Source organism: Streptomyces sp. NPDC023541 (assembly GCF_055559995.1).
This window is the reverse complement of the sequence record NZ_JBVHJO010000016.1, coordinates 1-114,409: the sequence shown is the minus strand read 5'-3', so window position 1 is coordinate 114,409 and position 114,409 is coordinate 1. Positions and strand designations below refer to the sequence as shown.

Annotated in this window: 94 protein-coding genes, 1 tRNA gene and 1 other RNA gene (1 of these 96 cut by a window edge); 33 read left to right on the top strand and 63 right to left on the bottom strand. The window is 72.4% G+C overall.

What is annotated here, in order from left to right; translation table 11 throughout:
- Positions 1–183: the 5' portion of a GroES family chaperonin gene (locus ACZ3X1_RS30295; RefSeq protein ID WP_030009035.1), read on the bottom strand. Its footprint begins 159 nt before the window's first position; only the first 183 of its 342 coding nucleotides appear in the window; the start codon lies at positions 181–183; its stop codon lies beyond the left edge, outside the window.
- A 43-nt stretch (positions 184–226) separates the two neighbouring features.
- On the bottom strand, positions 227–547 hold the full coding sequence (locus tag ACZ3X1_RS30290) for a DUF3618 domain-containing protein (protein ID WP_356815018.1): 321 nt from the start codon (positions 545–547) through the stop codon (positions 227–229).
- Positions 548–657: 110 nt separating this feature from the next.
- Here ACZ3X1_RS30290 and bcp point away from each other — a divergent pair, with 110 nt between their 5' ends.
- The gene (gene bcp, locus ACZ3X1_RS30285; RefSeq protein ID WP_467281764.1) at positions 658–1,125 is read left to right on the top strand and encodes a thioredoxin-dependent thiol peroxidase; all 468 of its coding nucleotides are present in this window, start codon (positions 658–660) and stop codon (positions 1,123–1,125) included.
- A gap of 494 nt (positions 1,126–1,619) precedes the next feature.
- Positions 1,620–1,703 (top strand) — tRNA-Leu (locus ACZ3X1_RS30280).
- An 85-nt stretch (positions 1,704–1,788) separates the two neighbouring features.
- On the opposite strand, the gene rdgB is transcribed toward ACZ3X1_RS30280, so the two are convergent.
- The 4 genes from rdgB to ACZ3X1_RS30260 form a co-directional block, all read right to left on the bottom strand.
- The gene (rdgB, locus tag ACZ3X1_RS30275; protein ID WP_356815020.1) at positions 1,789–2,403 is read right to left on the bottom strand and encodes an RdgB/HAM1 family non-canonical purine NTP pyrophosphatase; all 615 of its coding nucleotides are present in this window, start codon (positions 2,401–2,403) and stop codon (positions 1,789–1,791) included.
- Positions 2,404–2,410: 7 nt separating this feature from the next.
- The gene (locus tag ACZ3X1_RS30270) at positions 2,411–2,791 is read right to left on the bottom strand and encodes a hypothetical protein (RefSeq protein WP_356815021.1); all 381 of its coding nucleotides are present in this window, start codon (positions 2,789–2,791) and stop codon (positions 2,411–2,413) included.
- A 294-nt stretch (positions 2,792–3,085) separates the two neighbouring features.
- On the bottom strand, positions 3,086–3,811 hold the full coding sequence (rph, locus tag ACZ3X1_RS30265; RefSeq protein ID WP_031152339.1) for a ribonuclease PH: 726 nt from the start codon (positions 3,809–3,811) through the stop codon (positions 3,086–3,088).
- Between the two features lie 199 nt (positions 3,812–4,010).
- Positions 4,011–4,244: a PTS sugar transporter subunit IIB gene (locus ACZ3X1_RS30260; RefSeq protein WP_030026567.1), complete on the bottom strand. Its 234-nt coding sequence runs from the start codon at positions 4,242–4,244 to the stop codon at positions 4,011–4,013.
- Positions 4,245–4,474: 230 nt separating this feature from the next.
- Here ACZ3X1_RS30260 and ACZ3X1_RS30255 point away from each other — a divergent pair, with 230 nt between their 5' ends.
- On the top strand, positions 4,475–5,770 hold the full coding sequence (locus tag ACZ3X1_RS30255; protein WP_356815022.1) for a PTS transporter subunit EIIC: 1,296 nt from the start codon (positions 4,475–4,477) through the stop codon (positions 5,768–5,770).
- Between the two features lie 268 nt (positions 5,771–6,038).
- Positions 6,039–7,313 carry a PTS transporter subunit EIIC gene (locus tag ACZ3X1_RS30250; RefSeq protein WP_362634900.1) on the top strand — a complete coding sequence of 425 codons (1,275 nt, stop codon included), beginning with the start codon at positions 6,039–6,041 and terminating at the stop codon, positions 7,311–7,313.
- Positions 7,314–7,386: 73 nt separating this feature from the next.
- Here ACZ3X1_RS30250 and ACZ3X1_RS30245 read toward each other — a convergent pair whose 3' ends face one another.
- On the bottom strand, positions 7,387–8,139 hold the full coding sequence (locus tag ACZ3X1_RS30245) for an MBL fold metallo-hydrolase (RefSeq protein ID WP_356815024.1): 753 nt from the start codon (positions 8,137–8,139) through the stop codon (positions 7,387–7,389).
- 195 nt (positions 8,140–8,334) lie between these two features.
- Between ACZ3X1_RS30245 and ACZ3X1_RS30240 the strand changes: the two genes are divergently transcribed.
- Together ACZ3X1_RS30240 and ACZ3X1_RS30235 are read left to right on the top strand one after the other, a co-directional pair.
- Entirely contained in the window at positions 8,335–8,754 is a 420-nt protein-coding gene (locus ACZ3X1_RS30240; protein ID WP_390073806.1) for a hypothetical protein, read from the top strand.
- A complete protein-coding gene (locus ACZ3X1_RS30235; RefSeq protein ID WP_467281757.1) occupies positions 8,754–9,107 on the top strand; it encodes a DUF488 domain-containing protein in 354 nt (117 codons plus the stop codon). The genes ACZ3X1_RS30240 and ACZ3X1_RS30235 overlap by 1 nt, the downstream gene beginning before the upstream one ends.
- Positions 9,108–9,231: 124 nt before the next feature.
- Here the strand turns inward: ACZ3X1_RS30235 and ACZ3X1_RS30230 are convergent, their stop codons facing one another.
- From ACZ3X1_RS30230 to clpS, 7 genes are all read right to left on the bottom strand, one after another.
- Positions 9,232–10,182, bottom strand: coding sequence for a PLP-dependent cysteine synthase family protein (locus ACZ3X1_RS30230; RefSeq protein WP_356815027.1), 951 nt, complete (start codon positions 10,180–10,182; stop codon positions 9,232–9,234).
- On the bottom strand, positions 10,182–10,460 hold the full coding sequence (locus tag ACZ3X1_RS30225) for a MoaD/ThiS family protein (protein ID WP_030662661.1): 279 nt from the start codon (positions 10,458–10,460) through the stop codon (positions 10,182–10,184). Before ACZ3X1_RS30225 ends, ACZ3X1_RS30230 begins: the two co-directional genes overlap by 1 nt.
- 90 nt (positions 10,461–10,550) lie before the next feature.
- A complete protein-coding gene (locus ACZ3X1_RS30220) occupies positions 10,551–10,658 on the bottom strand; it encodes a putative leader peptide (protein ID WP_310941867.1) in 108 nt (35 codons plus the stop codon).
- Between the two features lie 77 nt (positions 10,659–10,735).
- Positions 10,736–11,158, bottom strand: coding sequence for a M67 family metallopeptidase (locus ACZ3X1_RS30215; protein WP_136231926.1), 423 nt, complete (start codon positions 11,156–11,158; stop codon positions 10,736–10,738).
- Positions 11,159–11,281: 123 nt separating this feature from the next.
- Positions 11,282–12,721 carry an amino acid permease gene (locus tag ACZ3X1_RS30210; RefSeq protein ID WP_362634913.1) on the bottom strand — a complete coding sequence of 480 codons (1,440 nt, stop codon included), beginning with the start codon at positions 12,719–12,721 and terminating at the stop codon, positions 11,282–11,284.
- Between the two features lie 317 nt (positions 12,722–13,038).
- Positions 13,039–13,650 (bottom strand): DUF2017 domain-containing protein, encoded by a 612-nt coding sequence (locus tag ACZ3X1_RS30205; RefSeq protein ID WP_390073804.1) that lies wholly within the window; start codon positions 13,648–13,650, stop codon positions 13,039–13,041.
- On the bottom strand, positions 13,650–13,964 hold the full coding sequence (clpS, locus tag ACZ3X1_RS30200) for an ATP-dependent Clp protease adapter ClpS (protein WP_030662673.1): 315 nt from the start codon (positions 13,962–13,964) through the stop codon (positions 13,650–13,652). Before clpS ends, ACZ3X1_RS30205 begins: the two co-directional genes overlap by 1 nt.
- 80 nt (positions 13,965–14,044) lie before the next feature.
- Here clpS and ACZ3X1_RS30195 point away from each other — a divergent pair, with 80 nt between their 5' ends.
- Positions 14,045–15,373 carry a nicotinate phosphoribosyltransferase gene (locus ACZ3X1_RS30195; protein WP_356815030.1) on the top strand — a complete coding sequence of 443 codons (1,329 nt, stop codon included), beginning with the start codon at positions 14,045–14,047 and terminating at the stop codon, positions 15,371–15,373.
- A gap of 242 nt (positions 15,374–15,615) precedes the next feature.
- Positions 15,616–16,215, top strand: a complete 600-nt coding sequence (locus ACZ3X1_RS30190; protein ID WP_356815031.1) for a nicotinamidase — start codon at positions 15,616–15,618, stop codon at positions 16,213–16,215.
- 417 nt (positions 16,216–16,632) lie between these two features.
- On the opposite strand, the gene ACZ3X1_RS30185 is transcribed toward ACZ3X1_RS30190, so the two are convergent.
- Together ACZ3X1_RS30185 and ACZ3X1_RS30180 are read right to left on the bottom strand one after the other, a co-directional pair.
- A complete protein-coding gene (locus ACZ3X1_RS30185; RefSeq protein ID WP_030825287.1) occupies positions 16,633–16,935 on the bottom strand; it encodes a hypothetical protein in 303 nt (100 codons plus the stop codon).
- A 113-nt stretch (positions 16,936–17,048) separates the two neighbouring features.
- Positions 17,049–19,406, bottom strand: a complete 2,358-nt coding sequence (locus ACZ3X1_RS30180; RefSeq protein ID WP_390073803.1) for an immune inhibitor A domain-containing protein — start codon at positions 19,404–19,406, stop codon at positions 17,049–17,051.
- A gap of 488 nt (positions 19,407–19,894) precedes the next feature.
- Between ACZ3X1_RS30180 and ACZ3X1_RS30175 the strand changes: the two genes are divergently transcribed.
- A complete protein-coding gene (locus ACZ3X1_RS30175; protein WP_467281746.1) occupies positions 19,895–20,200 on the top strand; it encodes a hypothetical protein in 306 nt (101 codons plus the stop codon).
- A gap of 123 nt (positions 20,201–20,323) precedes the next feature.
- Here ACZ3X1_RS30175 and ACZ3X1_RS30170 read toward each other — a convergent pair whose 3' ends face one another.
- Entirely contained in the window at positions 20,324–21,049 is a 726-nt protein-coding gene (locus ACZ3X1_RS30170; protein ID WP_362632530.1) for an RDD family protein, read from the bottom strand.
- Between the two features lie 256 nt (positions 21,050–21,305).
- Positions 21,306–22,856 carry an RDD family protein gene (locus tag ACZ3X1_RS30165; RefSeq protein WP_467281744.1) on the bottom strand — a complete coding sequence of 517 codons (1,551 nt, stop codon included), beginning with the start codon at positions 22,854–22,856 and terminating at the stop codon, positions 21,306–21,308.
- A gap of 258 nt (positions 22,857–23,114) precedes the next feature.
- On the opposite strand from ACZ3X1_RS30165, the gene ACZ3X1_RS30160 reads away from it, so the two are divergent.
- Positions 23,115–23,594: an SsgA family sporulation/cell division regulator gene (locus ACZ3X1_RS30160; protein WP_356815170.1), complete on the top strand. Its 480-nt coding sequence runs from the start codon at positions 23,115–23,117 to the stop codon at positions 23,592–23,594.
- Positions 23,595–23,692: 98 nt separating this feature from the next.
- On the opposite strand, the gene ACZ3X1_RS30155 is transcribed toward ACZ3X1_RS30160, so the two are convergent.
- A complete protein-coding gene (locus ACZ3X1_RS30155) occupies positions 23,693–25,075 on the bottom strand; it encodes an FAD-binding oxidoreductase (RefSeq protein WP_356815169.1) in 1,383 nt (460 codons plus the stop codon).
- 96 nt (positions 25,076–25,171) lie between these two features.
- Between ACZ3X1_RS30155 and ACZ3X1_RS30150 the strand changes: the two genes are divergently transcribed.
- Positions 25,172–26,686 carry a tetratricopeptide repeat protein gene (locus ACZ3X1_RS30150; RefSeq protein WP_467281741.1) on the top strand — a complete coding sequence of 505 codons (1,515 nt, stop codon included), beginning with the start codon at positions 25,172–25,174 and terminating at the stop codon, positions 26,684–26,686.
- A gap of 291 nt (positions 26,687–26,977) precedes the next feature.
- Here the strand turns inward: ACZ3X1_RS30150 and hppD are convergent, their stop codons facing one another.
- On the bottom strand, positions 26,978–28,123 hold the full coding sequence (gene hppD, locus ACZ3X1_RS30145) for a 4-hydroxyphenylpyruvate dioxygenase (protein ID WP_356815167.1): 1,146 nt from the start codon (positions 28,121–28,123) through the stop codon (positions 26,978–26,980).
- 141 nt (positions 28,124–28,264) lie between these two features.
- On the opposite strand from hppD, the gene ACZ3X1_RS30140 reads away from it, so the two are divergent.
- The 3 genes from ACZ3X1_RS30140 to ACZ3X1_RS30130 all read left to right on the top strand — a co-directional run bounded on the left by ACZ3X1_RS30140 (position 28,265) and on the right by ACZ3X1_RS30130 (position 30,780).
- Positions 28,265–28,744: an Lrp/AsnC family transcriptional regulator gene (locus ACZ3X1_RS30140; RefSeq protein ID WP_356815166.1), complete on the top strand. Its 480-nt coding sequence runs from the start codon at positions 28,265–28,267 to the stop codon at positions 28,742–28,744.
- An 81-nt stretch (positions 28,745–28,825) separates the two neighbouring features.
- Entirely contained in the window at positions 28,826–29,488 is a 663-nt protein-coding gene (locus ACZ3X1_RS30135) for an ArsR/SmtB family transcription factor (protein WP_467281739.1), read from the top strand.
- Positions 29,485–30,780, top strand: coding sequence for an MFS transporter (locus ACZ3X1_RS30130; protein ID WP_467281737.1), 1,296 nt, complete (start codon positions 29,485–29,487; stop codon positions 30,778–30,780). The genes ACZ3X1_RS30135 and ACZ3X1_RS30130 overlap by 4 nt, the downstream gene beginning before the upstream one ends.
- Here ACZ3X1_RS30130 and ACZ3X1_RS30125 read toward each other — a convergent pair.
- The 16 genes from ACZ3X1_RS30125 to ACZ3X1_RS30050 form a co-directional block, all read right to left on the bottom strand.
- Entirely contained in the window at positions 30,710–31,507 is a 798-nt protein-coding gene (locus ACZ3X1_RS30125) for a S16 family serine protease (RefSeq protein ID WP_362632516.1), read from the bottom strand. The two genes, ACZ3X1_RS30130 and ACZ3X1_RS30125, sit on opposite strands and share 71 nt — an antisense overlap.
- A gap of 155 nt (positions 31,508–31,662) precedes the next feature.
- Positions 31,663–32,304, bottom strand: a complete 642-nt coding sequence (locus ACZ3X1_RS30120) for an IclR family transcriptional regulator (protein ID WP_030662724.1) — start codon at positions 32,302–32,304, stop codon at positions 31,663–31,665.
- A gap of 348 nt (positions 32,305–32,652) precedes the next feature.
- Entirely contained in the window at positions 32,653–34,437 is a 1,785-nt protein-coding gene (locus tag ACZ3X1_RS30115) for a DEAD/DEAH box helicase (RefSeq protein ID WP_356815162.1), read from the bottom strand.
- Positions 34,438–35,409: 972 nt separating this feature from the next.
- Positions 35,410–36,861 carry an MFS transporter gene (locus ACZ3X1_RS30110; RefSeq protein ID WP_390073797.1) on the bottom strand — a complete coding sequence of 484 codons (1,452 nt, stop codon included), beginning with the start codon at positions 36,859–36,861 and terminating at the stop codon, positions 35,410–35,412.
- A gap of 185 nt (positions 36,862–37,046) precedes the next feature.
- Positions 37,047–37,592, bottom strand: coding sequence for a hypothetical protein (locus tag ACZ3X1_RS30105; protein ID WP_467281730.1), 546 nt, complete (start codon positions 37,590–37,592; stop codon positions 37,047–37,049).
- On the bottom strand, positions 37,592–39,877 hold the full coding sequence (locus ACZ3X1_RS30100) for a hypothetical protein (RefSeq protein WP_467281726.1): 2,286 nt from the start codon (positions 39,875–39,877) through the stop codon (positions 37,592–37,594). The genes ACZ3X1_RS30105 and ACZ3X1_RS30100 overlap by 1 nt, the downstream gene beginning before the upstream one ends.
- Before the next feature lie 13 nt (positions 39,878–39,890).
- A complete protein-coding gene (locus tag ACZ3X1_RS30095) occupies positions 39,891–40,313 on the bottom strand; it encodes a hypothetical protein (protein WP_467281723.1) in 423 nt (140 codons plus the stop codon).
- A 42-nt stretch (positions 40,314–40,355) separates the two neighbouring features.
- Positions 40,356–41,516: a type VII secretion-associated serine protease mycosin gene (gene mycP, locus ACZ3X1_RS30090; protein ID WP_467281721.1), complete on the bottom strand. Its 1,161-nt coding sequence runs from the start codon at positions 41,514–41,516 to the stop codon at positions 40,356–40,358.
- 27 nt (positions 41,517–41,543) lie between these two features.
- Entirely contained in the window at positions 41,544–42,920 is a 1,377-nt protein-coding gene (locus tag ACZ3X1_RS30085; protein ID WP_467281720.1) for a WXG100 family type VII secretion target, read from the bottom strand.
- Positions 42,921–42,994: 74 nt separating this feature from the next.
- Positions 42,995–43,525: a hypothetical protein gene (locus tag ACZ3X1_RS30080; RefSeq protein WP_467281719.1), complete on the bottom strand. Its 531-nt coding sequence runs from the start codon at positions 43,523–43,525 to the stop codon at positions 42,995–42,997.
- Positions 43,526–43,657: 132 nt separating this feature from the next.
- A complete protein-coding gene (locus tag ACZ3X1_RS30075; protein ID WP_467281801.1) occupies positions 43,658–45,952 on the bottom strand; it encodes a xanthine dehydrogenase family protein molybdopterin-binding subunit in 2,295 nt (764 codons plus the stop codon).
- Between the two features lie 41 nt (positions 45,953–45,993).
- Positions 45,994–48,234 (bottom strand): 2Fe-2S iron-sulfur cluster-binding protein, encoded by a 2,241-nt coding sequence (locus ACZ3X1_RS30070; protein ID WP_467281714.1) that lies wholly within the window; start codon positions 48,232–48,234, stop codon positions 45,994–45,996.
- On the bottom strand, positions 48,231–49,148 hold the full coding sequence (locus ACZ3X1_RS30065; RefSeq protein ID WP_078658922.1) for an FAD binding domain-containing protein: 918 nt from the start codon (positions 49,146–49,148) through the stop codon (positions 48,231–48,233). Before ACZ3X1_RS30065 ends, ACZ3X1_RS30070 begins: the two co-directional genes overlap by 4 nt.
- Before the next feature lie 345 nt (positions 49,149–49,493).
- Entirely contained in the window at positions 49,494–51,152 is a 1,659-nt protein-coding gene (locus ACZ3X1_RS30060; RefSeq protein WP_467281710.1) for a beta-N-acetylhexosaminidase, read from the bottom strand.
- Positions 51,153–51,319: 167 nt separating this feature from the next.
- Entirely contained in the window at positions 51,320–51,604 is a 285-nt protein-coding gene (locus tag ACZ3X1_RS30055; RefSeq protein WP_030010729.1) for a DUF3039 domain-containing protein, read from the bottom strand.
- Positions 51,605–51,633: 29 nt separating this feature from the next.
- Entirely contained in the window at positions 51,634–52,194 is a 561-nt protein-coding gene (locus tag ACZ3X1_RS30050; RefSeq protein WP_030662771.1) for a YqgE/AlgH family protein, read from the bottom strand.
- A gap of 263 nt (positions 52,195–52,457) precedes the next feature.
- On the opposite strand from ACZ3X1_RS30050, the gene murA reads away from it, so the two are divergent.
- Positions 52,458–53,801 carry a UDP-N-acetylglucosamine 1-carboxyvinyltransferase gene (murA, locus tag ACZ3X1_RS30045; protein WP_356814905.1) on the top strand — a complete coding sequence of 448 codons (1,344 nt, stop codon included), beginning with the start codon at positions 52,458–52,460 and terminating at the stop codon, positions 53,799–53,801.
- Positions 53,802–54,135: 334 nt separating this feature from the next.
- On the opposite strand, the gene ACZ3X1_RS30040 is transcribed toward murA, so the two are convergent.
- The 8 genes from ACZ3X1_RS30040 to ACZ3X1_RS30005 form a co-directional block, all read right to left on the bottom strand.
- Positions 54,136–54,417, bottom strand: a complete 282-nt coding sequence (locus ACZ3X1_RS30040; RefSeq protein ID WP_007264399.1) for an HU family DNA-binding protein — start codon at positions 54,415–54,417, stop codon at positions 54,136–54,138.
- 300 nt (positions 54,418–54,717) lie between these two features.
- Positions 54,718–56,154 (bottom strand): NAD-dependent malic enzyme, encoded by a 1,437-nt coding sequence (locus ACZ3X1_RS30035; protein WP_356814904.1) that lies wholly within the window; start codon positions 56,152–56,154, stop codon positions 54,718–54,720.
- Between the two features lie 458 nt (positions 56,155–56,612).
- Positions 56,613–58,931: a HelD family protein gene (locus tag ACZ3X1_RS30030; RefSeq protein ID WP_467281707.1), complete on the bottom strand. Its 2,319-nt coding sequence runs from the start codon at positions 58,929–58,931 to the stop codon at positions 56,613–56,615.
- A 103-nt stretch (positions 58,932–59,034) separates the two neighbouring features.
- On the bottom strand, positions 59,035–59,595 hold the full coding sequence (locus ACZ3X1_RS30025; RefSeq protein WP_356814902.1) for a CGNR zinc finger domain-containing protein: 561 nt from the start codon (positions 59,593–59,595) through the stop codon (positions 59,035–59,037).
- A 240-nt stretch (positions 59,596–59,835) separates the two neighbouring features.
- Complete coding sequence (locus tag ACZ3X1_RS30020; protein WP_356814908.1) at positions 59,836–60,384, bottom strand: GNAT family N-acetyltransferase; 549 nt, start codon at positions 60,382–60,384, stop codon at positions 59,836–59,838.
- Between the two features lie 12 nt (positions 60,385–60,396).
- Positions 60,397–61,572 (bottom strand): uroporphyrinogen-III synthase, encoded by a 1,176-nt coding sequence (locus tag ACZ3X1_RS30015; RefSeq protein WP_356814901.1) that lies wholly within the window; start codon positions 61,570–61,572, stop codon positions 60,397–60,399.
- Between the two features lie 95 nt (positions 61,573–61,667).
- Positions 61,668–63,038, bottom strand: coding sequence for a nitrate/nitrite transporter (locus ACZ3X1_RS30010; RefSeq protein ID WP_356814900.1), 1,371 nt, complete (start codon positions 63,036–63,038; stop codon positions 61,668–61,670).
- 95 nt (positions 63,039–63,133) lie between these two features.
- Entirely contained in the window at positions 63,134–64,117 is a 984-nt protein-coding gene (locus ACZ3X1_RS30005) for a LysR family transcriptional regulator (RefSeq protein WP_356814899.1), read from the bottom strand.
- A gap of 96 nt (positions 64,118–64,213) precedes the next feature.
- On the opposite strand from ACZ3X1_RS30005, the gene ACZ3X1_RS30000 reads away from it, so the two are divergent.
- Positions 64,214–65,479 carry an MFS transporter gene (locus tag ACZ3X1_RS30000; protein ID WP_467281798.1) on the top strand — a complete coding sequence of 422 codons (1,266 nt, stop codon included), beginning with the start codon at positions 64,214–64,216 and terminating at the stop codon, positions 65,477–65,479.
- Between the two features lie 98 nt (positions 65,480–65,577).
- On the opposite strand, the gene ssrA is transcribed toward ACZ3X1_RS30000, so the two are convergent.
- From ssrA to ftsE, 5 genes are all read right to left on the bottom strand, one after another.
- Positions 65,578–65,966, bottom strand: a transfer-messenger RNA (tmRNA) gene (gene ssrA, locus ACZ3X1_RS29995).
- Between the two features lie 102 nt (positions 65,967–66,068).
- Positions 66,069–66,554, bottom strand: coding sequence for an SsrA-binding protein SmpB (smpB, locus tag ACZ3X1_RS29990; RefSeq protein ID WP_356814898.1), 486 nt, complete (start codon positions 66,552–66,554; stop codon positions 66,069–66,071).
- 18 nt (positions 66,555–66,572) lie between these two features.
- Positions 66,573–67,751, bottom strand: a complete 1,179-nt coding sequence (locus ACZ3X1_RS29985) for a S41 family peptidase (protein ID WP_467281700.1) — start codon at positions 67,749–67,751, stop codon at positions 66,573–66,575.
- 67 nt (positions 67,752–67,818) lie between these two features.
- A complete protein-coding gene (ftsX, locus tag ACZ3X1_RS29980; protein WP_356814896.1) occupies positions 67,819–68,778 on the bottom strand; it encodes a permease-like cell division protein FtsX in 960 nt (319 codons plus the stop codon).
- A gap of 16 nt (positions 68,779–68,794) precedes the next feature.
- Complete coding sequence (ftsE, locus tag ACZ3X1_RS29975; protein ID WP_030011324.1) at positions 68,795–69,484, bottom strand: cell division ATP-binding protein FtsE; 690 nt, start codon at positions 69,482–69,484, stop codon at positions 68,795–68,797.
- Positions 69,485–69,721: 237 nt separating this feature from the next.
- Here ftsE and ACZ3X1_RS29970 point away from each other — a divergent pair, with 237 nt between their 5' ends.
- The gene (locus ACZ3X1_RS29970; protein WP_030662818.1) at positions 69,722–69,913 is read left to right on the top strand and encodes a hypothetical protein; all 192 of its coding nucleotides are present in this window, start codon (positions 69,722–69,724) and stop codon (positions 69,911–69,913) included.
- Between the two features lie 138 nt (positions 69,914–70,051).
- Here the strand turns inward: ACZ3X1_RS29970 and prfB are convergent, their stop codons facing one another.
- Positions 70,052–71,161, bottom strand: a complete 1,110-nt coding sequence (gene prfB, locus ACZ3X1_RS29965) for a peptide chain release factor 2 (protein ID WP_356814895.1) — start codon at positions 71,159–71,161, stop codon at positions 70,052–70,054.
- Between the two features lie 314 nt (positions 71,162–71,475).
- On the opposite strand from prfB, the gene ACZ3X1_RS29960 reads away from it, so the two are divergent.
- Positions 71,476–72,477: an isopenicillin N synthase family dioxygenase gene (locus tag ACZ3X1_RS29960; RefSeq protein ID WP_356814894.1), complete on the top strand. Its 1,002-nt coding sequence runs from the start codon at positions 71,476–71,478 to the stop codon at positions 72,475–72,477.
- A gap of 158 nt (positions 72,478–72,635) precedes the next feature.
- On the opposite strand, the gene ACZ3X1_RS29955 is transcribed toward ACZ3X1_RS29960, so the two are convergent.
- On the bottom strand, positions 72,636–73,889 hold the full coding sequence (locus ACZ3X1_RS29955) for a serine/threonine-protein kinase (protein WP_356814893.1): 1,254 nt from the start codon (positions 73,887–73,889) through the stop codon (positions 72,636–72,638).
- A 160-nt stretch (positions 73,890–74,049) separates the two neighbouring features.
- The gene (locus tag ACZ3X1_RS29950) at positions 74,050–75,861 is read right to left on the bottom strand and encodes a serine/threonine-protein kinase (RefSeq protein WP_467281695.1); all 1,812 of its coding nucleotides are present in this window, start codon (positions 75,859–75,861) and stop codon (positions 74,050–74,052) included.
- Positions 75,862–76,298: 437 nt separating this feature from the next.
- On the opposite strand from ACZ3X1_RS29950, the gene ACZ3X1_RS29945 reads away from it, so the two are divergent.
- From ACZ3X1_RS29945 to ACZ3X1_RS29925, 5 genes are all read left to right on the top strand, one after another.
- A complete protein-coding gene (locus ACZ3X1_RS29945; protein WP_467281692.1) occupies positions 76,299–79,370 on the top strand; it encodes an FHA domain-containing protein in 3,072 nt (1,023 codons plus the stop codon).
- 339 nt (positions 79,371–79,709) lie between these two features.
- Positions 79,710–81,068: an ABC transporter substrate-binding protein gene (locus ACZ3X1_RS29940; protein WP_356815359.1), complete on the top strand. Its 1,359-nt coding sequence runs from the start codon at positions 79,710–79,712 to the stop codon at positions 81,066–81,068.
- A gap of 112 nt (positions 81,069–81,180) precedes the next feature.
- Positions 81,181–82,443 (top strand): carbohydrate ABC transporter permease, encoded by a 1,263-nt coding sequence (locus ACZ3X1_RS29935; RefSeq protein ID WP_467281796.1) that lies wholly within the window; start codon positions 81,181–81,183, stop codon positions 82,441–82,443.
- Positions 82,440–83,348, top strand: a complete 909-nt coding sequence (locus ACZ3X1_RS29930; RefSeq protein WP_356815358.1) for a carbohydrate ABC transporter permease — start codon at positions 82,440–82,442, stop codon at positions 83,346–83,348. The genes ACZ3X1_RS29935 and ACZ3X1_RS29930 overlap by 4 nt, the downstream gene beginning before the upstream one ends.
- A 125-nt stretch (positions 83,349–83,473) precedes the next feature.
- Positions 83,474–85,735: a bifunctional glycosyltransferase/CDP-glycerol:glycerophosphate glycerophosphotransferase gene (locus ACZ3X1_RS29925; RefSeq protein ID WP_467281689.1), complete on the top strand. Its 2,262-nt coding sequence runs from the start codon at positions 83,474–83,476 to the stop codon at positions 85,733–85,735.
- Positions 85,736–85,803: 68 nt separating this feature from the next.
- On the opposite strand, the gene ACZ3X1_RS29920 is transcribed toward ACZ3X1_RS29925, so the two are convergent.
- Positions 85,804–86,433: a TetR/AcrR family transcriptional regulator gene (locus tag ACZ3X1_RS29920; protein WP_356815356.1), complete on the bottom strand. Its 630-nt coding sequence runs from the start codon at positions 86,431–86,433 to the stop codon at positions 85,804–85,806.
- A 116-nt stretch (positions 86,434–86,549) separates the two neighbouring features.
- Here ACZ3X1_RS29920 and ACZ3X1_RS29915 point away from each other — a divergent pair, with 116 nt between their 5' ends.
- On the top strand, positions 86,550–87,458 hold the full coding sequence (locus ACZ3X1_RS29915) for an ABC transporter permease (protein WP_390073782.1): 909 nt from the start codon (positions 86,550–86,552) through the stop codon (positions 87,456–87,458).
- Entirely contained in the window at positions 87,451–88,284 is an 834-nt protein-coding gene (locus ACZ3X1_RS29910) for an ABC transporter ATP-binding protein (protein ID WP_436840880.1), read from the top strand. Before ACZ3X1_RS29915 ends, ACZ3X1_RS29910 begins: the two co-directional genes overlap by 8 nt.
- Before the next feature lie 118 nt (positions 88,285–88,402).
- Here the strand turns inward: ACZ3X1_RS29910 and ACZ3X1_RS29905 are convergent, their stop codons facing one another.
- The 3 genes from ACZ3X1_RS29905 to ACZ3X1_RS29895 all read right to left on the bottom strand — a co-directional run bounded on the left by ACZ3X1_RS29905 (position 88,403) and on the right by ACZ3X1_RS29895 (position 94,882).
- A complete protein-coding gene (locus tag ACZ3X1_RS29905; protein WP_467281684.1) occupies positions 88,403–93,352 on the bottom strand; it encodes an NAD-glutamate dehydrogenase in 4,950 nt (1,649 codons plus the stop codon).
- A gap of 367 nt (positions 93,353–93,719) precedes the next feature.
- Entirely contained in the window at positions 93,720–94,385 is a 666-nt protein-coding gene (locus tag ACZ3X1_RS29900; protein WP_467281682.1) for an HAD family hydrolase, read from the bottom strand.
- Complete coding sequence (locus tag ACZ3X1_RS29895) at positions 94,382–94,882, bottom strand: DUF6912 family protein (RefSeq protein ID WP_467281680.1); 501 nt, start codon at positions 94,880–94,882, stop codon at positions 94,382–94,384. Before ACZ3X1_RS29895 ends, ACZ3X1_RS29900 begins: the two co-directional genes overlap by 4 nt.
- A 313-nt stretch (positions 94,883–95,195) precedes the next feature.
- On the opposite strand from ACZ3X1_RS29895, the gene ACZ3X1_RS29890 reads away from it, so the two are divergent.
- A complete protein-coding gene (locus ACZ3X1_RS29890; protein WP_356815351.1) occupies positions 95,196–95,663 on the top strand; it encodes an Rv3235 family protein in 468 nt (155 codons plus the stop codon).
- A 195-nt stretch (positions 95,664–95,858) separates the two neighbouring features.
- Here ACZ3X1_RS29890 and secA read toward each other — a convergent pair whose 3' ends face one another.
- Positions 95,859–98,651: a preprotein translocase subunit SecA gene (gene secA, locus ACZ3X1_RS29885; protein WP_467281678.1), complete on the bottom strand. Its 2,793-nt coding sequence runs from the start codon at positions 98,649–98,651 to the stop codon at positions 95,859–95,861.
- 239 nt (positions 98,652–98,890) lie between these two features.
- Here secA and ACZ3X1_RS29880 point away from each other — a divergent pair, with 239 nt between their 5' ends.
- Complete coding sequence (locus tag ACZ3X1_RS29880) at positions 98,891–99,511, top strand: GNAT family N-acetyltransferase (RefSeq protein WP_467281676.1); 621 nt, start codon at positions 98,891–98,893, stop codon at positions 99,509–99,511.
- Between the two features lie 9 nt (positions 99,512–99,520).
- Positions 99,521–100,702, top strand: a complete 1,182-nt coding sequence (locus ACZ3X1_RS29875; protein ID WP_467281674.1) for a winged helix-turn-helix domain-containing protein — start codon at positions 99,521–99,523, stop codon at positions 100,700–100,702.
- A gap of 35 nt (positions 100,703–100,737) precedes the next feature.
- Here ACZ3X1_RS29875 and ACZ3X1_RS29870 read toward each other — a convergent pair whose 3' ends face one another.
- From ACZ3X1_RS29870 to mtrA, 6 genes are all read right to left on the bottom strand, one after another.
- On the bottom strand, positions 100,738–101,490 hold the full coding sequence (locus ACZ3X1_RS29870; RefSeq protein WP_356815785.1) for a response regulator transcription factor: 753 nt from the start codon (positions 101,488–101,490) through the stop codon (positions 100,738–100,740).
- A 190-nt stretch (positions 101,491–101,680) separates the two neighbouring features.
- Positions 101,681–102,376, bottom strand: a complete 696-nt coding sequence (gene hpf, locus ACZ3X1_RS29865; RefSeq protein ID WP_390074630.1) for a ribosome hibernation-promoting factor, HPF/YfiA family — start codon at positions 102,374–102,376, stop codon at positions 101,681–101,683.
- A gap of 325 nt (positions 102,377–102,701) precedes the next feature.
- Entirely contained in the window at positions 102,702–103,478 is a 777-nt protein-coding gene (locus ACZ3X1_RS29860) for a ComF family protein (protein WP_467281672.1), read from the bottom strand.
- A 127-nt stretch (positions 103,479–103,605) separates the two neighbouring features.
- Entirely contained in the window at positions 103,606–105,483 is a 1,878-nt protein-coding gene (locus ACZ3X1_RS29855) for an LpqB family beta-propeller domain-containing protein (protein ID WP_467281670.1), read from the bottom strand.
- Positions 105,473–107,332, bottom strand: coding sequence for an MtrAB system histidine kinase MtrB (mtrB, locus tag ACZ3X1_RS29850; RefSeq protein ID WP_467281793.1), 1,860 nt, complete (start codon positions 107,330–107,332; stop codon positions 105,473–105,475). Before mtrB ends, ACZ3X1_RS29855 begins: the two co-directional genes overlap by 11 nt.
- An 88-nt stretch (positions 107,333–107,420) precedes the next feature.
- On the bottom strand, positions 107,421–108,110 hold the full coding sequence (gene mtrA / locus ACZ3X1_RS29845) for a two-component system response regulator MtrA (RefSeq protein ID WP_187405629.1): 690 nt from the start codon (positions 108,108–108,110) through the stop codon (positions 107,421–107,423).
- Positions 108,111–108,344: 234 nt separating this feature from the next.
- Here mtrA and ACZ3X1_RS29840 point away from each other — a divergent pair, with 234 nt between their 5' ends.
- The 5 genes from ACZ3X1_RS29840 (at position 108,345) to ACZ3X1_RS29820 (ending at position 114,111) form a co-directional block, all read left to right on the top strand.
- Positions 108,345–109,592 carry a hypothetical protein gene (locus ACZ3X1_RS29840; RefSeq protein ID WP_467281667.1) on the top strand — a complete coding sequence of 416 codons (1,248 nt, stop codon included), beginning with the start codon at positions 108,345–108,347 and terminating at the stop codon, positions 109,590–109,592.
- Positions 109,593–109,599: 7 nt separating this feature from the next.
- Positions 109,600–110,280, top strand: a complete 681-nt coding sequence (locus tag ACZ3X1_RS29835; RefSeq protein WP_356815860.1) for a DUF4129 domain-containing protein — start codon at positions 109,600–109,602, stop codon at positions 110,278–110,280.
- Positions 110,281–110,447: 167 nt separating this feature from the next.
- Positions 110,448–111,818, top strand: coding sequence for a DUF4350 domain-containing protein (locus ACZ3X1_RS29830; RefSeq protein ID WP_467281662.1), 1,371 nt, complete (start codon positions 110,448–110,450; stop codon positions 111,816–111,818).
- The gene (locus ACZ3X1_RS29825; protein WP_362632443.1) at positions 111,815–112,801 is read left to right on the top strand and encodes an AAA family ATPase; all 987 of its coding nucleotides are present in this window, start codon (positions 111,815–111,817) and stop codon (positions 112,799–112,801) included. Before ACZ3X1_RS29830 ends, ACZ3X1_RS29825 begins: the two co-directional genes overlap by 4 nt.
- Positions 112,801–114,111 carry a DUF58 domain-containing protein gene (locus tag ACZ3X1_RS29820; RefSeq protein WP_467281660.1) on the top strand — a complete coding sequence of 437 codons (1,311 nt, stop codon included), beginning with the start codon at positions 112,801–112,803 and terminating at the stop codon, positions 114,109–114,111. The genes ACZ3X1_RS29825 and ACZ3X1_RS29820 overlap by 1 nt, the downstream gene beginning before the upstream one ends.
- Positions 114,112–114,409: the final 298 nt, after the last annotated feature.

Here is a 114,409-nt window from a genome sequence, read left to right as displayed (position 1 = left end):
CCGGACGTTCTGTCCGACCGCGACGACCTCGGCCCAGGCCAGCCGCTTGCCCACCGCGGCCGTCGCCGGGATCAGGATGCCGCCGCCGGAGCGCCGCTCGCCCTCCGGCAGGTCGGACTTCACGAGCACGCGGTCGTGCAGCATGCGGATGGGCAGCTTGTCGTGGGTGGTGTTCTCGCTCACGCCCCGAACCTACCTCTCCGCGCGCTTTCCGTACCGCGCAGGGTCATCCGCGTCGGCGGCGCGCCGAGACGACGAGCAGACCGACGACGCCGACCGCGAGCAGCGCGACGGGCACGACGCGCTCCAGGCGCGGGGTGCCGTCCTCGTGCCGCAGACCGTCGCGCAGGTCCGTCACGACACGGTTCACCGAGGCGAAAGCCCGCCCCGCGGTCTGGTCGACGGTCGAGGCGACCCGGGCCCGCGCGTCCCCGATGATCGTCTGCGGGTGCATGCGCACGCCGATCTCGTCGAGCGTCTCGGCGAGCTGCTCGCGGCGGCGGACGATGTCCGCCTCGATCTGTGCGGGGGTCCTGGCTTCCGACACCGCGCTGCCTCCGTCGTCGTGGTCGTGATCGTGTGGGGGCGTAGTCCGCCGTGAACAGTCTGTCAGCTTAGTCTCGTGACGTACCGATCCCCTCCCGAGGAGACTGTCAGATGAGCGAGCGACTCCAGCCGGGCGACACCGCCCCCGCCTTCACCCTGCCCGACGCGGACGGCAACGAGGTCTCGCTCGCTGACCACAAGGGCCGGAAGGTGATCGTCTACTTCTACCCGTCCGCGCTGACGCCGGGCTGCACGAAGCAGGCGTGCGACTTCACGGACAACCTGGCCGCCCTGGCCGCGGCCGGCTACGACGTCATCGGCGTCTCCCCCGACAAGCCGGAGAAGCTGGCGAAGTTCCGCGAGCAGGAACACCTGAAGGTCACGCTGGTCAGCGACCCGGAGAAGGAGACGCTGGCGGCGTACGGGGCGTTCGGCGAGAAGAAGCTGTACGGCAAGACGGTCACGGGTGTCATCCGCTCCACGGTGGTCGTCGACCAGGCGGGCAAGGTCGAGCACGCCTTCTACAACGTGAAGGCGACGGGCCACGTAGCCAAGATCATCAAGGACCTGGGCATCTGACCGCCCCCGTCCCCCCGGAGCGGGCCGCCCCTGGTCAGGGGCGGCCCGCTCCGCTTATCGGACGGCAGCGGGGAGCGTTTGGCGCGGGGCGACCCCTCGGGGTGTACGACGAATACGTCGGACATGACGGACTTCCTTGCCGTCGAGGGAGAGACCTGCTCCACGGACGGCGAGTGAAATGGCTGACGTCGAGTTCGAGTTGTGCCACCCTTCGCCGCAGCCGACGGTGGTTCAGGTCGTTAACGGCTGCGGCCAGCGCCTCCCGCCCGTACGGATCGATCACGGCCCCCCATGCCCCCGGCCGCACGTGCGGCCATCAGGCCCTGCAGGAAGTCGGGCAACGACGCGAGAACCTCCGGCACCTCTGCCCCAACTGCCACGCCATAACGGACACGTGGTGCCGGAAACGCCCTCCCGGGGCTGACTCCCACCCCGGCCGCCCGTAGACTGGGAGCGCCTCAACAGGACTCAATGTCCGAATTCGGCAAGATGTCGCGGTTGTGGTGGAATTGGCAGTCACGCTGGGTTTAGGTCCCAGTGGGGTAAAACCCGTGGGGGTTCGAGTCCCCCCAACCGCACACCCATACCCAGGCCCCGTACACAGTTGTCGCGTACGGGGCCTTGGGCATGTCCGCTTACCGGTGGCGTTCGCCGGGCCGGGTGTCAGTCCAGGAGGGCGCGGATGAAGGGGACCAGGGCGCGGAAGGCCTGGCCGCGGTGGGAGATGGCGTTCTTCTCGGCCGGGGTCAGTTCCGCGCAGGTGCGGGACTCGCCCAGGGGCTGGAGGATCGGGTCGTAGCCGAAGCCGCCCGTGCCCGACGGGGTGTGGCGCAGGGTGCCCAGGAGGCGGCCCTCCACGACGCGTTCGGTGCCGTCCGGGAGCGCGAGGGCCGCCGCGCACGCGAAGTGGGCTCCGCGGTTCTCGTCGGCGATGTCGCCGAGCTGAGCGAGGAGCAGGTCCAGGTTGGCCTTGTCGTCGCCGTGGCGGCCGGCCCAGCGCGCGGAGAAGATGCCGGGCGCGCCGTGCAGGACGTCCACGCAGAGGCCGGAGTCGTCGGCGACCGCGGGCAGGCCGGTGGCCCGGGCCAGGGCGTGGGCCTTGAGGAGGGCGTTCTCGGCGAAGGTGACGCCGGTTTCCTTGACGTCGGGGATCTCCGGGTACGCGTCCGCGCCGACCAGCCCGTGGGGCAGGCCGGCGTCGGAGAGGATGGCGCGCAGTTCGGAGACTTTGCCCGCGTTGCGGGTCGCGAGGATCAGGCGGCTGGGCGTCGAGGTCATGCCCTCATTATCCCGGGGTGCAGACCTTGGAGATCTCGCTCGCGGCGTCGGCGACCGGCTTGATGTCCGGGACGGAGTTGCCGCTGTCGATGGAGGTGCGGACGTTCTTGACGGCCGTGTTCATCGAGTCGATGGCCTTGCCCAGGTCGGCGTTGCCGGTCTGGTCGCCGATCTTCTTGAGGTTCGCCTCAATCTGGTCGAGGGCGTTCTTGGCGTCCTGGGGGCTGTTGCCCGCCTGGGAGACGGCCTGCTGGAGGTCGTTCGCGCCGTCCGTGATGGCGACCGCCGTGTTGGCGCAGTCCATCGCCGTGGAGATGGCGTCGCAGGCGGAAAGGGCCGGGATGGTCAGGACGGCTGCCACGGCTACTGCCGCTATGCGGAGCTTCATACGGTTCTCCCGAGAGGACGTGGAACGGGGCGGACGAGGGCGGGCATGGGCGGGCGCACGGCTGTTGCACCGTGCGCCCGTTGTCCGTAGGGACGCCGCAGGGCGTCCTGTGGTTGCCCCTCGCGGGGGTCCGCGAGGGAGCGCCGGCCGCCCGGAAGGCGGTGGTCAGCGGGGTCTGGTGCCTGCCATTGCACGGCGGAGGAGGGAGCCGATGCGGAGCATCGGCGACCGACGACAGCGCGGCAAGCGTGCCGGCCGGAACCCGCCGGGCAGGCGGGACTTTGACGACACGACCTAGAGGTCCAGCGCGCCCCGCTGAATGGCTTCGAGGTCCGCGCAGCCGCCCGCGGCGAGGTCGAGGAGGGCGTTGAGTTCCTTGCGGTCGAAGGGCTCGCCCTCGGCGGTGCCCTGGACCTCGACGAAGCGGCCGTCGCCGGTGCAGACCACGTTCATGTCGGTCTCCGCGCGCACGTCCTCCTCGTAGCAGAGGTCGAGGAGCGGGACGCCGTCGACGATGCCGACGCTGACGGCGGCGACGGTTCCGGTGAGGGGCTTGCGGCCGGCCTTGACGAGCTTCTTCTTCTGGCCCCAGGCGACGGCGTCGGCGAGGGCGACGTAGGCGCCGGTGATGGCGGCGGTGCGGGTGCCGCCGTCGGCCTGGAGGACGTCGCAGTCCAGGACGATGGTGTTCTCGCCGAGGGCCTTGTAGTCGATGACGGCGCGCAGCGAGCGGCCGATGAGGCGGGAGATCTCGTGGGTGCGGCCGCCGATCTTGCCGCGGACGGATTCGCGGTCGCCGCGGGTGTTGGTGGAGCGCGGCAGCATCGAGTACTCGGAGGTGACCCAGCCTTCGCCGCTGCCCTTGCGCCAGCGCGGGACGCCTTCGGTGAAGGAGGCGGTGCAGAAGACCTTGGTGTCTCCGAAGGAGATGAGGACGGAGCCCTCGGCGTGCTTGCTCCATCCGCGTTCGATGGTGACCGGGCGGAGCTGTTCGGGCGTACGGCCGTCAATGCGAGACATGCCTCCGAGCCTAGTGGGTGGGAGAGGGTGTCCGGCCGGTCGGGCCGGATCAGGTGCCGGCGCCCGCGGGACCGGCCGGACCGGCCGGACGCCCCTACGCGAAGACCCCGTCCGGGTTGCGGGACGGGGTCTTCGGTGCTTCGGAACGCATCGGCGCTCAGGGCCGGGTGGTCCGGGCTCAGGGCTCAGGGGGTGCGGGTCACATCATGTCTTCGATGTCGGCGGCGATCGGGTCGGCGTCGGTGCCGATGACGACCTGGACCGCGGTGCCCATCCGGACGACGCCGTGGGCGCCGGCGGCCTTGAGGGCGGCCTCGTCGACGAGGTCGGGGTTGACGACCTCGGTGCGCAGGCGGGTGATGCAGCCTTCGACCTCTTCGATGTTCTCGATGCCGCCGAGCCCGGCGACGATCTTCTCAGCCTTGGTGGCCATGTGTTTCTCCCTGAGTGATGCGAAGAACGAGTCTCAGCGGCCGGACCGTGGATACCCACCCGCGCGGCCCGCGTTGTCACGGTAACGCACGGTTGGCCCACCTACGCGAGCGCGTGTCCGGTCCCTGCCGAATGATGACGATCAGCAGCAACCTGCCCACAACTGGTCTACACCAGTGTGCACGGAACTGCTGCCGCATCCAAAAACCCGGGCCGGCCAGGGAGACGCCGATGAGTGGGAGCAGCGCCGCCGCAGTACCACGACCGTCCCGGCGCAACGGCCTTTACCAGGGGCTGCAGAAGATGGGGCGGAGCCTGCAGCTGCCGATCGCGGTGCTGCCGGCGGCAGGCATCCTGAACCGGCTGGGGCTGATCGACGCCGAGGGCACCGGCGTCTGGCCGCAGATCGCCAAGGTGATGGCGGCGGCGGGCGGCGCCCTGCTCAACGCCGATCTCGGTCTGCCGCTGCTCTTCTGCGTCGGGGTCGCGATCGGGATGGCCAAGAAGGCGGACGGTTCGACGGCGCTGGCGGCGGTGGTCGGCTTCCTCGTCTACCGCAGCGTCCTGCGGGCCTTCCCGGTGCCGTGCCCGGCCGGCACCAGGGACATCGGGGGCGGCTGCCTGGGGCCGGACGAGACCTTCGCGCAGTACACCTTCCAGAATCCGGGGGTGTTCGGCGGCATCGTCATGGGCCTGCTGGCGGCCTGGTTCTGGCAGCGCTACCACCGGGTGAAGCTGGTGGACTGGCTCGGCTTCTTCAACGGCCGCCGGCTCGTGCCGATCATCATGGCCTTCGTGGCGATCGCCTTCGCCGCGCTCTGCCTGTGGGTCTGGCCGCCGATCGGTGACGCGCTGGAGAGCTTCTCCGACTGGCTGGCGGGCCTGGACTACTGGGGCGCGGGCATCTTCGGTGTCGCGAACCGGGCGCTGCTGGTGATCGGCCTGCACCAGTTCCTGAACGTGCCGGTGTGGTTCCAGTTCGGCAGCTTCACGAAGCCGAACGGCGAGGTGGTCCACGGCGACATCAACATGTTCCTCAGCGGCGACCCGGACGCGGGCCTGTTCCTGACCGGCTTCTTCCCGATCATGATGTTCGCCCTGCCGGCGGCGGCCCTGGCCATCACGCACTGCGCGAAGCCGCGGCGGCGCAAGGAGGTCGGCGGTCTGATGCTGTCGGTGGCGCTGACCTCGTTCGTCACGGGGATCACCGAGCCGCTGGAGTACTCCTTCCTCTTCGTCGCGCCGGCGCTGTACGCGGTCCACGCGGTGCTGACGGGTGTGTCGATGGCGGTGACGTGGGCGTTCGGCGTCCACGACGGCTTCAGCTTCTCGGCGGGCCTGATCGACTACGTCATCAACTGGGGGTTGGCCACGAAACCGTGGCTGATCATTCCGATCGGGCTCGGCTTCGCGGTCGTCTACTACGCCGTCTTCCGCTTCGCGATCACGAAGTTCGACATTCCGACGCCGGGCCGGGAGTCGGACGAGGAGATCGAGGCGATGGAGGCGGAGAACACCAAGGCGTGAGGACGCCCCCCGGGCAGCAAGGGGAACCGGTCCGTCAAGGGCCCTCGGATCACGATCCGGGGGCCCTTCAGTACGCCGCACGACATGTGATCCAGGCCACAGGAAATCGAAGGTTCCTTATCTAACCCTCACCGTGTTACAACTGGTCTACACCACGATTGGTGTAGACCACGACCGCTTCCCCCGGCGGCGTGTCCCCTTTTCTGAGACGTCGCCGTCCCCCTTGGTTCCACCCCTTGGCGGCGCCTTGCTCCCCCCGGAGGAAGTTATGAGTACGGCTACTGACGCCGCTGCGCCGCCCGCCAAGAAGCGCGGATCCGGCCTGATCCAGGGTCTGCAGAAGGTCGGCCGCAGCCTCCAGCTGCCCATCGCTGTCCTGCCCGCCGCCGGCATCCTGATGCGCCTCGGCCAGCCCGACGTCTTCGGCAAGGACGGCCTCGGCTGGGGCAAGGTCGCCACGGTGTTCGCCACCGCGGGTGACGCCGTCTTCGCCAACCTGCCGCTGCTGTTCTGCATCGGTGTCGCCATCGGCTTCGCCAAGAAGGCGGACGGTTCCACGGCGCTGGCCGCGCTCGTCGGTTTCCTGGTCTACAAGAACGTCCTCACCGCCTTCCCGGTGACCGAGGCCGTCGTCAACACCACGGAGAACAAGGGTGTCGACGTCCTCGCGACGTACAACAACCCCGGTGTCCTCGGCGGCATCATCATGGGTCTGCTCGCCGCGGTCCTGTGGCAGCGTTTCCACCGCACCAAGCTGGTGGACTGGCTCGGCTTCTTCAACGGCCGCCGGCTCGTCCCGATCATCATGGCCTTCGTCGGCGTCCTCGCCGGTGTGTTCTTCGGTCTGGTCTGGGAGCCGATCGGCGAGGTCATCTCCAACTTCGGTGAGTGGATGACCGGGCTGGGCGCCGCGGGCGCCGGCGTCTTCGGTGCCATCAACCGCGCGCTGATCCCGATCGGCATGCACCAGTTCGTCAACACCGTCGCCTGGTTCCAGATCGGTGACTTCACCAACGCCGCCGGCGAGGTCGTCCACGGTGACCTGAACCGCTTCTTCGCCGGTGACCCGGACGCCGGTCTGTTCATGACGGGCTTCTTCCCGATCATGATGTTCGGCCTCCCGGCCGCGGCCCTGGCCATCGCCCACACCGCCCGCCCGGAGCGCCGCAAGGCCGTCACGGGCATGATGGTCTCGCTCGCCCTCACCTCGTTCGTCACGGGTGTCACCGAGCCCATCGAGTTCTCGTTCATGTTCATCGCCCCGGTGCTGTACGCGATCCACGCCGTCCTGACCGCCCTCTCCATGGCGATCACCTGGGCGCTCGGGGTCCACGCCGGCTTCACCTTCTCAGCGGGTCTGATCGACCTGGGTCTCGGCTGGAGCAAGGCGACCAACCCATGGATGATCATCCCGATCGGCCTGGTCTTCGGAGCGGTCTACTACTTCGGATTCCGCTTCGCGATCACCAAGTTCAACCTCCCCACCCCGGGCCGCGAGTCCGACGAGGAGCTGGCCGAAATGGCCAAGGCCGAGGCCAAGTAAGCAGCCCCGTACGCACGGAAGCCCCCGTTCTCCCTTCCGGGAGGGCGGGGGCTTCCGCGTGTGCGGGCGCCGCTCAGACCTCGTAGACCGCGCCCGCGTACGCCAGGTCGACCGGGCCGTCGTAGACCGCGCGGGCGTCGGCGAGGTTCTGCGCGGGGTCCGTCCACGGCGGGATGTGGGTGAGGACGAGCCGCCCGACGCCACCGCCGTGGGCGTACTCACCGGCTTCGCGGCCGTTGAGGTGGAGGTCCGGGATGTCCTCCTTGCCGTGCGTGAAGGAGGCCTCGCAGAGGAAGAGGTCGACGCCCTCGGCGAGCTGGCCCAGCTCGGGGCAGACGCCGGTGTCCCCGGAGTACGTGAGCGAGCGGCCGCCGTGCTCGATGCGGATGGCGTACGACTCGACGGGGTGCGCGACCCGCTCGGTACGGACCTGGAAGGGGCCGATCTCGAAGGCCCCGGACTTAAGGGTGCGGAAGTCGAAGACCTCGCTCATCGAGCGCTCGTCGGGGACGTCGTCGTAGGCCGTGGTCAGGCGCTTCTCGGTGCCCTCGGGGCCGAAGACGGGGATGGTGCCGCAGCGGCCGCCCTCGTGGCGGTAGAAACGGGCGACGAAGTACGCGCACATGTCGATGCAGTGATCGGCGTGCAGATGGCTCAGGAAGATCGCGTCGAGGTCGTAGAGACCGCAATGGCGCTGCAGGTCGCCGAGGGCGCCGTTGCCCATGTCGAGCAGCAGCCGGAAGCCGTCGGCCTCGACGAGGTAGCTCGAACAGGCCGATTCCGCGGACGGGAACGACCCCGAACAGCCGACGACGGTGAGCTTCATGGAGCGTGAACCTCCGTGGACGGTCCGTGGACGGAATGCGGGCCGTGCGTGGGTCGAGCGTAAGGCGCGAAACCTCCGGTCGCTCCTCCGCGGCAGGCCGTTGTGGGGGGAATCACCTGCGCTGTCACCCGGGGGAGCGACGGTGGGCACGGGGGTTGCCGTGCCGGGGCCTTCCCGCGCGGCTACGGTCGAAACATGGACACGTCCTGGTGGCCCGCGGTGGCCGCGGTCGTGGCCTTGGCATTGGTGATGCTGATCGCCGGGGGGCGGCTGGGCGTCACGCGCCGGGCCCCGCCCGCGCACGGCACCGGCCGGCCGCCGCGCCCGCAGGCGGGTGAGCTGTGGACCCTGATGGACGGCCGGACCTGCCTGGTCCTGAGCGTGGGACCGGTACGGGAGCACCGGGCGCGGGTCGCGTGGATCACCGCGAAGTACGACGACCGGCGGGCCGGCGTGATCCCGCTGCCGCCGGGGACGGTGGGGGCGCAGGGCCGGGCGGCCTTCCTGGAGGCGGACCGGCCGGACGAGGTGTCGCTGTGGGAGTTCCGGACCAGGCTGGGGATGCTGGACCCCGCGGTGTGGGACGAGATCAAGGGACTGGGAGGCGGTCGGTGATGACGGCGATCCGCTTGCGGCGCGTGTACGACCCGCCGGAGCCGGAGGCGGACGGGCTGCGCGTGCTCGTGGACCGGCTGTGGCCGCGGGGACTGGCGAAGGAGGCGGCGGGGGTCGACGAGTGGCCGAAGGCGGTCACGCCGTCGACGGAGCTGCGGAAGTGGTTCCACGACGGGGGTTCGGCGGTCGAGTTCCGGCAGCGGTACGAGGCGGAGCTGGCGGAGCCGGAGGCGGCGGCGGAGCTGGCCCGCCTGCGGGGCCTGGTCGGGGCCGGGCCGGTGACGCTGCTGACCGCGGTCAAGGACCCGGGCTCCAGCCACGCCGCCGTCCTGGCGGAACGCCTTTCGGCCTGACCGGCCTGACCGGCCTGACCGCTGCGCGGAGCTTCTCCCCCGCCCGCCCCATCTCCGTTTTCCCCGGCGCTGCCCGGACCCGCGCCTCACACGCCGGCGGGGCTGAAGGACAGCCCCGCCGGGGTCAGGCCCAGAGTTGGCCCTGGAGGACCTCGATGGCCTCTTCCGTCGTCGCCGCCGTGTAGACGCCGGTGGAGAGGTACTTCCAGCCGCCGTCGGCCACGACGAAGACGATGTCGGCCGTCTCGCCCGCGGCCACCGCCTTGCGGCCGACGCCGATCGCCGCGTGCAGAGCGGCTCCGGTGGAGACGCCCGCGAAGATGCCCTCCTGCTGGAGCAGGTCGCGCGTGCGGGTGACCGCGTCGGCCGAGCCCACCGAGTAGCGGGTGGTGAGCACGGAGGCGTCGTACAGCTCCGGGACGAAGCCCTCGTCCAGGTTGCGCAGCCCGTACACGACGTCGTCGTAGCGCGGCTCGGCAGCGACGATCTTCACTCCGGGCACGTTCTCGCGCAGGTAGCGGCCGACGCCCATCAGGGTGCCGGTGGTGCCCAGGCCGGCCACGAAGTGGGTGATCGACGGCAGGTCCGCGAGGATCTCCGGGCCGGTGGTGGCGTAGTGCGCGCCCGCGTTGTCCGGGTTGCCGTACTGGTAGAGCATCACCCAGTCCGGGTGCTCCGCGGCCAGTTCCTTGGCCACCCGGACGGCGGTGTTGGAGCCGCCGGCGGCCGGCGACGAGATGATCTCGGCTCCCCACATGGCCAGCAGGTCGCGCCGTTCCTGGCTGGTGTTCTCCGGCATCACGCACACGATGCGGTAGCCCTTGAGCTTGGCCGCCATCGCCAGCGAGATGCCGGTGTTGCCCGAGGTCGGCTCCAGGATGGTGCAGCCGGGGTACAGCCGGCCGTCCTTCTCGGCCTGCTCGACCATGTGGAGCGCGGGGCGGTCCTTAATCGAGCCGGTCGGGTTGCGGTCCTCCAGCTTGGCCCAGATCCGGACGTCCTCCGAGGGGGACAGCCGGGGCAGCCGCACCAGCGGCGTGTTGCCGACCGCGGCCAGCGGGGAGTCGTAGCGCATTACTTCGATCCGCCGGCCACGGCCGGGAGGATGGTGACGTTGTCGCCGTCCTTGAGCGCGGTGGAGATGCCGTCGAGGAAGCGGACGTCCTCGTCGTTGAGATAGACGTTCACGAAGCGGCGCAGCTGGCCGCCGTCGACAATGCGCTCCTCGATGCCCTTGTGCCGGGTCTCCAGGTCCGCGAAGAGGTCGGCGAGCGTGGCGCCCTCACCGTTCACGGCCTTCTCGCCGTCGGTGTAGGTGCGGAGGATGGTGGGGATGCGGACCTCGATGGCCATGGCTGGGCTCCAGTCGTCAGGACGTAGGCAGGTGTGCGGGGGAAACGGGCGCGCGGTGCGTCGGCCCTCCGCGCGAGAGGGCTCTGGTGCTCAGGCGGCAGGACAGATGGCGCTGGCGAGGCGGCACAGGTCGACGTGCAGCCGCGCCACGAGCAGCAGCCTGCCGGGCGTCTCGATGCTCACGTCGTGGGGAACCATGCGGTCATGTTAACGATTCCCGGTGCCCGGTTTGGAGTGTGATCCCGCATCTTGGACGCCTGCTGCTCGCATGGTGGTCAGTAGGCCTCTACGACCTGCACTTCTTCCTCGGTGATCACGCCGTCGACGATGCGGTACGAGCGGAACTGGAACTCCCCGAGCCCGTCCTTGTCTGCGGTGGAGACCAGCACGTAGTGCGCGCCCGGCTCGTTCGCGTACGTGACGTCGGTGCGCGAGGGGTAGGCCTCGGTCGCGGTGTGCGAGTGGTAGACGATCACCGGCTCCTCGTCGCGGTCGTCCATCTCGCGGTAGAGCTTCAGGAGGTCCTTCGAGTCGAACTCGTAGAACGTGGGCGAGCGCGCCGCGTTGAGCATCGGGATGAACCGCTCGGGGCGGCCGGTGCCCGCCGGGCCGGCCACGACACCGCACGCCTCGTCGGGGTGGTCCTGGCGGGCGTGCTCGACGATCCGGTCGTACAGGGCCTGGGTGAGGGTCAGCATGAGCGACAGGATAAGCAGACGGGCCCTTCCGTACCGAGGAGTGGTACGGAAGGGCCCGCATGGTGGACAGGACGTCCACGGGAGCGGGGGCTCCCGGCCGAGGCAGACGGCCGGGAACCGCCGCTAGGAGGCCTTGGTGAAGGCCGCGCCGCGCGGGTCGCGGTTCTTCATGACCAGGTAGGAGACGCCGAGGATGACGCCCCACAGCGGCGCGCAGTACAGCGAGACGCGCGAGTCCTTGTCGGCGCCCATCATCACGATGACCATGCCGATGAAGGCCAGGGCGAACCAGCTCGTGTAGGGGGCGCCGGGCGCCTTGAACTTCGAGCCGGGCAGCTCGCCGCGGTCGGCCTTGGCCCGGTAGCGGATCTGGCAGACCAGGATCATGATCCAGGCCCACATGCCGGAGATGGTGGCGAAGGAGACGACGTAGTCGAAGGCCTTGCCGGGGGCGACGTAGTTGATCCAGACGCCCACGAGCATCAGCGCCGCGGAGAAGGTGGTGCCGATGAGCGGGGTGCCGCTCTTGGTGAGCTTGGTGAAGACCTTCGGGCCCTGGCCGTTGAGTGCGAGGTCGCGCAGCATGCGGCCGGTGGAGTACATGCCGGAGTTGCAGGAGGACAGGGCCGCGGTCAGGACGACGAAGTTGACGATGGCTGCGCCGACGCCCAGGCCCATCCGCTCGAAGGCGGCGACGAAGGGCGAGACGCCCGGCTGGAAGTGCGTCCACGGGACGACCGACAGGATCATGATGAGCGCGCCGACGTAGAAGACGGCGATGCGCCACGGCACGGTGTTGATGGCCTTGGGCAGGGTCTTCTCGGGGTCCTTGGACTCGCCGGCGGTGACGCCGACCAGCTCGACCGCGAGGAAGGCGAACATCACGATCTGCAGGGTCATCAGCGTGCCGCCGATGCCCTTGGGGAAGAAGCCGCCGTCGTTCCACAGGTTGGAGACGGTGGCGGTGTCGGCGGCGTCGGAGAAGCCGATGGTGAGGATCCCGGCGCAGATCAGGATCATGCCGACGATGGCGGTGACCTTGACCATGGAGAACCAGAACTCCAGCTCGCCGAAGAGCTTCACGGAGATCAGGTTGGCGGCGTAGAGGATGACCGTGAAGATCAGCGCGTAGGCCCACTGCGGGAAGCTGTCGTGGGTCCAGTACGACATGTACTGCGCGGCGGCGGTGACCTCCGTGATGCCGGTGACCACCCAGAACAGCCAGTACGTCCAGCCCGTCACGTAGCCCCAGAACGGGCCCAGGAACTCGCGGGCGTAGTCCGAGAAGGAGCCGGAGACGGGGCGGTACATGAGCAGCTCGCCCAGGGCCCGCATGATGAAGAAGATGACCAGGCCCGCGATCGCGTAGGCCAGGATCAGGCTCGGGCCGGCCTTGGAGATCGCCTTGCCCGCGCCCAGGAAGAGGCCGGTGCCGATGGCTCCGCCGATCGCGATCATCTGGATCTGGCGGGCGCCGAGCGTGCGGTGGTAACCCTCGCCGCCCTCGCCCTGGTTGCCCTCGCCGGGCGTGTTGCCGTGCTGCTCGACCTGCACTGAGGTCATGTCTGGTGCGCCTTTCTCCACGCCGACCCGCGCCTTCATTGGCTGCGGATCGGGTCCTCGATCCCCCCGGATACGGATGGAGTTGCACCCGGCGGTCTGCCGGTTCAAGCGGGCCGGGGGACATGGGTGGCGTCCCTTCGGCGGTCGTGAAGATTTATCACGTGCTTACGGCTGCCCGAGGGGGAGAAATGTGGTGCACGGCATCAAAATTTCCGGACAAAGCGCGGCGATCATGACAGATCACCGCATCGCGGTGATCTGATCGTTATCCGGATTTGAGCGTCCGCTGAGCGAACGATGTTCTTTCTTGAGGTTCCTCAGAGGGTTTCGATCAAGGATTCCTGGAGTCCGCCCAGCCACAGGTACGCCATCACCATCGGCTTGCGCGGGTCGTCGTCCGGCAGCCGGAAGAGTGCCGCGCTCTCGTCGTCCTCGGTGATGTCGAGCCGGGCCGCGAGGGTCAGGCGCAGGTCGTTGAGCCCGCCGAGCCAGCGCAGCGGCAGCTCGCCGGTCAGCTCCAGCACCGCGGCCCCGTCGGCGGGCGGGGTGAGCGCGTCCAGGCTGCGCACGAGCGCCAGCGCGTCCTCGCGCTTGCGGGCGCGCAGGTCGTTCTCGGTGTAGCGGCGGAACTCCGCCGCGCGGGCCTTCAGCTCCACCGGGTCCACGCCCTCGTCGCCCCCGCCGTCCGGGGCGCCGTAGGCGTCGGGGAAGAGGCGGGCCAGCGCCGGGTCCGACGGCGGTTCGGTGGGCCCGTCGGCGAACAGGGCGGCGAGCGGATCGGCGTCCTCGGCCGGCTCGGGCTCGCCGGGGCCGATCAGCTCCAGCATCTGGACCGCGAGGGAACGCAGGATGGAGATCTCGATCCCGTCCAGCGTGATGGCGGCTCCACCGCCCTTCAGGGACTCGAACATCCCGGTGGACCGGCCCATCAGTTGCGGTCCTGGGAGAGGGTCGCCCACAGGCCGTAGCCGTGCATGGCCTGCACGTCGCGCTCCATTTCCTCGCGGGAGCCGCTCGAGACGACCGCCCGCCCCTTGTGGTGGACGTCGAGCATCAGCTTGTGCGCCACGTCCTTCGAGTAGCCGAAGTACGCCTGGAACACGTACGCCACGTAGCTCATGAGGTTGACCGGGTCGTTGTGCACCAGGGTCACCCAGGGAACGTCAGGTTCCGGGACCGCGAAGGTCTCTTCGGCCGACTCAGTGCGTTCGATCTCAATGGGAGCAACACTCACTCGTCCCATGCTGCCACCGCGACGGGCCCGTTGCACAAACGGGACCCACATCTCGTCACTCTGACGAAATGTGCGCTAGCATCGCCGCCATGAACCCTGCGGACCTGGGCCTGCCGGTGGACGTGCCGTCGACAGCGCTCTTCACGGACCATTACGAGCTCACGATGTTGCAGGCCGCCCTGGCCAACGGCACCGCCGACCGCCGCTCGGTCTTCGAGGTGTTCACCCGGCGGCTCCCCGAGGGGCGCCGCTACGGGGTGGTCGCGGGTACCGGGCGGGTGCTGGACGCGGTGGAGAACTTCCGCTTCGACAGCGCGGTGCTGGAGTTCCTGCGCGAGCGGGCCGTCGTCGACATGCGGACGCTGGACTGGCTGGCCTCGTACCGCTTCTCCGGCGACATCTGGGGCTACCCCGAGGGCGAGGTCTACTTCCCCGGCTCGCCGATCCTGCGGGTGGAGGGCAGCTTCGCCGAGTGCGTGCTGCTGGAGACGGTCATCCTGTCGATCCTCAACCACGACTCGGCGATCGCGGCGGCCGCCTCCCGGATGTCCTCGGCGGCCGGCGACCGGCCGCTGATCGAGATGGGTGCGCGGCGCACGCACGAACTGGCGGCCGTCGCCTCGGCGCGGGCCGCGTACGTGGGGGGCTTCGCCTCCACCTCGGACCTGGCGGCCGGGTTCCGGTACGGCATCCCCACCGTCGGCACCAGCGCGCACGCCTTCACCCTGGTCCACGACAGCGAGCGGGACGCCTTCACCGCACAGGTGGCCTCGCTGGGGCGCGGCACCACCCTGCTGGTGGACACCTACGACGTGGCCGAGGCGGTGCGCACCGCCGTCGAGGTGGCGGGCACCGACCTGGGCGCGGTGCGGATCGACTCCGGGGACCTGCTGCTGGTGGCCCACCGGGTGCGCCAGCAGCTGGACGAGCTGGGGGCGACCTCGACGAAGATCGTGGTCACCTCGGACCTGGACGAGTACGCCATCGCCTCGCTGGCGGCGGCTCCGGTGGACGCGTACGGCGTGGGCACGCAGCTGGTGACGGGCAGCGGGCACCCGACGTGCTCGATGGTCTACAAACTGGTCGCGCGGGCCGCCTCGGCGGACCCGAAGGCGGCGCTGGCGCCGGTGGCGAAGAAGTCCTCGGGCGGGAAGACGTCGATCGGCGGGCGGAAGTGGGCGGCCCGCCGCCGGGACGCCGAGGGGGTGGCGGAGGCGGAGGTCGTGGGCGTGGGACCCGTTCCCTCGGCCCTGGCCGACCACCAGCTGCTGACGCACCTGGTCAAGGCCGGCGAGGTGGTCGCCCGCGAGCCGCTGGAAGCGGCCCGCGACCGCCATCGCGCGGCGCGCGCGGGCCTGCCGCTGTCGGCGACCCAGCTGTCGCGCGGCGAGGCCGTGATCCCGACGGAGTACGTCTAGGTCCCGGGGGCCGGTGCGGCTCCGCTGCGGGGCTCCCCCGGACGTCCGCGCCTCGATCCTTCCGGCCACCGCTGGGAGGTGCCCCCGGCGGGGCTGGATTCGGCCGGGGCCGCCTGCCCGGCGCGGCTGGACCCGCCCGCAGGGCAATCCCTGCCCCGTCGGCGTTTGAGGCGCGGGGGCCTGGGGGCAGAGCCCCCGCAGGGCCCGCCGCCATATCCGCACATCGAGCCGAAGGACACGTCATGCACCGCGCACTGATCGTCGTCGACGTACAGAACGACTTCTGCGAGGGCGGCAGCCTCGCGGTCACCGGCGGAGCCGACGTCGCCGCCGCCATCACCGAGCTGATCGGGCAGGCCACCGCCGGTTACCGGCACGTCGTCGCGACCCGCGACCACCACATCGACCCGGGGGCGCACTTCGCGCACCCGCCGGCCGAGCCGAACTACGAGACCTCCTGGCCGGTCCACTGCGTGGCCGGCACCGAGGGGGTCGGGTTCCACCCGAACTTCGCGCCCGCCGTGGCCTCGGGTTCGGTCGCCGCGGTCTTCGACAAGGGGGCGTACGAGGCCGCCTACAGCGGCTTCGAGGGCGCGGACGAGAACGGCGAGAGCCTCGCCGCCTGGCTGCGGGAGCGGCACGTCGGCGAGGTCGACGTGGTCGGCATCGCCACCGACCACTGCGTGAAGGCCACCGCGCTCGACGCCGCCCGCGCGGGCTTCACCACGCGCGTCCTGCTGGACCTGACGGCGGCCGTGGCCCCGCACACCACCGAGCGGGCCCTGGAGGAGCTCCGCGCGGCCGGTGTGACCCTCGTGGGCACGGCCGGGCCCCGGGCCTAGTGCTGTGACCGGGAAGGTTCACCGGGTCGCGGCCCCCGGCACGGCACCTCGCCGCGTTGTCGGACCGCGCAAGTACGTCCAGTACGAGCCGCGGCCCTCCGCCTTGCGATGCACCGCACCGGACGCCGCGACCCGGCAAACCTTTCCGGCCACAGCACTAGGTCGTGTCGTCAAAGTCCCGCCTGGCCGGTGGGCCTGCCCCGCCCTTCGGGCGGCCGACGCCACTTTGACGGCACTCCCTAGGCTCCGAGACCCGGCCGCACCCCGAGGGGGTGTCCTGTCGGTCGGGCCGGATCAGGGAGCGGCGCATGGCGCCATGGGGCCTCCCCGGGCCCTCAGGGCCGAGGGCGGGGCCGAGGACGACGCGGCGAGGCGCGGTGCCTTGCGCCGCGAGCCCGCATGACGGCCAGGCGCCCCCTAGGTGCCCAGCAGGGCCCGGATGGGGTGCCAGAGCTCCTGTGCCCGGTCGGGTGCGCCGCGCCACAGCAAGCCGTCAGGATGGTGCAGGACGGCCGTCACCTCGTCGGGTGTGGGCGGCTGCGCGTTGCCCCGCAGGTACACGGCCCGCATGCCGAGGTTCCGCAGCCTGGTCAGGGCGCGGGCCCGGTTCGCGGCGTGCACCAGCACGCGGACATTTCCGCCCTCACCGGACGGCCTCGGCAGCGTGAGCGCAACGACCACGCTGCCGCCTGGCAATCTGACGAAACCTCCACCGGGCATGGCTGTCATCTCCCCCGTCAATAAGAACCGCGTACCGGGGCATCTAAACGCGATCGGCCGCCGCCCGCTAGAGGGCGACGGCCGATCATGCTTTGACCTGCAGTTTTACCGGATTACTTCTTCGAGGGGCCAACCTCGACGGTCATGACCTCACCGTCGTAGGTCTCCTTCAGGATCTTGATCTTGGTGTTGGTGTCAGTGACCTTCACCGATCCGGTCGGGTTCTCGTCGGAGTAGTACTTGCCCGGGGTGCGGTCGTCGAAGACCAGGTTCGCGGGCTTCGGCTTCAGGAACAGCGACTCGCCGTTCTTGTGCAGCGTGAACGCGTCCGTGGAGTACGCGCTGAAGGTCGCGTCGTACGGCTGGATCTTGTTCCGCAGCAGGGTGCCGTCCGCCCACTTCATGGGCTTGGCGTTGGCGTCGATCGGCAGGATCAGGCCCTGGCCCGGGTGGACGCTGGTGTTGTTGTCCTTCTGGCTGGTGTCCCACTGCCAGATGAGCAGACCGTCCTGGTACGGGTAGTGCTCGACCCAGTCCGGCTTGGTGTTGCCGAAGCCGAAGTTGTACGGGCCCACCTTGAGGGTGGAGTCGTACGACACGTAGCGGCGGTTCTCGGCCAGGTAGTACTGCGCGTACTCCTTGGTGAAGCCGGCGCCGATCCGCGAGAAGCCCTTGCCGGTCCAGCCGTTGTCGCCGTTCTCGGCGCCGTCGGTGAACAGCGCGGAGCCGTCCGCGGTGATGGTGAGGGCGTCGGCCGTGAAGCCCTTGCCGCCCGCGCCGCCGTCCGTCTGGTAGCGGAAGCGGAGGTCGACCTTCTTGCCCGCGTAGGCGTCGAGCGGGAAGTTGAGGTTCTTCCAGGCGCCCGAGACACCGGTGAGCGACGGGCTGCCGGAGGCATCGGCCGGGATGGCCGTGCCGTCGGCGGTGCCGGCGAGGGCCGTCCAGGTGGCGCCGCCGTCCGTGGACACCTCGGTGTAGAGGTAGTCGTAGTCGGCCTCGATGTCCCACCAGCCCTTGAGGGACAGGGCGGCGGACGACTTGCCCGTCAGGTCGACGGAGCGGGTGAGGGTGTTCTTGAGGTCGTCACCCATGTTGCTCCACCACTGGGTGGAACCCTCGGCGGGCGCGACGACGTCCGTCTGGACCTTCTTCTTCGGCAGTTCGACGACCAGGGCCTGCTTGTCCTTGGTGTTGAACTCCGACACACCGAGCTTGTGGGTGGACTTCGTCGCGGCCTTGGCCGTGTCGTAGTTCAGCCAGCCCAGCTGGAGCTTGTCCCAGGCGGTCATGTCGCCCGGCATGTCGCCTATGGAGTCCTTGCCGGTGCCGAGCCAGGAGCCGGCCGACATCAGGGACCAGAAGCCGACGCCGTTCTCGCCGCCACCGCTGGTGTCGTAGAGGTCGGGCAGGCCGAGGTCGTGGCCGTACTCGTGGGCGAAGACACCGAGGCCGCCGTTCTCGGGCTGCATGGTGTAGTCGCCGACCCAGATGCCGGAGTTGCCGATCTGGGTGCCGCCGGCCTTGTTGTTGTCCGGGCCGGTCTTGCCCGCGGCGGTGCCGTAGGCGTACCAGCGGTGCGCCCACAGGGCGTCGGGGCCCTGCACGCCGCCGCCGGCCGACTCGTCCTCGCCCGCGTGGACGATCTGGAAGTGGTCGATGTAGCCGTCGGGCTCGTTGAAGTTGCCGTCGCCGTCGAAGTCGTAGCGGTCCCACAGGTCGTACTGGGCCAGCTTCGCCTTGATCTCGGCGTCGGTCTTCCCGGCCTTCTTCTGCGCCTCGACCCACGCCGTGACGCCGTCCTTGACGGTGTCCCAGACGTTGGAGCAGTTGGACTGGCCGCAGTAGTTGGAGCCGTAACGGGCCTCGTTGTACGGGACCTTGACCCAGTCGGCGACCTCGCCCTCGACCGAGTAGCGGCCCGAGGAGGTCTTCTCGTAGTACGTCTTCAGGGAGTGCTTGCCCTCGCCGCTGGCGAAGTACAGGTCCTGGAAGTACTCACGGCTGAAGTCCTTGCGCCAGGCCGTGCTGTTGTCCTTGGCACGGTCGGGCTGCGCGATCGTGTTGTGCATCGGACCGGGCGTGCCACCGTACTTCGGCACGGCCGGCTTGGGGCCGGGACCGTCCGGGTCGTGCATGGTCGTGCTGTCGACCTGGTCGCCGAACTCGACGAGGATCGTGAAGATCTTGTCGGTCTTCTCGCGGCCGAGCTCGACGTACTTCTTGTCGTCGAGCTTGACGACCTTGGAGGCGCCGCGCTGCTCGACGCCCTTCTTGCCCTGGAGGACCTGGTCCAGGGCGGCCTTGCGCTGCTGGGCCTGCTGCTCGCTGAACGGGCCCTTGAGGTCGTGCTCGACGACCTTGGCAGGAGTGGTCGGGTCCTGCCGGTCGGCCACCGGGGCGGCCGGGGCCTTGCCCTCGGCCTGGGCCGCGGTGACGGTGAAGAAGGTTGCACTGGTCGCACATGCGGCCATGGTCACGGTGACGGCGGCAGCGCGAATCGCACGCCGTCTGGCGGAATTGCTGGTCACTTGATGTCGTTCCCCTCCCGCGGCCGCAACGTCTGAGTTCGGAACTTCTCCATAGGAGCGGGGGGTTCCGCGCGGCGCGCGTCTCAAGTGACGACATTTGACCGGAGAGACGCGAGAAAAGACAGACCTTGACTTGAACCTTACAACTGCACTATGCGGTCAGGGAGTTCCGCTATCCGGACGTTCCCCTGCCATATGGGGCGAAGGGCGCTTCCCGACCCCGATACGGGTCCGTACCGTCCCCTTTCTCCCCCTGGCCGGGCCCCTACCCGGGCGCGAAAAGTGACCCCGTGCGCCCCCTGTGCTCCGGCACCGTGTGTTAGGTCACGCTTACCGGCGGCTCGCCCCGGGCATCCCCGTCTTAGAGTCACTTGACGCGCGACGTTGGTTGAGCCGACTCCCCCTCCCCCTCACCGAGGACGGATATCGCCATGCCGCGTCCGACTGCCGCACAGCTCGCGTACGGGTCCGCCACGGTCATCGTGTCGACGATCGCCATGCTGCTGCTCTCTCAGACGAGCACCGGGCTCGGCGTCGCGGTCATCTCCGCCGCCGCGCTCGCCCTGGGTCTGCTCGTCGCCCTCACCGTGCCCGTTCCCAGGCGCCGCGGCCGCCACGCGGCCCGTACGGGCGCCGCCGCGCCGACCGCGTCCGCCGCGTCCGCCGCGGGGGCGGCGCAGGACGCCCGGGTGCCCGACCACCGGACGGCGTCGGCCGAACACCCCGTCCACCACTGAGGCTTCGCACCCTCCGCGGGTGCACGACGCGACGCGGGCGGCCTCCCTCGGGGGGAGGCCGCCCGCGTCGCAGGCATGCGTTGCGCGCGTGTGCGCGTGCGGTCCGCCGTGACCTGGGGCCGCCTAGGCCTGGACCACCACGGTCTTGGCCGCCTTGTCGTGCAGGCCCTGTTTGTACGGCTTGTCGACGAGGATGGAGATGATCAGCGCGATCGGCCACAGGCAGAAGCAGCAGATCAGGGTCGGCAGCCAGAGCACGGCGGCCCGGGTCAGGGACGTGCCGGAGTTCGGCACGGTGCCGTCGTTGAGCATGGCGACGCGCAGGCCCATCGCCTTCTTGCCCACCGTCTTGCCGTCCTTCTTGGTGAACCACCAGTCGTAGCCGAGGTAGGCGACGATCGAGATCAGGGTCATCAACAGACCGCTGCCGCTGTACGACTTGGTGAAGACCTCGCTGACGTCCTCGCCCCGGTCGGTCTCGACCATGTAGCGGTTCGTGCCGAAGGCCAGCTGGATGAGGAACAGCGGGACGGCGACGATCACCACGTCGATGACGCGCGCGGCGAGCCGCTTGCCGAAGTCGGCGAGCGGGGGCATGCCGGCCAGCGGGTCGGGCATGCCGTAGCCGCCGCCCCCGCCGTACGGGTCGCCTCCACCGCCGTACGGGGGCGGAGGGGGCGGATATCCCCCGCCGCCGGGGCCCGGGCCGCCCGGGGGCGGGGGTCCCCCGCTTCCGGGGGGCGGCGGTCCGTACGGCGAACCGCCCGAGGGAGGTGTCGGTTCCTCGGGCTTCTTGCGGAACGGGTCTTCCTCGGGCGGCTGGCCCGGCGGCGGCTGGTCGGTACTCATGGCCCGAGTCGAACCCGGGTCCGCCGCGCCCGCAACGGAACCGCGTCCATTCGTGGCTGGACACCCGGTAAGGGCTGTCCCGTGATCCCCGGTGCTTCAGCGCGCGGCGTCGGATGCGGTGCACCGCAGCCTCCGCCTTGCGGTGCACCGCAAGGCGGAGGAGCGTCCTGACACGGGGCCGTATCCGGGCGTTCCGCCAACGCGGCGGGGCGCCGTGCCTGCCGTCGTGCGCCCGCCGGGGATTGCGGGACAGCCCCTAGCGGGTCACATACGTCTTGGCCGCCTTGTCGTGCCAGGCCTGTCGGCGCGGGCGGTTCACGAGGCACCAGAGGCTGCCGGGCAGGCCCAGGAAGGCGTACACGAGCCAGCGGCGCAGGGCGGCGCCGAAGGACGGCGGGCGCAGGGTGGCGGTGGCCAGCACGCGGACGCCCAGCAGCTTCTTGCCCGGGGTGCGGCCCCAGCGGGCGGTGGGCAGCACCTCGTAGAAGAGGCCGAAGAGGAGGACGGCCCCGAAGACCGTACCGAGGCTGCCGGCGATGGTCTGGTCGAGCAGCCAGACGGTGGTGGTGCGGCCGCTCGCCCGGGCCGCGTCGACCTTGGCCTGGACGTGGGCGGTGGCCCCGGGCAGGAGGGGCAGGGCGACGGCGGCGGCCACGGCGCCGAACACGAGGGAGTCCAGGGCCCGGGCGAGGGTGCGGCGCACCAGCCCGGCGGGGCGCACGGCCCGTTCCGCCATCTGCTCGAAGACGGCCCGGGGCGTTCCGGCGCGGCCCGTACGGGCGCCCGGGCGGGCCTCCTCGGATCCGCGCGGCTCCCAGCCCCGGGCCTCCGGCTCTGCCGGGGCGGCGTCCGCGGCGGGCTGCGGCACCTTCGGGCGGACTCCGGCGGGCCGGGGCTCCCACACCTCGGGCCGGGCGGGCGCGGGGGCGCGCTCGGCAGCCGGGGCGGGAGCGGGGGCGGGCGTGGGAGCGGGAGCCGGGGCGGGAGCGGGGGCGGGGGTGGGGGCCGCCTCGGGCCAGGAGGAGGTGACCCCGGAAGGGCCGGTGCCGCCCGCTCCGGGGGCGTCGGGCCATGCGGGGGCCGCCGGGGCCACCGGGGCCTGCGCGGCCGGGGAGCGCGCCGACAGGATGCCCTCGGAGGACTGCGCGGGGCGTCTCGCGGGCGCCGCCGCGGAGGACGGCGTACGGGCCAGGGAGATCCCCGCGGGCCGGGCCGGCGGCTGCCCGGGCCCGGGCGCGGGAGCAGCCGCGGGCTCGGGCGCGAGGGCGGGCGCGGGCGCGGGCGCGGGCACAGAAGCAGGCGCGGGCTCGGGCGCGAGGGCGGGGGCGGGCTCCGCGTCGGCGTCCTGCGGGCTGCCCCACGACACCCGGCGGTCGCGGGGCCCGCCGAAGCCGGCCTGGTGCACGGGGTCGGCCTGCCACACCGCCGGTACCGGCGCTGCCACGGGCGCCGGCGCCGCAGCCGGCGCGGGCTCCGGCGCGGGCTCCGGCGCGGGCTCCGGCAGCGCCTCGGTCACGGAGGTCTCGTCCAGGAAGACCGGCCCCGTCTCGTCGGCGCGGACGGCGGGCGCGGCGAGGGGAGCCTGGGCGGTGAGCGGGCGGACCGGAGCGGGGGCGGGCGCGGGAACGGGCGCGGGCGCGGGGACGGGCGCGGGCGCGGGGACGGGCGCGTGCGCCGCCGGGGCAGGGCGGCTCGTACCCGGGACCCAGGCCGCGCCGTTCCAGTACCGGATGTACCCCGGGATGGACGGATCCGGGTAGTAGCCCTCGCGGGCCGCGTGCTCGCCGTCACCAGGGGAGGCCGTCATGTCCCCAACTCCGATCGTGGCTTGAGGCTTGTGCAAGGGGAGGACCATAGCCAAGAACCGTGGGCCGACAGGTCCGGTAACGGGAGAATCCAAGCCATTGAGCGAACGTCACTCCATACGACGGTTTTCGGTCAGCCGACAGGAATCGGCCAATCTCGCGCTCGTCGCGGGCAGTCGCGTCATACCCGGGCACACGGGAGCTCTCTGCGGGTGTGGGGCGCCATCCGGCGCCACGCACCGAACCGAAGTGAGGCAGTCATGCACCACCCCGTCATCGAGCGCGAGCTGGAACTGAAGCTGGTCCTGTCACCCGAGCGCAGCATCGCCGTGCCCGCACTCCTGCTCTACCTCACGGAAGACCCGTACGCCGTCCACGTCACCTTCCACGCCGGCTCGGACGCCCCTGTCCACTGGACCTTCGCCCGCGAGCTGCTCGTTGAGGGCGTGTTCCGCCCGTGCGGTCACGGCGACGTCCGGATCTGGCCCACGAAGGTCGACAACGAGGCCGTGCTCTGCATGGCGCTCAGCTCGCCCGACGGCGACGCCCTCCTGGAGGCCCCGGCGCTGTCCGTGTCGGCCTGGCTGGAGCGGACCCTGCGCGTCGTCCCGCCCGGCAGCGAGTCCGAGCGGCTCGGTCTGGACGCGGCGCTGGCCGAGCTGCTCGCCCCGACCCCGGCCGACGACCTGTGGCTGCGCGACCCGTGGCCGTCGGGCGAGTCGGCGGACGGGGACCTGTGATGACGAACGGCCCCTGGACGCCGCGCGGTCCCCGCAATCCGCGCGGGCGCCGGATCGCGCGCACCCTGCGGAACCCGAGCGGCCTGCGCCTCGTACGGTCAGAAGAGCTTGCCGGGGTTGAGGAGCGCCAGTGGATCGAAAGCCTGCTTGACGGCGCGCTGCATCTCCAGTCCGACCGGGCCGAGTTCACGGGCGAGCCATTCCTTCTTCAGCACGCCGACGCCGTGTTCGCCGGTGATGGTCCCGCCGAGGGAGAGGCCGAGTCCCATGATCTCGCCGAAGGACTCGCGGGCCCGCCGCGTCTCGTCCTCGTCGGCGGGGTCGAAGCAGACGATCGGGTGGGTGTTGCCGTCGCCGGCGTGGGCGCAGACGCCGATGAGGAGGCCCTGGGCGCGGGCGATGGCGGCGGTCCCGTCGAGCATCTCCCCGAGCCGGGAGCGCGGCACGCACACGTCGTCGATCATCGTGGCGGGCCGGAGCGCCTCCAGGGCGGGGAAGGCCATCCGACGGGCCTGGAGCAGCAGTTCCGACTCCGCCTGGTCCTCGGCGGGCACGACGGCGGTGGCTCCGGCGGCCGTGCACAGCTCCCCCACGGCGGCGAGGTCCTCGGGGGCGTGCGGGGTGTCGAAGGCGGCGAGCAGCAGCGCCTCGGTGGCCTCGGGCAGTCCCATCCTGCCGAGGGCGTTGACGGCGTGGAGGGTCGTACGGTCCATCAGCTCCAGCAGCGAGGGGGTCAGCCCGGCCTCCATGACGGCGCACACGGCCTCGCAGGCGGCTGCGACGGAGGGGAACTCGGCGGCCAGGACCAGTTGCCGGGGCGGCGCCGGCCTGAGGGCGAGGACGGCCTGGACGACGATCCCGAGGCTGCCCTCGGAGCCGACGAAGAGCCGGGTGAGGTCATATCCGGCGACGCCCTTGGCGGTGCGCCGGCCCGTGCGCAGCAGGCGCCCGTCCGCGAGGACGACGTCGAGGCCGAGGACGTATTCGGCGGTGACGCCGTACTTGACGCAGCACAGGCCGCCCGAGGCGGTGCCGATGTTGCCGCCGATGGTGCACTGCTCCCAGCTGGAGGGGTCGGGCGGGTAGTACAGGCCCCGTTCGGCGACGGCCCGTGAGAGGACGGCGTTGACGACGCCCGGCTCGACGACGGCGATCCGGTCGACGGCGCTGATCTCCAGGATCCGGTCCATCTTCACCAGGGACAGCACGATGCAGCCGTCGGTGGCGTTGGCGCCGCCCGACAGGCCCGTCCGGGCGCCCTGCGGGACCACGGGGATCCGTAGGGCGGTGGCGGTGCGCATGACGTGCTGGACCTGTTCGACGGTCCGGGGCAGGACGACGACCGCCGGGGTGCCGGCGGCGCAGAAGCTGGCCATGTCGGTGGCGTAGGAGGCGGTCACCTGGGGGTCGGTGAGCAGGGCGTCGGCGGGGAGGCCTTCGAGGAGGCTCGCTCGCAGACGTGCGGAGAGGTCATCATCCATGGGGCCAGCGTGGCAGCCGGGGCCATCGGTGTGAACACGCCCGCGCACGTCTTCGGACACCCCGGCATGCTCTTCATATTGACGCACAGTGACCCCATGGACCGTATCGACGAGGATTCGCAGACGCCGGCGCCGCCCGTGACCTTCACCGGCCGCAAGACGCTCGTGGCCGCCGGGGTGGCGGTGGTCCTGATCGCCGGGGCCCTGTTGATCCGCCCGGCCCGGACCGCTGACGACGCGCGCCCGCCGGGGCCGAGCGAACGCGCCGCCGCGGCGGTGGCCATGGGTGCGCCCGCTTCGGCGACGGACGTGGTGGCGCTGGTGGCGGACCGGGAGAAGTGGGTGGCGTCGCACGCCGACGACGACGCCTCCTGGGCCGTGCTGGGCTCCGCCTACCTCGAACAGGCGCGGCGGACGGCGGACTCGGCCTGGTACCCGAAGGCGGAGAAGGCCCTGAAGCGGTCGCTGGAGGTGCGCCCGGTGGAGAAGGGCAACTTCGACGCGATGACGGGCATGGGCGCGCTGGCCAATGCCCGTCGGGACTTCGGGACCGCCCGGAAGTGGGGCGAGCTGGTACGGGCGCAGGCGCCGCGGCGGTGGACGGCGTACCCGGTGCTGGTGGACGCGTACACGGGGCTCGGCGACTACAAGGGCGCCCAGAAGGCGATGGAGCTGCTGCTGGAGCTGCGGCCGGGGCTGGTGGCGCACATCAGGGCCTCGCAGGTCTACCGGGACCGCGGCTGGCGCGAGGACGCGGTGGTGTCGATGGAGTCCGCGGCGGCCGCGGCGCAGGCGCCCGCGGAGAAGGCGTACGCGCTGTTCCGGCTCGGGGAGCTGTCCTGGGAGCGGGGTGACGCCGCGGAGGCGCTGCGGCAGTACGAGGGGGCGCTGCGGACGGATCCGGCACAGGCGGAGGCCCTGGCCGGCCGGGCCCGCGCGCTGGCGGCGCTGGGGCGCGGCGGGGAGGCGGTGCGGGACTACCGGATGGCGCTGGGGCGGACCCCGGTGCCGCAGCTGGCCCGGGAGCTGGGCGAGCTGCTGGAGTCGTTGGGCCGGGAGCAGGAGGCGCGCGCGCAGTACGACGCGCTGGCGACGATGGCGGTCCGGGACGGCGCGAACGGGGTGGACGCCGACGTGGTCCTGGGCCTGTACGAGGCGGACCACGGGGATCCGGCGGCGGCGGTGCGCCGGCTGTCGCAGGAGTGGGAGCGGCACAAGAGCATGCAGGCGGCGGACGCGCTGGGGTGGGCGCTGCACCGGGCGGGCGACCACACGGCGGCTCTGGAGTACGCGAAGAAGGCGACGGAACCGGGGCTGCGCAGCGCCGAGTTCGCCTACCACCGGGCGATGATCGAGCGGGCCCTGGGCGACGAGGCGGGGGCGCGGCGGCACCTGCAGGAGGCGCTGCGGACGAACCCGTACTTCTCGCCGGTGCGCGGGCCGCTGGCGAAGGAGGCGCTGGCGTCGATCGGGCAGCCGCCGCCGGGCGGCCCGGAGCACCTGCAGCCGGTCACGCCGTGGGTCGAGCCGGAGCTTCCGAAGCCCGACCCGAAGCCGGAGCCGAAGCCCGCTGCCAAGGCGGACCCGAAGCCCTCACCGACCGCCCGCTGACGAAACCCCGGCCCGCAGCCCGGCGGGCGCAGCCGGTCGGTGTGGCGCGGCCGCTCGTGCGGCCCGGTGTGCGAAAGGGCAGCGCGCCGCGTTTTGGCCCACTCCCCTCCGGAGGGCACCACGCGGCGCGCGCCCGACCCCGCGCACCGGGGCCGACGGCAGCCCTGGAGCGTGTCGTGCGTACCCCGTCGGCCGGGCCCGCGGTGCAGAGCGACGCGGGCCCGGCCGGGCCCGAACGGCACGCCCCAGGCCCCCGGCGCCGGCCGGGGGCCTGGAGGCACGTGCGCGACCTCAGAGGTTGCCGCGCTTCTCCTGCTCGCGCTCGATGGCCTCGAACAGCGCCTTGAAGTTGCCCTTGCCGAAGCCCATCGAGCCGTGGCGCTCGATGATCTCGAAGAAGACCGTCGGGCGGTCCTGCACCGGCTTGGTGAAGATCTGCAGCAGGTAGCCGTCCTCGTCGCGGTCGGCGAGGATCTTCAGCTCGCGCAGCTCGTCGATCGGCACGCGGGTGTCGCCGACCCACTCGCCGAGGGTGTCGTAGTAGGTGTCCGGGACGGAGAGGAACTGGACGCCGGCGGCGCGCATCGAGCGGACCGTGGAGACGATGTCGTTCGAGGCCAGCGCGATGTGCTGGACGCCGGGGCCGTTGTAGAACTCCAGGTACTCGTCGATCTGCGACTTCTTCTTCGCGATCGCCGGCTCGTTGATCGGGAACTTGACCTTCTTGGTGCCGTCCGCGACCACCTTGGACATCAGCGCCGAGTACTCGGTCGCGATGTCGTCGCCCACGAACTCCTTCATGTTCGTGAAGCCCATGACCTTGTTGTAGAAGGCGACCCACTCGTTCATGCGGCCGAGTTCCACGTTGCCGACGCAGTGGTCGATGGCCTGGAAGGTGCGCTTGGCCGGGGCCTCGACCATCGGCTCGACGGCGGCGTAGCCCGGCAGGTAGGGGCCGGTGTAGTCGCCGCGCTCCACCAGGGTGTGGCGGGTCTGGCCGTAGGTCGCGATGGCGGCCAGTACGACCGTGCCGTGCTCGTCCTTGACCTCGTAGGGCTCGTCCAGGCCGCGGGCGCCCTGCTCGACGGCGTAGGCGTACGCCGCGCGGACGTCCGGCACCTCGATGGCGAGGTCGATCACGCCGTCGCCGTGCTCGGCGACGTGCTCGGCGAGGAAGCGGCCGTGGTCGGTCGTCGCCTTGATGACCGAGGTCAGCACGAAGCGGGCGGAGCCGTTGGTCAGGACGTAGCTGGCCGTCTCGCGGCTGCCGTTCTCCGGTCCGGAGTAGGCGACGAGCTTCATGCCGAAGGCGGTCGAGTAGTAGTGCGCGGCCTGCTTGGCGTTGCCGACGGCGAAGACGACCGCGTCCATGCCCTTCACCGGGAAGGGGTCTGCCTCACGCGCGGTGTGCGGGGTGGTGTCGAGGGTCTCAGTCATGAGCGCAGAGTCCCGCCGATCCACAAGCTGCGCAATAGTTTCCTGAATGACTGTACAAACTGCCCAGCATCGCCGGAGGATGATTGAAGCATCTGTGCACTATGACCACCCACGAGCATGCGTGGGTGTCCGGAGGCTTCCATGGGCATCGACGATCTCGACGGCCGGCTCATCGTCCTGCTGGCCCGCGAGCCCCGGATCGGGGTGCTGGAGGCCTCGCGCCGGCTGGGCGTGGCCCGCGGGACGGTGCAGGCGCGTCTGGACCGGCTCCAGTCGAGCGGGGTCATCCGCGGGTTCGGCCCGCAGGTCGATCCCACGGCCCTCGGGTATCCCGTGACCGCCTTCGCCACGCTGGAGATCAAGCAGGGGCAGGGGGCCGACGTACGGGCCCACCTGGACGGGGTCCCGGAGGTGCTGGAGCTGCACACCACCACCGGTCACGGGGACATGCTGTGCCGGCTGGTGGCCCGCTCCAACGCCGACCTCCAGCGGGTGATCGACCGCGTCGTCGGCTTCGACGGGATCGTCAGGGCCTCGACGGCGATCGTGATGGAGAACCCGGTGCCGTTCCGGATCATCCCGCTGGTGGAGCAGGCCGCGGAGGACGACACCCGCGCCTGAGGCGTTCGGAGGAAGAGGTTCCCAAGAAGACGTTGCAAAGAAACCCTTGCATAGGTTTCTTTGCAACTTTACGGTGGGGGCATGACCCCGCATCAGAATCCCGAACCATTAAGGGCATCAAGGCCGTTGGAGTCCCGGCAGCCCGTGGAGCCCGACGTCCGCTCCCTCGACGCCCGCGCCCTGCGCGGCCTGGCCCACCCCCTGCGCATGCGCCTGCTGGCCACCCTGCGCCAGGACGGTCCGGCGACCGCCTCCCAGCTGGCCGAACGCCTCGGCGAATCCAGCGGAGCCACCAGCTACCACCTGCGCCAGCTCGCCGCCCACGGCTTCGTCGAGGACGCGCCGGAGCGCGGTAAGGGCCGCGAGCGCTGGTGGCGGGCGGCGCACGAGGGCACCCGCTTCGACGAGACGCTGCTGGACGACGGCGACGAGTCCACGCGCGCCGCCGCGGACGTCTTCCTGCGCCAGATCGCCGCGACCCACGCCCAGGAGGTCGACACCTGGCTGACCACCTCGCACACCTGGCCCGCGGAATGGCGGACCGGTTCCGACTTCAGCGACTTCACGCTGAGGCTGACCGCCGCGCAGACCGACGAGCTGGTCCACAGGCTGCACGACGTGATCAACAGCTACCGCGACCTGCCCGCGGAGGAGGGCACGGAGACGGTCCGCTTCCACACGCACGCCCTCCCGCGCCGCACCGGCGAGGTACCGGGCAGCGCCGACCACCGCCGCGGCGGATGAGCCGGCGCCCGCTGGCCGCCGTACTGGCCGCCAACACGGTCTCCATAGCCGGGAGTTCGCTCACCCTGATCGGCGTGCCGTGGTTCGTGCTCCAGACCACGGGCAGCGCCGGCCGGGCCGGCGTCGTCGCCTTCTGCGCCACCCTGCCCGTCATCGTGGCCGCCCTGGTCGGCGGACCGGTCATCGACCGGATCGGCCGCCGCCGCGTCTCCGCCGCCTCCGACCTGATCTGCGGCCTGTCGGTCGGCGCGATCCCGCTGCTGCACCACCTGGGCGTGCTGGAGTTCTGGATGCTGTGCGCGCTGATGGCCGTCGGCGGCCTCGTGCACACCCCCGGGCTGACCGCCCGCGGCGTGCTCCTGCCCAACCTCGCCGAGCACGCCGGCACCACCCTCTCCCGGGCCGCGAGCCTCTACGACGCGGTCTCGCGCGGGGCACGGATGGTCGGGGCGGCCGTGGCCGGCGTACTGATCGCGGCGTTCGGCGCCGAGACCGTACTGCTGCTGGACGCGGCCACCTTCGGGGTGTCGGCGCTGCTCGTCTGCGCCTTCCTGCGCGGGGTTCCCGCGGCCGAGCCGCAACGCGCCTCCGGCAAGGTCTCGTTCGCGGCCTATCGCGCCGAACTCGCCGAGGGCTGGGCGTTCCTGACCCGTTCCCGGCTGCTGCTGGGCATCACCGTGATGGTCATGATGACCAACGGCCTGGACCAGGGCTGGTCCTCGGTCCTGCTGCCCGTGCACGGCCGGGACGTCCTCGGCGGCGCCACCACGATCGGCCTGATGATCTCCCTCTTCGGCGGCTTCGCGCTGCTGGGCGCCCTGCTCTACGGGGTGTGGGGCGAGCGGTTCCCGCGCCGGGCGGTGTTCGCGGCGGCCTTCCTGGTGTCCGGCGCGACCCGGTACGCGGTGGCCGCCCTCACCGACACGACGCTGCCGCTCGCGGTGACGATGGCGCTGGCCGGCCTGGGTGCGGGCATGCTGAACCCGATCCTGTCCACGGTCCTGTACGAGCGGGTCCCCGAGGAACTGCGCAGCCGTGTCGCGGGGGTGACCACGGCGGGCTGCGAGCTGACCATGCCGCTGGGCGGACTCGCCGCGGGCCTGCTCGTCGACGGCCTCGGGGTCGGCACGGCGCTGCTGCTCTTCGGCGGCACGTACCTGCTCACGACGCTCGCCCCGCTGGTCTTCCCGGCCTGGCGCGGGATGGAGCGCGAGCCGGATGTCAGCAGGACGGGGCAGGCTCTCCCCGGTTCAGCGCGCGAAGAGCGTTCACCGCGTCCGTCAGCGAAGTGACGGGCACCAGTTGCAGCCCCTCGGGCAGCTCCGACTGCGCGTCCGCGCACTCGTCCTTCGGTACGAGGAACACGCTGGCCCCGTCGCGCCGCGCGGCCTGGGTCTTCAGGGCCACACCGCCGACGGCGCCGACCTTGCCGTCGGCGGTGATGGTGCCCGTACCGGCGATGGTGCGGCCGCCGGTGAGGTCGCCGCCGCTGCCGTCGCCGTCGAGCTTGTCGACGATGCCGAGGGAGAAGAGGAGCCCGGCGCTCGGACCGCCGACGTCGGCGAGGTTGAGGCCGACCTTCACGTCCTTGGGATCCTTGTGGAGGAAGCCGAGGGCGGCATCGGCGGCGGCCGACTGGGACTTGGCCATTTCCTCCAGATTGTGCTTCTCGATCTCCTCGTCGCTTCCACCGGAGGAGTAGACGGCCTCCCTGGGCAGGACCGCCTGATCGGTCTTGAACCAGTGGCCGACGAGCTCGGGCAGCTTCATCGTCGAGGACGGCCCGGTGGCCCGGATGGTGGTCATCCGCAGTTGGCCGCTGGTGTCCCTGACCGGGGCCCCTGAGACGCTGATGACGGGCTTGCCCTGGTCGGAGCCCAGAACGTCGGCCGTGAGCCCGGGCACGGCGACCACGAAGGGCAGCGGCGCGAAGGCCGCGGCGGCGAACAGCCCGAGCACGGGCACGGCGCAGACGGCCAGGGCGGCGGGACGCGGCAGACGTGTGAGACGAGAGAGCACCCGCCCAATCTATCCGCCCACGCCCCCCACCAGCCCCGCCGCACGATCCGGCCCCGCCGGCGTTTGAGGCGCGGGGGCCCCGGGGGCAGCGCCCCCGGCAACGCCGCCGCACCCGGCAGCGAACAGCACCCACCCCTGTCCGCCGGGCCCGCGGCCTAGCGAAGGGCGTCGGCGACCTCCCGCGCCGCGTCCACCACGCGCGGCCCCACCCGCTCCGGCACGGCGTCGGCCAGCATGACGACGCCGACGCTGCCCTCCAGCCCGCTGATGCCCACCAGCGGCGCCGCGGCCCCGCTGGCGCCCGCTTCGAGCTCGCCGTGGGTGAGCGTGTACCCCGGTTCGATGAGGGAGCCCTGACGGGCGGCCAGAATGGCCCGCCCTGCGGCCCCGCGGTCCAGCGGGTGCCGGAACCCGGCCCGGTAGGCCACGTGGTAGTCCGTCCAGGTCGGCTCCACGACGGCGACGGCGAGCGCCTCGGTGCCGTCGACGAGGGTCAGGTGCGCGGTGGCGCCTATGTCCTCGGCGAGGGACCGCAGAGCGGGCAGGGCGGCCTCGCGCACCAGCGGGTGCACCTGCCGGCCCAGCCGCAGCACCCCGAGCCCGACCCTGGCCCGGCCGCCGAGGTCACGGCGGACCAGGGCGTGCTGTTCGAGGGTGGCCAGGAGCCGGTAGACCACCGTGCGGTTGACGCCGAGGCGGTTGGAGAGCTCGGTGACGGTCAGACCGTGGTCGGTGTCGGCGAGCAGTTTGAGGACTCTGAGCCCTCTGTCGAGAGTCTGGGAGGTTTCCGCGGTCACGACGCCTCTCCCTCTTTCGGTGAGCGGCGGTGACTCTCGCGGTGGCACACCGCCGGTCCCGCGGCGGCGCACAGGAGAGGCCGCCGGTAGCGGCCATTGCACCGGCTGCGCTCCCGCGGCGGCGCTGCCACGGTGCGTTCGATGCGGGGAATGTAGCGAGCAGGTCCGCTCAGCGGAAGGGCTCGTCCAGAATCCGGGCGCGTGCTACCTGTTTGTGCCGTTTCTGATCGCCTCAAGTGTCGTTTCGTGACAACGATTCGCACAGGCGCGGAAACGACGGGACGACGACGGGGTCCGTGCGAACCTCCGCACGGACCCCGTCACACGTACTGGGTGAAATCACCGGACTCACCGCATACGGGTCGCCCACTCCTGCACCTTCTTGATGCGCTCGCGGATCTGCCCCGCGGTCGCCTCCGCGCTCGGCGGTCCGCCGCAGACGCGGCGCAGCTCCGTGTGGATCACGCCGTGCGGCTTGCCGCTCTGGTGGACGTAGGCGCCCACCATCGTGTTGAGCGACTTGCGCAGTTCCAGCAGTTCCTTGTGGGAAACCACGGGCCGCCGTTCGGCCGGCAGCTCCAGCAGGTCCGCCTCCGTGTCGGGCTTGCGCCGGCTGTGCGCGATCTGCCGGGACTGCCGCTTCTGCAGCAGCATCTGCACCTGGTCCGGTTCCAGCAGCCCGGGAATGCCGAGGTAGTCCTGCTCCTCCTCGCTGCCCGGGTGCGCCTGCATGCCGAACTCCGCGCCGTCGTACAGCACCCGGTCGAAGACGGCGTCGGACTCCAGCGCCTCGAAGGACATCTGCTCGTCCTCGCCGGTGTCCTCGTCCTCCTGCCGGTTCGCCTCGTCCATCTCCTTCTCGGACTCGGCGTACGGGTCCTCCTCGCCCTGCTTCTTCGGCTTGTCGAGGACGTGGTCGCGCTCGACCTCCATCTCGTTGGCGAAGCCGAGGAGGTAGGGGATGGTCGGGAGGAACACGGACGCCGTCTCGCCGCGCCTGCGCGAACGCACGAAGCGTCCGACGGCCTGTGCGAAGAACAGCGGGGTGGAGATCGTCGTCGCGTACACGCCGACCGCGAGGCGCGGTACGTCGACGCCTTCGGACACCATGCGGACCGCGACCATCCAGCGGTCGTCGTTCGCGCTGAAGGTGTCGATGTTCTTCGACGCCCCGGTGTCGTCGGACAGCACCAGGGTCGGCCTGGTCCCGGTGATCTCCCGGATGAGCTTGGCGTACGCGCGGGCCGAGTCCTGGTCGGAGGCGATGACGAGCCCGCCCGCGTCCGGGATGCCCTTGCGGACCTCGGTGAGCCGCCGGTCGGCGGCGCGCAGCACGTTCGGCATCCAGTCGCCGCGCGGGTCCAGGGCGGTGCGCCAGGCCTGCGAGATGGCGTCCTTGGTCATCGGCTCGCCGAGCCGGGCGGCGATCTCGTCGCCGGCCTTGGTCCGCCAGCGCATGTTGCCGCTGTAGGAAAGGAAGATGACCGGCCGGACGACGCCGTCGCCGAGGGCGTTGCCGTAGCCGTAGGTGTAGTCGGCGGAGGACCGCCGGATCCCGTCGTTGCCCTCTTCGTAGGTCACGAACGGAATGGGGTTGGTGTCGGACCGGAAGGGCGTACCGGTCAGCGCGAGCCTGCGGGTCGCCGGGTCGAACGCCTCCAGGCAGGCCTCGCCCCAGGACTTCGAGTCACCGGCGTGGTGGATCTCGTCGAGGATCACCAGGGTCTTGCGCTGCTCGCAGCGGTTGCGGTGGAGCATGGGGCGCACGCCGACACCGGCGTAGGTGACGGCGACCCCGTGGTAGTCCTTGCTGAGCGGCCCCGCCGAGTACTCGGGGTCGAGCCGGATGCCTATCCGGGCGGCGGCCTCGGCCCACTGCTTCTTCAGGTGCTCGGTGGGCGCGACGACGGTCACCTGCTGCACCACGTGGTGGTGCAGCAGCCAGGAGGCGAGGGTGAGGGCGAAGGTGGTCTTGCCTGCGCCCGGGGTCGCGACGGCGAGGAAATCCCGGGGCTGGTTCTGGATATAGCGGTCCAGCGCTCCCTGCTGCCAGGCGCGCAGCTTGCTGGCGGTGCCCCACGGGGCACGGCCGGGGAAGGCTGGTGAGAGGTGGTGGGAGGCGGTAGTAGTCACGGTCTCCGGTTCGTGCTCTCGGCGTACTCGGTACGGGGCAGGCGGTCGTACGTAGGACAACCGGGCCACCCTACCGGGGCGGGCCCGCCCCTCGCGGAGGGACAGGCCCGTGACCTCGGGCGGTGCGGCGAGCGTCACATGGAGCGCAGCCGGGCGGCGATCGCCGCGATCTCCGCGATCTCCGTCTCGTGCCCGGCCGCCACGTCGATGACCAGGGCGTAGGCGCGTTCCTGGTCCGCGTCGGCGAGGTCGACGCCGTTGACGGCGGGGAGGGTCGCGGCCGCCGGCGACGAGGGGGTGGTGGGTGGCGATGCCGTGCAGCAGCGCGGCGGCCTGCCCGTACGGGTCCTCGTACGGGTCCTCGTTCGGGTCCTCGTTCGGGTCCTCGTACGGGTCCTCGTACGCCGGCGTCCCGGATGTGCGGGCGCGCGGCCGGTGCACCGCCAGGTCCGGCAGGCCGGGGGCGCGCGGCTCGACGGGCCGGCCCCGGCCGGGCGGGCGTGGCGGGGTAGGGCGTGGCGGCGTAGGGGGTGCAGGCCGGATCAGGGAGCGGGTTCTGGCGGCACGGGCCCTGGCCCAGGCCCGCAGGCCGAGGGAAGGATCGCGAGGACAACGCGGCGAGGCGCGGCACCAGGGACCGCGAGCCCGGACCTCGGCGAGGGGGAGGTGAGGGGGAGGTGCCGGCGGGGCCCGGTGGTGTTCACTGGCCGAGCCTCCGCAGGAGGGGGCATGGGGGTCGGCGGGCCGTCCGGCCGCTTCGCGACCTCGTCCCGCTCGGCCCGCACGCGGGCCCGCACGGCCTGCCGTACGACGTCCTCGGGCGGGCACCCTGTGGCATCGGCCAGATCGCCAAGCCCGGCGAACTCGGCGAACTCGGCGAACTCGGTGCCAGGGGGACCCGACGGTGATCTCGTTCATGGCGCCGGACGCAGCCGCCGATCGGGGGGCGCGGCACCCGTGCTTCCGGGGGGCTCAGCCTTCGGCGGGCTCCAGCCGGGTCGCGACCCACGCTCCCACCAGTGCCACGCACGCCATCGGCAGGAACACCACCGCGAAGGCGGCGGGGTGCGAGGCACCCGCCCCGGCGGCGGTCACGGCGTGCGCGGCCCCGACCGCCCCGCCGCCGAGCGCGGCGAAGGCGGCGCCGCCGGCGGCCAGCAGGACTACGTTGGCGAGGGCGTCGGAGATCTGCAGGGCGGCGGAGTTGGCACCTACCTCCTTCGGCGGGGACAGCTTCAGCAGCAGCACGCTCGTGGAGCCGATCACCAGGCCCATCCCGAGGCATCCCACGGCCCAGACCGGCGCCAGCGTCCACACGGGGACGGACTCGACGAGCACGGCGGGCGCGGCGGCGATGGCCAGAGCCACCAGCACCATGCCGATGACCATCAGCCGTTCCCGGTACGGGGCCGTCCGGCCCTGCGACTGCACCCAGGAGCCGCCCGCCCAGGTCACCCCGCCCAGCGCGAGAGAGAAGCCGGCCATGGTCGGGCTCAGCCCCCGCTGGGTGACGAGCATCAGCGGTACGAAGCTCTCGGCGGCGACGAACGCCCCCGCGGCGACCCCGCGCAGCAGCACCACGGACGGCAGCCCGCGCCGGGCCAGGTAGGTCCCGCGCGGCAGCAGCCCCAGCACGGCGGGCACCAGTAGGGCCGCGCCGGCGATGCCGGGTACGAGCGAGAGCCACCGCAGGTCCTGGGCGGCGTACTGGAGCAAGCCCGCGCCGACGGAGATCCCGAGCGCCAGCCGGATGCGCCGCCGGTCGAAGGCGCGGGGCTCGCCGTCGACGGGACCGGAGGCGGTCCGGCGTATGGCGGGCAGTGCGACGACGAGCGGTACGACGACGAGCACGGGTATGCCGAGGAACACCCACCGCCAGCCGAGGTGCTCGGTGACCGTGCCGGCGGCGAGCGGTCCGACGATGGAGGGGACGACCCAGCTGGCGGCGAAGGCGGCCATGATCGCGGGCCGCAGCCGCTCCTCGTAGGCCCGGCTGACGACGACGTACAGCGCGACGATGACGAGCCCGCCGCCGAAGCCCTGTACGGCGCGGCCGCAGACGAACACCCACATCGCGCCGGCGGTCCCGGAGACCAGGAGTCCCGAGGCGAAGGCGGCGATCCCGACGGTCAGCGGCTTGAGCGGACCGTGCCGGTCGGCCCATTGGCCGGCCAGGACCATGCCGAAGAGGCTGGTCGTGAAGTAGGAGGAGAAGGCGAAGGCGTAGAGCCCGATCCCGTCGAGCTCGCGGGCGGCGACGGGCATGGCCGTGCCGACGGCGGTCGCCTCGAAGGCGATGAGGAAGACGACCGAGATGATCCCGATGCTGAGCGTCCGGTACGCGGGCCCCATGACACCGCTGTCCCGCGGCGGGGTGGGGAGGGCTGCGGTTCTCTGCGGCACGCGGGGTTCGAGGGCGCTCATCGGCCCAGCGTAAGGTGCACAGCCCCGTTTCGACCCTGTCCGTTCGACCGATCCCGCCCTCCGCCCCGGGTCCTAGGCCTGTGAACCACAGCCGCACGCCGGCGCATCGGCCACGGCCTGGAGGGCGAGGCCGCTCGGCGGCAGGCGCACCCCGAGCGGCCTTCGCCTTCGCCGCCGCCACCGCGCTATGTGTCGCAGCCGGCCTGCTGCCGCGCCGACTCCATGAACGTCTGCATCAGCGCGGCGAATGCGGGGCGCCGCTCCTCCTGTTTCAACCCGTCCGGCACGGCATCGATAAACAACGTGAGGTCGAAGGCTTCAGCTGACCCCGTACACCCGAGGACAACAGCGGCCCCGCTGTCCCACAGCTTGCTGTTGCCGGCGTAGGGCAGCACCTCGGGTCGGTGCTTCTCCACCTCGGAACCCCAAGTGACCTCCTGTCCCGCAGGCCTGCGCTCCGCCGAAGCGGTCAAGCGCGGCTTGCCGTCGACCTCGATGTTGCAAGTGGCCTTGGTTCGGCCTGCGGTCAGGCGGAGGTCTCCCGGGGAGTCGACTCGCACCTCGTCACCGGTACCCACGAAGGGAGCGAGTTCGGCCGGAGTGAACACCCCGAAGCAGGTGGACGAGGGCAGCTCGGGCGAGGCCGACTCCTTGCCGTCGGAGCAGCCGGCCAGCATCGCGGTTCCCACGGCCACAGCGACCAGCGCACACGGGATGCGCACCCGGGACATCAGGATCCGCCGTTCATCGTCGCTACCAGGCCGCGACCCACCGAATGCGCGTTCGCCGCCTCGGTAGAGGCGACACCTGCATAGGAGTTGACCGTACGTTCGGACAATCCCGACCCCCGCGCCGCGATGCGCACCGAATCAGCGGCGGCGGTCGACGCGGCCGTCTGCGACCTCGTGAAGTCCGTTCCCGCCTGCTGATTGCTGCCCTCCACTTTCTTCGCGGCGTCCTCCTTCGCCCCCTCGACCACGCTCGCGGTGATGTCCTCCTGCAGTGCTCCCACCACGTCCCCGGCGAGGGGTACCAGTTCCAGGTACTTTCCGCCTGCAGCACTGATGCCGCGATTGACCCACTTGGCGTTTTCCTCGACGCCCTTGACGTACTCCTCCGCCTTATGCGCATTCGCCCCGAACGTGCCCTCGGCTCGGGCCTGGGACAGCATGCCGGCGATCTCTCCGCCCGGATGCACCGCGACCTTGATCGCCGCGTCGACGTCGTCGTACTCGCCCTGATGGGCGAACACGTCACTGACCAGGGCAGTGGTGAAAGTCCGCTGCGCCGTGGTCATCGCGCCGTAGGCGTCCGGATCCTGTCCCACCGCCCCGATGAACCTGGCCATGCCGGCCTTGTCGAACTCGGCCATCACACCGTTGGCCTTGATCGTGCGGCTGTTGTTGTCCGCCGCCGCCTGGATGTCCGGCATGTACTCCGCCGCCATTTGGCCGAAGTGACCGGACAGGCCGTTCAGCGGCCCCTCCGGGTCGCCCGGCTTCGCATCGACCAGCTCCGGCTTGTCGCCGATCTTCTCGACGATCCGTTCCATGACGGCCGCCATTGCCTCCGTGTGCGGCACGGGCTTCGCGGTGTCGTCGCCTGGCACGCGGCCCGACACGGCCGCCACCAGGGCGTCGCCGAGGGCCTGTTGGGCCGGGCGCAGGTCGCCGGTGCGGGTGATGTCGAAGCCGTCCATGTACGGTTTCTTGTCGAGCATGTAGTCGACCATGCCGCGGTCCTTGCCGTGCTGCCCGCCGACCGGCTTGTCGTCCTTCGTGACGATGCCGTCCTTGTTGCTGTCCTCGCGGACCGGCTCGTTGAAGAAGGCCGTCGCCGCGTCCGGGTTGTTGCCGAGCGCCTCCATGAGCCCGGTCAGCGGGTAGAAGCCGCGGCCGCCCTCCGGGCCCTGGTTCAGGACGGTCTCCAGGCCGATCGGCGTGTGGAACTCCCAGGCCTGCGGGTCCTTGCGGTCCATGGCGATCATGTCGCGGCCGACCGAGGTCAGGAACTCGGTGTCGTACTTCCCCTCGCGCAGCAGCGCGCCGAGTGCCTGGTAGCCGTAGATCTGCCGGACACCGCCGAAGACGGCCATCTCCTTGTGCCCGGCCTTCATCAGCTGGGCCGTCCAGGCCGCGTCCAGGTGGCCCGGTACGTCCTTGTGGGTGGCCAGGCCGAGCATCGCGCCCATGTCGCTCTGGATGTTCGCGACCATCAGCGCCCGGTCCTTGCCGGCGGCGCCCAGGCTCGTCGCGTCCAGGGACATCGCGGAGTACATCTGCAGCGTGCCCTCGGCCCCGATGGTCCGGAACAGGCCCGTCGAGAACTCGGGGTCCTCGCGGTTGTCGTCCAGCAGCTCCTCCAGCTCGCGCAGCGCCTCGACGTTGCGGGCGGTGCCGCCGGCGCCGGTGACCTTCTTCATCAGGTCGGCGGCGCGGGCCGCCTGCTCGGCGTCGAGGGTGGTGAACTTCGGCCCGCTGAAGTCGTGTTCGTCCGTCACGTTCGCCCGGAGTACGCGGACCAGGGAGTCGTCGGCGTCCTGGGCGTTCTCGACCGCCCGGTTGACCTGGGACTGCCAGGCGTTGCGGTTCGCGTTGAGGGTCTGCTGGTAGTCGGGGTCGTGGCGGGCCGCGTTCCGCTCAGCCTCGGTGGGGAGGGGGACGGCGCTGACCCGACCGGTGGCGTCGATCCGGAAGCCGGCCGCCGGGGCCTCCGCGGCGAGCCGCTTCAGCTCGTCCTGGGCGGCCTTGAGGGTGGCGTGGGCGTCGGCGAGGACCTGGTGCATCCCCTTGGCCGCCTTGGCCGCGTCCTCGAACTCCTTCGCCGTCTTGTCGACGAACCCGCGCGCCACCCCGGCGGTGACCCCGCTCCACTCGGCCTTGTCGGACTTCGCCTTCATGCCGTTGCGGGCGGCCTCGGCCATCTCGTCGAGCTTGCCGGCCATGGCCGTCCAGTCGGTGACCGCGGTCCGGAGCTTGTCCAGGGGTGCGTTCAGCACGTTCTCGTACGTCAGCATGCGGGTGCCTCGCCTACTTCAGGTACGTGTCGATGGCGGACGCCGTGAAGTCGGCGTGGAGCTGCTGCTCGTCCTTCGCGTGGGAGGAGAGCGAGTAGTTCAGGCCGTTGGAGATGTTGGCGCAGGCGGCCACGAGGGTCTTCACCTGGTTCTCCCAGAGGGTGTTGGCCTTGGCCAGGGCGGCCCCGCTCGCGAAGCCTTCCCTGGTCAGGGCCCCGGCGGCCTCGGTGGTCGCGGTGGCGGCGTGCTTGCCGTCGGTCTGGAGGCGGGTGTGCAGCTTGTACGCCTCCGAGCCGACGGCTCCGATCTGGTCCTGGTCGAGGGCGAGGTCGGCGGCGCCGGTCCCGCCTCCGGGGGCGGGGGCCTGGTTGAGCCGCATGGCGGCGTTGGAGCCGGCCGTGGCGCGAGCCGCCGACCATTCCTCGTCGAACGACATCGCGTGAACCTCCGAGTGGGAGCCGGTCAGGTCAGGGGCGGATCAACGATTGCGGCGCACGACGACGGCGGTAACGGCTCCGCCGATGAGCACGCAGGCCCCGAGCCCGAGCCCGACCCAGAGCAGGGAGCTGCCGCCCTTCTTCTCCTCGGCGGCCTGGGAGGCGGGCTTGGGCGCGGCGGCGCCGTCAGGAGATGCGGAGGGATTGCCGCCGCTTGCCGCCGCGGCCAGATCGGGCAGCGGATATACGTCGGCCGGCCCCGGGTCCCCAGGCGTGGGTACAGCGATGCGCGGGCGGACCACACCGTAGCCGACGAAGTCGTTGCGCTCCGTACCGTCAGTGGGCTTGCCAGCAGTGTTCAGCAGCACTCGCAGCACCTGGTTGTTGGTCCACTCGGGATGCGCGGACCAGAGCAGGGCAGCTGAGGCGGCGGCGAGTGCGGTTGCGGCGCTTGTGCCGCGCCCCTTGCACACACCAGACTTCGCATTGCATGCCGAAACGATGTCGACACCCGGTGCGGACAGATCGACCTGGGAGCCGTGCTGCGACTCCTTGATGGGTTCGCCGCTCGCTTCGACTGCCCCCACACCCACCACTCCGGGCGTCGCAGCCGGGTACTCAACCTCATTCGTCGAATTCCCAGTGTTTCCAGCAGAAGCGAAGATCAACTTCCCTTTGGAGAGGGCGTACTTCACGGCTTCGGAGCGCGCCCCATCGCTCTTCGGTGCGCTGGCCATGCCCTGGGAAATGCTGATGATCTTTGCGTCGGAGTCAGCCGCATATCGAATGGCTTCGGCCCACGATGGAGTTGCCGGATTCTGGTCAGCAGGGATGCGGATCGGAATGATCTTTACGCCAGGAGCAAGCCCGAACGCCCCGTCGCCTGTCGGATGCCTGCCCGTGCCAGCGATCAGAGAGGCCATCGAAGTGCCATGGTCACGGGCGTCGGTTCGCTCATCTCCCCCAGCAGACGAGGCAAAGTCCTTGCCTGCGAGGACCTGCCCGTCCAGCTCGGGAACCTCCTTGACCCCCGAGTCAATGACAGCAACTGTGACGCCCTTGCCAGTGCTGATCTTCCAGATCTCGTCTGCCTTCATGGCGTCGAGATGCCACTGCTGCGATCGGATGGTCTCCGCGTGGGCCGGGGTCGCGGCGACCCCGGCCAGCAGGAGGCCCACCAGGGCCGCGGTCGCCTTGCGCATGTGCATCTCGTGCAAAGTCCGTTCTGGTCAGTCGATCACAGGCGGGGCAACACGGCGGGTGCCCTGCCAGGTCTCTTCGTCCTCGGTCAGGTAGTCGGGACGTTCGTTTCCCTGGCCGTCCCGACTCCTGCCCGGAGTCTGCGTGCCCGCGTGCCCCACGGGGCCCGCACCGTTGCGCACGAGGCCCGAACCGCCCTGGGTGAACGGCTGGCCCGCCGCAATCGGGCGCCCAACCGCACCGGCCTGACGCCCGCCCATGACGCCACCCGGCTCCGAAGCCAGTCGTCGGCCGGCGGGAAGGCCTCCTTGGCTGCCGCCGTAGTGGCCGCCAGCGCCGTGGCCCAGACCGCCGCCCATGGGACGGCCGGCCTGCGATCCCTCGCCGATGACCGTGCCGCGCGGAATGCCCGAGCTCGGGCCGGTGGACGTCACAGGACGGCCGCCCGTGATGCCGGCGTCACGCGGGGGCAGCCCGGGCGTTCCGATGACCTTGCCGCCAGGGATGCCGGGGCCGCCCGTACCCGGGTACGGGCCGAGGCCAGGTGGAGTGCCGAAGGGACCAGGTCCCTTCAGACCGCCGACCGGCGGAACGGTCACAGGCGGGACGAAGGGGCCAGGAGTAGGTCCGACGGGACCCGTGGTCGGCGGAAGACCGGGCGGGGTCGTCACCGGCGGTGTGGCCGGGGGCGGAAGCGTGCCGACCGTGTCGAGGTCCACGTTCACCTCACGGTCCGGAGTCACCGGCACAGAGACCGACGGAACCGTGCTGTCGGGCTTCGGCTGGTGTCCGGGCACCGAGCCGGGTTCGTTGGAAGGCGCTCCCCCAGACCCTCCGGACGGTGCGTACGAGGAGCCGCCAGGAACGGAACTCCCTCCACCGGAGCGCGCAATCTCGTAGTCATCCAAGCGATCCGGCGGCACAATCAGCCCCGGCGGCGGCGGGAAAGTCGGGATCTCTGCCTTGTCCATCTGCAGGGACGACTGTTCGTACGCCCCCGCCAGCTTGTTCATCGCGTCCACCGCTCGCGCGTGGTCCCCGCTCAGCTTCGACCAGGCCTCCTGGCCGAGCTGCACCGCATCGGGGTCGTTGTGGTACTCGCGGGACGTCGCAAGGTTCTCCTTGAGCTGCGCCTCCGCACTCGCGCTGTAAGGGGGCATCGCCCCCTTACCGTCCTTGGAAGGCTTGACCTCGCGCATGATCTGGGCGGCCTGCGTCATGTACTTGCCGCCCGCAGCGCTGTAGTCGGCGAGTACAAGAGTGGCGCTGCCCACCCGGTTGACCCACTCCTGGAAGGCCGTGGCAGCGTCGCCCTCCCAGTCCTTGACCTTATGGTCTTTGAGCTTGTTGCCGATCTTCTCGATCGTCTTTGCGGCTTCGTCGAGTTGAGTGGCGAGCGACTCCACGGTCGCGGGGTCGAGCGAGTCGACCATCGCGTGCAGCTGTGCGTGCGTAAGGTCCTCGAACTTCGTCCCCGCCATCAGAGCACACCGCCCTTCTTCGTTCCGCTCACCGGCGGGTTGTTCGGTGCACCCTGCGGGCCTTCCGCCTTCTTCTCCGCGTACGGATCACGCTTCGGTACGTAGTCGTCATGAGCCTGCTTGGCGATGGCGGCCATGCGCCGCTTCGTCTCCTCGTCCACCTCTTCGAAGCTCTTGCCGGCGAACCCGACAGCCAGGCCCAGGGCCTCGATTTGCCCCGCCAGACTCTTCGACAGCTTCTGCAGCTCCGTATGGACGGTGTTGTACGACTTGTAGAGGTCCTGGGCCTGGGTGAAGCCCGTACCCAGCGCGGTCGTCGGCAGTGTGCCGTCCGCCAGCTTTCTGTGGTGCGCTGGGGACTTCTCAAGACTCGACAGGAGGTCGTCGACCATCTTCTTGTAATCCGACAGCGAGTCGTACTCGACCCGCAGGGCCGCCGCCTTCGCCTGCGCGTCCGCCTGGGCTCTGATCGATGCCGCGACGTCCCCCGACAGGCCTAGCGCCAGAACCCCGCCGTTGTCCTCTGCCACGATGGCCTCCCCGACTCCCCGTCCCCGTTCGCACCCGTTCGCACGTGCGCGCGCACACTCTCGGCGATCACTCTAGCGACCGGCACCGACAGGCCCAAGTCCAGGGTTGCACGTGCAATGCGGGTCACACGGTCACGAGTTGGGCGCCCCCACCGCCGCCGAGGGCCTGATCGGGAGCCTGTTGACCGGGCGGCCCGTGGCCGCGCGGACCGCCGAGGCGATCGCCGCCGGGGTCGTCACCACTGGGACCGCGCTCGCCGCCTTCGCGCCGAAGGGGGCCACCACGTCGCGTTCCTCGACCAGTTTGACGATGCGGACCGTCGGGGCGTCCAGCGCCGTCGGCAGGGCGTAGCCCGTCAGGTCGGGGTGGCGGACCAGGCCGGCGACCGTGCGGAGGTTCTCCGTCAGGGCCGCGCCCACGCCCTGGGTGACGCCCGCTTCGATACGGGCCTCCAGCTGGCGGGGGTTGAGGACGCGGCCCACGTCCTGGGCCACCGCGAGCTCCACCACCCGTACCGAGCCCAGCTCGATGTCCACGTCCACCACCGCGCGGATCGCGCAGAAGGCGAGGCCCACGAACGCGTCGCCCTGACCGTCCGCGTCCAGCGGTTCCGTCGGGTGGGGGCGGCACTGGGCGGTCGCCCAGAGTTCCTTGCCCGCCATGGCCTCCGAGACCGTCATCGAGAACGCGCCGTCGTAGGAGGTGATGCGGCCGTCCTGGATCTGCAGGAGTTCCGTCGACATGCCCAGCTTGTGGGCCATCGGCTGCAGGAGCTGGGTGCGGACCATCTTGGCGGCCCGTTCCACCGCGCCGCCCGACACCCACGTGTGGCGGCCGTGCGCCGCCGGGCCGGCCGGCGGCTGGTCGGTGTCCACCGGGGCCACCGCCACCTCGTCGACGCCCAGGACCTCCTGGACGATCTGGCGGGCCAGGGTGGCGAAGCCCTGCCCGGTGTCGACGGCCGCGCAGATGACGGTCGCAGCGCCGCCCACCACCTTCACGGTGGCGGTGGAGACCTCGTCGGTCCCCTCGGCGCCGAGCATGTGCACCATGCCGACCCCGTAGCCGACGCCGCGCCGCACGGCGCCCGGCTCGCCCGCGCCCTCCGGGCCGCCGGGCAGCAGCCACTCGTCCTCGGGTGCGTCCTTCGGGAGGGCGGGCAGCTCGAAGTCGCGCACCGCGCGGAGCAGTTCCGCCACCGGCGCCGGGCAGGTCACCGTCTGGCCGGTGGGGAGCAGGTCTCCGGTCGCCAGGACGTTGCGCATGCGCAGTTCCGCGCCGTCGATGCCGAGGGCGGCCGCGAGCTTGTCCATCTGGCCCTCGTAGGCGGCGCACACCTGCATCGCGCCCTCGCCGCGGACGTGGCCCGACGGCGGGTTGTTGGTGCGTACCACCCAGCCCTCGACGAAGGCGTGCGGGACGACGTACGGGCCGCAGGCGAAGGCCACCGCCGCCGCCAGGGATTCCGCGGAGGCGTCGGCGTACGCGCCCGCGTCCATCAGGATCTGCGCCTCCACCTTGACCAGGCGGCCCTCCGCGTCCGCGTGGTGGCGGTAGCGCAGCAGGGTCGGGTGGCGGTGGGTGTGGCCGAGGAAGGACTCCTCGCGGGTGGCGGCCAGCTTCACCGGGCAGCCGGTGCGCAGGGCGAGGAGGCCCAGCGGGAGCTGGAAGGCGGCGTCCTCGCGGTCGGCCGTCGCGCCCGGCACGCCGGTGACGACGACGCGTACGCGGTCGGGTTCCAGGCCGAAGCAGGCGGCGGCCAGGTCGCGGTCGGTGTGCGGGTCGGTGGAGGCGGTGTAGAGGTCGACGCCGCCGTCGGGGCGGGGCACGGCCAGCCCGGCCTCGGCGCCGATGGGCGCGGGGTCCTGGCGGCCGATCCGGTACAGGCCCTCGACCACGACCTCGCCGGTGGCCTCCGGGTCGCCGTAGCGCAGCGGGATGTGCCGGATCAGGTTGCCGTCGGGGTGCAGGGCGGCGGCGCCGAAGGACTGCTCCGGGTCGGTGACCGGGTCGAGGAGCTCGTACTCGACGGCGATCGCGGCCGCGGCGAGCCGTGCCGTGTCGGGGTGGTCGGCGGCGACGGCGGCGATGGGCTCGCCGTGGTGGCGTACGACGTCGTGCGCGAACACCGGCCGGTCGGCGATCCGCCGGCCGTGGGTGGTCGCGCCGGGTACGTCGGCGTGGGTGACGACGGCGCGCACGCCGGGCATCTCGGCGGCGGCCGTGGTGTCGATGGAGACGATCCGGGCGTGGGCGTGCGGGGAGCGCAGCACGGCGGCCCACAGCAGCCCCTCGGCCCACAGGTCGGCGGCGTAGGGGAAGGTGCCCTCGGTCTTGGCGCGGGTGTCGGTGGCCTCGACGGAGGCGCCGATGCCGCGCGGAACCTGCGGTCCGTCCGGTTCCGGCGTCGTCGTCAGCGCGGTCATCGTGGTGTTGACCGTCGTCGCGGTCGCCGCGTCCTGCCCGCTCACGCCGTGCCTCCGTGGTGGATGCCGCCCTCGCCGGGCGCTGCCTGGTGCGGGATGCGCGCCTCGGGCGCACCCTGCGCCTGTGCCTGGTCCTGGGCCTGCGCCTGGGCCGCCGCCTCCGCGGACGCGACGGACGCGGCGGACGCGGCCGAGGTGCCCTCCCGCTCGGCCACGACCTCGCGCACGGCCTCGACGACCCCCGCGTAGCCGGAGCACCGGCAGAGGTTGCCGCACAGGGCCTGGCGGGTCTCCAGCTCGCTGGGGGCGTGGTTGCCCTCCAGCAGGTCGTGGATGGTCATGGCCATGCCGGGCACGCAGAATCCGCACTGCACCGCACCCGACCTGCACAACGCCTGCTGGACGTCCGAGAGTTCCCCGCCCGCCGCGAGCCCCTCGACGGTGCGGACCTCGCTGCCGGCCGCCGTCGCCGCCGGGACCAGGCAGGAGGCGACGAGCCGGCCGTCGACCTGCACGGCGCAGGCGCCGCACTCGCCCTGGGAGCAGCCGTCCTTGGCGCCGGCGAGGCCGAGGCGCTCGCGCAGCACGTAGAGGAGGGACTCCCCGATCCAGGCCCCGGTGACCGGGCGGTCGGCGCCGTTGACGCGCAGGACGTAGGAGGCCTGCGGGTGCTCGTGGTGGACGGCGGCGGCGGGATGCCCTTCTTCCTCGTACGGCGGCACATCGGCCGGGACCCCTTCGCCGGTTGCCTCCACCGGGAGCTCCGCCGGGCTGTCGGCGGTGTCCGCGAGCGGCGTGGTGCCGGCCGGGATCTCCTCCGGGGACGGGGCGGCCTCGGCCGGCGCCTGCCCTTCGGCGTCGGCGTGGTCCGGTGCGGGCTCGCGGCCCGGTAGCGCGAAGCCGTGGCCGTCCGTCGCGGCGGCCTGCGCCTCGGCGGCGCCGCCGGTCTGGGCCGGCCCGGACCCCGGCGCCTGGCCGAAGGCCGCGAAGCCGTGCCCGTCGGTGTCCGCAGGACGCGCCGACTGACCGGAATGGCCGGAATGGCCGGGGTGTTCGGAGTACTCGGCGTGCTCGGTGTGCTCGGTGTGCCCGGTGTGCCCGGAATGCCCCGAGTGCCCGAAGAGGTCGGCGTGCGCGCCGTGTTCGGCGTGCACGGGCCGAGCGGGCCGGGCGGGGTGCTCCGGCTCCGCCGGCTGCGCGTGCGCGGTGTCCGCGACCGGCGTCTCGGTGCGTGCTCCGCCGAAGAGGTCCACACCGCCGGCCGCCACGGCCGGCTCCTGCGTCGCGGCTCCCGGACGGGGCCGCTCCGCCGCGAGCGCCGTGGCCGCCGGGCCGTGCGCGGCCTCGGTGTCGGTGTCGGCGTGGGTGGCGGTGTCGGTGTCGGTGTCGTGCGGTGCCTGGTGCGCGGGCTCGGCCTCGTGCAGCGCGCTGCCCACGCCGGGGCCGCCCAGCACCCGCGGCCCGCGGCCCGGGGCGCCCACACCGGGCCCGCCGAGCAGCCGTCCCGCGGCGTGCGCCGTGGCGGCGGCAGCGGCGGCCGCTGCCGCCGCCTCGTCCGTGCCGGGCAGGACGCCCGCGTCCTGCCCGTGCGCCCGGCCGGGGTCGCGGCCCTGGTCGGGGTCGGCGGTCGGCTGCTGCGTCAGGTAGGCCCACGGGGCCGGGGCGCCGCCCGGCAGGGTCGCCGGGGCCTGGCTCCAGTCCGCGTCCAGGCCGCCCGTGCGGTAGTCGCCGCCCTGCTGCTGCGCGAAGTCGGGCACGGCCCACTGGCCGGTCGTCGAAGGCGCTTCCTCGGGCTCGTGCACGGCCTCGGGGAACCGCCACTCCGCCGTCTCACCGGGATCGTGCGCCTGCTCGGACTCGGGCTCCGCCTCGGCGAACGCGGCCGCCACCGACGCCGGGATGGGGATCGAGGCGGGAATCGGCCCGCCCACCGAACCGGAACCGGAGCCCGTCCCGGGCCCCGCCCCCGCGGAGCCGGCGCCCGAGGCACCCGAAGCACCCGAGGCACCCGCCTCCGGCCACTGCACCGGCAGCGCCCACGTGCCCGTGGCCGCCGGGTCCGTGCTCGCCGAGCCCAGCGGCACGATCATCGGCGGCGGCACGTAGCCGTGTCCGGGCGCCGCGAGCGGCTCACCGGTGCCGAGCGCGTCCAGCATGTCCTGCGGCAGTTTCACGAAGGCCGTGGCGTCCGAGTCGTACTCGCCGCCCTGCGGGACCGGTTCCCAGCCCCAGCCCGCCGTGCCGTTCCCCTGGGTCACGTTCTCGTTCTCGTTCTCGCTCATGAGGTCAGCGCCCTTCCGAGGGCCCTCCGTGCCAGTACGGCCACCGTCCGCCGCAGGTGCAGTACGCCCGGAGCCACCGGTTCCCCCTGGTCGGGGACGCAGGCGGCCGCGACGTACTCGCCGAAGGCCTCCAGCGCCTCGGGGGCCAGGCTCCGCCCGCCGTCCCAGTCGATCAGCGAGGCCACCCACTGCTCGGCCTCCAGGGGGCGCAGCGGCATCGGGGCCACGGCGCCGATCGCGCAGCGCACACCCCGGCGCGCCGGGTCCAGTACGAGCCCCACGGACGCCACCGCGCGCCCGGGCCCGGTACGCCCGGTGGCCTTGAGGAACACCTGCGGGGCGTGCAGCAGCGGCACCCGCACGAAGCCGATGAGCTCGCCGGGCCGCAGCATCTCCCGCCCGGCCAGCAGGTGCGAGACCGGGATCTCGCGCTGCCCGCCCGGGCCGACGATGACCAGTACGGCCTCCAGCGCGGCCAGCACGGGCAGCGCGTCCCCCGTGGGCGCGGCGGTGGCGATGTTCCCGCCCAGGGTGCCGGCGTTGCGGATCTGCGGGGGCCCGGCGGCGCGCGCGGCGGCCGCGAGCGCGGGGATCAGGGCGGCGAAGTCCGGCCGGCCCATCCGGGCGTGGGTGAGGCCTGCGCCGAGCAGCGCGTGGCCGTCCTGGTACTGCCAGCCGCGGATCTCGTTGATCCGGCCCAGGCCGACCAGAGCGGCGGGCCGCAGCAGCCCGGCGTTGACCGCGGCCATGAGGTCGGTGCCGCCCGCGACGGGAACGGCGGCGGGCATGGCGGTGAGCGCCGCGACGGCCTCGTCGAGCGAGGCCGGCAGCGTCACGGACTGCGCCGCCTGCTGCCCCTGAGCCCCCTGAGGTGAATCAGGTGCGTGCGGTGCGTGCGGTGCGTGCGTGGTCAACCCAGCTGCCCCTTCCCGATGTCCCGGTCCTGGCGCTCACGCCTGTCCGCCGTACGGTACGTGCTCACCGCCGGGACGTGGCAACTCTGGCACATCTTCCGGGCCGCCCGGCGCGAGGGTCCTCCTGGTGCACCCGCCCCTCCCGCGCCCCGCGCTCCCCGCCGCCGCGGAGCCCCGCCCGGCCGTCCGGTGCCTGCCGCCACGTCCCGTACGAGGCGGGGTGACGGCTTCGCCGGACCCCTTCCCCCTCGCCCCCTAACGTCCGATTTTCCCCGTATAGCAGTAAATCCAGCCAGAGTTCCGGACCCGTTCCCTTTCCGTTCAGGTCGCGCCCGCGCCCCCGTGTCACACGTTCGGGGGCGCGCCCTCGATCGGGCGGCCCCGGACGCCGGGCCGCCGCTGCCACGGCAACGGGCCGCCCGGCGGCCGGTAGCCGACGCCGAGCGCGTCCAACCGCGCGTAGTGCGGGGCCATTCGCTCCTCGAAGTCCGCGTAGTCGCGCTCCGGCGGCTCCGGCAGCCACGACCACACCACCTCCGCGAAGGCCGCCAGCCGCGGGAACACCTGGTAGTCCACCCGCCCCTGGTCCTGCGTCACCTCGGTCCACATGTTGGCCTGGGCGCCCAGCACATGGGCCGCGGCCCGCGGTGACAGCTTCGGCGGCACCGGCTCGAAGCGGTACACGTCCTCCAGCGAGCGCACGTACCCGATGGGCATCGGCTCGTCCCCGCCGCCCGCCTGACGGTGGTCCAGGTACACCTGCTGCTCGGGGCACATCACCACGTCGTGCCCGGCCTCGGCGGCGGCGATGCCGCCCGCGTAGCCGCGCCACGAGGACACGGCCGCACCCGGCGCGAGCCCGCCCTCCAGGATCTCGTCCCACCCGATCAGCCGCCGCCCGCGCTCGGCGAGCCAGCCGTCGAAGTGCCGGACGAACCAGGACTGCAGCCCGTCCTCCCCGTCCACGCCCAGCTCGCGGATCCGCTCCTGCGCGGCGGCGGAGGCCTTCCACTGCACCTTGGGGCACTCGTCGCCGCCCACGTGCACGAAGGGCGAGACCTCCACCGGGAACAGCTCCAGCAGCTCCTCGAAGACCCCCTCGTAGAAGCGCAGCACGGCCTCGGTCGGCGCGAGCACGTTCTCGCAGATGCCCCAGTCGTCCCACACGCCGAGCGCCGCGGTGTCGACGACGTCGGTGTTGCCCAGCTCCGGGTACGCGGCGATCGCGGCCTGCGAGTGGCCGGGGACGTCGATCTCCGGGACCACCCTGACGTGCCGCTCGGCGGCGTACGCGACGATCTCGCGGATGTCGTCCTGCGTGTAGAAGCCGCCGTGCGGGGTCTCGTTCCACAGCGGCGAGGCCCGGTGCCCCCACCGGCTGCGCTCCCGCCACGCCCCGACCTCCGTGAGGCGCGGGTGGCGCTTGATCTCGACCCGCCAGCCCTGGTCGTCCGTCAGGTGCAGGTGGAGGACGTTGAGCTTGTGGGCGGCGAGGAGGTCGATGTAGCGCAGCACCCCGTCCTTGGGCATGAAGTGCCGGGCCACGTCGAGCATCAGCCCGCGCCAGCCGAAGCGGGGGCCGTCCACGACGGTGCCGTACGGCAGGCTCCACGCCCGCGTCCCGCCCGGCAGGGACGCCCTGCGGTACGCCTGGGGTCCGAGCAGCTGGCGCAGGGTCTGGGCGCCCCAGAACAGTCCGGCCGCCGTCGCTCCCGCCAGCTCCACGCCGTCCGGGCCGACGTCGAGCCGGTACGCCTCGGGTCCCAGGCCGCCGACGGCGCCGGGGTCGAGGCGCAGGCGCAGCTCGGCGGCCCGGCCGGGTTCGGCCGGGGGCAGCTCCCATCCGGTGGCCGCGCCCAGCTCGCGCCGCAGCCACCGTGCGGTGGTCCCGCATCCCGGGCCCGCGGACAGGGCCGGTTCGGGGCCGAAGGGGTGGCGGCGTCCGCCCTCGTGGGGGACGGCGACGCGGGGTGCGGGGATCAGGCCCGTGCGGATCAGGTCCATGCGTCAGCCCTTCGCGGCAGCCTGTTGCACCCTGCGCAACGCGCGTTCCGCCGGGTGCTCGTCGCGCCGACCCTAACGCCCCCCGCAGGCACGGCAAAGGCCCCCGGACGCACCGTGGTGCGCCGAGGGCCTCGGTCCCGCGAAGGGGAAGGTGAAGCAGGCCGGAACTACTTGTCCTTGCCGCCCTTGTCCTTGTCCCCGCCGGGGCCCATGGACTCGTAGATCTCCTTGCACATGGGGCAGACCGGGTACTTCTTCGGGTCCCGGCCCGGTACCCAGACCTTGCCGCAGAGCGCGACGACGGGGGTGCCGTCGAGCGCGCTCGCCATGATCTTGTCCTTCTGGACGTAGTGGGCGAAGCGCTCGTGGTCGCCGTCACCGTGCGACACCTGCGGCGTCGGCTCTACGAGGGTCCCCGTGCCAGTCCCGCGCTCGGGCTCAAGAGTGCTCATGCAACCCAGGGTACTTAACCCCGCGCCAGTCAGTTGAGCGACGGGTCGTCCGGATAGGTGGCGACCATCGCGAGTTCGCTGCGCTGGCGGCGCAGCACCGACCGCCACAGCCGCTCCGGGTCCGGCGAGGACACGTCACCCGGCTCCGACTCCACCACGTACCAGGCGCCCTCGCCCAGCTCCTCCTCCAGCTGGCCCGGACCCCAGCCGGAGTAGCCGGCGAAGATGCGCAGGCCCCCGAGGGCCGAGGCCAGCAGCTCCGGCGGCGCCTCCAGGTCGACCAGTCCGATCGCCCCGTGCACCCGGCGCCAGCCGAGCGGCCCCTCCTCACCCGGGATGACGGCCAGCCCCAGGGCCGAGTCCAGTGCCACCGGCCCGCCCTGGAACACCACGCCCGGGGCTCCGGCGAGCGGCGCCCAGGGCAGCAGGACGTCGCCGACGCCCACCGGGGTCGGCCGGTTGAGGACCACGCCGAGGGAGCCCTGCTCGTCGTGGTCGAGCAGCAGCACCACCGCGCGGTCGAAGTTCGGGTCCGCGAGGGCTGGGGTGGCCACGAGCAGCCGCCCTGTGAGGGAGGACACCTCGGTCATGCCGCCATGATCCCGCACATCTGCCGTTTCCGGGGAGCGGGCGGGGAGATCTGATCGCGCGCAGCTCAGGGCGCACGGCGGCAGCGGGGAGCGCGTACGGACAGAGCGGGCGGAACGCAACACTCCGCCATGCGGTGGATACGGAGGGTGTTGTGCCGAATTCATGACAGTCCTACGGCCACGTCGGCCTTACGAACAAGGGGGTGGTGGCCCTTACCCTTTTCCCTGGCCCCCTGCCCACCCCTCTCCGGAACGCGAGATTCATGACCGGCATCAGTGACGATGTACTGCTTGTCCACGGCGGCACCCCGCTCGAGGGCGAGATCCGTGTCCGCGGTGCGAAGAACCTCGTGCCCAAGGCCATGGTCGCCGCTCTGCTCGGCAGCGGACCCAGCCGGCTGCGCAACGTTCCCGACATCCGTGACGTGCGTGTCGTACGCGGGCTGCTCCAGCTGCACGGGGTGACGGTCCGCCCCGGCGAGGAGCCGGGCGAGCTGGTGCTCGACCCCACCCACGTCGAGAGCGCGAACGTCGCCGACATCGACGCCCACGCGGGCTCTTCGCGCATCCCGATCCTCTTCTGCGGTCCTCTGCTGCACCGCCTCGGCCACGCCTTCATCCCGGGCCTCGGCGGCTGTGACATCGGCGGCCGGCCGATCGACTTCCACTTCGACGTGCTCCGCCAGTTCGGCGCGACCATCGAGAAGCGCGAGGGCGGCCAGTACCTGGAGGCCCCGCAGCGGCTGCGCGGCTGCAAGATCCGCCTGCCCTACCCCTCCGTCGGCTCGACCGAGCAGGTGCTGCTGACGGCCGTTCTGGCCGAGGGCGTCACCGAGCTCAGCAACGCCGCCGTGGAGCCGGAGATCGAGGACCTCATCTGCGTGCTGCAGAAGATGGGCGCCATCATCTCCATGGACACCGACCGCACCATCCGGATCACCGGTGTGGAGCGTCTCGGCGGCTACAACCACAAGGCCCTCCCGGACCGTCTGGAGGCCGCGTCCTGGGCTTCCGCGGCGCTCGCCACCGGCGGCAACATCTACGTGCGCGGCGCCCAGCAGCGCTCGATGATGACCTTCCTGAACACGTACCGGAAGGTCGGCGGCGCCTTCGAGATCGACGACGACGGCATCCGCTTCTGGCACCCGGGCGGCCCGCTCAACGCCATCGCGCTGGAGACGGACGTGCACCCCGGCTTCCAGACCGACTGGCAGCAGCCGCTCGTCGTGGCCCTGACGCAGGCCTCCGGCCTCTCGATCGTCCACGAGACGGTCTACGAGTCCCGGCTCGGCTTCACCTCGGCGCTCAACCAGATGGGTGCTCACATCCAGCTGTACCGCGAGTGCCTGGGCGGCTCGGCCTGCCGCTTCGGCCAGCGCAACTTCCTGCACTCGGCGGTCGTCTCCGGCCCGACCAAGCTGCAGGGCGCCGACCTGGTCATCCCCGACCTGCGCGGCGGGTTCTCGTACCTGATCGCGGCGCTGGCCGCCGAGGGCACCTCGCGGGTCCACGGCATCGACCTGATCAACCGGGGCTACGAGAACTTCATGGAGAAGCTCGTGGAGCTCGGTGCGAAGGTCGAGCTCCCGGGCCGCGACCTCGTCTAGCGCCTCCCGGCGTACGCCCGTACACCCGTACGGACACCGAAAGCCCCCCGGGCCCCCACAAGGGCCCGGGGGGCTTTCGCACGCCCGCCCGCGGTCCGCAGAGCCCCGGGCGGCCCCCGATGCGCCCCGGAGGCCCCTGACGGGCCCTGACGCGGCCTCACAGGGCTGCCGGGCCCCGTCGGTCGGGGAGACGGCGCCGGGCGGCCCCGGACAGGCAGAAGGGCGGCCTCCCCGCCCGGGGTGGCCGCCCTTCACCGTTCTACGTACTACTGCTGCGTTCAGCCGTGCTCGACGTCTCCGAAGACCTGCGCGGCCTCCGGCGCCGGGGCGGGACCTACTTGCCCTTGGCGGCTTCCTTGAGCTTGGAGCCCGCGGAGACCTTCACGCTGTAGCCGGCCGGGATCTGGATGGGGTCGCCGGTCTGCGGGTTGCGCGCGGTGCGAGCGGCACGGTGGGTGCGCTCGAAGGTCAGGAAGCCGGGGATGGTGACCTTCTCGTCGCCCTTGGCGACAATCTCGCCGACGGTCTCGGCGAGCGCGGCCAGAACGGCGTCGGCGTCCTTGCGGGTCACCTCGGCGCGCTCGGACAGAGCGGCCACCAGCTCACTGCGGTTCATGTTGTACTCCCGTGTTCAACTTGCCTTAGAGGCGTGAGATCGAAGCCGATGCTGCCAGGGCCCTAGGACAGTCCCCGGACCCGGGTCTGAACGTCAGACCCTCTCGCCCGGTTACGCATCCTGCCCCCACCAGCGGCGGGAAAGCCAATCCGGCACCCGCCGGGGTCACACGAAAAGCGCCACAGTCACGCCCCGGTGACGCTCCGTCCGCACCCGTGGGATGCGAACAGCGGAGCTCGTTGGCATCCCCGCAACCCTAGAGGCGGCCCGACGGGCCCGCATCTCGCGACGCGCCGGGGATCAGGGAGCCGTGAGGCCCGTCACAGCCCCGTTCTGCGCGGCCGAGGCGGCCTTGCGGACGGCGCCCGCCACCGCGCCGGCGACCTTGTCGTTGAACACCGACGGAATGATGTAGTTGGCGTTCAGCTCGTCCTCGCCGACGACGTCCGCGAGCGCGGTCGCGGCGGCGAGCATCATGCTGGTGTCCACCGTGCGGGACTGGGCGTCCAGCAGGCCGCGGAAGACACCCGGGAAGACCAGGACGTTGTTGATCTGGTTCGGGAAGTCGGAGCGGCCGGTGGCGACCACGGCGGCCGTCTGGCGGGCCACTGCCGGGTCCACCTCGGGATCGGGGTTCGCGAGCGCGAACACGATGGCGCCTTCCGCCATGGCGGCGACGTCCTCGCCGGACAGCACGTTCGGGGCCGAGACGCCGATGAACACGTCGGCGCCCACCACGGCCTCCTTCAGAGTGCCGGTGTAGCCCTCGGGGTTGGTGTTGTCGGCGATCCAGCGCAGCGGGGAGTCCGCCGCCGCGTCGACGAGGTCCGGGCGGCCCGCGTGCACGACGCCGTGGATGTCGGCGCTGACGGCGTTCTTCACACCCGCCGCGAGGAGCAGCTTGAGGATGGCGGTACCGGCCGCGCCGGCGCCCGACATGACGACCTTGACGTCCTCAACCGCCTTGCCCACCACGCGCAGTGCGTTGGTGAGGGCCGCGAGCACGACGATCGCGGTGCCGTGCTGGTCGTCGTGGAAGACGGGGATGTCGAGGGCCTCGCGCAGCCGGGCCTCGATCTCGAAGCAGCGCGGCGCGGAGATGTCTTCCAGGTTGATCCCGGCGAAGCCCGGCGCGATGGCCTTGACGATCGCGACGATCTCGTCGGAATCCTGGGTGTCGAGGCAGATCGGCCAGGCGTCGATGCCGGCGAAGCGCTTGAAGAGGGCCGCCTTGCCCTCCATGACGGGCAGCGCGGCCATCGGGCCGATGTTGCCCAGGCCCAGCACGGCGGAGCCGTCCGTCACGACTGCGACGGAGTTGCGCTTGATGGTCAGGCGGCGCGCGTCCTCGGGGTTCTCGGCGATGGCGGTGCACACGCGGGCGACGCCCGGCGTGTAGATCATCGAGAGGTCGTCGCGGTTGCGGATGGGGTGCTTCGACGACATCTCGATCTTGCCGCCGAGGTGCATCAGGAACGTACGGTCGGAGACCTTGCCGAGGCTGACGCCCTCGATGCCGCGCAGCTTCTCCACGATCTCGTCCGCGTGCGCGGTGGAGGTCGCGGCGATGGTGACGTCGATCCGCAGCTTCTCGTGGCCGGACGCGGTGACGTCGAGACCGGTGACCGAGCCGCCGGAGGACTCCACGGCGGTGGTGAGCTGGGAGACCGCGGTGCCGCTCGCGGGCACTTCCAGCCGGACCGTCATCGAATACGAGACGCTGGGCGCCGTTGCCATGGCCGTGTTCCTCTTCTGTCCCTGGTTCGCTTAACACACAGGGCCCACGCTCCACAGCAGGTGCGGCAGGACCTGTTGTCCGATCGTCCCACCTACCAGCCGGTACAAGGTAACCAGCTACAAATTTCGGAAAGACTCTTCCACCATACGAGATACCGGGGAGCTTCGGGAAGGTGGGGTCATACGAAACAGGTCCGCGCCCCCCACGAGTGGGGAGCGCGGACCTGGTTTTTCCTACGTTTATGACACCGACCCGCCATGCTCGCCTCGCGGCAAGTGGTCGCTCTGAGCGACGAAGGTTGGGCCCGGGGGCTTGGATCGAGTCGGTGCCGTACCCAGGCTAACAAAGGATCGCCGAATGTGATCCCCCTGCTCGCGGTCCGTTCCGGGGACCACGCGCCCGGCCGCGGACCATACGGCCGTACGCGGCCCCGAGCCCGCCCGGACACCCCTGTCACCTAAGGCAGCAGCAGCTCCGGCACGCCGTCCGCGTCCGGCTTGTCCCCTTCGGCCGAGACCACCGTCAGCTGCTGCGTCGCACGCGTCAGCGCCACGTACAGCACCCGCAGGCCCGCCGGGGACTCGTCCGCGATCTCCGCCGGGGAGACGACCACCGTGGCGTCGTACTCCAGGCCCTTGGCCTCCAGGCTGCCCAGCGCCACGGCCCGTTCGCCCAGGTCCGCGAGCCAGCCCGCGGCCTCCGCGCGGCGGTCCATGGCCACGACCACGCCGACGGTGCCGTCCACCTGCTCCAGCAGCCGCCGGGTCTCCTCCCGCACCACGGCGCCCAGCTCGCCCTCGGCGGCCGTGAACCGCGGCTGAAGTCCCGTGGAGCGCACCGCCGACGGCGGCTCCGTCCCGGGCATCGCCAGCCGCAGCACCCGGGAGGCGACCTCGGCGACCTCGGCCGGGTTGCGGTAGTTCACCGTGAGCGTGAAGCGCCGGCGCGGCCGGGACCCGAGGGCCTCGTCGCGGGCGGCGGCCGCCTCCTCCGGGTCGGTCCAGGAGGACTGCGCCGGGTCGCCGACGACCGTCCAGGTGCCGTGCCGGCCCCGGCGGCCCACCATCCGCCACTGCATCGGCGTCAGGTCCTGGGCCTCGTCGACGATGACGTGCGCGTACTCGGTGCGCTCCGCCGCGAGCCGTTCGGCCCGCTCCCACTGGGTCTCCTCGCGGGTCGGCATCAGCTCCTCCAGCCCGCTGAGCTGGTCAAGGGGGTCCAGCTCCCGCTTCCGCTTCGGCCGGGCCGGGGCGCCGAGGAGCTGCTGCAGCTCGTCGAGGAGCGCCACGTCGTGCACCGACAGGGGGCCCTTGCCGTCCGGGCCCACCCGGCGCAGCGAGCGGGCCAGCCGGCGGGTCTCGCGCGGGTTCAGGTCGCGGCGCGACCAGCGGCCGAGCTTGCGCTCGTCGGCCATCGCGGCGAGCACCCGGCGCGGGGTCAGCTCGGGCCACCACGCGTTCAGGAAGCCGATGAAGGAGTCCTCGGTGGAGATGTCCTCGTCGAAGGCGGACCGCAGCTCGGCGGCGAGTTCCGGGTCGCTGTGCCGGCCGGAGGCGCCGGTCTTCGCGTACAGGGCGTCGAGCAGCAGCTTGCGGGCGCGCGGGCGCAGCAGGTTCACGGGCGCGGTGCCGCCGAGCACGTTCTGCCGGATCCGGTTCAGCTCGTCGGCCTCCAGCTCCTCGCGGCGGCCGAAGGCCACCACGCGCAGCCGGTCGGGCGCGGGGCCCCGCCGGTCGCCGAGCTCCAGGGTGCCCCGTACGGCCTTGCGCAGGACTGACCGCATCCGGGAGGAGCCCTTGATCCGGGCCACGGCCGGGTCGTCGTACGTGGTCGCCTCGGCGCCGTCGACCAGCGAGCCGAGCGCCCGGATGGCGACCTGGCCCTCCTCGCCGAGGGAGGGCAGCACGCCCTCGGTGTAGGCGACGAGCAGCGGGGTCGGGGAGACGATCAGGATGCCGCCGGAGTAGCGGCGGCGGTCCTGGTAGAGCAGGTACGCGGCGCGGTGCAGGGCGACGGCGGTCTTGCCGGTGCCGGGACCGCCGGCGACCTCGGCGACGGAGGCGGCGGGAGCCCGGATGACCATGTCCTGCTCGGCCTGGATGGAGGAGACGATGTCGCGCATGGAGTGCGTACGGGCCCGCCCGAGCGCGGCCATGAGCGCGCCGTCGCCGATGGCGGGGAGCTCGCGGCCGTCGAGGAAGGCGGTGACCTCGGGGCGCATCAGGTCGTCCTCGACGCCCAGCACCTTGCGGCCCTTGGAGCGGATGACGCGGCGGCGCACGACGCGGCCGGGCTCCTTGGGGGTGGAGCGGTAGAACGGCGCGGCGGCCGGTGCGCGCCAGTCGATGACGAGCGGCGCGTAGTCGGAGTCCAGGACCCCGATGCGGCCGATGTGGAGGGTCTCGGCGACATCGGCCGTGAGGTCCTCGCGGATCGCCGCGTCGGCGGGCTCGACGGAGGTGTACGCGCCGTCCGGGCCGCGTTCGCCGTCCTTGCCGAGCAGCAGGTCGATGCGGCCGAAGAGGAAGTCCTCGAACTCGTTGTTGAGCCGGTTCAGGTGGACGCCGGCCCGGAAGACCTGCGCGTCGCGCTCGGCCAGGGCTCCGGGAGTGCCGACCTGGCCGCGCTGGGCGGCGTCGTTCATGAGGAACTCGGCCTCGTGGATCTTCTCCTCGAGGCGTCGGTACACCTGGTCGAGATGCGTCTGCTCGACCGCGATCTCCCGATCGCGGACGGAATCCGCCGTGCTGTCGACAGCGGCATTCTGCGCGGCCACCAAGGCCCCCTTCTGACGTGCATGGGCGACCGTCAACCGTACGCGAAGCGGCCCCCTGTCCGCACGCCCGTTCCGGAACGGGTCTCGCTCAGTGGTACGCCGGCTACCGGGATCCGGACGCCGTGAGCCTGCGGCGGTGGCGGGCGACGCGTTCGCGGTTGCCGCACAGCTCGCTGGAGCACCACCGGCGCCGGTGGCCGCGGGAGGTGTCCAGGTAGACGCGGGTGCAGCCGTCGCCCGCGCAGGCCCGCAGCAGGGCCCGGTCGCCGGGGTCGGTCAGCAGCTCGACGGCGTCGCGAGCGACGGCGGCGAGCAGCGCACCGCATTCCACGCCGCCGCACAACTCCCGCACGAGGTGCCCTTCTTGGTCCCGTACGGCACACAGGCCCGGGGGTGGTCCGGCGGCCAGCGCGTTGACCCGGGCCAGGGCGCTCTCGTCCGGTTCGCTGCCGGCCAGCTCCGCCCGTACGAGTGCCTCCACGTCCGCGCGCAGGGCGCGGAAGGCCTCGGCCCAGTCGGCGCCCACCCGGACCAGCGGCGTCCGGTCGGGCACGAGCCCCGCCCCGGCGAGCCACAGCCGCAGCTCGTCGCCGTCCGGGATCCCCTCGCGCGGGGCGAAGGTGGCCACCAGGTCCAGGCAGACCCGCCCGGAGTCGAACCGCATGTCCGTCACCGCCTCGCGTCGTGGGGCGCCTCCCCAGAGTGCCCGTACGCTGCCCGCTGGGGAAGCCCCCGAACCGGTGCGTCCACCCCAGCCTCGCCGGCGTTCGAGGCGCGGGTCCGGGCGGAGTACGGCGCCCGGCGCAGCCGGGTTTCCTGGGGCGCCCGCCCCAGACCCCGCTCCTCGAACGCCGGAGGGCTGAATGGGCCGGGCTGCGGCCGAGTCACCGGCGGTGCGGCCCGCTCAAGGGGCCGGCGGGTCGTCGTGCAGGATGCGCTGGAAGAGGCAGTGGTCGCGCCAGGCGCCGTTGATGTGCAGGTAGCGCGGCGCGAGTCCGTACTGCTCGAAGCCCGCCTTCGCCAGCACCCGCTGCGAGGCCAGGTTGTCGACCAGGGTGCCGGCCTCCACCCGGTGCAGCCGCAGCTCGTCGCGGGCGATCCGGCAGACCTCCTCGGCGCCGGCCGCGGCCAGCCCCTTGCCGCGGCAGGTCTCGTCGACCCAGTAGCCGAGACCGCCGCTGCTCAGCGGCCCGTGCTGGATGTTGCCGAGGTTGATGGTCCCCAGCGCCGTGCCGCTCGCGGCGTCGACGAACACGAACGGCAGCAGCCGCCCGGCCTCCCGTGACTCCATCTGCCGAGCGATCCGCTCCCGCTGCCCCTGCTCCGTGTAGAAGGCGTCCGGCCGGACCGGGTCGTACGGCGCCAAGTACGCCCGGTTCCGCGCGAACGCCTCGGCCAGCGCGGCGGCGTCGTCCGGCGCGACGCCCCTCATCTCCACCCCGTCAATGATCATCATCCCGGCACGCTAGCCCAGGACTCCCCTGGCCGTCACCGCGTCATGGGGGAGCCCCCCGTACTTGTCCTCGCCGCCCGCGTCCAGCGACAGCCGGTACCCGCGCTTGACCACCGTCTGGATGAGGTTCGGCGCCCCCAACGCCGCCCGCAGCCGGGCCATGGCCGTCTCCACGGCGTGCTCGTCGCTCCCCGCGCCCGGCAGCGCCCGCAGCAGTTCCGCGCGGGCCACCACCCAGCCGGGCCGCCGGGCGAGGGCCCGCAGCAGGGCCATCCCGGCGGGCGGCACCGCCCGCAGTTCGTCGTCGACGAGCACCGCGTGCCCGCGGATCTCCATCCGGTGGCCGGCCACCGGCAGGACCCGGGCCCGGCCGGGCAGCTCCCGGCAGAGCAGCTGCACCAGCGGGCCCAGCCGGAACCGCTCCGGCTGCACCGTGTCCACACCGAGCGCCTGCAGCGGGACCGCGGTCACCGGTCCGACGCACGCGGACAGCAGGCTGCCGCGCAGGGCGTCCAGCACGGCCTCCCGCATCCCGCGTTCCTCGGCGCGGGACAGCAGCGAGGCCGCCGCCGGGGCGGAGGTGAAGCTGACGGCGTCGACCCCGCCGACGGCGATGGCGTCCAGCAGCCGGTCCAGCGGCGCGAGGTCCTCCGGGGCCATCCACCGGTACACCGGGACGACCACCACGTCGGCCCCGCCGGCCCGCAGCGCCTCGACGAAGCCGGGCAGCGGCTCCCCGTGCAGCTGGAGTGCGATCCGCCGGCCGGCGACCCCGGCCGCCAGCAGCCGCTCCAGTACCTCGGCGAGGGACTCCGACTGCGGGGACCACTCCTCCACGAGCCCGGCGGCCCGGATGGCGCCCTTCACCTTCGGCCCGCGCGCCAGCAGTTCGGTGGAGCGCAGCGTCGCCAGGAGCTCCTCGCCGACCCCCCACCCGTCGGCGGCCTCGACCCACCCCCGGAAGCCGATCGCGGTGGTGGCGACGACCACGTCCGGGGGGCGGGCGATCAGTTCCTTGGTGGCGGCGAGCAGTTCGGTGTCGTCGGCGAGCGGCACGATCCGCAGCGCCGGCGCGTGCAGCACCGCCGCTCCGCGCCGCCGCAGCAGCGCGATGAGCTCGTCCGCCCGCCGGGCGGCGGTGACCCCGACGGTGAAGCCCGCGAGCGGGCCGGTGTTCCTGTCGTCCATCGTGACCTGCCTACTGACGCATGTGGGGGCGGTACGGGTGGACCGAGCCTGCCAACTCGGCATGTCGGACTCGGTTCACCCGTATTTCGCCCCGGTTACACCGACGTGAGCTGCGGTTTCGCCGGGGCCTCGGCCGCCTCGGCCGTAACCGCCGCCGGGCGGCGAAGGTATACCGCCCACGTCACCGCGCAGCACAGGGCGTAGAAGCCCAGGAAGGTGACGAAGGCCGACGTGCCGGATCCGGAGGTGCGGAACGCCTCCCGGAAGACGAGGTTGATGCCCAGCCCGCCGAGCGCGCCGACCGCGCCGATCAGCCCCATGGAGGCCCCGGAGAGCCGTCGGCCGTACGCCGCGGCGCTCTCGCCGCTCATCCCGCGCGCCAGTGCCTTCGCCTGGAAGATGCCCGGGATCATCTTGTACGTCGAGCCGTTGCCGAGTCCGCTCAGGACGAAGAGGGCGACGAACCCGACGAGGAAGACCGGCAGCGAGGCCCGCTGCGAGGCGAAGACGACCACTCCGGTCGCCGCGGCCATCGCCACGAACGTGCCGAGGGTGATCCGCGCCCCGCCGTACCGGTCCGCCAGCGCCCCGCCCACCGGCCTGATCAGCGAGCCGAGCAGAGGTCCGATGAAGGTCAGCGAGGCGGCCTGGAGCGGGGTGCGCCCGAACTGGGTCTGGAGGACCAGTCCGAAGGCGAAGCTGTAGCCGATGAAGGACCCGAAGGTCCCGACGTAGAGGAACGCCATGATCCAGGTGTGCGCGTCCTTGAGGGCCTCGCGGACCGCGCCGGTGTCGTTGCGCACGGGCGCCAGGTTGTCCATCCGTACGGCCGCCAGTACCGCCGCGATCACGATCAGCGGGATGTAGGCGCCCAGCAGCAGCCGCGGGTGGCCGGCTCCGGCGGTGGCGATGACCAGCAGCCCGGCCAGCTGGACGACGGGGACGCCGATGTTGCCGCCGCCGGCGTTCAGGCCGAGCGCCCAGCCCTTCTTCCGCAGCGGGAAGAAGGCGTTGATGTTGGTCATGGAGGAGGCGAAGTTGCCGCCGCCGACGCCGGTGAGGGCGGCGACGAGCAGGAAGGTCCCGTACGAGGTCCCCGGCTCCATCACCACGATCGCGGCGACCGTCGGCGCGAGCAGCAGCAGGGCGCTGACGACGGTCCAGTTCCGGCCGCCGAAACGGGCGACGGCGAAGGTGTACGGCACGCGCACCAGGGCGCCCACGCACGTCGCGGTCGCGATCAGGAAGAACTTCCCGGCCGGGTCGATGCCGTACTGGGGCCCCATGAAGAGGACCATCACCGACCACAGGGACCAGATGGAGAAGCCGATGTGCTCGGAGAGCACGGAGTACAGCAGGTTGCGGCGGGCGATCCGCTCCCCGGTCTCCTTCCAGAATGTCTCGTCCTCGGGATCCCACCGCTCGATCCAACGGCCCCGCCTACGCGGTGCGGTCGTACCGGTCATCACGCCTCCACAGCTGTCGCGTCCGTGGTGACGACGGTAGGAAGGGCGCGTTTCGGCCCCGGTCCCCGCCGGGTGACCGGCGGGAAACCTTGCTCTCACCCGCCGCGCGGGCGGTGTGTGAGCGGGGCCGGCAGCCAGCTCCCGGCCGCCGGGGCGAGCCAGCCCCGCTCGGCCGCCAGCGCGGCGGCCGCGGCGTGCAGGGCGTCCAGGCCGGGGTGGGCGAAGCCCTTGCGCCACACCATCGACAGCGGCGACAGCGGCACCGGGTCGGTCAGCGGCAGCTTCACGCATCCCGGCATGTCCAGGAACCCGACGGTCGCCAGGACCGGGTTGCCGGTCTTGACCATGACCCGGCGGAACTCCTCCTTGCCGACGGCGACCGGGGCGGGCGGGGCCATGAGGATCCCGCGCCCGGTGAACAGTTCGCGGGCGAGGCCCGTCCATTCCAGCGTCCGGGGGTTCCCGGCGCCCGCGTACACGGTCTCCCCGGCCAGCGCGTCCAGCGGTACGGACTCCCGCGCGGCCAGGGCGTGCCCTTCGGGCAGCAGCACGGCGAGCGGCTCGTAGCGTACGGGCCGCTGCGCGAGCGGCGCCCGCAGTACGGGGTCGAGGCCGTCGGCGTACCCGAAGGCGACATCGAGCCGGCCGGCCGCGACCTCGGCGGCGGCGTGCGTGAGCCCGCTCTCGAAGCGGGCCATCAGCTCGCAGTCCGGGGCGAGTTCGCGGGCCCGCTCCAGCACGGTGCGCGCGGTGCCGGGCCCGTCGGTGTTCAGGTCGACGAGGAGCGGCCGGGGCGCGGCGCCGGCCGCCGTCCCGGCTCCGAACGCGCCCGCCAGCTCCGCGTGCGCGGCCAGCACGCGCCGGGCCAGGGGCAGCAGTCGGTGCCCGTCGGCGGTCAGCTCGACGGCGCGCGTGGTGCGGACGAACAAGGTGGCCGCCAGGGCCTGTTCCAGCCGCCGGACGTCCCTGCTCAGCGCCTGCTGGGCGACGTACAGGCGGGCGGCGGCACGGGTGAAGTGCAGCTCCTCGGCAACGGCGACGAACCCGCGCAGCAGCCGGGGTTCCACATCACGGGGCATCACCCCCGGAGACTAACAACAGGAGCGGGTGAATGCCCTCGGAACAGGTGTTGGACGGCGGCAGGCGCCCCGGCCGAGGGTGGTGCCATGCCCCTCATGACCGTCACCGGCAGCACGCTCGTCATCACCGCTCCCTCCTCCCCCACCCCCACCGCCCCTCGCCGTGCCGCCGTGCGGGCCGCCGCCGGGCGGGGACCCGGCCCCTACCGCCGGCTGTTCGCGCTGCCCGGCACCCGGGGGTTCACCGCCGGAAACCTCATCGCCCGCCTTCCGATGGGCATGTTCGGCGTCAGCGCGGTCATGATGATCGCCGGCCAGCGCGGCTCGTACGCCCTCGCCGGCGCGGTCACGGCGACCGGACTGGCGGCCACGGCAGTGGTGGCGCCCCTGACCGCCCGCCTGATCGACCGCCACGGCCAGGCCCGGATCGCGGTGCCCGCCACCCTGATCGCGGTCCTCGGCTCACTGTCCCTGATCGCGTGCGTGCGCACCGGCGCCCCGGCCTGGACCCTCTTCGCCTCGTACGCCGTGACCGCCACCACCCCCAACATCGGCGGCATGTCCCGCGCGCGCTGGACGCACCTGCTGCGCGACTCCCCGGCCGCCCACCACACGGCGATGTCCTTCGAACAGGCCGCGGACGAACTGTGCTTCATGCTGGGGCCGGTCCTGGCGGCCTTCCTGTGCGGTGTGGTCTTCCCGGAGGCGGGCACCCTCGCCGGGGCGGCCCTGCTGCTCACCGGCATGTTGGTCTTCACCTCCTGCCGCGCCACCCAGCCCCCCGTGACGGCGGCGCCGCGACGCGGCTCGCCGCTGCGCGCCCTGGGCCCGCTGCTGCCGCTGTTCCTCGTCACCGGCGTGGTCTTCGGCTCGATGGAGGTCGCCTCGATCGCCTACCTCGACTTCCAGGGCCTGGGCGCCGCCTCCGGCCTGGTCCTGGCCCTCCAGGCGGCGGGCTCCTGCGCGGCCGGCCTGCTCTACGGCACCGTGCGCGCCCGCTCGCTGAAGGCCTGCGTGTGCGCTCTGGCCGTCCTCATGACCCTGCCCTGGGCCGCGGCGGCCACCGGCTCCGTGCCCGCCCTGGCCTGCGCCCTCGTGCTGGCCGGCATGGCCACGGCCCCGACGATGGTCACCGCGATGTCGCAGGTCCACGCCCGCACCCCGCAGGGGCGGCTCAACGAGGGCATGACCCTGGCGGTCACCGCCATCTTCGCGGGAATCGCGGTCGGCTCGGCGAGCGCGGGCTCGGTCGTGGAGGGCGCGGGCCCGGTCGCCGCCTACGCGGTACCGGCGGCGGCCGCGCTGGTCGCGCTGGCCATCGCGCTGACCGCACCGGCTGGATCGCGGCGCCCCACGCCCTGAACCTCGACGAGGTCCCGTGCTGCTCGACCCAGGACACCGCGCAGGCATGACGAAGGCCCCGCAGCCGAGTGGCTGCGGGGCCTTCGCCCACATGGGATGAGTGGAGATGGCGGGAATCGAACCCGCGTCCAACGGTGCAGAAGCAGGGCTTCTCCGAGCGCAGTCCGCTGCGCTTTTCTCGGCCCCGGAGATCACACGGACAAGTCTCCGACGGGCTCAGTCACTGTTTGGTTTCCCTCCAACCCCCGTGACCGGGGCTAGAGGTTTAGATCCCTAGTTGACGCCAGGATCCGGACCGGGACCACTTCCGGGCTGACGCTCCTCACAGAGGCTTCAGCTCACTGTTATTAGGCAGCGAGGGTGAAGCGGGAGTTATCGCTCTTGGAGTTGGCGATTATTTTTTGCGACATGTGGTTAGCGAGATCATTGCCGCTTCCTCGGCTCGCTTCCCCTGCATCGACATCCGCTGTCGAAACCGATCATCCCCATGTTTCACGCTTTTCAGTTATGTACCGCACAAGCTGCTCCCACCGCGAGCGGCGGGTGCTGACGCCATGGTACGCGAAGTGGACCACCGCGTGCCAGGAGATTAAACCGTACCGCGCTGCTTGCGGCGGATCGCCGAGATCGCACGGTTCGTCTCGCGGGTGTCCTGCTTCTCCCGCAGCGTCTGCCGCTTGTCGTACTCCTTCTTGCCCTTCGCCAGCGCGATCTCGACCTTCGCCCGGCCGTCCTTGAAGTACAGGGAGAGGGGCACGATCGTGTGACCCGACTCGTCGGCCTTGCGCGCCAGCTTGTCGATCTCCTCCCGGTGCATCAGGAGCTTCCGCTTGCGCCGGGCACTGTGGTTGGTCCAGGTGCCCTGGCTGTACTCCGGCACGTGCACGTTGTAGAGCCAGGCCTCCCGGCCCTCCACCGACACGAAGCCGTCCACCAGCGAGGCACGGCCCTGGCGCATGGACTTGACCTCGGTACCGGTGAGCACGAGACCGCACTCGTAGGTGTCGATGATCGCGTAGTCGTGCCGAGCCTTCTTGTTCTGGGCGATCAGCTTGCGCCCTTTTTCCTTAGCCATAGTGCGGTCATTTTCGCACTACGGACCCACCCCGAGGCCACCCAATACCGCGACGGCCCGATCCTCGGCCCGGTCGCCCGCCGGTACGTCCGGGGTGATGCCGCCGCCGTCGAGGTTGCGGCCCGCCGGTGTGCGGTACGTGCCCACCGTCAGCTCGGCCACCGAGCCGTCCGGGAGCTCGGTCGGCATCTGAACCGAGCCCTTGCCGAAGGTCCTGCTTCCCACCGCCAGCGCCCGGCCCCGGTCCTGGAGCGCGCCCGTCACCAGCTCGGCGGCGCTCATCGTGCCGCCGTCGACGAGGGCGACCAGCGGGCGCGTCGTGTCCCCGCCCGGGGTCGCGTTCAGGACGCGCTGCTCGCCCCGTACGTCGTAGGTCGCCACGAGCCCGCCGTCCAGGAAGGCGGAGGCGGTCGTGACGGCCTCGTCGACCAGCCCGCCCCGGTTGCCGCGCAGGTCCAGCATGACCCCGCCGCCGGGCGGGGCCGCGCGGACTGCCGCCCTGACGCGCTCGCCGGAGCCGCGGGTGAAGGAGGTCACCTTGATGACGGTGACGTCGCCGGCGAGCTGCCGCACGGTCACCGGCTCGGTACGCAGCCGCTGGCGCAGGACGGTCTCGGTGAGGTCGGCGCCGTCCCGGCTGAGTTTCAGCACGACGGGGGTGCCGGCGGTGCCGCGGAGCAGGGCGACCACGTCGGCCACGGCCAGCCCCGTCACGGCGTGACCGTCGACGCTCAGCAGCCGGTCCCCGGCGCGCAGGCCGGCCCGGGCGGCGGGGCTGCCGGGCTGGACCCGGTCGAGGGTGATCACGCCGTCGCGGGCGCGCCCGGCCCAGACCCCGACGCCGGTCCAGTGCCCGTCGAGGCCCTCGGCGAAGGCGGCGTACTCGCCCTGGTCGTAGACGGTGCCCCAGCGGTCGCCGCTGCGGCTGACCACTTCCTGCGCGGCCTTCTTGCCGGACTTGCCCTCGGCGACGGCCTCGGCGGCGGCCCGGGCGACCGCCTCGCGGTCGGCGGTGCCCTCCGCGCGCGGGGCCCCGGGCGCGGGGGCGTCCGTACGGGCGGCGGCCGCGACGCCGTCCTCGGGGACCCAGCACCCGGTGAACGCGCCGACGGCGACGACGGCGGCGAAGGCTAACGTCAAAACGGCCCCGCGACGTGGGTCGCGGGGCCGGAGACAGAAGGCGGGCAGACCCGGCATGGCGCCGAGTCTAGGACAAGCCCCGCGCAGGCAGGGACGGTTGGCCGGACCGCTTGCGGGGCGCTTGTCACACCTTCAGGTACTTGCGCAGGGCGACGAAGGCGGCCATGGAGGGCATCAGGAGGCCGATGAACAGCACGTACGGGAGCTTGGCCAGCACCGATCCCCAGCCCATGAAGTCGATGAGCTGGATCTTGTCGCGCAGGCCGACGCCGTGGTCGATCACGAAGTACTGGCCGGAGACGAGCATGACGCAGGCGAAGAGCGCGCCGATGAGCCCGGCGACGGCGGCCTCCATGATGAAGGGGACCTGGATGTAGAAGCTGGAGGCACCCACCAGCCGCATGATCCCGGTCTCCCGCCTGCGGCTGAACGCCGAGACGCGCACGGTGTTGACGATCAGCAGCAGCGCCACGATCAGCATGATCGCCATGATGCCCACGGCGGCCATGTTGAGGTAGTTGAGGATCCGGAAGAGGTCGTCGATCGCCTGGCGCTGGTCGTCCACGGTGTGGATGCCGTCGCGGCCGGCGAAGGCGGAGGTGACCACCTTGTACTTCTCCGGGTTCTTGAGCTTGACCCGGAAGGACTCCTGCATCTGGTCGGGGGTGATGGAGGAGGCCAGGGCGGTGTGGCCGTACTGCTCCTGGTAGTGCTTGTACGCCTCGTCGGCCGACTCGTAGGTCACCGACTTGACCAGGGACATCGCCTTGAGCTCGGACTCGATCTGCTTCTTCTGCTCGTCGGTCACGGCGCCCTTGCGGCAGGTGGCGACGCCTCCCGCGCCGCCTCCCCCGCTGTTGGCGGCCTCGCCGGCCTCCTGGGCGTCCTGCTTGTTGCAGAGGTAGATCGAGACGTTGGCCTTGTCGTACCAGTAGCCCTTCATCCTGCTCACCTGCTCGCTCATGAGCAGGGAGCCGCCGAACAGGGCGAGGGACAGGGCCACGGAGATGATGACCGCGAAGGTCATGGTGAGATTGCGGCGGAGGCCGACGCCGATCTCGGACATGACGAACTGGGCGCGCATGACTCTCAAGGGCCTTTCAGTGCTGGTAGCCGTAGACGCCGCGCGACTGGTCGCGTACGAGTCGGCCCTGTTCGAGTTCGATGACGCGCTTGCGCATCTGGTCGACGATCTGCTGGTCGTGCGTCGCCATGATCACGGTGGTACCGGTCCGGTTGATCCGGTCCAGCAGCTTCATGATCCCGACGGAGGTCTGCGGGTCGAGGTTGCCGGTGGGCTCGTCCGCGATCAGCAGGGCCGGGCGGTTGACGAAGGCGCGGGCGATGGCCACGCGCTGCTGCTCGCCGCCGGAGAGCTCGCCGGGCATGCGCTCTTCCTTGCCGCCCAGGCCGACCAGTTCCAGGACCTGCGGGACGGCCTTGCGGATCTCGCCCCGGGGCTTGCCGATGACCTCCTGGGCGAAGGCGACGTTCTCGGCCACCGTCTTGTTGGGCAGCAGGCGGAAGTCCTGGAAGACGGTCCCCAACTGGCGCCGCATCTGCGGGACCTTCCAGTTGGAGAGCTTGGCGAGGTCCTTGCCCAGGACGTGCACCTGGCCGTGGCTCGCCCGCTCCTCGCGCAGGATGAGGCGCAGGAAGGTGGACTTGCCGGAGCCGGACGAGCCGACCAGGAAGACGAACTCGCCCTTCGCGATGTCGAGGGAGACTTCTCTGAGTGCGGGACGGCTCTGCTTCGGGTAGGACTTGGAGACGCTGTCGAATCGGATCACGGGTGCACCACGGTCGCCGGGAGTAGGTGTGCGTGACCATACGCGAACGGGCGCGAGGTGTGGACCCGGCATCCGGAGTTGTCCGCTTTATCCCCCGGTCCGGGAGGGTCCGGACCGCGGGAGTCCGGACGGGCCGCGCCGAATGTCGGCGAAGCTGGCACAGTGGTAGGGGGAACGGTCCGGTTCCCCGCGCCGTTATAGACAGTAGGAAAGACCGAGGGGCGAGAGGAGGAGCGCATGACATATGACCGGCTCGTGTGCGCGAACTGCGCCGCACCCGTCAGCCAGGGCCGCTGCCCGGTGTGCCGGGCGAACCGGGAGCGCCTCCAGCAGGAGGGCCCCTTCTCCGGCCTGAACCCCGTGGCACTCATCGTGCTCATGGTGGTCCTCGTGGCAGCTCTGGTCCTGGTGGCCCAGCAGACCGCCTAGCGGGCGCTCTGCGGGCAGGGCCCGGCGCCGGTGCTCGTCGGTGCCCGCGCCGCGTACCGATCACATACAGCGGAAGGGCCCGGACACCTGAAGGTGTCCGGGCCCTTACCGCGTTCTTCCGGGGAGCGTCCCGGCGTCCTACGCGGTCTGCTCCTGCTGCTTGCGCCAACGGATGCCGGCCTCCAGGAAGCCGTCGATCTCGCCGTCGAGGACCGCCTGCGGGTTGCCGACCTCGAACTCCGTGCGCAGGTCCTTGACCATCTGGTACGGGTGCAGGACGTAGGAGCGCATCTGGTTGCCCCAGGAGCTGCCGCCGTCCTTGAGGGCGTCCATCCTGGCCTGCTCCTCCTGGCGGCGCCGCTCCAGCAGCTTGGCCTGGAGGACGTTCATGGCGCTGGCCTTGTTCTGGATCTGCGAGCGCTCGTTCTGGCAGGAGACGACGATGCCGGTCGGGATGTGCGTGATGCGCACGGCCGAGTCGGTGGTGTTGACGCCCTGGCCGCCGGGGCCGGAGGCGCGGTAGACGTCGATGCGCAGCTCGGACTCGTCGATCTCGACGTGGTCGCTGGTCTCGACGACCGGGAGCACCTCGACGCCCGCGAAGGAGGTCTGGCGGCGGCCCTGGTTGTCGAAGGGCGAGATGCGCACGAGGCGGTGGGTGCCCTGCTCGACGGAGAGGGTGCCGTAGGCGTACGGGGCCTTGACGACGAAGGTGGTCGACTTGATGCCGGCCTCTTCCGCGTACGAGGTCTCGTAGATCTCCGTGGAGTAGCCGTGGCGCTCGGCCCAGCGCAGGTACATGCGCTGGAGGCGCTCGGCGAAGTCGGAGGCGTCGACGCCTCCGGCCTCGGCACGGATGTTGACCAGGGCCTCGCGCTCGGCGTACTCGCCGGAGAGCAGGGTCCGGACCTCCATCTCGTCCAGTGCCTTGCGGACGGACGTCAGCTCGGTCTCGGCCTCGGCGAGGGTGTCCGCGTCGTCCATCTCCTGGGCGAGCTCGAAGAGCACCGCCAGGTCGTCGATGCGTCCGCGCAGGGTCTCGGCCTTGCGGACCTCGGCCTGGAGGTGCGAAAGCTTGCTCGTGATCTTCTGGGCGGCTTCCGGGTCGTCCCACAGGGACGGCGCGGCGGCCTGCTCCTCGAGCACGGCGATATCTGCCCTCAGCTTGTCGAGGTCCAGGACGGCCTCGATCGACCCCATGGTCGAGGAGAGGGACTTCAGCTCTTCGGAAACATCGACGACTGCCACGGGTCCAGCGTAGCCGGTCCTCGGGCAAGCCCGTCCGGGCAGGCCGGATCACCCGTTCTGATGAAGGCTCGGACGGGCGTACGCTCACCGTATGACCGTTCTCCTCGTCAAGCGCCGCCATGTGGACTACATGCGCGTCACGACGACGAGCTGTCAGCCGCCGGACCTCACCCAAGCCTGATCCACCCCGATCCGACTTGGTCCTGTAACGCGGCCCAGCGGTCCCGGCGCCAACCCTGCCGGCGACCCCGCCCCACCCGCGGCCCCGCCACCTCTGGGGAACAGGACCCCGTGACATCCGAAACGGAGCCGTCATGCCGTCCGCGCACTCTCTCCCCGTCCTGGACCTCTCCCAGGCCGACGACCCGGCCCAGCGGGCCGACTTCCTGAAGCAGCTGCACGCAGCGGCCAGGGACACCGGCTTCCTGCACCTGACCGGGCACGGCGTCACCGCCGCCGAGAGCGCCCGCATCCTGGAGGTGACCCGGACCTTCTTCGCCCTCCCGGAGGCCGACCGGCTCGCCGTGAGCAATCTGAACTCCCCGCACTTCCGCGGCTACACCCGGATCGGGCACGAGCTGACCGGCGGGGCCTCCGACTGGCGCGACCAGCTGGACGTGGGTGCGGAGCGGCCGGCACCGGTGGTGGGCCCGGACGACCCGGCGTACCTGTGGCTGGAGGGCCCGAACCAGTGGCCCGCCGCCCTCCCCGAACTCCGTACGGTGGTCCTCGACTGGCAGTCCCGCCTGGCGGCGGTGGCGCACCGCCTGCTCCAGGAGCTGCTGGTCTCGATCGGCGCCCCGGCCGACTTCTTCGACGACGCCTTCGCCGACCGGCCCCATCTGCACACCAAGCTGATCCGCTACCCGGGGTCCGCCCCGTCCGGCGCCGACCAGGGGGTCGGGGCGCACAAGGACTACGGCTTCCTCACGCTCCTGCTGCAGGACTCGGTGGGCGGCCTCCAAGTGGTCCGGGACGGCGGCTACGTGGATGTTCCGCCCATGCCGGGGGCCTTCGTGGTGAACCTGGGCGAGCTGCTGGAGATCGCGACCGAGGGCTACCTGACCGCGACCGACCACCGGGTGGTCAGCCCGCCGGGTGCGGTGGAGCGGTTCTCGGTGCCGTTCTTCTACAACCCGCGGCTGGACGCGGTGGTGGAGACCGTGCCGGGCGACTACCTGCGCTCGGCGCCCGGGGTGGCGCACGACGCGTCGAACCCGCTGCACGCCGAGTACGGCCGCAACGAGCTGAAGGGCTGGGTCCGCGCCCACCCCGCCGTGGCGCGGCGCTGGCACCCGGAGCTGGTCGCGGCGTAGCCCGTACGCGGCGGCGAAGGCGGGGCGCGTCCGCTGCGCGGGGCTTCCCGAGCTCCGCCCGGTCCTCACACGCCGACGGGGCCGGGAGATGCAGCCCCGCCGGCGTTCGAGGCGCGGGGGTTCGGGGGCGGGCCCCCGACCGCGGCGCCGCACCGGCGCTACGGCACCCGGGGAACGGACTGCTGCTTGTTGTCCCGTCGGGGACTGGGCTCGTCGCTGCCGGAGAGGGCCAGCCAGCTGCCCAGGCCGACGGCGGCGACCAGGGCCACCGCGACCGCCGACAGGGTCAGGCGCCGCTTGCGGGCGGCCTCGGCCCGGTGTCGGGCCGAGCCGGGCCGGTGGCCGCCGGCCGGCCGCGGCACGCGGGCCGTGCCCAGCGCCCCGCCGGCCAGCTCGTCCGGCCCCGGCACCCGCATCGAGGTGTGGGTGTCCCGGTTGGAGTCGGTCGCCGACCCCGGTACGAGCGGGACGACGCCCCGCCGCCGCACCGGGTCGGCGGACGGTTCCTCCGAGACCTCCGGCTCCGCCTCCGCGTCGTCCGGCTCGTCCACGTCGAGCGGCGGCATCCCGGCCAGCATCGGCAGCAGGTCCCGCAGCCGGACCGACAGCTCCGAGGCCCGCAGCCGCGAGGCCGGCGCCTTGGCCAGGCACTGCACGATCAGCTGCCACAGCTCGTCGGGGATCCCCGGCAGCGGGACGACGGTCTCCGTCACGTGCCGCCGCAGGACCGCGCCCGGGTGGCCGCCGCCGAAGGGGGTGAACCCGGCCAGGAGTTCGTACAGGACGGTGGCCAGGGCGTAGATGTCCACCGCCGCCCGCGGGGGCAGGCCCTCCACGATCTCCGGGGCCAGGTAGTCCGGGGTGCCGATGATGCGGGTCGTCGGGGCCGTGGCCCGGCCCGCGGAGGCCCGCCGGGGGGAGTCGATCAGCTTGGCGACGCCGAAGTCTGTCAGCAGGGCCGGGTGCGAGCCGCCCGGGCCGAGCGGGCCCTGCATGTCCAGCAGGACGTTCTCCGGCTTGACGTCCCGGTGCACGACCCCCGCCGCGTGCGCCGCGGCCAGCGCGTCGGCCACGTCCGCGACGATCGCCACGGCCGCCTCGGGAGCGAGCCTGCGCTCGCGGTCGAGCCGCGTGCGCAGGTCCGTACCGCGTACGAGGTCCATGACGAGGGCGAGGTCGTTGCCGTCCACGACGAGGTCGCGGACGGAGACGACGTGCGGATGCTCCAGGCCGAGCAGGGCGCTGCGCTCCTGGACGAAGCGTCCGACCAGTTCCTGGTCGGACGCGAGGTCCTCGCGCAGCAGTTTCACGGCGACGGGCCCGTCAGGCCCCTCGCCCAGCCACACCGTGCCCGCGCTGCCGCGCCCCAGGATCTGGTGCGCGGTGTACCGGCTGCCGATTTTCCGTGCCACGACTGCTCCCTCAGTGGCTGGCGTACGCCCCAAAGCTACGCGGCCGCGTGGGCTTCGGAGGCCAGCAGGGGGGCCCGATTCGCGACGACCTTCACTTCTGCGGGCGAAATCACGTCCTGGATGTCGACAAATCCACGAAGTCGGCGCTACGGGGCCCTCCTCAGGGAGCGGAGGAGCCGGAAGAGCCCGAGGAGCCCGCCGAGTCGCCGATGGTGGTGACCCAGTCGACGATGCCGGTGCCCCAGGTCCACACCTGGTCCCACCATCCCTTGCCCGTGCCGATCCACTCCTGCAGCGGGGTCAGCTCCCAGACGAGCCAGCCGGCCACGAAGAACACCAGGATCAGCACCAGGCAGCCCTTGAGGCAGCCGAGGCCGGGAATCCGCACCGGGTTGGCGCTGCGGCGGCGCGGCTCGCGCGGCTCCCGGCGGGCCGGCGGCTGCGGCGGGGCCTGCGGGGGCTGCTGCGGCTGGCGGTACTGCGGCTGCTGCTGTTGGGGCTGCTGCGGCTGCTGGTACTGCTGGGGCTGGCGCTGCTGCGGCTGGTAGTGCTGCGGCGGGGGCGGCGGTGCGTACTGCTGCTGCGGAGGCTGCTGCTGCGGCTGGCGGTACCGGGGCTGCTGCGGCTGCTGGTACTGCTGCTGCGGCGGGCCCTGCCGGTACTGCGGCGGCTGCTGTGGGGGCCTGTGTTGCGGCGGCGGGGGCGCCTGGCGCTGCGGGCGGCGGCGCAGCGGGTCGTCCTCCGGGTCGAGGTACTGCATCTGCGTCTGCTCGTTGCGGTCGCGGGCGGCCCGCATCTGCGTCTGCCACGGGTGCGGCGCGTCGGGCTGCTGCACGGGCGGCATGACCGAGGTCGGGTCGGCCCCGGAGCCTGCCGTCTCCCCTGGCCCCCCGGGCCGGGGAGAGCCCATGGGCAGCACGGAGGTGGCGTCGGCCGCGCCGACCGGCGGCATGACGCTGGTCATGGCGTTCGGGTCGTAGGCGCCCGCCGGTGAGCCCGCCCCGGACGGCAGCACCTGGGTCGGGTCCGCGGCGCCGGGGGTCTCGGGGACCGGGGCCGGCGAGGGGTCGGGCGCGAGGAGGGCGCCCACCCCGAGCGCGGCCTCCACCTCGGCGCCCGTGGAGTGCACGCCGATGCCGGCGGCGACCACGCGCAGGCCGCGGGCCAGGTTCGCGGCGCTGGGGCGCTCGTCGGGCTCCTTGCGCAGGCAGCGCTCGATGACCGTCCACAGCGGCTCGGGCACGGTCGAGGGGCGCTGCGGCTCCTCGCTGAGGTGGCGGTGGAGCACTTCGAGCGCGGTACCGCCGGCGAACGGCGGGCGGCCGGTGAGCAGCTCGTAGAGCAGGATGCCGGCGCCGTAGATGTCGACGGCGGAGGTCTGCGGGCGGCCCTCGGCGGACTCGGGGGCGACGTAGGCCGGGGTGCCGACGAACTCGTGCGTGCGGGTCAGGCCCGGGGAGTCGGCCAGGCGGGCGATGCCGAAGTCGGTCAGCATCGGCTTCATCTGCCCGCCGCGCTCGTCGAGCAGCACGTTGGCCGGCTTGAGGTCGCGGTGCACCACGCCGTCGGCGTGGCTGGCGGCGAGCGCGTCCGCGATCTGGGCGGTCAGCAGGCTCGCGGCGACGGGCGTGAAGGGGCCGTTCTCACGCAGGTAGCGGTGCAGGTCCGGGCCGTCGATCAGGTCCATGACCAGGGCCAGCAGGTCGCCCTCGACGACGAGGTCGCGGGTGCGCACGATGTTGGGGTGGGTCAGGCGCAGCAGGACGGAGCGCTCCCGCAGGAAGCGCATGACGATGTCGGCGTCCTGGGCCAGCTCCTCCTTGAGGACCTTGATCGCCACGGTCTCGCCGGGCTGGCCCGCCACGGCCGCCTCCGCGCCGGCGGTCTCCCGCTGGCGGGCACGCCAGACGGTGCCCGTGGCGCCGCGCCCGAGCGGCTCCTCGAGCAGGTACTTACTGCCGACTGGCCGCACGTCTCGCGCTCCCCTGCTGTCGTCTGCTGTGGTCGTTCCGTCGAGTGGTTTTTCCGGCCCACTCTAGGGGGTGTCCCCCGGGAAGACGCCGGTCCGCGGAGGTTGGTTGCCGCACATATGTACGGAGGGTGACGTTTTCGGGGTATGCCGGAGGCGATTTTCCCCTTCTTCGCCCCGCTCGTGGTCCGGTTTCGGTCGGGCCCCGGCCCGACCCGCGGCAGATCAAGATCATTCATTGCCGGGTGCCGGGCGTGTTGTCCGCGACAGGTGCGAGGATGCACCCGTACGGACGGCACGGGACGGGAGCCCCGCCTTCCGGGCAGACCTGACCGGACGACGCGTCCGTGCCGGGCGGGGGGCGATCGGGCAGTCATGTCACGACGTTCCCCTGCCGGGCGCACACACCGCGCACCGCGCAGAAGGGACCGCTGACGGCGATGCAGATCCGGCTGACCGTCCTCGGGTCGCGCAGCGGCCACCAGACCGCGACCGCCCCCGCGAGTTGTGACGTGCTCGTCACCGCGCCCGTCGGCACGGCGCTGGCCGCGGTCGCCTCCGGGCTCGCGGCCACCGTCGGCGGCCCCGACACCGGGGGCACGGTCGTGCTGTACGCGGGCTCCGAGCGCCTCGACCTCCAGCGGCGGGTGCTGGGCGAGCCGCCCCTGGTGGACGGCGCGGTGCTGGCGCTGCACTCCCCGATGCCGGACGTGCTGCCCGAGGACGGCCTCGGCGCACCCCAGCTGCACGTCGTGGCCGGACCCGACGCGGGCGGGGTGCACCTGCTGCACGACGGGCAGATCCGCATCGGCCGGTCCGGCGACGCCGACGTGCCGCTGGACGACCCCGACGTGTCCCGGATGCACTGCGCGGTGACGGTGGCCCGCGGCGGCCGGGTCGCCGTCGCCGACCTGGACTCCACGAACGGCACCACCCTCGACGGCTCCCCGGTCGGGACCCAGCCGGTCGCCCTGCCCCCGGGGGCCCTGCTGCGGGTCGGCGAGTCCACCCTGCGGCTGGCGCCCGCGGGCACGCCCGCGCTGCCGGTGACCCCGGACCAGGAGGGCCACCTGGCCCTCCCCGCACCCGCCGGCCCCGACGCGCCCGGCGGCCCCACGGGGAGCGTCCCTGACGGCCCGGACACGGCGGCGGGTGCCCGCGGCCCGGCTGCCCCCGGCACCGGGCCGTACGGGCCGCCCGGCCCGCACGCGCAGTCCGCCATCCGCGGCGGGGCGCCGGGCGCCTCCGGCACGGCCGCGGGGACCGCCGGGCCCTACGGACCGGCCGGCGCGACCGGCGCGGCCCACCCGGGCGCCCCCGAGCCCGCAGGCGGCCCCGGCACGTCCGGGCCGGACGGGGCCCGGACCGGATCGGGCCGCCGCAAGGGCCTCGGCGCGTGGGCCCGCAAATGGGTGCGCGGGGAGGACGTCGCGCAGGCCGTCCCGGAGACCGTCGCCACCGCCGCCGCACCCCACCCCGACGACCCGGCCGCGCTGCTGCTGGCCGCGATGGGCCCCACGGGGCGCCTGTGGTCCCGTACGCCCGGGCGGGCCGGTCACGCCGCGCTGCTGGAAGTCGGGCTCGGCGCCGGGAGCCGGGTGTCCCTGCCCGCCGTCGGCGCCCTCGGCATCGCCGGCCCGCGGGCGCGGCTGTCCGGGTCGGCCCGCTGGGTGGTCGCACAGCTCGCGGGGCTGCACGCTCCGGGGCAGCTGGAGATCGTGCTCCTCAGCGCCGACCGGGCCCGGCCGCTCGCCGACCGGCGGCGCGACTGGGGCTGGCTGGGCTGGCTGCCCCACGTACGGCCGGGGCACGGCCAGGACTGCCGCCTGCTCCTCGCGTACGACCGCGACCAGGCCGCCGCCCGCACGGCCGAGCTCACCCGCCGCCTCGACGACGGCCCGCTCGGCGCGCACTGGGCGAGCGCCTCCCCCGAACGGGTCCGGGAGGCGGCCGACGCCTACGAGGGCCCCTACACGCTCCTCGTCCTCGACGGCGATCCCGGGACCGGCGCGCTGCGCGACATCACCGGCCGGCTCGCCTCGCACGGCCCGGCCGCCGGGATCCACGTCCTGGCGCTCGCCGAGGCCCCGGCGGCCACCCCCGCCTCCCCGGTCGCCGACACGTACGAGAGCGCCTGCGCGGCCACCCCCGCCTTCCGGGACTGCGGTGCGGTCGCCCTGCTCAGCGGGGACGTCGCCACGGCCGTACGGACCTTCGCGGTCCGCGGCGGCCTGCCGGTCCCGTCCGGGGGCACCGCGGTCTGCGACGCCGTCTCCACCGCCTGGGCCGAGCGGTTCGCCCGGGCCATGGCACCCCTGCGGCCCACCGACGGCGCGGTCGGCGGGCCGAGCCGTCCCACGGCCGCCGCGCTGCCCGCCACGGCGCGGCTGCTGGACGAGCTGGGGCTGGCCCGGGCCACCCCGGCCTCCCTGATGGCCCGCTGGGCGGCCGCGACCGACCAGGGGCAGGGCCAGGGCGGCCTGGCCGAGATCGTGCTGGGCAGCGGGCGGCGCGGTCCCGTGGGCACCGAGCTGGTCCACGACGGCCCGCACCTGATCGTCGAGGGGCCCGCCGGGAGCGGCCGTACCGAGCTGCTGCGGTCGGTGGCGGCGTCGCTGTCCGCGGGTGCCCGCCCGGACCGCCTCGGGCTGGTCCTCCTGGACGGGGCGGGCGGCGAGCGCGGCGACGGGCTGCTGCCCTGCACCGAACTCCCGCACGTCTCCGCCCACCTGGTGGCCTCCGATCCGCTGCGCATGCGGGAGTTCGCGCAGGCGCTGGGCGCGGAGCTCAAGCGGCGCGCCGAGCTGCTGGACGGCGTGCCCTTCGCCGAGTGGCACGCGCAGCGCGAGGTGTCCGGCCGGATGGTCGCGCCCCGCCGGCCCGCCCCGGGCGAGGTCCGCGGCGACGGCCCGTCCTCCGGCTCGCCGGGCCACGGCGAGCCCGTACGGACGGGAACGCTCCGGCTGCGCGCCGCTGCCACCCGTACGGATCCGGTCGGGCCGAGCCCGCTGCCGCGCCTGGTGGTGCTGGTGGACGACCTCGACGCGCTGGTCGCGCCCGGTCTGGGCAGCGCGGGCCGCCCCGCCGCCGGTTCGGTGGTGCGGGCGCTGGAGGCGGTGGCCCGTGACGGCGCCCGGCTGGGCGTGCACCTGGTGGCGAGCACCTCCCGTCCGGACCGTACGGCCGGCACCGGCCCGGCCCGGCTGGCCGCCCTGCGGGTCGAGCTCGAAGCCCCGGACCAGCCGGGGCCCGGCCGCGGTGTGCTGCGCTTCGCGGACGGCCGTACGGTGCCGTTCCAGGCGGGCCGGGTCACCGGGCGGATCCCGCGGACGGCGACCCTGCGGCCGACGGTGGTCCCGGTGGAGTGGGAGCGGATGGGCGATCCGCCGGCCCGCCGGCCGGTGCGCGAGCTGGGCAACGGCCCGACCGACCTCGCGCTGCTGGCCAGCGCGCTGGACCGGGCCGCGCACCTGGTCTCGGCGATACCCGTGCTGTTCCCCCCGGCTCCCTGAGGGCCGGCCCGAAAGGTGGATCAGCGCGCGGCGTCGGATGCGGTGCACCGCAAGGCGGGGGACCGTCCTGATACCGGGCGCATCCGGGCGTTCCGACAACGCGGCGAGGTGCCCGCCGGTCAGGCCGCGCCCGGCGTGACCGACGGACCGGCGTGACCGGCGGGGCACCCCCGCAGCCCCGCGCCTGGGGCGCGCGCTCTGCCCGTCTCCGGCGCCCGTGCTCGCGCCCGTCCCCGGGACGCGGTGTTCACCCGGCCCCGGGACGCGGTATTGCGGGGTCGCGCGGGTCGGCGTAGACCTTGTGGTCCGGGACACACCACGGGTATCGGGGGCAGAGCCATGCGCGAGCACGGAACGGGCCGTACGCATCTCAAGTGGGCGGCGCTCGCCGCCGCGGGCGCGCTGGCGCTCACCGCCTGCGGGGGCGGCGCCGACAAGGAGCCGTCGCCGCCGCGGGGCGGCACGGCCTCGCCCGCGGTGGAGTTACCGAAACTGGACGGGGAGAAGCTCCAGGTCGCGGCGGTCTGGACGGGCCCCGAGCAGGAGAACTTCACCAAGGTCCTCAAGGAGTTCGAGAAGCGGACGGGGGCCACCGTCACCTTCGTCCCGGCCCAGGACCCGATCGTCACCTTCCTCGGCACGAAGATCGCCGGCGGGGCTCCGCCGGACGTCGCGCTGCTGCCGCAGGTCGGGGCGCTGGTCTCGGCGGTCCAGAACAAGTGGGCGCAGCCGGTGGGCCCGCAGGCGCAGGCGCAGCTCGACAAGAACTACTCGGCGGGCTGGAAGTCGCTGGGCGCGGTCGGCGGCACCCAGTACGGCGTCTACTACAAGGCCGCCAACAAGTCGCTGATCTGGTACAACGCGAAGGCGTTCGAGGCGGCGGGCGTCAAGCCGCCCAAGACCTGGAAGGAACTGATCACAGCGGCGGACACCCTGTCGGCGTCGGGCACCCCGGCGGTCTCGGTCGCGGGCGCGGACGGCTGGACCCTGACGGACTGGTTCGAGAACATCTACCTCTCCCAGGCGGGCCCGGAGAAGTACGACCAGCTGGCCAAGCACCAGATCAAGTGGACGGACGACAGCGTCAAGCAGGCCCTGACCACGCTCGCCGAACTGTTCGGGCGCAAGGACTTCCTGGCGGGCGGGACGAGCGGCGCACTGGCCACCGAGTTCCCGAAATCGGTGACGCAGACCTTCACCGGCGGCGACCGGCCGGCGGCCGCGATGGTCTTCGAGGGCGACTTCGTCGCGGTGAACATCGCGCAGACCGAGGCGAAGGTCGGCGAGGACGCCCTGGTCTTCCCCTTCCCGGCGGTCGGCGCGAAGGCGCCGGTGGTCTCGGGCGGTGACGTGGCCGTCGCGCTGAAGCCCTCGAAGGGCGCCCAGGCGCTGCTGACCTTCCTGGCGTCGGCGGACGCGGCCGAGATCCAGGCACGCGAGGGCGGCTTCGTCTCCCCGAACAAGGCGGTCGACCCGGCGGCGTACCCGAACGACATCCAGCGGGGCATCGCCAAGGCGCTGATCGCGGCGGGTGACGACTTCCGCTTCGACATGTCCGACCAGGCACCGGCGGCCTTCGGCGGCACCCCGGGCGCGGGCGAGTGGAAGGCGCTCCAGGACTTCCTGGCGAACCCGTCGGACGTGGCGGGCACCCAGGCGAAACTGGAGGCGGACGCGGCCAAGGCCTACGGGAACTGATCCCGTGACGGCCCCCGCCGCACACGGTCGCTCCTCCGCACACGGCGACGGCCCCGCGCACGGTCCCGGCCCCGCGCGGGGGCTCTCCGCCGAGGCGCGGCGCCGCCGCCTCGTGGCGGCGGCGTTCCTCCTGCCGGCCCTAGTACTGCTCGGCGCACTCGTCGTGCACCCGATCGGCTACTCGCTCTACCGCAGCTTCTTCGACCGCTCCGGCGACGTGTTCGTCGGCGGTGACAACTACCGCGAGATCCTCACCGACGACAGCATCCGCACCGCCCTGGAGAACACGGCGGTGTGGGTGGTGCTGGCCCCGGCCACGGCCACCGCGCTGGGCCTGATCTTCGCGGTGCTCACCGAACGGGTGCGCTGGGGGACGGCGTTCAAGCTGCTGGTGTTCATGCCGATGGCGATCTCGATGCTGGCGGCGGGCATCATCTTCCGGCTCGTCTACGACCACGACCCCGACCGGGGCGTCGCCAACGCGGTCTGGGTCGGCGTCCACGACACCTTCGCGCAGTCCTCGGCCTTCCCCAAGGCCCGCCCCGGCCGCGACTCGCCGCTGGCGGACGCCGGCGGGGGCGCCTTCGTGACCCGCGAACCGGCCCGCGCGGGCAGCCCGGTGCTGCTCCCGCTGGTCGGCGTGGCCCCTGAGGCGCTGCCGGAGGGGACCCGTACGGCGGGCGCACCGCAGCCCGAGCCGGGGAAGGTCACCGGCACCGTCTGGCAGGACTTCACCCGTGGCGGGGGCGGCGCGGCGAACGTGGTCGACCCGAGCGAGCAGGGCTTCTCCGGGATGCGGATCGAGGCGGTCAAGGACGGCCGGGTGGTCGACACGGCGACGGCCCGCGCCGACGGCACCTTCACCCTGTCCCCGAAGGCCGACGGGGCACTGCTGCGGCTGCCCGCGGTCAACTTCCGGGAGGCGTACGGCGGGGTGGAGTGGCTCGGTCCGGCGCTGGTCACCCCGGCGGTCATCGGGGCGTACGTATGGATGTGGGCCGGTTTCGCGATGGTGCTGATCGGGGCCGGGCTGGCGGCCGTACCGCGCGAGCTGCTGGAGGCGGCGCGGGTGGACGGGGCGAACGAGTGGCAGGTGTTCCGGCGGATCACCGTCCCGCTGCTGGCGCCCCTGCTGGCTGTCGTGCTCGTCACGCTCGTCATCAACGTCATGAAGATCTTCGACCTCGTCTTCGTGATCGCACCCGGTGCGGTCCAGGACGACGCGAACGTGCTCGCGCTGCAGTTGTACCGGACGTCCTTCGGCACCGACGCCCATCCGGGGCTGGGCAGCGCCATCGCCGTGCTGCTGCTGGTGCTGGTGGTTCCGGTGATGCTTGTGAACATCCGCCGCCTGCGGAAGGAGGGGACCCGATGACCCGTACCGAAGCGGCGCCGGCCACGCGGCCGGCGACAGGGGCCGGGCGCTCCGCGGGCAGTCCGGCGGGCCGGGCCGCGGGCCGGCTGGCCGGCGGGGCCGTGCGCGTCTTCCTGGTCCTGGCGGCGCTCTTCTGGCTGCTGCCCACCCTGGGCCTGCTCGTCTCCTCCCTCGTCTCCCCGACCCACCTGAACGACGGCGGCTGGTGGCAGGTGTTCGGCGCGCCCTCGCGGCTGACCGCCGACAACTACGAGCGGCTGCTGGCCAACGACACCATCACCGGTTCCCTGCTGAACACCTTCGCGATCGCGGTGCCGGCCACCCTGCTCGTGCTGACCCTCGGCGCGTTCGCCGGATACGCCTTCGCCTGGCTGGAGTTCCCCGGCCGGGACTGGCTCTTCCTCGTCGTCGTCGGGCTGCTCGTCGTACCGGTGCAGGTGGCGCTGATCCCGGTGTCGGAACTCTTCGGCACCATCGGCCTGTTCGAGACCACGGCGGGCGTGGTGCTCTTCCACACCGCCTTCGGTCTGCCCTTCGCCGTGTTCCTGCTGCGCAACTTCTTCGCGGAGATCCCGCGCGAGCTGCTGGAGGCGGCCCGTCTCGACGGGGCGGGGGAACTGCGGCTGTTCACCCGGGTGGTGCTGCCGCTGGGCGGCCCGGCGATCGCCTCACTCGGCATCTTCCAGTTCCTGTGGGTGTGGAACGACATGCTGGTGGCGCTGGTCTTCGCCGACTCGGCCAACCCGCCGATCACGGTCGCGCTCCAGCAGCAGGTACGGCAGTTCGGGAACAACATCGACGTCCTGGCGCCCGGCGCGTTCCTGTCGATGGTGGTCCCGCTCGTCGTCTTCTTCGCGTTCCAGCGGCAGTTCGTCACGGGGGTGATGGCCGGCGCGGTCAAGTAGGCCCCGCGCCCCGCCGCTGACGTGCAGCGTTGACGCTGCGTAACCCGAATGCCGGACACCGCGTAACCCGATCGCCACGCCGGTGGTTCCTGGGCAATATGCCCGCGCCGACCCCTGGATGTGCCGTGCCCCGGTTCAGCGTCATCGTGCCCGCGTACAAGGTCCAGGCCTATCTCCAGGAGACACTGGACTCGGTCCTGACGCAGTCCTATTCGGACCTGGAACTGATCGCCGTCAACGACGCCTCCCCCGACGCCTGCGGTTCGATCATCGACGAGTGCGCGGCCCGCGACGCCCGGGTGACCGCGGTGCACCTGGCGCACAACGTGGGGCTGGGGCCGGCACGGAACGCGGGCCTGGCCCGGGCCACCGGCGACTACGTGATCTTCCTCGACGGCGACGACACCCTCACCCCGGGCGCCTTGCAGGCCGTCACCGACCGGCTGAAGGCCACCGGCTCCCCCGACGTCCTGGTCTACGACTACGCGCGCGCCTACTGGTCCGGGGACGTCGAACGCAACCGGCTCTCGCACCGGCTGTCCGAGGAGGGCCCGGCCAGCTTCAGGCTCGCCGACCGGCCCGCCCTGCTCGCCATGCTGATGGTGGTGTGGAACAAGGCGTACCGCCGGGAGTACGTCGAGCGCGAGGGCCTCTCCTTCCCGCCGGGGCTCTACGAGGACACCCCCTGGACCTACCCGGCGCTGCTGGCCGCGGAGTCCGTCGCCGTCCTGGACCGCGTCTGCGTGCACTACCGTCAGCGGCGCACCGGATCGATCACGACCACCCGCACCGCCCGCCACCTGGAGATCTTCGACCAGTACGACCGGGTCTTCGGGTACCTCACCGGGCGGCCCGAGCTGGAGCGCTGGCGCTCCACCCTGCACCGCCGGATGGCCGAGCACTTCTGCGCCGTCCACGCCGACCCGCGCCGCCTCCCCCGCGAGAGCCGAGCCGAGTTCTTCGCCCGGGCCTCCGCCCTGCTGCGCCGCTACCGCGCCCCGGGCGGCCGCAGTTCGCTGCCGCTGTCCCTGGCGCGGACCGACCGGATCCGGCACGCCCTGATGCGGCTGGGCGCCCGCCGCAGCTACCGGCTGCTGTCGGCGCTGCGCTCGGCGGGGCTGGCGCTGGGCCGGGCCGCCTCGGCCCTGGGGCGGGGCCTGCGCGAGTCCTCGCTGCGGCTGCACTACCGGATCCAGCGGCTGCTGCCCCTGCGCCCGGAGCTCGCGGTCTTCTCCGCGTACTGGCACGGCGGCTACGCCTGCAACCCCGCGGCGATCGAGGCCAAACTGCGCGAACTGGCGCCCCGGATGCGGACGGCGTGGATCTGCGACCCGGCGCACACCTCGACGCTCCCGCGGGAGACGGTGGCGCTGCGCCCCGGTTCGGCGGCGTACTGGAGCGCCCTGGCCCGGGCCGGGTACCTGGTCACGAACGTCAACTTCGACCGCGCGCTGGTCAAGCGGCGCGGCCAGGTCCTCCTCCAGACGCAGCACGGCACCCCGCTCAAGCGGGTCGGCCTCGACCTCCAGGACCGGCCGGCGGCCACCCCGACCCGGGACTTCGCGGGCCTGCTGCGCGGCGCCGACCAGTGGGACTACCTGCTCTCCGCGAACCGGCACTCCACCCTGGTGTGGGAGAAGGCGGTCCCGTCCTCCTACACCACCCTCGAATACGGCTACCCGCGCAACGACGTCTTCCACCGGGCGACCCGCACGGAGGTCCTGGAGCTGCGCGAGCGGCTGGGGATCCCGGCGGGCTCGACGGCGATCCTGTACGCGCCCACCCACCGCGACTACCGCCGCAGCCGGCCGGACCACCTGGACTTCGAGCGGCTCCTGCAGGACCTGGGCCCGCGCTTCACGCTGCTGGTCCGCACGCACCTGACGTACGCGGACGCCGACCGCCCGTGGGATCCCCACCCGCGCCTCGTGGACGTCTCCTCGTACCCGTCGGTGGAGGAGCTGTGCCTCGCCTCCGACGCCCTGGTCACGGACTACTCGTCCCTGATGTTCGACTACGCGGCGCTGGACCGGCCGATCGTGATCCACGCGGACGACTGGGAGGCCTACGAGGCGGCCCGGGGCACGTACTTCGACCTGCGGTCGTGTCCGCCGGGCGCGATCGCCCGCACCCAGGACGAGCTGGTGGACATCTTCACCACGGGCCACTGGCAGGGCTCCCGCTCCGCCCAACTGCGCTCGGCCTTCCGCGCCCGCTTCTGCTCCTACGACGACGGCCACGCGGCGGAACGCGTGGTCCGCCGGGTCTTCCTGGGCCACCAGACCCCGACCCCACCGGTGATCCCCCTGCCGGACCGCGCCCCCACCCCGTCGGCCCCCGCGCCGTCCCGCAGCCCGGAGGCGGCCCTGGCCCACGTCTGGCCGTAGGACGAGGACGGGCACGTCCGGCCGTTCGGCGTTCACGGCGCGGGGCCGGAGCCGCGGGGCGGGGCCCGTCAGGCGGTGCCGGAGGCCGACTTCAGGCCGGCGACCACCTGGTGGGCCAGGGTGTCCAGGTGGGCGGGCGTCACCGCGTCGCGGACGACGACCTGGCGCCAGTAGAGCGGGCCGATCAGCAGGTCCAGGGCGTGGTCGGGGCTGATGTCCGCCGGGAGTTCGCCGCGGGCGACGGCGTCCGCGACGATGCCGTGGGCCATGCGGTGCTGGCCGTCCAGGAGGGCGCCGCGGACCGCGTCCGCGATCTCCGGGTTGCGGGAGGCCTCGACCAGGAGGTCCGGGATCACCGCGGAGGCCACCGGGTGCCGCAGCACGTGTGACATGACCTCCAGCAGGGCGCGTACGTCGCCGTACAGCGAGCCGGTCGCCGGCACCGGCAGGCCGTCCGCCGCGAAGGCGCCGACCAGGTCGAGCACCAGGTGCAGCTTGGACTTCCAGCGCCGGTACACGGCGGTCTTCCCGACCCCGGCACGCCGTGCGATGCCCTCGATGGACATTCGGGAGAACCCGACCGCGGCCAGCTCCTCCAGCACCGCGTTGCGGATCGCCTCCGTCACGTCCTCACGCAGGACGGCGGCGCCGGCGGGGGCGCGGCGGGCGGAGGCGGAGGGGGCGCGGTCCGTGGTCATGCACAGAGCATAGCCGCGGCCCGTCACGACGATACGGTTGCGTTCCGTCGGTCAACCCCCTAGCCTCGCCGTAGCGACGATACGGACCCGTCCCGACCCACGTCGAAAGCGAACCAGTGACCACCGCGACCGCATCCACGACCGCGCCCGCCACCTCCGCGGAGATCGCGCAGCTGGCGGCCGCCCACGACCTCACGCTCAGCGGCGCCCGCCCGACGCTCCCCCGTTACATCGAGCAGCTCTGGCAGCGCCGCCACTTCGTCACCGCCTACGCCAACGCCCGCATGCAGGCCACCTACAGCACGGCCAAGCTCGGCCAGGTCTGGCACCTGGTGACCCCGCTGCTCAACGCGGCGGTCTACTACTTCATCTTCGGCATCGTGCTGAAGGCCAGCCACGGCGTGCCGGACTACGTCCCCTTCCTGATCACCGGCATCTTCGTCTGGGACTTCATCAGCAGCTCCGTCAACGCCGGCACCCGCGCCGTCCACAGCAACCTCGGCCTGGTCCGCGCACTGCACTTCCCCCGCGCGAGCCTGCCCCTCTCCACCGTCGTGCAGCTCTTCCAGCAGCTGCTCGTCTCCATGGCCGCACTGGTGATCCTGCTGCTGGCCTTCGGCCAAAGGCCCGGCGCGGCCTGGCTCCTGGCCGTACCGACGCTCCTGCTGACGGCCCTCTTCGCCGCCGGCTGCGCCATGATCATGGCGCGCATCGGCAGCAAGAGCCCCGACGTCAGCCAGCTGATGCCGTTCGTCCTGCGTACGTGGATGTACGCCTCGGGCGTCATGTGGTCCATCGACCAGATGCTCAGCACGAACCACCTGCCGCACTGGGCGCTGACGGCCCTCAAGGCCAACCCCCCGGCCGTCTACATCGACCTGATGCGCTTCGCGCTGATCGACAGCTTCCCCGCCCACGCGCTCCCGCACCACGTGTGGCTGCTGGCCGCCGGCTGGGCGCTGCTCGCGGGCGTCGGCGGGTTCATCTACTTCTGGAAGGCAGAGGAGGCGTACGGACGTGGCTGACACCGCGACGAAGACCAGTACGGCCGGTACGGCCAGGCCGGCCAGCACGGCCGGGACCGGCACCCGGGTCCCCACCGTGATCGCGGACGGGGTCCACGTCATCTACCAGGTCCACGGCACCGGCGCCCGCAAGGGCGGCGCCACGTCGGCGCTCAGCCGCATCTTCTCCCGCGGGGCCGCCCCCGGCATGCGGGAGGTGCACGCGGTCAAGGGCGTCTCCTTCACCGCCTACGAGGGCGAGGCCATCGGTCTCATCGGCTCCAACGGCTCGGGCAAGTCCACCCTCCTCAAAGCCGTCGCCGGCCTCCAGCCGGTGGCCCGCGGGCGGATCTTCTCGCACGGCCAGCCGTCCCTGCTGGGCGTGAACGCCGCCCTGATGAACGACCTGACGGGCGAACGGAACGTCATCCTGGGCGGCCTCGCGATGGGGATGTCCCGCCAGCAGATCCGCGAGCGCTACCAGGACATCGTCGACTTCTCCGGCATCAACGAGAAGGACGACTTCATCTCCCTGCCGATGCGGACGTACTCCTCCGGCATGGGCGCCCGGCTGCGGTTCTCCATCGCCGCCGCCAAGGACCACGACGTCCTGATGATCGACGAGGCACTGGCCACGGGCGACGCGGCCTTCCAGCGGCGCAGCCAGGCCCGCATCGAGCAGCTCCGGGAGCGGGCCGGCACCGTCTTCCTGGTCAGCCACGCCGTCCACACGGTCCGCGAGACCTGCGATCGCGCGATCTGGCTGGACTCGGGCGTCCTGCGCATGGACGGCCCGGCAGACGAAGTCTGCGCCGCCTACGAGAACTCCAGCCGCGCCGGCGCTTGAAGCGCGGGGACCCGCGGCAGCGCCCACGCAACGGCGCCGCACCCGCGGACCACGCGAACGGGCCGGGCGCGGGACCGACATGGTCCCGGGCCCGGCCCGTTCGGCTACGCCGAGACGATCAGCTGTGCGCGCGCAGCAGCGACCGCATGGTCCGCATCGCCACCGACAGGTTCGCCAGGTCGAAGGCGTCCGAGCCCCGGATCTCCTCCAGGGTCGTCCGGGCCCGCCCGATGATCGCCGCGTTCTTCTCCTCCCACGCCTTGAAGCGCTCCTCGGGAGTCGAGGTGCCGTTGCCCACGGACAGCACGTCCGCGGTCAGGGCCGCGTGCGCCGCGAACAGGTCCTCACGGATGGACGCGCGGGCCATGGACTGCCAGCGGTCGGCCCGCGGCAGCTCGATGATCCGGTCCATCAGCTGCGTGATGTCCAGTCGGTCGGCGAGGTCGTAGTACACCTCGGCGACACCCAGCGGGTCCACGCCCGTCCGGTCCGCGATCGCGACGATGTCCAGCGTCGGGAAGGCCGAGGAGAACCCGGCGACCTTCGCCGCCAGCTCCTCCGGCACGCCCTCGCCGGTCAGCTCGTCCATGACCAGCTGGTACCACTCCAGGTCCGCACCGCGCACCAGCTTCGGCAGCTCCGCCCACACCCCGGCCACCCGCTCGCCGAAGAAGGCGATGGTCTCGGTGATCTGGAGCGGCTGCGGCCGGTTGTTGAGCAGCCAGCGCGTACCGCGCTCGACCAGGCGGCGCGAGTGCAGGCGCACCCGGGTCTGGACGTCCGCGGCCACCTTGTTGTCGAGCGCCTCCACGGCGTCCCACACCTCGGCGAGGCCGAAGATCTCACGGGCCGCGAGCTGCGCCCGGACGATCTCCTCCGTGGAGGCCCCGGTCTCCTCGCGCAGGCGGTGCAGGAAGGTCGAGCCACCGGTGTTGACGGTGTCGTTGACCAGGACCGTCGTGATGATCTCGCGGCGCAGCGCGTGCGCGTCGATCTGCTCGGAGAACTTGTCGCCCAGGGCCGCCGGGAAGTACGCGAAGAGCAGGCGGCGCAGGTACGGGTCGTCCGGCAGCTCGGTGGCGATGAGCTCGTCCGCCGTCGTGATCTTCGTGTACGCGAACAGCACCGCCAGCTCCGGCTGGGTCAGCCCCTTGCCGTTGTTCAGCAGTTCGCGGATCTGCCGGTCGGTGGGCAGGAACTCAAGCTCGCGGTTGAGCAGTCCGGCGTTCTCCAGGCGGCGCATGAAGCGCTGCTGGGCGTGGAGCAGGCTGGGGGCCTGGGCCGAGCCGTTGGCCAGCGCGGTGTTCTGCGCGTAGTTGTTGCGCAGCACCAGGCGGCCGACCTCGTCGGTCATCTGCGCGAGCAGCTTGTTGCGCTGCTTGACGGTCATGTCACCGTCGGTGACGACCGCGTTGAGCAGGATCTTGATGTTCACCTCGTGGTCGGAGGTGTCCACGCCGGCGCTGTTGTCGATGGCGTCGGTGTTGACCTTGCCGCCCTCGCCGCCGGCGCCGCTGCGGGCGAACTCGATGCGGCCGAGCTGCGTCAGGCCCAGGTTGCCGCCCTCGCCGATGACCTGCGCCCGCACGTCGCAGCCGTTGACGCGAATGGCGTCGTTGGCCTTGTCGCCGACGTCGGCGTGCGTCTCGGACGTCGCCTTGACGTACGTACCGATGCCGCCGTTCCACAGCAGGTCCACCGGGGACTGCAGGATCGCCTTCATCAGGTCGGCCGGGGTCATCTTGGTGACGCCCGTCTCGATGCCCAGGGCCTCTCGGACGTGTGCGTTGACCGGGATGGACTTCGCGCTGCGCGGGTGGATGCCACCGCCCGTGGAGAGCAGCGAGGTGTCGTAGTCGGCCCACGAGGAGCGCGGCAGTTCGAACAGCCGGCGGCGCTCCGCGTACGAGACCGCCGCGTCCGGGGTCGGGTCGATGAAGATGTGCCGGTGGTCGAAGGCGGCCACCAGGCGGATGTGCTCGGAGAGCAGCATGCCGTTGCCGAAGACGTCACCGGACATGTCGCCGACGCCGACGACGGTGAAGTCCTGGGTCTGGGTGTCGTGGCCGAGCTCGCGGAAGTGCCGCTTGACGGACTCCCACGCGCCGCGGGCGGTGATGCCCATGCCCTTGTGGTCGTAGCCTGCCGAGCCGCCCGACGCGAAGGCGTCGCCGAGCCAGAAGCCGTAGGACTCCGCCACGCCGTTGGCGATGTCGGAGAACGTCGCGGTGCCCTTGTCCGCGGCGACGACGAGGTAGGTGTCGTCCTCGTCGTGACGGACCACGCTCCGCGGCGGCACGACCTCGCCGGCGACCATGTTGTCGGTGATGTCGAGCAGCGCCGAGATGAAGATCTTGTACGAGGCGATGCCCTCGGCGAGCCAGGCGTCGCGGTCCACCGACGGGTCGGGGAGGTTCTTGGCGACGAAGCCGCCCTTTGCGCCGACCGGCACGATGACGGTGTTCTTGACCATCTGCGCCTTGACCAGGCCGAGGATCTCCGTACGGAAGTCCTCGCGGCGGTCGGACCAGCGCAGGCCGCCTCGGGCGACCTTGCCGAAGCGCAGGTGGACGCCCTCGACGCGCGGGGAGTACACCCAGATCTCGTACGCCGGGCGCGGCGCCGGCAGGTCCGGGATGGCCTGCGGGTCGAACTTCATCGACACGTAGGCGTGCTGCTCGCCCTGGGAGTCGAGCTGGAAGAAGTTCGTGCGCAGGGTCGCCTTGATGAGGGTGAGGAAGGCCCGCAGGATGCGGTCCTCGTCGAGCGAGGCGACCTGGTCCAGGGCCCCGTCGAGCTCCTCCAGCATGGCGTCCACGAGTTCGCTGCCGGCGGCCTGGCGGACGGGCGACATCCGGGCCTCGAAGAGCGAGACCAGCAGCCGGGTGGTGTGGACGTTGTTGCGGAGGGTGTCCTCCATGTAGTCCTGGCTGAAGGTGGAGCCGGCCTGGCGCAGGTACTTGGCGTACGCGCGCAGGACGACTGCCTGCCGCCAGGTCAGGCCGGCGCTCAGCACGAGGGAGTTGAAGTTGTCGTTCTCGGCCTGGCCGTTCCAGACGGCCGCGAAGGCGTCCTGGAAGCGCTCGCGGGCGTCGTCGCCGAGGTCGCCCGCCGAGAGCCGCAGACCGAAGTCGTAGATCCACGCGTTCGTGCGGTCCGAGCAGCGCAGCTCGTACGGGCGCTCGTCGGTGACCTCGACGCCGAGGCGCTGGAGCACCGGCAGGACGGCGGACAGGGAGACCTGCTCACCGGCGCGGTAGATCTTGAAGCGGCGCTCGCCGGGGCCGGCGCCGACCGGCTCGTACAGCGACAGCGCGAAGTCCTTGTCGCTGCCGCGCAGCTTCTCCAGGTGCACGAGGTCGGCGACGGCGGCGCGCGGCGAGTGGTCGGCCTTGTAGCCCTCGGAGAAGGCGGTGCCGTAGCGCCGCAGCAGCTCCGCGGCGCGCTCCTCGCCGAGCTCGGCGTTGAGGGCCTGGTCGAAGCCGTCGGCCCAGGAGCGGGCCGCCTCGACGAGGCGGCCCTCGATGCGCTCGACGTCGCCGTCGGTCAGCACGGGCAGCTCGGTGCCCTGCGGGACGCGGATGACGAAGTGGATGCGGGAGAGGATCGACTCGGTGTTCCAGGCGGTGAAGTCGACGCTGATGCCGCCGAGCTCCTCGCGCAGGATGTCCATCAGGCGCAGCCGCACACCGGTGGTGAAGCGGTCGCGCGGCAGGTAGACCAGCGCGGAGTAGTAGCGCCCGTACTCGTCTTGGCGCAGGTACAGCCGCAGCCGGCGGCGTTCCTGGAGGTAGAGAACCGAGGTGACGATGGACTGGAGCTGGTCGACCGGGGTCTGGAACAGCTCGTCGCGCGGGTAGGTCTCCAGGATCTGCGTCAGGTCGCGGCCGTCGTGGCTGGCCGGCGAGAAGCCGGCCCGCTCCAGGACCTCGGCTACCTTGCGGCGGATGACCGGCACGCGGCGCACGGACTCGGTGTACGCGGCGGAGGAGAACAGGCCGAGGAAGCGGCGCTCGCCGATGACGTTGCCGTCGGCGTCGAACTTCTTGACGCCCACGTAGTCGAGGTACGAGGGACGGTGCACGGTGGAGCGGCTGTTGGCCTTGGTCAGCACCAGCAGGCGGTGCTCGCGGGCCTTGGCGCGGGCGTCGGCCGGCAGCCGGTTGAACGACGGCGAGACAGGGTGGCCGTCGTCCTTGCCGCTGTGGTGCGGGTCGGAGCGCAGGATGCCGAGGCCGGTGCCGGGCACGGCGGACAGGGAGTCGCCGTCGACGAGGTTGTACTCGCGGTAGCCGAGGAAGGTGAAGTGGTCGTCGGCGAGCCAGCGCAGCAGCTCACGGGCCTCTTCGAGCTCGTACTCGCGCAGGTCCGGGGCGGTGGGCTCGTCGGGCAGGCCCTCGGCGATGCGCAGCGCGGCGTCGCGCATCTTCTCCCAGTCCTCGACGGACTCGCGTACGTCGGACAGGACGCGCAGCAGGTCGGCGTTGATCTGCTTGAGGTCGGCGCGGTCGGTCTCGCGGTCGATCTCGACGTGGATCCAGGACTCGACGAGGGAGTCGTGGGGGCGCGCGGTGCGGGGGCCGTGGGCGTCGCAGTCGGGGCCGAGGATCTCGATCAGCTTGCCGGTGACGTCACGGCGGACGACGACCTGCGGGTGGATCACGACGTGGATGCCGCGGCCCTGGCGGGACAGCTCGTTCGTCACGGAGTCCACGAGGAAGGGCATGTCGTCGGTGACGACCTCGACGACGGAGTGGCTGGAGGTCCAGCCGTTCTCCTCCACCGTGGGGGTGTGCACGCGCACGTTCGCGGTGCCCTGCGGCCGGTTCTCGGCCAGTCGGTAGTGGGAGAGCGCGGCTCCGAATACATCCTCCGGGTCCCGGTCCGTGAGGTCCTCGGGCGCCGTGTGCAGGTAGTAGCGCTGGAGGTAGGAGAGGACCGCGTCCCGGTCCGGACGCTCTCCCTGCTCGGACCCAGTCGGAAGTAGCCCCCCGGCCGGGCTGTGCTCAGCTACCCGGGCCGCCCGTGCGAGCAGCTCGGCCTTTGCTTCGTCCAGCTTGGTCTGCATGTCCTCTGGCTCCTGTCGCGCGCCATTGCGTGACGTAGGTGAAGGAAGGAATGACATAGCGCCGCGAGGCGGGGTGTCCGTTCCGAATCGACGCTATGCCGTCGTGAGAGCCGACCGGGAGGGAATGAGCCAAGATCGGCTGGCGCTCCCGGTGGCGGGGATCAGCGATGGCCCGGGCACTGTCGTGCGCCGGGCGCAGGCCGGAGGCTCCAGTGCCCCCGAGGGATATCGCGCTGATCACGGGTACAAGGCTATCCCGACCTACCCCCAAGTCGTCATTCGCCGCATCTGTACAAATCTTGGGGTGGAACTTTGACACTCTGGCCAGCGACGTGGCAGGCCGTCCGTGCAGCGGCCTGGCCAGTCGCTATTCGGCCAGCTCGCGAGCTGTCAGAACGGCCTCGGCCAGGCTGTCCACGACGGGCACTCCGGCTGATTCCAGACTGCGGCGGCTGTGCGAACCGCCCGTGTAGAGGACCGCGCGGGCGCCCACGTGGGCGGCCGCGAGGGCGTCGTCCACCGCGTCTCCGATGAGGACCGTACGGTCGGCGGTCACGCCCGTCGCGTCGAGGGCCTGCAGGTGGCGTACGAGATGTCCCGCCTTGGAGGTGTGGGAGGGGCCGGTCCGCCCGTCGACGCGCACGAAGTGCCCGTCGATGCCGTGGGCCCGTACCAGCGGCACGAGTTTGTCGTGGGGCGCGAGGGAGAGCAGGGACTGGGTGAGCCCGTCGTGCTGCCAGTCCCGGAGCAGTTCCCGGGCGCCGTCGGCGAGCCCGGAGTCCGCCGCGGCGGCCCAGTAGTGGCGGTGGAAGGTCTCGTCCATGACGAGCCACTCCTCCTCGGTGGGCAGCCGTCCCATGAGGCGCTCGTAGAACTTGGGCACCGGTACGACATACAGCTCGCGGTACGTCTCCAGGGTGATCGGCGCGAAGCCGAGCTCGGCGAAGGAGGCGTTCGTCGCGATGATCACGGCGTCGATGTCGTGGAGGAGCGTGCCGTTCCAGTCCCACACGATGTGGTGCGTGCGGGTCATTTCAGCAGCCCCGGGATCTCCTGCACGCCGAACCACAGCAGCTCGTGGTCCTCGGCCCCGTCGACGGTGAACCGCGCGTCCTCGTCCCCGCCGTCGGCGGCGGGCAGGGCCAGCGCGGCGGCGGCGACGTCCTCGGCGGCGTCGACGGCGTCCACGTGCACCGCGGCAGCCACGGTCAGGCGCACGGCGGCGGCGAGGCTCACCTGGCCGAGGGCGGCCTCGTCGACCCCCGGGGTGGCGGTGGCGGCCTTGTCGTCCACGTCGAGGGCGACCACGACGCGTCGGCGGGGTGCGCCGGGGTCGGCGGCGAGCAGCCGCAGCGAGGCGGCCGCCGCCCGGCCCAGGGCCGCGTACTCCAGCTCCTCGATGTCGTCCGAGACGTACCACTCGCGCAGCCCGGGGGTGACGGCGTACGCCCGCAGCGGGGCGGGGCCCAGCTCACCCGCCTTGTGCACCTCGGCGAGCGCGGGGAGGGTCAGGGGGACGTACACACGCATGGCCGGCTGCTTTCGGTAGTCGGAAAACGCACCCAGGATACGACTCGGAGGGGGTCGGCAGGGGTCGGCATGGTGACGGCCGCCGTACCCCATCGGGCTGTCGGGGCGCGCCGGGCGCCCGTCCACCCGCTGATCCGGCGCCCGGCCCGGCCCGCGCGGGGGCGGCGGGGCGGGCACTCGGATAGGTGAACCGGGCGGGCGGCGGGCCGGCGCTCGGCCGTGGTTGCGGAGCGTGTTCGCCGACCGTAGAAGGTCTCCATCAAGTTACCGCCCGGTACCGCTCCGGGCCCGGCCTGTTCGGGGGCAGAACGCGATGGACACCACGACGCGCGGCACGATCGGCAGCAACGGCGGCCGCCGCCGGCCCGCGGGCCGCTCCGGTACCCGCCCCGCCGGGCGGCGCGACCAGCGACGCCCGGCGGGTCCCGCGGGGCCGGTTGCTCCCGCGGGCACCAAGGGCCCGGCGGGCCCGCACCACTGGTTCGCCGAACGCCTCCTGGCCGTGGTGAGCGGCCTGCGCCCGGTCCACTCTCTCCTGGGCCACACCGTCGGCCCCGCCTACCAGCAGCTGGTCACCCTGGCGCCCGCGGACCCGCTGCGCGAGCGCCTGCGCCCGGTCGTCCGCCGCTGCGGCCGCTTCATCCCCGGCCCGGGCGTCATCGAGGCCTTCGCCCGCATCGCCACCGGCGACCGCGTGACGGCGATGGCCTTCCGCCTGGAACAGGGCCCGGACCTCCGCTGGCGCTGCGCGGCGGTGGAAATCCGCGGCCCGCTCCCATAGATCACACCGTCTCCAGCCCCGCCGCCCCTCCAGCCCCGCCGGCGCTTGAGGCGCGGGGGCCCGGGGGCAGCGCCCCCGCCACGGCGCCGCACCCGGCACCACACCGCCACCCCGGCGGAGCCAGACGGCAGAACGGCCGGGGCCGGACACCCGTACGGTGTCCGGCCCCGGCCGACAGCTCAACCCGGCAGCGGGCTACTTCTTGCGGCGACGCCCACCCGCGGCCTTCTGCGCCTTGCGGCGCTCGGCCCGCGTCATCCCGTCACCGGCGGCGTCGTTGTCGAAGTCGCCCTCGATCACGCCGCCCTCCCCGTCGACCGTCGGGGCGGAGAAGTGCAGCCGGTCCGGACGCTGCGGCGCGTCCAGCCCCTTCGCCCGGATCTCCGGACGCGCGGCCGGCACCGGCTCCTTCGTCAGCGACGGCGCCGCGTCCTGCACCGGAAGCTCCTCGACCTGCTGCTCGACCTGGACCTCCAGGTTGAACAGGTAGCCGACGGACTCCTCCTTGATGCCTTCCTGCATGGCGTTGAACATGTCGAAGCCCTCGCGCTGGTACTCGACCAGCGGGTCCTTCTGGGCCATCGCCCGCAGGCCGATGCCCTCCTGCAGGTAGTCCATCTCGTACAGGTGCTCACGCCACTTGCGGTCCAGCACCGACAGGACCACGCGCCGCTCCAGCTCGCGCATGATCTCGGAGCCGAGGGCCTTCTCGCGGGCCTCGTACTGCTCGTGGATGTCGTCCTTGACGGACTCCGCGATGAACTCGGCGGTGATGCCGGCGCGGTCGCCCGCGGCCTCCTCCAGCTCCTCGATGGTGACCTTCACCGGGTAGAGCTGCCGGAAGGCGCCCCACAGGCGCTCCAGGTCCCACTCCTCGGCGAAGCCCTCGACCGTCTCGGCCGCGATGTACGCGTCGATCGTGTCGTCCATCATGAAGCGCACCTGCTCCTGCAGGTCCTCGCCCTCCAGGACGCGGCGGCGCTCACGGTAGATGACCTCGCGCTGGCTGTTGAGCACCTCGTCGTACTTCAGGACGTTCTTGCGCGTCTCGAAGTTCTGGGTCTCGACCTGCGACTGGGCCGACGCGATCGCACGCGTCACCATCTTGTTCTCGATCGGCACGTCGTCCGGCACGTTCGCCATCGCCATGACGCGCTCGACCATCTGCGCCTTGAACAGGCGCATCAGGTCGTCACCCAGCGACAGGTAGAAGCGGGACTCGCCCGGGTCGCCCTGTCGGCCGGAGCGGCCGCGCAGCTGGTTGTCGATACGGCGCGACTCGTGGCGCTCGGTGCCCAGCACGTACAGCCCGCCGAGCCCCTTGACCTCCTCGAACTCCGCCTTCACGGCCGCCTCGGCCCGAGTGAGCGCCTCGGGCAGGGCGTGCGCCCACTCCTCGATGTGCTCCTCGGGGTCCAGGCCGCGCTGGCGCAGCTCCGCCTCGGCGAGGTCGTCCGGGTTGCCGCCGAGCTTGATGTCGGTACCGCGGCCGGCCATGTTGGTGGCGACGGTGACCGCGCCGCGACGGCCGGCCTGGGCGACGATCGTCGCCTCACGGTCGTGCTGCTTGGCGTTGAGCACCTCGTGCGGGATGCCGCGCTTGGAGAGCTGCTGGGAGAGGTACTCGGACTTCTCGACCGACGTCGTACCGACGAGGATGGGCTGGCCCGTCTCGTGCTTCTCCGCGATGTCGTCGACGACGGCGGCGAACTTGGCGACCTCGGTCCGGTAGATCAGGTCGGGCTGGTCCTTGCGGACCATGGCGCGGTTGGTCGGGATCGGGACCACGCCGAGCTTGTAGATCTGGTGGAACTCGGCGGCCTCGGTCATGGCCGTACCGGTCATGCCCGACAGCTTCGAGTACAGGCGGAAGAAGTTCTGCAGGGTGATCGTGGCGAGGGTCTGGTTCTCGTCCTTGATGTCCACCCCTTCCTTCGCCTCGATCGCCTGGTGCATGCCCTCGTTGTAGCGGCGGCCGGCGAGGATACGGCCGGTGTGCTCGTCGACGATCATGACCTCGCCGTCGATGACGACGTAGTCCTTGTCCTTCTTGAACAGTTCCTTCGCCTTGATGGCGTTGTTCAGGTAGCCGACGAGCGGGGTGTTCACCGACTCGTAGAGGTTCTCGATGCCGAGCCAGTCCTCGACCTTGGCCACACCGGCCTCGTGGATGCCGACGGTCCGCTTCTTCTCGTCGACCTCGTAGTCGCCGGTCTCCTCGATGCCCTTGAGCGGCTGTCCGGCCTCGCCCCTGGTCAGACGGGTGACCAGCTTGGCGAAGTCCGCGTACCACTTCGTGGCCTGGTCCGCGGGGCCCGAGATGATCAGCGGGGTGCGGGCTTCGTCGACGAGGATCGAGTCGACCTCGTCGACCACGGCGAAGTTGTGGCCGCGCTGGACGAGCTCGTCCTGCGACCATGCCATGTTGTCGCGCAGGTAGTCGAAGCCGAACTCGTTGTTCGTGCCGTACGTGATGTCGCAGCTGTACTGCTCGCGACGCTGCGCCGGCGACATGTTCGCCAGGATGCAGCCGACGGACAGGCCCAGGAACTTGTGGACGCGGCCCATCATCTCGGAGTCGCGCTCGGCCAGGTAGTCGTTCACCGTGATCAGGTGGACGCCCTTGCCGGACAGCGCGTTCAGGTACGCCGGCAGCGTGCCGACGAGGGTCTTGCCCTCACCGGTCTTCATCTCGGCGACGTGGCCGAGGTGCAGCGCCGCGCCACCCATGATCTGGACGTCGTAGTGGCGCTGGCCGAGGACGCGCTTGGCCGCCTCGCGCACCGTCGCGAAGGCCTCGGGCAGCAGGTCGTCCAGGCTCTCACCGTCCTGGTAGCGCTGCTTGTACTCGTCCGTGAGCGCCCGCAACTCGGCGTCGGAGAGGTTGACGAAGTCCTCTTCGATGGAGTTGACCTGGTCCGCGATGCGGTGCAGTTTGCGCAGGATCTTGCCTTCGCCTGCACGCATGAGCTTGTTGAAGACGGACACCGAGGTTTGTCTCCTTGCCGGTCGGGCCTGGGCACTGTACGTACACGGGCACGGCAGGTGGGCCCCACCGCAACGGCCATCGTAAGCGAGGACTCGGCCGCGTCGGGAGGTCCGCCGTTCCCAGAGGGCACGGGTGCCCGTATTGAGAACGTCCGGGGGACACCGAAGGTGCCGCATCGCCCGGGCGGATTCCCGAAAAGTGTTCGCTCCGGGCGTCGCGGCCGCAGCACAATCCACGCATGGAGCCCACCACACTGACCACCGAACGCCTCGTGCTCACGCCGTTCGCCCCCGAGGACGCCGCCGAGGTGTACGCCGCCTGCCAGGACCCCGAGATCCAGCGCTGGAACGAGGTCCCCTCCCCTTACGGGCGCGCGCACGCCGACACCTGGGTGAACGAGACCGTGCCGGCGGGCTGGCGCGGGGACACCGGGTACAGCTTCGCGGTCCGGCTCGGTGCCGGGGGCCCGCTGGTGGCGGCCGTGGGCGTGCATCCGCGCGGCGAGTCCGTGTTCGAGATCGGCTTCTGGGCGGTGAAGGAGCACCGGGGCCGCGGCTACGTGACCGAGGCGGTCGGCGCCGCCGCCCGCTGGGCCTTCGCCGAGCTGGGCGCCGGCCGCCTGGAGTGGCGGGCCGACGTCGGCAACGCGGCCTCCCGGGCCGTCGCCGACAAGGCCGGCTTCCGGATGGAGGGGACCCTGCGCGCCGGGATCTCCCACCGCGGCACCCTCCGTGACTGCCGGGTCGGCGCCCTGCTCCCCTCCGACCTGGGCCTGCCCTCCCACCTGCCGTACCTGCCGGCACCCACGGTCCAAGCCGGGCCGCTGCCGGGCGGGCCCGTTGTCAGTGGCCGCCCCTAAGCTCGCCGCATGACCAGCCTGCCGCCGCCGACCGTGTCCCTGTCCGCCGACGAGGCCCGCCGGATCGCCCTGCGCGCGCAGGGCTTCCTCGGCGCCCCCGACCGGCGCGGCGGGGTCCGGGGAGTCCTGCGCCACCTGGGCGCCGTCCAGCTCGACACCATCTCGGTGCTGGCCCGCTCGCACGAGCTGATCCCGTACGCACGGCTCGGCGCGGTCGGCCGGGACGCCGTGGAGAAGGCCTACTGGACCGAGCGGCACGCCTTCGAGTACTGGTCGCACGCGGCCTGCATCCTGCCCATCGAGGAATGGCCGCATTTCGCCTTCCGCCGCCGGGCACGCCGGGCGCGCGGCCACCGCTGGCACGTCCTGCAGGACAAGGACCGCTCGACGCAGGCGGTCCTGGACCGGCTGAAGGCGGACGGTCCGCTGACCTCCACCGAGCTGGGCGGCGCCAAGAACGGCGGCGAGTGGTTCGAATGGTCCGAGACCAAGATCGCGGTGGAGTGGCTCCTCGACACCGGCGAGGTGGTGTGCAGCGAGCGCCGCGGCTGGAAGCGGGTCTACGACCTCCCCGAGCGGGCCGTGCCCGACGCCCTGCTCCACGACGACCTGGACGACCGCGAGTGCCTGCGCCGCCTGGTGGCCCTGGCCGGCCGCTCCCTCGGTGTCGGCACCCGCGCCGACATCGCGGACTACCACCGGCTCAAGGGGGAGGAGTTCGACGCGGTGGCCGCGGACTCCGGGCTGGTCCCGGTGGAGGTCGAGGGCTGGGCCAAGCCCGCCTGGGCGGACCCGGCGGCCCTCGCGACGGCCCCCCGGGGCCGCCACCGCACGACGCTGCTGTCGCCCTTCGACTCCCTGGTCTGGGACCGTCCGCGCACGGAGCGGATCTTCGGCTTCACGCACCGCCTGGAGGCGTACGTCCCCAAGCCCAAGCGGATACACGGGTACTTCGCGATGCCGCTGCTGGCGGGCGGCCGGCTCCAGGGCCGCGTCGACCCGGCCCGCGAGGGCCGCACGCTGGTCGCGCGGCAGCTCTCGCTGACCTCCCCCGCGGCCTCGCCCGCGATGGCGCGGGCCCTGCGGGAGGCGGCGGAGTGGGTCGGCTGCGACGCGGTCCGCGTGGAGCGGGCGCAGAGCGCCGCCGAGGCAGCGGCGGTGACGGCCGAACTGACCGCACTGGGCGCCTGACCGGGCCGCCCCGACGGGGGCGAGCGGGCGGCCGGCTAGCGGATCTCCAGGATCTTCTCCCGCATCGCGTAGACCACGGCCTCCATCCTGGAGTGCAGCTGGAGCTTCTCCAGGATGTTGCGGACGTGGTTCTTCACGGTGTTCTCGGAGATGAACAACTCCTTCGCGATGTCGCGGTTGTTCATGCCGGTGGCCACCAGCTTCAGGACCTCCAGCTCCCGGTCCGTCAGCCTCGGCGCCGGCACCAGCCGCCGCTCGTCGGTCCGCTGGATCATCGACTTGAACTCGGTGAGGAGCTTCGACGCCATCGACGGGCTGATCTGCGACTGGCCGTCGGCCACCGCGCGGATCGCCGTGGCCACTTCGTCCGTGGAGATCTCCTTCAGGAGGTACCCGGTCGCGCCCGCCTTGATCGCGTCGTAGAGGTCCGCCTCCTCGTCGCTGATCGTCAGCATGATGATCTTCGCGGAGGGCGCCACCTCCTTGATCGAGGTGCACGCCTCGATACCGCCGCGCCGGGGCATCCGCACGTCCATGAGCACGATGTCCGGCAACAGGTCGGCCGCCTTGTCCACCGCCTCCGCGCCGTCCCCGGCCTCGCCGACGACCTGGATGTCCTCCTCCTGCGCCAGGACGATCTCCAGTCCCCGGCGGAAGAGCGCGTGGTCGTCGACCACGAGCACCCTGATGGGCTCCCCGGCCGACGGGCCGGCGGTTCCTCCCGAGGGGTCCGCCCCGCGGCGGTCCTCGCCGTCGTCCGCGCGTACCGGACCGAAGCTGTCCGCCATCGTGCCTCCCCCTGCATGTGCTGAGCTGCCGGGCCAACCGGACACGTTCCGCAGCCGGTTGACTGCCCGCCATGATTCCATGCCCGCACCACGGCGCGGGGGATGCCGGCGGACCTCCTGGCGCATACCGGTCATGCAGGTGCCCCCGCGGAGGCGCCGAAGCGTCCCGCGGGGGCAGCGAACGGTCTGCTCAGCCGCCGAGCGCGCCACCCGCGCCGCCCCGCGGCTCCTCCGAGCTGGAGGCCCCGTCGGGGTTCACATGGATGACGCCGTAGTCATAGGCGTGACGCCGGTAGACGACACTGGGCAGCTTCGTCTCGGAGTCGACGAACAGATAGAAGTCGTGGCCGACCAGCTCCATCTCGTACAGAGCCTGGTCGAGCGACATGGGCGCGGCCGAGTGGGTCTTCTCGCGAACGATCAGCGGGCCTTCGCCCTGCACTTCGATGGGTCCGATCCGGGTGACCGGAACTCCGTCCGCCTTCTCCTCGGTGACCGGTTGGCCGCTGCCGTTGAGCGACGCGACGCCCGGCACGACGTCGGCGACCTCTGCCGCCGGGATCCGGCCGCTGCCACGGCGGGTGTAGCGCTTGTCGTGCTGCTTGCGCAGCCGGGCCTCCAGCTTGTCCTGAGCCAGGTCCAGCGCCGCGTACGGGTCGGCGGCGGCCGCCTCGGCCCGGATCACCGGGCCCCGCGAATGCAGGGTGATCTCCACGCGGTCGGAACGGTCGGCCTGGCGCGGGTTGTGCTCCTTGGACACCTCGACGTCCAAGCTGATCACCTTGGCGTCGAGCTTCTGGATCCGCTCCGGATTCAGCTTCTCGGCCACGTGCTTGCGGAACCGCTCGGGCACCTCTGTCTTGCGGCCCTTGACGACGATGTCCACGCAGAACTCCGTTCCCGGATAGCTCCGCCCGACGGGGCGAAGCGTCTCCCTTTCGCACCAGACTCCGGTGAAGGCCGGAGCCTCGGACTTGGCGACTTTCACCTCCTCCTCCCCCATCGGCAAGATCTAAATCCCACCGACTTCGGAGCGGGAGAACAGCCTCCTGAGTTCCTACAACCGAACATATCCCTCTATGACGGTTGTCGGCACCCGCTACTGGCCTGTACTTCCAGTCCAGTGGCCGTTTCCTCGTACTACCTGCAACGATGGGCCTTCCCCTCCAGTTCCAAATCTATTCACGGGTTTTCCCCCGGAGGCGTTGCGGCTACCGCCCGGACGCATGGGGGTGCCTGCCGGCCGCCCGCACGAAGGAGTCCGCCGGCGCGGCCACCACCGCCGCCCGCAGCACGCCGTCTGCGCTCACGCCCGCACCTTCCCCGGATGCGCCCCCGTATCCCCCCGCCAGGCCCGCCGCGCGCACCGCCCGGGCCGCCTCGGCCAGCGTCGCCCCGGTGGTGACCACGTCGTCCACGAGTACGATCCGGGCCCCCTCCGTAAGCCGCGCCCCGTCCCGGCGCACCGCCAGCGCGCCCGCGAGGTTCTCCCGCCGCTGCCGGGCCCCCAGACCCGCCTGGTCCGCCACCGCCCGCCGCAGCGCCAGTACGGGCGCCACGCGCGCGGGAACACCGGTCCGCCGCAGCCGTCCCGCCGCTGCCAGGGCGATCCTGCGCGCCGGATCGTGGCCGCGCGCCCGCACCTGCCGGCGCGCCGACGGCACCGGCACCAGCGCCACCTCGCACCGCCCCCACCCCGGCCCGCCCGCCAGGACGGCCGCCGCCAGCGCGGCGCCCAGCACTCCGGCCAGCGGGAGCGCCCCGCGCTCCTTGTGGGCCAGCAGGACGGCGCGTACGGCCCCCTCGTAGGCGGCGGATGCCTGTACCACCGGCAGCCCCTCAGGACGCGGAGACGGGCTCACCAGCCCCGCCTCGGCCCCACTGAGCGCGCCCCTGCAGTCGCCGCACACCAGCACGCGGACGGCACCGCACCCGGCGCAGTCGACCGGCAGGACCAGCCCGGCGAGCTCCTGCCACCACCCCCGCATGGCTCCCACCCTGGCGGCCCGGCGCCCGGCCCGCCACCCCTGTGGACAACGCCCGGCGGAGGGGCTGGGGCCGCGCCTCGGCAGCACCCCGGCCGGCCGCACCCCCGCCGGTCGGTCGCCGCCGTGCTCAGCCCGGGTAGACCGGCGACCCGCCGCCCGCGACCACCGTGCGCCACTGCGCCCCCGGCGGCAGCCAGACGATCCCGTCCTCCGAGAACGCCACCACCGGCTTCGGCTTCGACTCGTCCTCCGCGGCCGCGACCGCGACCTCGGACAGCCCCGTGGCCCCCGGCAGGCTCGCCGCCACCATCGAGCCGTCCGCCAGCATGTAGCGGGCCTGCTGCACCCCGCCCTTCTCGCGGCCCACCACCAGAAGCCGGCCCCGCGGCGCCCAGCTCATCGTCGTCACGTTCGCCATCTGCGGGGCCGCGGGACGCAGCTCGCGCACCGACACCGCGGAGACGTCGCCCTTCGCGTCGGGCCGCTCGATCCGCCCGATGTAAAGGATCTTGTTGTTGGCGTCCTGTTCCAGCAGCAGCGCGATCCGCGCGCCGTCGGCGGACACCTTCAACGAGGCGATCCGCCGGCCGTCGAGCCCCGCCACCTGCACCCGCTCGGGCATCGCGGTCCCGCCCGGCACCCGCCACAGCCCCGGGTGCTGCGGATCCCGGTCCGCGACCCACAGGTCGCCCGAGGCGTCCCAGCTCGGCGCCGTCAGCGTCTCCGCCTTCCCGCCCCTGCCGATCGGCACCTGCGCCGGCATCGGCCCGCCCCCGGACATCGCCACCACGTACAGCCCGTGCCCGTCCTCGGAGACCACGGCCGCGCGCCGCTCGTCGTGCGAGACCGCGGCCGAGCTGACCTTGAACGCTGGGAGCGCCGCCAGCGGCCCCGGCACCGGTTCGGTGTGGGTCTGCTGGTCGTCGCTGCTCACGTCGAGCTTCATCCGGACCAGCCGCTTGTCGTTGTCGACGAAGTACTGGAAGTCGGGGATCTTGGGCCGGTTGGCGATCGCGTCCGCGCTCACCGAGGTCACCGAGCACAGGGACGACGTCTTGTCGTCGGAGGAGCGCAGCAGTTCGACCTGGTCGAGCCGCGACCCCGTCAGGTCCTTGACCGTGTACAGGAGCTGGGTGGCCATCTTCTTGCACTGCGGCTGCGCGACGTTGCCCACCTTGTCGTTGAGCGGCACGCGCAGCGTGTTCTGGCCGTCGTACGAAAGGGACTTGGTGCCCGTACGCAGTTCCGTACCCGTGGGGAAGCTGGACTCCACGACCGGCGCGAGCCACCGGGACGGCCCTGCGAGCAGCGACTGCACGGTCTGCGTGGTCGGGTCCATCCGCGAGGCGGGGTCGGTGCGCTGGCGCACGTAGACCGGGTCGGCGACGAGCGTGGCGCCCGCGAAGTAGTACTTGTTCACCGGCATGTAGATGCGCTGGAAGTCCGACTCGCTGAGCACGAGGCCGCTGGGCGGGGTCGAGATGCGCCACTGCTTGTCCTCGTCCTGGACGAGCTGCAGCTGCTCCTCGTAGTCCCCCCCGGCCTGCGGCTGGTACGCGCTGTGTTCGTCGACGGTCGCGAGCTTCTTGCCGGTCACCTTCCAGCGGGGGCCCTCTGGGTCCTTCTCGCCGCGGACCGCGACCCGGCTGAGGCCGGAGGAGAGCACGGTGACGGCCGAGCCGGGCTTCCAGGACTTCGCGGCGGCCGGCGTGAGGTACTTGCGGGCGGTCTCCAGCTGCGGGTCGTCGCTGGTCATCGCCTCCAGGAAGCCGTCGACGATCTCCGCCGGCGTGGCCTTGTCCGCGGGCGGTACGCCGAACACCCGCACCTGCGAGTCCACGCCCTGCGAGGCCTGCACCGCGCGGATCTCGCCGCTGTCGGGCATCGAGGCGCAGCCGGCCAGGAGCAGCCCGGCCGCTGGGAAGGCGTACACCCGCAACGTGCGCAGGCGTCGGCCCCTCACCCGTGCGCTCCCCCACCGCGCGTCCACGGGCTCACCGTCCATCGGCTCGATCCTCCTGTTGTGCCTGCTCGGCCGGGCGGGCCACGACCCGGGCCCCGCTCCCCGGGAGGGCCGTCGGGTCGGCGGGCACCGACATCGCGCCCGCGACCGGCGCCCGCGGCGGTATCGGCGAGCGGTCCCCGGCATCGGACGTCTGCCGCTCCGCCGCGCTGTCCGAGGCCGCCGCGGCGTCCGCCGCGGCCCTGGCCCGGTTCGCCCGGGAGTCCTCGGGCTCCAGCGGGATGGGCGAGCCGCGCAGCGGCTCGTCGGCCGTGCGCGGCAGCGTCAGCCGGAACTGCGAGCCGCCGCCCGGCTCGCCCCACGCCTGGAGCCAGCCGCCGTGCAGCCGGGCGTCCTCGACGGCGATGGACAGGCCGAGGCCGGTCCCGCCGGTCGTGCGCGCCCGCGCCGGGTCGGCCCGCCAGAAGCGGTTGAAGACGCGGGTTGCCTCGCCGGGCTTCAGCCCGACGCCGTAGTCCCGTACGGCGACGGCGACGGCCCCGCCCGCGGACGCCAGTCGGACCACCACGTCGCGGCCCTCGCCGTGCTCCACGGCGTTGACGACGAGGTTGCGCAGCACCCGCTCGACGCGCCGCGAGTCGGCCTCGGCGATGACCGGCTGGGTGTCGCCGAGGACCCGGATCCGGGTGCCCTTGTGCTCGGCGAGCGGCTCGGCGCCGTCGATGACGCGGCGCACCACCTCGCGCAGGTCGATGGGCTCCGCCTCCAGGGCCGCCGCCCCGGCGTCGAAGCGGCTGATCTCCAGCAGGTCGGCGAGGAGCGACTCGAAGCGGTCGAGCTGCCCGGCGAGCAGCTCCGCGGAGCGCGCCGTCACCGGGTCGAAGTCGACGCGGGCGTCGTGGATGACGTCGGCCGCCATCCGTACCGTCGTCAGCGGCGTCCGCAGCTCGTGCGAGACGTCGGAGACGAACCGGCGCTGCATCCGGGACAGCTCCTCCAACTGCTGGATCTTGTTCTGGAGGTTCTGCGCCATCTTGTTGAAGGCCTCGCCCAGGCGCGCGATGTCGTCCTCGCCGGTGACCTTCATCCGCTCCTGGAGCCGCCCCGCCGACAGCCGCTCGGCGATCCCGGCGGCCATCCGTACGGGGCTCACCACCTGGCGTACGACGAGCCAGGCGACGCCGCAGAGCAGGACGACGACGAACAGGCCGGCGGTCACGATGGTGACCTTGATCAGGTTGAGGGACTCCTCCTCCTGCGTGAGCGGGAAGAGGTAGTACAGGTCGTACGGGTCCCCGTTGATGTCGGTGAGCCGCTTGCCCACGACCAGCGCCGGCTCGGGCTCCTTCTGGTCGGCCCCGCTGGTGTAGCGGATCTCGGAGAAGGTCTTGAACGTGCCGGTGGCGTGGTTGACGGCCCGGCGCAGGCTGAGCGGCACGCTGGCGGTCGGATCCACGTTCCCGGAGGCACGGGCGCCCCGGACGCCCTGCGCGCCGGGCTGGAGCTGCTCCCCGGTGCCGGCCCCGAGCGCGACCACCTCGAAGGCGGTCTGCCCGCCACTGGCCAGCTGCTTGACCAGGGAGTTCATCCACGTACTGGCGTCACGGCCGACCTTGTTGTCGGTCGCGTCGGGCCCGTCCACGGTCGCGGGGGTGTTGGCCTTCTCCTGCGCCACCGCGAAACCGCCCGCGGCCTGGCTCTGCGCGGCCTCCTCCTTGGCGTCGAGGAGGCCCTTGCTGACCTGCGCGATGACGACGAATCCCAGGGCCAGGACCACGGAGAGCGAGATCAGCAGCGTGGCGGCGACCACCCGGAGCTGGATGTTGCGCCGCCACAGCCGGACAGCCGGAAGCAGCGGCCGCCGCACGAGACGTACGAACAGCCGCAGCATGCGGCCCGCCGGCGCCCCGTCCCGGAGCAGCCTGCCGGTCCACGGGCGGGAACCGCCCCGGACCCTGCCCGAGGTGCCGGACTGCACGTCAGCTGGGTCCGGCCTTGTAGCCGACACCGCGCACCGTCACGACGATCTCGGGGCGCTCCGGGTCCTTCTCGACCTTCGAGCGCAGGCGCTGCACGTGCACGTTGACCAGGCGGGTGTCCGCCGCGTGCCGGTAGCCCCAGACCTGCTCCAGCAGCACTTCACGGGTGAACACCTGCCAGGGCTTGCGCGCGAGAGCGACCAGCAGGTCGAACTCGAGCGGCGTCAGGGCGATGGACATGCCGTCCCGCTTGACCGAGTGCCCGGCCACGTCGATGACCAGGTCACCGATGGCCAGCTGCTCGGGCGCGGGCTCCTCCGACCGGCGCAGGCGGGCCCGGATACGGGCCACCAGCTCCTTCGGCTTGAACGGCTTGACGATGTAGTCGTCGGCCCCGGACTCCAGACCCACGACCACGTCCACCGTGTCGCTCTTGGCGGTGAGCATGACGATCGGCACGCCGGACTCGGCCCGGATCAGCCTGCAGACCTCTATGCCGTCCCGTCCGGGCAGCATGAGGTCCAGCAGGACCAGGTCGGGCTTCGCCTCCCGGAAGGCAGCGAGTGCCTTGTCACCGTCCGCTACGAACGACGGCTCAAAACCTTCTCCCCGCAGCACAATGCCGAGCATCTCGGCCAGCGCGGTGTCGTCGTCGACGACGAGGACGCGTCCCTTCATGTTTGACATCATCCCATTAGCCAATCGTTACCCGGCGGTGAGCTGTCCCACAGCCAAAAGGGCTGGAAATCGCCCCTCGGACCTGCGTGGACATCGGCTCGACCGGTCAGACCCGGATCCGGGCGACAATTGAAGGTACGGGCTACCGGGCATCCGGGGGGACGGCTGGTCCGTTCGGGGCCCTCACGTGGCACGATGGCAGCGACCAGCGCCCCCGCCGCAGCAGGTGGATGTGAAGGAGCGACGATGAACGACTCTCCGGGCTGGGCTACGCCCGGATCCTCTCCGTCCGACGGCGACCGGCAGGGACCCCCCGCCGGCCGGCCGGCCACCGACGGCGGCGCGCAGCAGCCCGAACAGCCCACCGGCGACCCCAAGTGGTCCGCCGAGCAGCCCCCGCCCGGCCAGTGGTCGAGCCCCGGCGCGACACCTCCCGCCGACACCCCGCCCCCTCCGGCGCAGCCCGCTGCCGGATGGGGACAGCAGCCCGGCGCCTCGTACGGCGGCCAGTACTCCTACCCGGGCGGCCCGGGCCAGTGGGGCCGGGCCGCCGCCGCCAAGCCCGGAGTGATCCCGCTGCGCCCGCTCGGCCTCGGCGAGATCCTCGACGGGTCGGTCGCCACCATGCGCACGCACTGGCGCTCCGTCGTACCGATCACCCTGGTCGTGGCCACGGTCATCCAGGTCATCAGCGTGCTCGTGCAGAAGTTCATGCTGAGCGACCTGCCCCTCAGCTCCACCGAGGACATGACCGCCGAGGAGGCGATCGACAGCCTCGGCAGCACCCTCGCGGTGTCGGTGGTCAACCAGTTCATCCAGGTCCTCGGGACGATCGTGGTCACCGCGATGCTCACGATGATCTTCAGCCGGGCCGTCCTGGGACAGCACTCCTCGGTCTCCGAGGCCTGGCGCGACGCGCGCCCCCAGCTGCTGCGCCTGGCCGGCCTGACCCTGCTGCTGGCCCTCGGCATCATCCTCCTCGGCGCCGTGCTGGTCCTGCCGGGAGCCCTCGCGGGCAACATCGGCCTCGCCGTCGTCGGCGTCGTCGCCTGGCTGCCGCTGGTCATCTGGCTCGGGATCAAGTTCAGCCTGGCCTCCCCCGCCCTGATGCTGGAGAAGAGCACCCTCATCAAGGCCTTCGCGCGCTCCTCGAAGCTCGTCGGCGGCTCCTGGTGGCGCATCTTCGGCATCACGGTCCTCACCAGCCTGATCGCCTTCATGGTCGCGCTGATGGTCGTGGCGCCGTTCCAGATGATCGGCCTCTTCGCCTTCGGCGGCGGCATCGACTCCCTGGAGGACGGCAGCGCCCAGTCCGCCTGGGGGCCGCTGATCTTCTCCGGGATCGGCCTGATCATCGCCCAGACGATCATCATGCCCATCCAGTCCGGCGTCACCGTCCTCCTCTACGTCGACCAGCGCATCCGCCGCGAGGGCCTCGACCTGGAACTCGCCCGGGCGGCCGGCATCGAGAACTACGGCACGACCGGAGGCTGACCCACCGATGATGAGCACGGGGGGCCTCATCACCCGCACCGCGGCACTCCTGCCGGGCGCGGAGACACCACCAGTGACGACACCGCGCACACCGGCCCAGGAGGCGGCGGAGCGCGAACTGTCCAAGCCGATGTACCACGAGAACGACCCGAGCCTGGTGGACCGCGCCCTGCGCGCGTTCTTCGACTGGCTGGACGACCTGTTCGGCGCCGCCTCCGCGGCGACCCCCGGAGGCGCCGTGGGCCTGGTCGCCGTCCTCCTCGTGGTCGTCCTGGCCGTCGCCGCCCTGTGGTGGCGCCTGGGCTCCCCCCGCCGCACCGCCGCCTCCGCGAACGCCCTCTTCGACGACGGCGTCCGCAGCGCGGCCGACCACCGCACCGCCGCCGAGGCCCACGCCGCCGCCGGCCGCTGGACGCAGGCCGTCCAGGAACGCATGCGCGCCGTGTTCCGCTCCCTGGAGGAACGCACCCTCCTGGACCCGCGCCCGGGCCGCACCGCCGACGAGGCGGCCGCCGAAGCCGCGCTCTGCCTGCCGGACCACGCCGCCGACCTCCGCGCCGCCGCCCGCACCTTCGACGACGTCACGTACGGCGGCCGCACCGCCGACCCCGACGCCTACGCCCGCCTGCGCACCCTCGACCTCGCCCTGGACCGCACCAAGCCGCTCCTGACAGGACGCACCGCATGACCGGCCCCAGCGACCCCGCATCCGACGGGACCAGCAACACACGGGAGCCATCCCCCCGGGGCCCCGAACCCACCGGTTCCGACGGGACCGGGAGCACACGGGAGCCATCCCCCCGGGGGGCCGAACCCGGACGGACCACCGCCGCCGGTTCCGGTGCGGCCGGGAGCGTGTCGGGGCGATCCCCGCAGGGCACCGAACGCACCGCCGCCGCGCTGTCCGGCCCCGGGCACCGTTCGGCGCCCGAGGAGACGCCCCGGCGCGCGCCCGGCCCCGCCGGAACCGCCCCGGCCCCGACCACCGCCGCCGCCACGGCCCCGGCAGCAGGCACCGCCACCGCCACGGCCGCCGCCGAAGCCCCCGGCACGGGACCACGCACGCACCTCCGCCGAGCCACCCGCAGGGTCCGCCGCACCGCCGCCGTCCTCGCCGTCCTCGCCGCCGGCGCCGTCGTCCTCGCCGCCCTGAACTCCGGCACGCGCCACGGCCACCTCGACCCCCGCTCCGCCGACCCCACCGGCAGCCGCGCCGTCGCCGCGCTCCTCAAGGAACGCGGCGTCACCACCCGCGTCGTCACCACCGCCCGCGAGGCCGCCGACGCGGCCGGCCCCCGCACCACCCTCCTCGTCACCGACCCGGACCGGCTCGGCGCCGGCCAGCGCAGCGCCATCCGCTCGGCGATCGACCTCTCCGGCGGCCGCACCGTCCTCCTCGCCCCCGGCGACCACAGCCTCTCCGACCTGTCCCCCGGAGTCCGTACCGAGGGCGACGCCGGCGCCGACGACCTCGACCCCCGCTGCACCCTGCCCGCCGCCACCTCGGCCGGCCGCGCCGGCACCGGCGGCAACCTCCGCTACTCCACCGCCCTCCCCGGAGCGACCGCCTGCTACCCCAGCGGCGGCCACCCCACCCTCCTCGTCCTCCCCACCGGAACCGCCGGCGGCGACACCGTCCTCCTCGGCTCCGAGACGATCCTCCTCAACGAGAGCCTCGCCGAGCAGGGCAACGCCTCCCTCGCCCTGCAACTCCTCGGCTCCCGCCCGGACCTCGTCTGGTACCTGCCGTCCCTCGCGGACTCCGACCCCGGCACCGGCGCCGGCGACCAGGACAAGTCACTCCTCGAACTGGTCCCGGCCGGCTGGTCCTGGGCCCTGCTCCAGCTCTTCCTCGCCGCCGTCCTCGCCGCCCTCTGGCGCGCCCGCCGACTGGGTCCCCTCGTCACCGAGAACCTCCCCGTCGCCATCCGCGCCTCCGAGGCCACCGAGGGCCGCGCCCGCCTCTACCGCAAGGCCGCGGCCCGCGACCGCGCCGCGACCGTCCTGCGCGCCGCCGCCCGCGAACGCCTGGCCTCGCTGGTCGGCGTAGCACCCACCCAGGCCCACGAACCGGCCGCTCTGGTCCCGGCCGTCTCCGCCCGCCTGACCGGCGAGCCCCGGGACGTGACCGCCCTCCTCTTCGGCACCACCCCCTCCGACGACGCGGCGCTCGTCGCGCTCGCCGACCACCTCGACGCCCTCGAAAGAGAGGTCCGCACGTCATGACGTACCCGGCCACCGAGTCCACGGCCGCGACCGCGGACAGCGCCCGCGCTTCCCTCGAAGCGCTCCGCACCGAGATCGGCAAGGCCGTGGTCGGTCAGGACTCCGCCGTCACCGGCCTCGTCGTCGCACTGCTGTGCCGCGGCCACGTCCTCCTCGAAGGCGTCCCCGGCGTCGCCAAGACCCTCCTCGTGCGGGCCCTGGCCGCGTCCCTCGAACTCGACACCAAGCGCGTCCAGTTCACCCCGGACCTGATGCCCAGCGATGTCACCGGCTCGCTCGTCTACGACGCCCGCACCGCCGAGTTCTCCTTCCAGGACGGCCCGGTCTTCACCAACCTCCTCCTCGCCGACGAGATCAACCGCACGCCCCCCAAGACGCAGTCGTCCCTCCTCGAAGCGATGGAGGAGCGCCAGGTCACCGTCGACGGCACCCCGCGCAAGCTCCCCGAGCCGTTCCTCGTCGCCGCCACCATGAACCCGGTCGAGTACGAGGGCACCTACCCGCTCCCCGAAGCCCAGCTGGACCGCTTCCTCCTCAAGCTCACCGTGCCCCTTCCCTCCCGCGAGGACGAGATCGGCGTACTGAGCCGCCACGCCGCCGGTTTCGACCCCCGCGACCTGAAGGCCGCCGGCCTCCGCCCGGTCGCCGGCCGGGCCCAGCTCGAAGCGGCCCGCGAGGCCGTCGCCCGCGTCTCGGTCTCCCCCGAGATCGCCGGCTACGTCGTCGACATCTGCCGCGCCACCCGCGAATCGCCGTCCCTCGTCCTCGGCGTCTCCCCGCGCGGCGCGACGGCCCTCCTCGCGACCGCCCGCGCCTGGGCCTGGCTCACCGGCCGTGACTACGTCACCCCCGACGACGTCAAGGCCCTCTCCCTCCCGACGCTGCGTCACCGCGTGCAGCTGCGCCCGGAGGCGGAGATGGAGGGCGTCACGGCGGACGCCGTCATCACGGCGATCCTCTCCCACGTCCCCGTCCCGCGCTGATGGCCCTCACCGGACGCGCCGCCCTGCTGGCGGCCCTCGGCAGCATCCCGGTCGGCGTCCTGGAGCCGAGCTGGGCGGGCATGCTCGCGGTCAACGGCCCGATCGCGCTGGCCTGCGCGGTCGACTACGCCCTGGCCGCGCCGGTACGCAGCCTCGTACTGGCCCGTTCCGGCGACACCTCCATCCGCCTGGGCGAACCCGCGGACGTCCACCTCACCGTCACCAACCCCGGCCGCCGCACCCTCCGCGCCCGTGTCCGCGACGCCTGGCCCCCCAGCAGCTGGACCCCGGGCACGGAAGCGGCCGCGTCCCGCCACGAGCTGGTCGTCCCGGCGGGCGAACGCCGCCGCCTGACCACCCGTCTGCGGCCCACCCGCCGCGGCGACCGCCGCGCGGACCGCGTCACGATCCGCTCGTACGGCCCGCTCGGCCTGTGGGCCCGTCAGGGCAACCACCCCGCCCCCTGGACGGTTCGGGTCCTGCCTCCCTTCACCAGCCGCAAGCACCTGCCGTCCCGGCTGGCGCGGCTGCGTGAATTGGACGGCCGCACCAGCCTTCTGACCCGCGGTGAGGGAACCGAGTTCGACAGCCTGCGCGACTACGTCCCCGGCGACGAGACCCGTTCCATCGACTGGCGCGCCACGGCCCGTCAGCACAAGGTTGCCGTCCGCACCTGGCGTCCCGAGCGCGACCGGCACATCCTGATCTGCCTCGACACCGGCCGCACCTCGGCGGGCCGGGTCGGCGACGCCCCCCGCCTCGACTCCTCCATGGACGCGGCCCTGCTGCTGGCGGCCCTGGCCACCCGCGCCGGCGACCGGGTGGACCTCTTGGCCCACGACCGCCGCCCCCGCGCCCAGATCCAGGGCCGAGCGGCAGCCGACGTCCTCCCTTCCTTCGTGAACGCGATGGCCACCCTCGAACCGGAACTGGTCGAGACGGACTCGCGCACCCTGGTGTCCACCATCCTGCGCAGCGCCCCTCGCAGGTCCCTGGTGGTCCTCCTGACGAGCCTGGACGCCGCCCCCGTCGAAGAGGGCCTGCTCCCGCTCCTGCCACGTCTCACCCAGCGCCACACGGTTCTGCTGGCCTCGGTGGCCGACCCCCACGTGGCGGCGATGGCCGCCTCCCGGGGCACCGTGGACGCGGTCTACGAAGCCGCGGCCGCCACCCAGACCCAGGCCCAGCGCCGCCGCACGTCCGACCAGCTCACCCGTCACGGCGTCCACGTGGTCGACGCCACGCCCGACACCCTGGCCCCGACCCTGGCCGACGCCTACCTGTCGCTCAAGGCGGCGGGCCGCCTGTAGTCCCGCTCCAGCCGGGCAACCGCTTCGGCGCTGGAAACGCTGGGCGGGTACCCACCAGGAGGACATCACCGTTATCGGAAAGCGGTCCCCTTGCCTTCGGGGACACCGTCACCGCCGGCCGCTGGACGCTCGACACGAGCACCCTCGAGAGCTACCCCGCCGACTGGTACGCGCGGGGCCGGCGCCGCGAAATGCAATGGCCGGTGAACGCAGAAAAGCCCCGCACCAGAAGGTGCGGGGCTTTCCCACAATGATTGTTCGGCGGCGTCCTACTCTCCCACAGGGTCCCCCCTGCAGT

Coding starts and splice junctions, on each gene's coding strand:
- ACZ3X1_RS30165 (WP_467281744.1), bottom strand. CDS start 22,856: ATGACGGCCTCCCCTGGTGACGGCGAGCACGCGGCCCGCGAGGGCTAC.
- ACZ3X1_RS30095 (WP_467281723.1), bottom strand. CDS start 40,313: ATGTCGTTCGACGAGGAATGGTCGGCGGCTCGCGCCACGGCCGGCTCC.
- ftsX (WP_356814896.1), bottom strand. CDS start 68,778: ATGCGCGCCCAGTTCGTCATGTCCGAGATCGGCGTCGGCCTCCGCCGC.
- ACZ3X1_RS30185 (WP_030825287.1), bottom strand. CDS start 16,935: ATGCCCGGTGGAGGTTTCGTCAGATTGCCAGGCGGCAGCGTGGTCGTT.
- ACZ3X1_RS29880 (WP_467281676.1), top strand. CDS start 98,891: ATGGAGCCCACCACACTGACCACCGAACGCCTCGTGCTCACGCCGTTC.
- ACZ3X1_RS30005 (WP_356814899.1), bottom strand. CDS start 64,117: ATGCCCCGTGATGTGGAACCCCGGCTGCTGCGCGGGTTCGTCGCCGTT.
- ACZ3X1_RS30015 (WP_356814901.1), bottom strand. CDS start 61,572: ATGGACGACAGGAACACCGGCCCGCTCGCGGGCTTCACCGTCGGGGTC.
- ACZ3X1_RS30220 (WP_310941867.1), bottom strand. CDS start 10,658: ATGGTTCCCCACGACGTGAGCATCGAGACGCCCGGCAGGCTGCTGCTC.
- hppD (WP_356815167.1), bottom strand. CDS start 28,123: ATGACTGAGACCCTCGACACCACCCCGCACACCGCGCGTGAGGCAGAC.
- ACZ3X1_RS29940 (WP_356815359.1), top strand. CDS start 79,710: ATGCGCGAGCACGGAACGGGCCGTACGCATCTCAAGTGGGCGGCGCTC.
- ACZ3X1_RS29890 (WP_356815351.1), top strand. CDS start 95,196: ATGGACACCACGACGCGCGGCACGATCGGCAGCAACGGCGGCCGCCGC.
- ACZ3X1_RS30255 (WP_356815022.1), top strand. CDS start 4,475: ATGAGTGGGAGCAGCGCCGCCGCAGTACCACGACCGTCCCGGCGCAAC.
- ACZ3X1_RS29930 (WP_356815358.1), top strand. CDS start 82,440: ATGACCCGTACCGAAGCGGCGCCGGCCACGCGGCCGGCGACAGGGGCC.
- ACZ3X1_RS30240 (WP_390073806.1), top strand. CDS start 8,335: ATGGACACGTCCTGGTGGCCCGCGGTGGCCGCGGTCGTGGCCTTGGCA.
- ACZ3X1_RS30130 (WP_467281737.1), top strand. CDS start 29,485: ATGAGCCGGCGCCCGCTGGCCGCCGTACTGGCCGCCAACACGGTCTCC.
- ACZ3X1_RS30105 (WP_467281730.1), bottom strand. CDS start 37,592: ATGTCCCGGGTGCGCATCCCGTGTGCGCTGGTCGCTGTGGCCGTGGGA.
- ACZ3X1_RS30175 (WP_467281746.1), top strand. CDS start 19,895: ATGCCGCGTCCGACTGCCGCACAGCTCGCGTACGGGTCCGCCACGGTC.
- ACZ3X1_RS30270 (WP_356815021.1), bottom strand. CDS start 2,791: ATGAAGCTCCGCATAGCGGCAGTAGCCGTGGCAGCCGTCCTGACCATC.
- ACZ3X1_RS29985 (WP_467281700.1), bottom strand. CDS start 67,751: ATGCCGGGTCTGCCCGCCTTCTGTCTCCGGCCCCGCGACCCACGTCGC.
- ACZ3X1_RS29945 (WP_467281692.1), top strand. CDS start 76,299: ATGCAGATCCGGCTGACCGTCCTCGGGTCGCGCAGCGGCCACCAGACC.
- ACZ3X1_RS30060 (WP_467281710.1), bottom strand. CDS start 51,152: ATGGACCTGATCCGCACGGGCCTGATCCCCGCACCCCGCGTCGCCGTC.
- ACZ3X1_RS30205 (WP_390073804.1), bottom strand. CDS start 13,650: ATGGGCCGGTCCACCGGGATGTTCGAGTCCCTGAAGGGCGGTGGAGCC.
- ACZ3X1_RS30225 (WP_030662661.1), bottom strand. CDS start 10,460: ATGGCCATCGAGGTCCGCATCCCCACCATCCTCCGCACCTACACCGAC.
- ACZ3X1_RS30135 (WP_467281739.1), top strand. CDS start 28,826: ATGACCCCGCATCAGAATCCCGAACCATTAAGGGCATCAAGGCCGTTG.
- ACZ3X1_RS30010 (WP_356814900.1), bottom strand. CDS start 63,038: ATGACCGGTACGACCGCACCGCGTAGGCGGGGCCGTTGGATCGAGCGG.
- clpS (WP_030662673.1), bottom strand. CDS start 13,964: ATGGGACGAGTGAGTGTTGCTCCCATTGAGATCGAACGCACTGAGTCG.
- ACZ3X1_RS30155 (WP_356815169.1), bottom strand. CDS start 25,075: ATGGATGATGACCTCTCCGCACGTCTGCGAGCGAGCCTCCTCGAAGGC.
- ACZ3X1_RS30035 (WP_356814904.1), bottom strand. CDS start 56,154: ATGGCAACGGCGCCCAGCGTCTCGTATTCGATGACGGTCCGGCTGGAA.
- ACZ3X1_RS29920 (WP_356815356.1), bottom strand. CDS start 86,433: ATGACCACGGACCGCGCCCCCTCCGCCTCCGCCCGCCGCGCCCCCGCC.
- ACZ3X1_RS30235 (WP_467281757.1), top strand. CDS start 8,754: ATGACGGCGATCCGCTTGCGGCGCGTGTACGACCCGCCGGAGCCGGAG.
- ACZ3X1_RS29875 (WP_467281674.1), top strand. CDS start 99,521: ATGACCAGCCTGCCGCCGCCGACCGTGTCCCTGTCCGCCGACGAGGCC.
- ACZ3X1_RS30210 (WP_362634913.1), bottom strand. CDS start 12,721: ATGACCTCAGTGCAGGTCGAGCAGCACGGCAACACGCCCGGCGAGGGC.
- ACZ3X1_RS29870 (WP_356815785.1), bottom strand. CDS start 101,490: ATGGCGGACAGCTTCGGTCCGGTACGCGCGGACGACGGCGAGGACCGC.
- mycP (WP_467281721.1), bottom strand. CDS start 41,516: ATGCGCAAGGCGACCGCGGCCCTGGTGGGCCTCCTGCTGGCCGGGGTC.
- ACZ3X1_RS30230 (WP_356815027.1), bottom strand. CDS start 10,182: ATGCGCTACGACTCCCCGCTGGCCGCGGTCGGCAACACGCCGCTGGTG.
- ACZ3X1_RS30160 (WP_356815170.1), top strand. CDS start 23,115: ATGCACCACCCCGTCATCGAGCGCGAGCTGGAACTGAAGCTGGTCCTG.
- ACZ3X1_RS30170 (WP_362632530.1), bottom strand. CDS start 21,049: ATGAGTACCGACCAGCCGCCGCCGGGCCAGCCGCCCGAGGAAGACCCG.
- mtrB (WP_467281793.1), bottom strand. CDS start 107,332: ATGCTGCGGCTGTTCGTACGTCTCGTGCGGCGGCCGCTGCTTCCGGCT.
- ACZ3X1_RS29855 (WP_467281670.1), bottom strand. CDS start 105,483: ATGGACGGTGAGCCCGTGGACGCGCGGTGGGGGAGCGCACGGGTGAGG.
- ACZ3X1_RS29820 (WP_467281660.1), top strand. CDS start 112,801: ATGGCCCTCACCGGACGCGCCGCCCTGCTGGCGGCCCTCGGCAGCATC.
- rdgB (WP_356815020.1), bottom strand. CDS start 2,403: ATGACCTCGACGCCCAGCCGCCTGATCCTCGCGACCCGCAACGCGGGC.
- ACZ3X1_RS29835 (WP_356815860.1), top strand. CDS start 109,600: ATGATGAGCACGGGGGGCCTCATCACCCGCACCGCGGCACTCCTGCCG.
- ACZ3X1_RS30260 (WP_030026567.1), bottom strand. CDS start 4,244: ATGGCCACCAAGGCTGAGAAGATCGTCGCCGGGCTCGGCGGCATCGAG.
- ACZ3X1_RS29840 (WP_467281667.1), top strand. CDS start 108,345: ATGAACGACTCTCCGGGCTGGGCTACGCCCGGATCCTCTCCGTCCGAC.
- ACZ3X1_RS30110 (WP_390073797.1), bottom strand. CDS start 36,861: ATGAGCGCCCTCGAACCCCGCGTGCCGCAGAGAACCGCAGCCCTCCCC.
- bcp (WP_467281764.1), top strand. CDS start 658: ATGAGCGAGCGACTCCAGCCGGGCGACACCGCCCCCGCCTTCACCCTG.
- ACZ3X1_RS30140 (WP_356815166.1), top strand. CDS start 28,265: ATGGGCATCGACGATCTCGACGGCCGGCTCATCGTCCTGCTGGCCCGC.
- ACZ3X1_RS30180 (WP_390073803.1), bottom strand. CDS start 19,406: ATGGCCGCATGTGCGACCAGTGCAACCTTCTTCACCGTCACCGCGGCC.
- ACZ3X1_RS30250 (WP_362634900.1), top strand. CDS start 6,039: ATGAGTACGGCTACTGACGCCGCTGCGCCGCCCGCCAAGAAGCGCGGA.
- ACZ3X1_RS30195 (WP_356815030.1), top strand. CDS start 14,045: ATGAACCCTGCGGACCTGGGCCTGCCGGTGGACGTGCCGTCGACAGCG.
- ACZ3X1_RS30040 (WP_007264399.1), bottom strand. CDS start 54,417: ATGAACCGCAGTGAGCTGGTGGCCGCTCTGTCCGAGCGCGCCGAGGTG.
- ACZ3X1_RS29905 (WP_467281684.1), bottom strand. CDS start 93,352: ATGCAGACCAAGCTGGACGAAGCAAAGGCCGAGCTGCTCGCACGGGCG.
- mtrA (WP_187405629.1), bottom strand. CDS start 108,110: ATGATGTCAAACATGAAGGGACGCGTCCTCGTCGTCGACGACGACACC.
- ACZ3X1_RS30070 (WP_467281714.1), bottom strand. CDS start 48,234: ATGAGCGAGAACGAGAACGAGAACGTGACCCAGGGGAACGGCACGGCG.
- rph (WP_031152339.1), bottom strand. CDS start 3,811: ATGTCTCGCATTGACGGCCGTACGCCCGAACAGCTCCGCCCGGTCACC.
- ACZ3X1_RS30020 (WP_356814908.1), bottom strand. CDS start 60,384: ATGATCATTGACGGGGTGGAGATGAGGGGCGTCGCGCCGGACGACGCC.
- ACZ3X1_RS29960 (WP_356814894.1), top strand. CDS start 71,476: ATGCCGTCCGCGCACTCTCTCCCCGTCCTGGACCTCTCCCAGGCCGAC.
- ACZ3X1_RS30055 (WP_030010729.1), bottom strand. CDS start 51,604: ATGAGCACTCTTGAGCCCGAGCGCGGGACTGGCACGGGGACCCTCGTA.
- murA (WP_356814905.1), top strand. CDS start 52,458: ATGACCGGCATCAGTGACGATGTACTGCTTGTCCACGGCGGCACCCCG.
- ACZ3X1_RS29825 (WP_362632443.1), top strand. CDS start 111,815: ATGACGTACCCGGCCACCGAGTCCACGGCCGCGACCGCGGACAGCGCC.
- ACZ3X1_RS30025 (WP_356814902.1), bottom strand. CDS start 59,595: ATGCGGTTCGACTCCGGGCGGGTCTGCCTGGACCTGGTGGCCACCTTC.
- ACZ3X1_RS29970 (WP_030662818.1), top strand. CDS start 69,722: ATGACATATGACCGGCTCGTGTGCGCGAACTGCGCCGCACCCGTCAGC.
- ACZ3X1_RS29900 (WP_467281682.1), bottom strand. CDS start 94,385: ATGACCCGCACGCACCACATCGTGTGGGACTGGAACGGCACGCTCCTC.
- ACZ3X1_RS30150 (WP_467281741.1), top strand. CDS start 25,172: ATGGACCGTATCGACGAGGATTCGCAGACGCCGGCGCCGCCCGTGACC.
- ACZ3X1_RS30215 (WP_136231926.1), bottom strand. CDS start 11,158: ATGCTGACCCTCACCCAGGCCCTGTACGACCGGATCGTCGAGCACGCC.
- smpB (WP_356814898.1), bottom strand. CDS start 66,554: ATGGCTAAGGAAAAAGGGCGCAAGCTGATCGCCCAGAACAAGAAGGCT.
- ACZ3X1_RS30050 (WP_030662771.1), bottom strand. CDS start 52,194: ATGACCGAGGTGTCCTCCCTCACAGGGCGGCTGCTCGTGGCCACCCCA.
- ACZ3X1_RS30190 (WP_356815031.1), top strand. CDS start 15,616: ATGCACCGCGCACTGATCGTCGTCGACGTACAGAACGACTTCTGCGAG.
- ACZ3X1_RS30245 (WP_356815024.1), bottom strand. CDS start 8,139: ATGAAGCTCACCGTCGTCGGCTGTTCGGGGTCGTTCCCGTCCGCGGAA.
- ACZ3X1_RS30000 (WP_467281798.1), top strand. CDS start 64,214: ATGACCGTCACCGGCAGCACGCTCGTCATCACCGCTCCCTCCTCCCCC.
- ACZ3X1_RS30075 (WP_467281801.1), bottom strand. CDS start 45,952: ATGACCGCGCTGACGACGACGCCGGAACCGGACGGACCGCAGGTTCCG.
- ACZ3X1_RS29895 (WP_467281680.1), bottom strand. CDS start 94,882: ATGCGTGTGTACGTCCCCCTGACCCTCCCCGCGCTCGCCGAGGTGCAC.
- ACZ3X1_RS30100 (WP_467281726.1), bottom strand. CDS start 39,877: ATGCTGACGTACGAGAACGTGCTGAACGCACCCCTGGACAAGCTCCGG.
- ACZ3X1_RS29860 (WP_467281672.1), bottom strand. CDS start 103,478: ATGCGGGGGTGGTGGCAGGAGCTCGCCGGGCTGGTCCTGCCGGTCGAC.